Origin of the sequence: Rhizobium sp. Leaf341 (genome assembly GCF_001424325.1) — a bacterium.
In the GTDB taxonomy this organism is placed as follows: domain Bacteria; phylum Pseudomonadota; class Alphaproteobacteria; order Rhizobiales; family Rhizobiaceae; genus Ferranicluibacter.
In genome coordinates this window covers 178015-283339 of record NZ_LMPE01000016.1, presented here as the reverse complement: position 1 = coordinate 283339, position 105325 = coordinate 178015, and the positions used below count along the sequence as shown (strand labels likewise).

Below are 105325 nucleotides of genomic sequence, written 5' to 3'. Positions count from 1 at the left end.
TTCGCTATCCGCGAAGGCGGCCGGACCGTCGGCGCCGGCATCGTGGCTTCGATCGTCGAGTAATCAGCGGCTAGGCCGTTGACCTAGCAGGGACCGGGCGCTAACAACCCGGTTCCTGCGCTTTTTGACAAGACGCGGCCGACCGTAACAATTGAAGATTTGGCGTATGGCCAGTTGCCCATACGAAAAAAAGGACTAGTCGAATGAACGGCCAGAATATCCGCATCCGCCTCAAGGCGTTTGATCACCGGATCCTCGATGCCTCCACGCGCGAAATCGTGTCGACGGCCAAGCGTACGGGCGCCAGCGTCCGTGGCCCCGTGCCGCTTCCCACGCGTATCGAAAAGTTCACGGTCAACCGGTCGCCCCACGTCGACAAGAAGAGCCGCGAACAGTTCGAGATGCGCACGCACAAGCGTCTTCTCGATATCGTCGACCCGACCCCGCAGACGGTCGACGCCCTGATGAAGCTCGATCTGGCCGCCGGCGTCGACGTCGAGATCAAGCTCTAAAGGCCCCTCCCGGAACGCTTCGGACCGGGTGGATATAACAAGGAAGGTACGTGGACATTCCGTCCAACGACTTCCAGAAACGGGTGACCAATGGCGCGAATGCCGGATGGAAGCCTTGAACAAAGAGGCTGAAGGGGTTTCCCCCGACAGGGACTCTGAAGAGGAATGAACCGATGCGTTCAGGTGTGATTGCACAGAAAGTGGGAATGACCCGGGTCTACAACGACGCCGGCGAGCACATTCCAGTGACCGTGTTGCGGATGGAAAACTGCCAGGTGGTAGGCCAGCGCACGGAAGAAAAGAACGGCTACGTCGCCGTGCAGCTCGGCGCAGGCCAGGCCAAGGTCAAGAACACGCCCAAGGCGATGCGCGGCCACTTCGCCGCTGCAAACGTCGAGCCGAAGGCCAAGCTTGTCGAGTTTCGCGTAACGTCCGAAAACCTGATCGATGTCGGCTCTGAGCTGACGGCGAGCCACTTCGTCACGGGCCAGCTCGTCGACGTGACCGGCACCTCGATCGGTAAGGGCTTTGCCGGCGCCATGAAGCGCCACAACTTCGGCGGTCTGCGTGCCACGCACGGCGTTTCGGTCTCGCACCGTTCGCATGGTTCGACTGGTTCCAACCAGGATCCGGGCCGCGTCTGGAAGGGCAAGCGCATGGCTGGTCACATGGGCCAGACGCGCATCACCACCCAGAACCTCGAAGTCGTATCCACCGATGAAGACCGCGGTCTGATCCTCGTCAAGGGTGCCGTCCCCGGCTCCAAGGGCTCCTGGATCGTCGTCCGCGACGCCATCAAGGCCGGCATCCCGGAAAACGCTCCGCGTCCGGCCGGCGTCCGCGCAGCAGCACATGAGGGAGCCGAATAATGGATCTCACCGTCACCACACTGGATGGTAAGGACGCAGGCACGGTTTCCCTGTCCGACGCCATCTTTGGCCTGGACGTTCGCCAGGACCTGATCGCCCGCGTCATCCGCTGGCAGCTCGCCAAGAAGCAGCAGGGCACGCACAAGACCCTGACGCGCGGCGAAGTCTCCCGTACGGGCGCCAAGATGTACAAGCAGAAGGGTACGGGCCGCGCTCGTCACCATTCGGCACGCGCTCCGCAGTTCCGCGGCGGCGGCAAGGCTCACGGCCCGGTCACCCGCAGCCACGAGCACGACCTTCCCAAGAAGGTTCGCGCGCTCGGCCTGCGTCACGCCCTGTCTGCCAAGATGAAGGCCGACGAGCTGATCATCGTGGACAGCCTGGTCGCGGCTGAAGCCAAGACGAAGGCCCTGTCCGGTGCGTTTGCATCGCTCGGCCTGACCAACGCCCTCATCATCGGCGGCGCCGAGCTGGACAACAACTTCAAGCTCGCTGCCAAGAACATCCCCAACGTGGACGTTCTGCCGATCCAGGGCATCAACGTTTACGACATTCTGCGCCGCGGCAAGCTTGTGCTTTCCAAGGATGCGATCGAGGCTCTGGAGGAGCGGTTCAAGTGACGGATCTTCGCCATTATGATGTGATCCTCTCTCCGTCGATCACCGAAAAGTCCACGCTGGTTTCTGAACAGAACCAGATCATCTTCAACGTCGCCAAGGATGCGTCGAAGCCTGAGATCAAGGCTGCCATCGAAGCTCTGTTCGGCGTCAAGGTCACGGCAGTGAACACGCTTCTCCGCAAGGGCAAGCTCAAGCGCTTCCGCGGCTTCGCTGGCCGGCAGCGGGATGTCAAGAAGGCGATCGTCACACTTGCTGACGGTCAGTCCATCGACGTCTCCACCGGACTCTAAAGGTTAAACCCAGAGCGGTTTCATAACCCCCGGGTAAGGACCCAAAAGGGAACAAGAAAATGGCATTGAAAAGTTTCAATCCGACGACCCCGAGCCAGCGTCAGCTGGTCATCGTCGACCGGTCCTCGCTCTACAAGGGCAAGCCGGTCAAGGCGCTGACACAGGGTCTCACCAAGAGCGGTGGGCGTAACAACCTCGGCCGCATCACCGCCCGCTTCATCGGTGGCGGTCACAAGCGGACCTATCGCCTGATCGACTTCAAGCGTCGCAAGTTCGACGTGGACGGTACGGTCGAGCGTCTGGAATACGACCCGAACCGGACGGCCTTCATCGCGCTGATCAAGTACGACGACGGCACGCAGGCCTACATCATTGCGCCGCAGCGCCTCGCCGTCGGTGACAAGGTCATCGCTTCGGAGAAGGCTGTCGACGTCAAGCCCGGCAACACCATGCCGCTGCAGTTCATCCCGGTCGGCTCCATCATCCACAATGTGGAAATGAAGCCCGGCAAGGGTGGCCAGATGGCCCGTTCGGCAGGCACCTACGTGCAGCTAGTCGGTCGCGACCAGGGCATGGCGATCCTGCGCCTGAACTCGGGCGAACAGCGCCTCGTTCATGCGTCCTGCCTGGCCTCCATCGGCGCCGTGTCCAACCCGGACCACGGCAACATCAACGACGGCAAGGCCGGTCGCACCCGCTGGCGCGGTAAGACCCCGCATAACCGCGGCGTCGTCATGAACCCGGTCGACCACCCGCACGGCGGTGGCGAAGGCCGCACCTCGGGCGGCCGTCATCCGGTAACGCCGTGGGGCAAGCCGACCAAGGGCAAGCGCACGCGTTCGAACAAGTCGACCGACAAGTTCATCATGCGTTCGCGCCACCAGCGCAAGAAGTAAGAAGAGGTAGTCACAAATGGCTCGTTCAGTATGGAAAGGTCCGTTCGTCGACGGCTATCTTCTCAAGAAGGCTGAGAAGGTTCGCGAAGGCGGGCGCAATGAGGTCATCAAGATGTGGAGCCGTCGCTCCACGATCTTGCCGCAGTTCGTCGGTCTGACCTTTGGCGTCTACAACGGTTCCAAGCATGTTCCCGTCAGTGTCAATGAAGACATGGTCGGTCACAAGTTCGGTGAATTCTCTCCGACCCGGACCTACTACGGTCACGGTGCGGACAAGAAGGCAAAGAGGAAGTAACGATGGGCAAGGCAAAAGCCGAACGTCGGCTGGCGGATAATGAGGCGCAGGCTGTTGCGCGCACGATCCGCGTCAGCCCCCAGAAGCTCAACCTCGTTGCTGCGATGATCCGCGGCAAGAAGGTCGACCGCGCTCTGGCCGAACTTGAATTCTCCCGCAAGCGCATTGCCGGCACGGTCAGGAAGACCCTGGAATCGGCGATCGCAAACGCCGAGAACAACCACGACCTCGACGTCGACTCGCTCGTCGTCGCGGAAGCTTTCGTTGGCAAGTCGATGGTGATGAAGCGCTTCCACGCCCGTGGTCGCGGCCGTGCATCGCGGATCGAAAAGCCGTTTGCGCACTTGACGATCGTTGTTCGTGAAGTGGAAGCCAAAGGGGAGGCCGCATAATGGGCCAGAAAATTAATCCAATCGGTTTCCGTCTCGGTATCAACCGGACCTGGGATAGCCGTTGGTTCGCCGACAATGCCGAATACGGCAAGCTGCTGCACGAAGACCTGAAGATCCGCAAGTATCTGATGGACGAACTCAAGCAGGCCGGTATCTCGAAGGTCGTCATCGAGCGTCCGCACAAGAAGTGCCGCGTCACGATCCACTCGGCTCGCCCGGGCCTGATCATCGGCAAGAAGGGCGCAGACATCGAAAAGCTGCGTCGCAAGCTGTCGGAGATGACGAACTCGGAAACGCACCTCAACATCGTTGAAGTGCGCAAGCCGGAAGTCGACGCGACGCTCGTCGCACAGTCGATCGCCCAGCAGCTCGAGCGCCGTGTGGCTTTCCGCCGCGCGATGAAGCGTTCGGTTCAGTCGGCCATGCGTCTGGGTGCCGAAGGCATCAAGATCACCTGCGCCGGCCGCCTGGGTGGCGCCGAAATCGCTCGGACGGAATGGTACCGCGAAGGTCGCGTTCCGCTTCACACGCTCCGCGCCGACATCGACTACGGTGTTGCCGAAGCTGTGACGGCATTCGGCATCTGCGGCATCAAGGTCTGGATCTTCAAGGGCGAAATCCTTGAGCACGATCCGATGGCCTCCGAGCGCCGTGCGAGCGAGAGTGACAGTCAGGGTAGTGGCGGACGTGATCGCGATCGCGATCGTGATCGCCGTCGTGAAAACGCGTAACAGTCGCGTTTGGCAGCCAATATCGGAGAATTAAAAAAATGTTGCAGCCAAAGCGTACGAAGTATCGCAAGCAATTCAAGGGCCGCATCAAGGGCGTAGCCAAGGGCGGGTCTGATCTCGCTTTCGGCGAATTCGGCCTGAAGTCCCTCGAACCGAACCGCGTCAATGCGCGCGAGATCGAAGCGGCCCGCCGCGCGATCACGCGTCACATGAAGCGTGCCGGCCGCGTTTGGATCCGCGTATTCCCGGACGTTCCGGTTACCGCGAAGCCGACCGAAGTCCGCATGGGTAAGGGTAAGGGCTCCGTCGAATACTGGGCGTGCAAGGTCAAGCCTGGTCGTATGATGTTCGAGATCGATGGCGTCAACGAGGAGCTCGCACGCGAAGCCCTTCGTCTTGGTGCTGCGAAGCTCTCCGTCAAGACGCGCTTCGTACAGCGCATTGCGGAGTAAGGAGAAGCCCCATGAAAGCCAATGACGTTCGGGCGCTCAGCGCCGACCAGCTCAACGACGAGCTTGCCAAGCTGAAGAAGGAGCAGTTTAACCTGCGCTTCCAGAAGGCGACCGGCCAGCTTGAAAAGTCGTCGCGCATCAACGAGGTCCGCAAGGACATCGCGCGCATCAAAACCATTGCCCGCCAGAAGGCGGCAGAAGCCAAGGCCTAAGGACCAAGAAAAATGCCGAAACGCATTCTGCAGGGCACCGTCGTCTCCGACAAGAACGAGAAGACCGTCGTCGTACGGGTCGAGCGTCGCTTTGCGCACCCGATCCTCCAGAAGACCGTCCGTCGCTCCAAGAAGTACAAGGCGCACGACGAGAAGAACCAGTTTAAGGTCGGCGACCTCGTTTCCATTCAGGAATGCGCGCCGATTTCCAAGGACAAGTGCTGGACGGTCATTTCCGCCCAGGCTTAAGCGAACAGACAGATCGTCGATTGCGCCGCGCAGTGTCGTCAGGACACGGATGCGCGGCGTCTTCGTACCATCGGACAGGGTCCCGCTTCTGGTCGAAATGGCCAGGGTTTCGGACCTCGCCCCTTGTAATCGGCGAGAATCTCTGTATGAAGCAGCCACGGAACGCTCGGGGTTACGAGCGTTCTTTTGCTTTGAGCGCACGGAAGGTCCTGTTTTCAGGAAACCACCCTGGCAAGATCGATCCCGCGCTGTCGCATCATGTCCCGCCCGTTTCTCTCAAGAGGCGAGGGACTGGGAATGCCATTGAAAGCATTGTGGCGTGCCGCCCTTCGCAAGAGGGTGCAGCGCGCCGCATGCAAATTTTCATAAGCCGGAACAGGGGGCTCTCTTTCACGATGAGGAGATCCCAACCGGTCCGGTCACAACAAGAAGGCGACCTGACATGATTCAGATGCAAACAAACCTCGACGTGGCGGATAATTCCGGCGCACGTCGTGTCATGTGCATCAAGGTGCTGGGCGGCTCCAAGCGCAAGTATGCTTCCGTGGGCGACGTCATCGTCGTTTCCATCAAGGAAGCCATCCCGCGCGGCCGCGTCAAGAAGGGCGATGTGATGAAGGCGGTCGTCGTACGCACCGCCAAGGACATCCGCCGTCCGGACGGCAGCGTCATCCGCTTCGATAACAACGCAGCCGTTCTTATCGACAACAAGAAAGAGCCGATCGGCACCCGTATCTTCGGACCGGTTCCGCGCGAGCTTCGCGCCAAGAACCACATGAAGATCATCTCGCTGGCTCCAGAAGTACTGTAAGGGGCGATTAGAGATGAACAAGATTCGTAAGGGCGACAAGGTCGTCGTACTCGCCGGCAAGGACAAGGGCCAGACCGGCGAAGTCATCCAGGTCATGCCGAAGGAAGACAAGGCTGTCGTGCGTGGCGTCAACATGGTGAAGCGTCACCAGCGCCAGACCCAGAGCCAGGAAGCCGGCATCATCAACAAAGAAGCCCCGATCCACCTGTCGAATATCGCGATCGCTGACACGGACGGCAAGCCGACCCGCGTCGGTTTCCGCATCGATGGCGACAAGAAGGTTCGCGTGGCCAAGCGTTCGGGAGATGTTATCTGATGGCTGACACCAAGACCTATGAGCCGCGGCTCAAGAGCGAATACGTCGCTCGCATTCGTCCGGCGCTCCGGGAGAAGTTCTCCTACGCCAACGAGATGATGATCCCCAAGCTGGACAAGATCGTCATCAACATGGGTGTGGGCGAAGCCACCGGCGACTCGAAGAAGCCTTCGATCGCAGCGGCCGACCTTGCAGCGATCGCCGGCCAGAAGCCGGTCGTCACCAAGGCCCGCACCTCCATCGCCGGCTTCAAGCTGCGCGAAGACATGCCGATCGGCGCGAAGGTCACCCTGCGCGGCGCCCGCATGTATGAATTTCTGGACCGCCTGATCAACATCGCGCTCCCGCGCGTTCGCGACTTCCGCGGCCTGAACCCGAAGTCCTTCGACGGCCGTGGCAACTTCGCCATGGGCGTGAAGGAACACATTGTGTTCCCTGAGATCAACTACGACAAGGTCGATCAGATGTGGGGCATGGACATCATCGTTTGCACGACGGCCACGACGGACGACGAAGCGCGGGCTCTGCTCACAGAGTTCAACTTCCCGTTCCGCCAGTAAGCCGTAACGACAAGCAGAAGGATTACGTTTCATGGCGAAAACGAGCGCAGTTGAAAAGAACAAGCGCCGCCGCAAGCTGGTCACCCAGCAGGCCTCCAAGCGGGCCGAGCTGAAGGCGACCATCATGAACCAGTCTCTTCCGATCGAAGAGCGGTTCAAGGCAACTCTGAAACTGGCAAGCCTGCCGCGTGATGGGTCGAAGACCCGCGTTCGCAACCGTTGCGAAGTCACCGGCCGTCCGCGCGCCTACTACCGGAAGCTCAAGATGTCCCGTATCGCCCTGCGCGAACTGGGCAACTTCGGCAAGATCCCGGGTATCGTGAAGTCGAGCTGGTAAGGAGACGGGCAAATGACAATGACTGATCCCTTGGGCGATATGCTCACCCGTATCCGTAACGGCGCTGCACGCCGCAAGACGAACGTGACGACGCCGGCTTCCAAGCTGCGTGCACGCGTTCTCGACGTGCTGCAGTCGGAAGGCTACATCCGCGGCTATTCCGAAGTCGATTTCGACAACGGCAAGTCCGAGCTCAACATCGAGCTGAAGTACTACGAAGGCGCATCGGTGATCCGTGAGATCGGCCGCGTGTCCAAGCCGGGCCGCCGGGTCTATGTCTCGGTCAAGTCCATCCCGCAGGTCGCGAACGGTCTCGGCATCACCATCCTTTCGACTCCGAAGGGTGTGATGGCCGATCACCAGGCTCGTGAACAGAACGTCGGCGGCGAGGTTCTCTGCTCCGTATTCTAATACGGATCAGGGACCTCCAGAACGAACAGACAGGATTGAAACATGTCTCGTATCGGTAAAAAGCCCGTTCAGGTTCCCGCTGGTGTCACCGCGACTGTCGATGGACAGAAGGTGACGGCCAAGGGCCCGAAGGGCGAACTCTTCTTCGTTGCGAACGACGAAGTCTCCGTCAAGCTGGAAGACAACGCTGTTGTCGTCGAGCCTGTCAGCCAGTCCAAGGACGCTCGTTCCAAGTGGGGCATGTCCCGCACGATGGTCGAGAACATCCTGAAGGGCGTGAAGGACGGCTTCGAGCGCAAGCTCGAAATCAACGGCGTCGGTTATCGTGCGGCCCTGCAGGGCAAGAACCTGCAGCTGGCGCTCGGCTTCAGCCATGACGTCGTCTACCAGACGCCGGAAGGCATCACGATCGCTGTTCCCAAGCCGACGGAAATCGTCGTTTCGGGCATCAACAAGCAGCAGGTCGGCCAGGTGGCCGCAGAGATTCGCGAATATCGTGGCCCCGAGCCCTACAAGGGCAAGGGCGTCAAGTACGCGAACGAGCGGATCATCCGCAAAGAAGGCAAGAAGAAGTAAGGATCACGCGAAATGGCTAGCAGGAAAGATAATCTTGTACGTCGCGCTTCGCGCGTTCGTCGTCAAATCAAGGCGGTCGCGAACGGCCGTCCGCGCCTGTCGGTTCATCGCTCGTCGAAGAACATCTACGCACAGGTCATCGACGATGTCGCCGGCACGACGCTGGCGTCCGCTTCGACGCTCGACACCGGTCTGCGCACGTCTCTGAAGACGGGCGCTGACACGGCGGCAGCTGCTGCCGTCGGCAAGCTCCTTGCGGAGCGTGCATCCGAAGCCGGCGTCAAGGACGTCGTCTTCGATCGTGGCGCCTTCATCTATCACGGCCGTATCAAGGCCCTGGCTGAAGCCGCCCGCGAAGGTGGCCTCAACTTCTAAGGTCGAGGAGGAAGGCCGACCCGGCTTTCCGAATCTGACGAAGCGAAGTAAGGCTCCCATTTCCACGACGGGCCGGCCCGGTACATCCGGGCCGAAGCCGTGTCGGGAATTCGCCGTACTCTCGACCGATCGAGGGGCGGCACCGATCAATCTGCCGATTGCACCCGGAAAAGAAAAAGGAAAAGGACAATGGCACAAGAAAGAAGAGGTTCTCGCGATGACCGCCAGAACCGCGAAGAGCGCGACAGCGAATTCGTCGACAAGCTCGTAGCAATCAACCGCGTCGCCAAGGTGGTGAAGGGCGGCCGTCGTTTCGGCTTTGCTGCTCTCGTCGTCGTCGGCGACCAGAAGGGCCGCGTCGGCTTCGGTCATGGCAAGGCGCGCGAAGTGCCGGAAGCCATCCGCAAGGCGACGGAAGCTGCCAAGCGCGAGCTGATCTTCGTCCCGCTGCGCTCGGGCCGTACCCTGCATCACGACGTTCACGGTCGCCACGGCGCCGGCAAGGTCCTGCTGCGTTCGGCCAAGGCCGGTACCGGCATCATCGCCGGCGGTCCGATGCGCGCCGTTTTCGAAACGCTCGGCATGCATGACGTCGTTGCCAAGTCGACCGGTTCGTCCAACCCGTACAACATGATCCGCGCCACCTTCGATGCTCTGAAGAACCAGATGCACCCGAAGGACATCGCGGCACAGCGCGGCCTCAAGTTCGCCACGCTGCAGGCCCGTCGCGAAGCGGCTGGCGTCACGTCGGAAGAATAAGGGAGTCCGTACGATGGCCACTGAAACCACCGGTAAGACGGTTACTGTCGAGCAGATCGGCAGCCCCATCCGCCGCCCCGCCGTACAGCGCGCAACGCTGATCGGCCTGGGTCTCAACAAGATGCACCGGGTGCGCACGCTGGAAGACACACCTTCCGTTCGCGGCATGATCCGGTCCGTCCAGCACCTCGTCCGCGTTATCGACGAGAAGTGAGGGAGATACCATCATGAAGCTGAATGAAATCAAGGACAACGAAGGCTCGACCCACGCGCGCAAGCGTTTGGGCCGTGGTATCGGCTCCGGTTCCGGCAAGACGGCCGGCCGGGGTGTCAAGGGTCAGAAGGCCCGGTCCGGCGTCGCGATCAACGGTTTTGAAGGCGGTCAGATGCCGATCTACCGTCGCCTGCCGAAGCGCGGTTTCAACAACATCTTCCGTTCGGATTTTGTTGTCGTGTCGCTCGCTCGCATCCAGACGGCCATCGACGCCAAGAAGCTCGACGCTTCCGCGACGATCGACGCCGCTGCTCTGAAGGCTGCCGGCATCATCCGCCGTGCACGCGATGGCGTTCGCGTTCTCTCGGACGGCGAACTGACGGGCAAGGTCACCATCGAAGTGGCCGGTGCCTCGCAGTCCGCGATCGAGAAGATCGAAAAGGCCGGCGGCTCCATCAAGCTGCTGTCTGCCAAGCCTGTCGCTGCCAGCGAATAATCTTGAAGTCGAACCGCCCGGAGTGTTACACACCGGGCGGTTTATTGCGTCTGGAGGACGCGCGCACGGCGCGGGCAGGACGACGAAGGCAGGGGAGAGGGGTCGGTTGGTCCGCATCTCCAAGCTGGACGGGAAGGGCAGGGAGCGGCATTCGTGAGCGGATGCGGCCTGCACTCCAAGAGATCGACAAGCGCATGATCGCCGACGGACAAGAATCGGTTCCAGGGGTCGTGCAGAAACGTAATTCAAGCTTTTCCGGAGTCGGCCGGGTCTGACGCCGCGGGTTCGGAACTGGCTACGCGGAGAATCGCATGGCTTCTGCAGCGGAACAGCTCGCCTCCAATCTCAATTTCAAAACATTTGCGAAAGCAGAGGACCTCAAGAAGCGTCTCTGGTTTACGCTGGGCGCGCTGCTGGTTTACCGGCTCGGCACCTATATTCCGCTTCCGGGCCTCAACCCCGACGCGTTCGCCCAGGCCTTCCAGGGGCAGAGCGGCGGCATTCTCGGGCTTTTCAACATGTTTTCCGGCGGCGCGGTCTCGCGCATGGCGATCTTCGCGCTCGGGATCATGCCCTATATCTCCGCATCCATCATCGTTCAGCTGATGACCTCGGTCGTCCCCTCGCTGGAGCAGCTGAAGAAGGAAGGCGAACAGGGCCGGAAGATCATCAACCAGTACACGCGCTACGGGACGGTGCTCCTGGGCCTGCTGCAGGCTTACGGCATCGCAGTCGGGCTTGAGAGTGGCAACGGTCTCGTGAACGATCCAGGCTGGTTCTTCCGCATCTCCACGGTCATCTCGCTGCTGGGCGGCACGATGTTCCTGATGTGGCTCGGCGAACAGATCACGTCCCGCGGGATCGGCAACGGCATTTCGCTCATCATCTTCGCTGGGATCGTCGCGCATCTGCCGACCGCGCTTGCCGGCACGCTGGAGCTCGGCCGGACGGGTGCGCTCTCGACGCCGCTGATTCTCGGCATCATCATCATGGTGGTCGCTGTCATCGCGCTCATCGTCTTCGTCGAGCGAGCGCAGCGTCGCCTCCTGATCCAGTACCCGAAGCGCCAGGTCGGCAATCGGATGTTCCAGGGCGACACGTCGCACCTGCCGCTGAAGCTGAACACGGCCGGCGTCATCCCGGCGATCTTCGCGTCGTCCCTTCTGCTGCTTCCCGCAACGCTGGCCGGCTTCGCCAACAGCGCGACGCTTCCTGCCTGGGCGACGACGATCGTCGGCTCGCTGGCGCACGGCCAGCCGCTCTACATGGTCCTTTATGCGGCCATGATCGCCTTCTTCGCGTTCTTCTACACCGCGATCGTCTTCAATCCGAAGGATACGGCCGACAATCTGAAGAAGCACGGCGGCTTCATCCTCGGCATCCGTCCGGGTGAGCGCACGGCGGAGTACATCGACTTCGTCCTCACGCGCATCACGGTGATCGGCGCGATCTACCTGATCTTCGTCTGCATTCTTCCGGAATTCGTCATCGCCCAGACCGGCGTTCCGTTCTACCTTGGTGGTACGTCGCTTTTGATTGTTGTCAGCGTGACGCTTGATACTGTAGCACAGATACAGGGTCATCTGATCGCTCAGCAGTATGAGGGGCTGATCAAGAAGTCGAAGTTGCGTGGAGGGAAGAGGGGCCGATGAGACTGATATTTTTAGGACCGCCCGGGGCCGGCAAAGGGACGCAGGCCAAGCTTCTGGTGGATCGCTTCGGCATTCCCCAGTTGTCGACCGGTGACATGCTGCGGGCCGCCGTTGCCGAGGGCAGCGACGTCGGCAAGCGCGCAAAGGCCGTCATGGACGCGGGCCAGCTCGTGTCGGACGAGATCGTGAACGAGATCGTCTCGGACCGCATCGACGCCGAAGACTGCGCCCATGGCTTCATTCTCGACGGCTACCCGCGGACGGTCCCGCAGGCCGTTGCACTCGGCCGGATGCTCGAGGAGAAGGGCCTGAAGCTCGATGCCGTTATCGAGCTGAAGGTCGACGAGGAGGCGCTCCTTCGGCGCATCGAGAACCGAGTCGCTGAAACACTGGCCGCCGGCGGTAAAGTTCGCTCGGACGACAATCCGGAATCGGTTAAGAAGCGTCTTGTCGAATATCGCGAGAAGACGGCGCCGCTTTCGCAGCATTACGCAAGGACCGGAGAGCTGAAGACGCTTGACGGGATGGCGCCGGTCGAAACAGTGACGCGACAGATCAACGCGATTCTTGCTTCGGCAGCAGCCGAAGTTTGACGATACCGGGCGCAACGCCTTGTTGGACAAGAAAAGGACTGGCCGGGAGTTGACTTTTCCGGCCGATTCCGTCTAAAGACCGCGCTAACTCGCAACATGCAGGGGAATGGCGCGGATTTCACGAGTGAAGTCCGGGCTGGGCTTTTGTCCCGTGTTCCGAACGAAAATTGAAACTGACGGCTATTCAAGGCTGCATAGAAGCACCTATTGCCGGATGGCAACTGGAAGCAAGGAGAACAGACGTGGCTCGTATCGCTGGCGTCAACATCCCGACGGCAAAGCGCGTTGTTATCGCGCTGACCTACATTCACGGGATCGGACCGAAATTCGCACAGGAAATCGTCGAGAAGGTCGGTATTCCGGCTGAACGCCGCGTGCATCAGCTCACGGATGCTGAAGTTCTTCAGATCCGCGAAGCCATCGACCGCGAATACCAGGTCGAAGGCGACCTGCGTCGCGAAACGTCGATGAACATCAAGCGCCTGATGGACCTCGGCTGCTACCGCGGCCTGCGTCATCGTCGTTCGCTGCCCGTCCGCGGCCAGCGCACGCACACCAATGCCCGTACCCGCAAGGGCCCGGCAAAGGCGATTGCTGGCAAGAAGAAATAATCTCCCGGAAACGGGGGTGAGGAGGCTGGTGCGAAGCACCGGCCTCTTTTTGGTATGTCGAAGACGGCTTGTGCCGTCGTTCGGTGGAGCTGCTGGAAATACGGCAGCGATGATATCGCCGCGATGCCGAGCCTCTCCCGAGATGCTCCGGCGTCGCTGATGAAAGTGGGGAGCAGGGCTCCCCGGTGTAGCCGCTGGAATTACGGCGGTGCAGAGATCCGTGAAAGGGTAAACATGGCCAAGGAAGCCACACGCGTACGTCGTCGCGAACGCAAGAATATCTCGACGGGCGTCGCCCACGTGAACTCGTCGTTCAACAACACGATGATCACCATCACCGATGCGCAGGGCAATGCCATTGCATGGTCGTCGGCCGGCTCGAAGGGCTTCAAGGGCTCGCGCAAGTCGACGCCGTTTGCCGCGCAGATCGCCGCCGAAGATGCTGCCAAGAAGGCGCAGGAACACGGCATGAAGACGCTGGAAGTCGAAGTCACCGGCCCGGGCTCCGGTCGTGAATCGGCTCTGCGCGCCCTGCAGGCCGCCGGGTTCATGATCACGTCCATCCGTGACGTGACGCCGATCCCGCACAATGGCTGCCGTCCGCGCAAGAAGCGCCGCGTCTGATACGCATTCGTCATCAGGTCCGGCGGGAGATCGCTCTCGCCGGCGCTTCAGGGCTCCGTTGCCACGAATGGATGGTGGCAACGAACGGAAGGCAAAACATATGATTCAGAAAAACTGGCAGGAACTGATCAAGCCGAACAAGGTCGAGTTCACGTCTTCCGGTCGCACCAAGGTCAGCCTTGTCGCGGAACCGCTCGAGCGTGGCTTCGGTCTGACCCTCGGCAACGCGCTGCGTCGCGTTCTCCTCTCCTCGCTCCGCGGGGCCGCCGTTACGGCCGTGCAGATCGACGGCGTTCTGCATGAATTCTCTTCGATCCCGGGCGTTCGCGAAGATGTCACCGACATCGTCCTGAACATCAAGGAAATCGCCATCAAGATGGACGGCGACGATGCCAAGCGCATGGTCGTTCGCAAGCAGGGCCCGGGTGTGGTCACGGCTGGCGACATCCAGACGGTCGGCGACATCGAGATCCTGAACCCCAACCACGTGATCTGCACGCTCGACGAGGGCGCGGAGATCCGCATGGAGTTCACGGTCAACAACGGCAAGGGCTATGTTCCGGCGGATCGCAACCGTTCGGAAGATGCACCGATCGGCCTCATCCCCGTCGACAGCCTCTACTCGCCGGTCAAGAAAGTGTCCTACAAGGTGGAAAACACCCGTGAAGGCCAGGTTCTCGACTACGACAAGCTGTCAATGACGATCGAGACCGATGGTTCCGTGACCGGTGAAGATGCCGTTGCTTTCGCAGCACGTATCCTTCAGGACCAGCTCGGCGTCTTCGTCAATTTCGACGAGCCGCAGAAGGAAGCCGAAGAGGAAGCCGTTACCGAACTCGCGTTCAACCCGGCGCTTCTCAAGAAGGTGGACGAGCTCGAACTGTCCGTTCGTTCGGCAAACTGCCTGAAGAACGACAACATCGTCTACATCGGCGACCTCATTCAGAAGACGGAAGCCGAAATGCTCCGGACTCCGAACTTCGGCCGCAAGTCGCTGAACGAAATCAAGGAAGTTCTCGCTTCCATGGGTCTGCACCTCGGCATGGAAGTGCCTGCATGGCCGCCCGAGAACATCGAAGATCTCGCAAAGCGCTACGAAGACCAGTATTGATCGCGGCATGAGGATCAATGTGAAGCGGTTGTCCGCTCGCATTCCGCGATGTGAAAAATAGACAAGGCAGGTCAAAACTCTGCCTTTCCCCGTCAAACAGCAGGCCCGGCGAGCGATTGCGTGGTGCCTGTATGTGCCAGGAAACGGCAGGTCCTCCAGAGAGAGCGACACCTGCATAAAGGAGAATAGCCATGCGCCACCAGAAAGCCGGCCGCAAGCTGAACCGTACCGCCAGCCACCGCAAGGCGATGTTCGCCAACATGGCGGCTTCGCTGATCCAGCACGAGCAGATCATCACGACTCTGCCCAAGGCCAAGGAAATCCGTCCGATCGTCGAAAAGCTCGTCACGCTCGGCAAGCGCGGCGACCTGCACGCCCGTCGTCAGGCCATCTCGCAGATCCGTGACGTCACGGTCGTTGCCAAGCTGTTCGACGCCATTGCCACGCGGTATGCGACGCGCAACGGCGGCTACCTTCGCATCATGAAAGCCGGTTACCGTCAGGGCGACAACGCTGCGATTGCGGTCATCGAATTCGTCGATCGCGACGTCGATGCCAAGGGCGCAGCCGACAAGGCCCGCGTCGCCGCCGAAGCGGACGCCGCCGAAGCAGCCTGATTCTGCAGGACGAGCACTTCAAGACAGCCGGGCGAAAGTCCGGCTGTTTTCGTTTCAGCCACCCGGTTTGAGGCTTGGGCTTGGGGCCTTGGGGCTTGGGGCTCGAGCCTGGACAGGGAAGGGCCGGGCGTGCGGCGCGGTGTGGCCAGCGCCATGTTTTTGCCGAACACGACGGCTTTGCTTTCCGGCCGTATCATCCTATTTCTCCACGACAAGCCTGTTACACCTGCATCAAGGGTTCCCCATGCGCCGCTCGCCATTGTCGCTCGTCCTGTCCGGCATTGCCGGCCTCGTCATCATCATGTTTTTGGCGCACTTCGTGGCGCCCACGGACCTGAGCGAGGCCCATACGGCCGTCGATCAGGTCAAGACGAGTGCGGTGGCCGCTCCGGTGGCGGGCGCGAGCAGCGAACGCCCGGCCACTGCGAAAGCGGTTCCCGAAAACCGCGCGGAAATGCAGATGTCCTTCTCGCCGCTCGTCAAGCAGACGGCGAATGCGGTCGTCAATGTCTACGCGGAAAAACTGGTCGAAAGCCGCTCGCCGCTGGCGGACGATCCGTTCCTGCAACAGTTCTTCGGCCAGCGCATGCCGAACCGGTCCGAGAAGCAGTCGTCGCTGGGCTCGGGCGTGATTGTCGGAGCGGATGGTATCGTCGTCACCAACAACCACGTGATCGAGGGGGCTGACGATATCAAGGTCGCGCTTGCGGACGGACGCGAATTCGAATCAAAGGTTGTTCTGAAGGACGACCGGCTGGACCTCGCCGTTCTCAAGATCGAGGGAAGTACGCCGTTCCAGACCATCCCGCTCGGCGATTCGGACAGCGTTGAGGTCGGCGATCTCGTTCTTGCGATCGGCAACCCCTTCGGCGTCGGGCAGACGGTCACGAGTGGCATCGTATCGGCGCTGGCGCGCAATCAGGTGACGCCGGGCAGCGATTTCGGCTTTTTCATTCAGACCGATGCGGCCATCAATCCGGGCAATTCGGGCGGGGGGCTGATCGACATGAAGGGAGAGCTGATCGGGATCAATACGGCCATCTTCTCGCGTGGCGGAGGCTCGAACGGCGTCGGCTTCGCCATTCCGGCAAATCTGGTGAAGGTTTTCATCGAATCTGCAAAAGGTGGGACCGGCAGTTTCATTCGTCCGTTTATCGGCGCGAGCTTCGAACCCGTCACCTCGGAAGTTGCCGAGGCGCTCGGACTGGATCGAGCGCGGGGCGCGCTCGTCAGTTCGGTGATCGAGGGCGGACCGGCGGAGAAGGCCGGCATTCGTCCAGGCGAAGTCGTGACGACCGTGAACGGGATTGCGGTCGAACATCCCGACGCGCTCGGGTATCGGCTGACCACGGTTGGGATCGGCAAGGACGCGCGTCTGAGCGTGGCGAACAACGGCAAGGTGCGTGAGGTCACATTGCGGCTGGAGCGTGCGCCGGAGACAGCGCCCCGGGATGAACGGCTGATCGAGGGCCGCACGCCGTTTGCCGGTGCTGTGGTCGGCAACCTGTCGCCCCGTCTCGCCGACGAGCTTCACATGCCCGCGACCTCGGAAGGCGTCGTGATCACCGCCGTCAATCGCGGCTCGCCCGCCGCCCGCGTCGGCTTTGCGCCGAAGGATATCATTGTTGCCGTGAATGGCGTGCCGATCGACAAGACGGAGACGCTCGTCAAGGCAACGTCGGACGATCCGGCCTTCTGGCGCGTGGAGATCGAGCGCGACGGACAGCGGATCCGCCAGTTCTTCCGATGAGCGACCTCTTCGCGCCGAACGAGCCTCAGGAGCTCCAGGCCCGGCGCCCGCTTGCCGACCGGCTGAGGCCGCAGACACTGGCGGACGTTACGGGCCAGCCGCATCTGACAGGAGAAGACGGCGCGTTGCGGCGGATGATCGATTCGGGTTCGCTGGGCTCGATGATCTTCTGGGGGCCGCCCGGAACGGGAAAGACCACCGTTGCGCGGCTCTTGTCCGGTGAGACCGGTCTCGCCTTCGAGCAGATATCCGCAATCTTCTCGGGCGTCGCCGATCTCAAGAAAGTGTTCGAGATGGCGCGGACGCGGCGCATGTCCGGTCGCCAGACGCTGCTTTTCGTGGACGAGATCCATCGGTTCAACCGGGCCCAGCAGGATAGTTTCCTGCCCGTCATGGAAGACGGAACCATCATCCTCGTCGGTGCCACCACGGAAAACCCGTCCTTCGAGCTGAATGCGGCGCTGCTTTCCCGCGCACGCGTGCTGACCTTCCGGTCCCATGACGAGAACAGCCTGCGCGAACTTCTGGCGCGGGCGGAGACGACCGAAGCAAGGCCCCTGCCGCTCGATGAGGAGGCGCGCACAAGCCTGGTCCGCATGGCGGACGGAGACGGGCGGGCCGCGTTGACGCTGGCCGAGGAGGTCTGGCGTGCGGCGCGGAAGGACGAGATCTTCGACGTGGCAGGGCTGCAGGAGGTCGTCCAGCGCCGGGCACCGGTCTACGACAAGGGGCAGGACGGGCACTACAATCTGATCTCTGCGCTCCACAAGGCCGTGCGGGGCTCCGATCCCGATGCGGCTCTCTATTACCTCTGCCGGATGTTCGATGCCGGGGAGGATCCGCTCTATCTCGGGCGGCGTCTCGTGCGCATGGCGGTGGAGGATATCGGCCTTGCGGATCCCCAGGCGCTTGTCGTCTGCAATGCCGCAAAGGATGCCTACGATTATCTCGGCTCGCCGGAAGGCGAGCTTGCGCTGGCGCAGGCCTGCGTCTACCTCGCGACGGCCCCGAAATCGAATGCCGTCTACACGGCCTACAAGGCCGCGATGCGCGCCGCAAAGCAGAATGGGTCGCTGCTGCCGCCCAAGCACATCCTGAATGCGCCCACGAAGCTGATGAAGGGGGAGGGCTATGGGGATGGCTATCGTTACGATCACGACGAGCCCGATGCCTTCTCCGGTCAGGATTACTTTCCCGAGAAGATGGGGCGGCAGACCTTCTACGATCCGCCGGAACGGGGTTTTGAGCGGGACATCCGCAAGCGGCTCGATTGGTGGGAGAAGCTGCGCAAGGAGCGCGGCGGCGAGCGCTGATCGTTGCCAGGCCGGGCAGGGTATGGCATGAGGGGGCGCGGACGACCGCGACATCGTTTCATCCATGCGGGGACGGCCTCGCTCCTCACAGGAGTGATCTCCATGGCCTGGTTTTTTCTGTTTCTCGCCGGACTGTTCGAAATCGGATGGGCGATCGGCCTGAAATACACCGAGGGTTTCTCGAAACCGCTGCCCACCATCTTCACCATTGCCGCCATGGTTGCGAGCGTCGTGCTCCTCGGCGTGGCGCTGCGGACACTGCCGCTCGGCACGGCCTATGCGATCTGGACCGGGATCGGCACGGTCGGCACCGTCATTCTCGGCATCGTCCTGTTTGCCGAGCCGGCGACCGCGGTTCGGCTCGGCTGCATCGGCTTGATCGTCGCAGGCATAGCCGGGCTCAAGCTGACGGCGTGAGCGTCAATCGCGCCTGAGCGAATCGAGAACGGCGCTGGCCGCCTGCATGTCGCGCCAGCGCAGCTCGCGCCGCTGGAACGCTTCGTCATCGGTGCCCCAATGCTCGATCTGCCAGTCCTCGTCGAGATGCGCAAGCGCCCAGGCCTCGTCGACGCCGAGGCGGCGCTCGGCAATGGCGAGCGGCAGTATCGCGGAGCCCGTCAGCGTGGTCATGGCGTGGAGGGCCGAAAGCGCGATCGGTGTCTGGTAGGCCTCCAACGCACGGGCGAAAGCGGAGATCGCGGCCTGCGGCTGGCTCTGATGCATCACGCCCTCGGCCAGGATGAAATGCGCCCCGAACGTCTCTGCCATCCAGCGGAGGATCGGATCCCATTGCGCCTGCTGGCGGGCCACGAGGCCCTCCGGCTGGTCGGCGCGGTAGCAGAGCATATCCGTGCCCGAGAAGGTGAGGATGTCGTCGAAGACGCCGCGAATGTCCTTCGACACGCCATCGAGCGCGCTGTTGACAAGACGCGTGACCGGCATGGTGCCGGGATCGATGTTCTCGACCTGCGCCTCCCACTCCGCGGCCAGATACTCGGCCAGCCTCCTCGTCGGTACGACAAGCGCCTGCTTGGCGGGGGTCTTCACCGGCCGCCCGTCGAGCAGGATGGCGAAGCTGTCGTCCTCGGCGGGGCCGATCGAAACGTCCTTGTAGAATCGTTTCGGCAACGGCTTCAGCATCTGGATCTGCGCGCGGCGGACAGGATCGGGATCGCTGAACGTGTTCGTGAATTCGTCGCGGATATCAGGCATGCGCAGTCTCCAGCAAGGCAAGAATATCGTCCGGCGTCTCGACGATATGATCCGCGCCGGCGGCAAGGAGGGCGCTTGTCGGGGCATAGCCCCAGGAAACGCCGATTGCCGTGGCGCCGGCACTCTTTGCCATCTGCATATCGTAAATCGCATCACCGATGACAAGCGTATCGCCGGGGGCGAAACCGGCCTCCGCGCAGCATTCGGTGACCATGGCGGGGTGCGGCTTGGAAAGGCAGTCGTCCGCCGTGCGCGAAACCCTGAAGTCGAAGCCGTGCGCCGTGCGGATCATATCCAGCCCGCGGCGCGATTTCCCCGTGACCGCGCCGATGACCAGATCCGGCCGTCGTGCCAGTGTCTGCATCAGGGCGGCGATGCCGGCAAACGGCTGTTCCGAGAGGCCAGCGGCACGGACATCCGCGTAGATGGCCTTGTAGTGGGCCGTCATCGCAAGCGCCCGGTCGTCGACATGCGGTTCGCCAGTCAGCCTGGCAATCGCGATGTCGAGAGTGAGGCCGATGATCGACTTCGTTTCTTCCAGAGAGGGCGGCACGCGGTCGAACGCCTGAAACGTCTGTGCCATCGTCGCATGGATCACGCCGGCACTATCGACCAGAGTGCCGTCGCAATCGAACAGGACGAGCTGCATCAGTCCTCTCCGGCGTTGGCCATGTCGAAACCGAAGAGGTTCCACGTCTGGACCATATGCTGGGGCATCGGGGCGGTGATGGTCAAACGCCCGCCATCGGGATGCGGGATGTCGATCCTGCGCGCATGCAGATGCAGGCGGTTCTGGACTCCGCTCGGGAAATTCCAGCTGGGCGCGTCGTCGAAATACTTGGGGTCGCCGAGGATCGGGTGACCGATATGCAGGGCGTGGACGCGCAGCTGATGGGTTCGGCCGGTATAGGGCTCCATCTCCAGCCAGGCAAAGTTCTGGCCCGCCTGCTCGAGCACCCGGTAGTAGGAAATCGCATGATCTGCGCCATCGTCGCCGTGGCGGGCAATGCGCATTCGATCACCGTCCGGCGTCTGCTCCTTGACGAGCCAGCTCGATACCTTGTCCTCCCGCTTGCGCGGAACGCCCTTGACCAGCGACCAGTAGGTCTTCTTCGTGTCGCGTTCGCGAAAGGCTGCCGTCAGCTTCTGCGCGGCGCCGCGGGTGCGTGCGACGACCAGCACGCCGGACGTGTCCCGATCGAGCCGGTGCACGAGGCGCGGCTTTTCACCCTTCGGACTGGTCCAGGCCTCCAGCATCTGGTCGATATGCCGGTTAAGACCGGACCCGCCCTGCACGGCGATGCCCGGTGGCTTGTTGAGCACGATGACCTTGGCGTCTTCATGCAACAGCATGCGCGACAGCAGCTCGTGGTCGGAAGAGTGCTTCAGGTCATGGTTCGGGATCGGCCCGGACTTGCGGTTTTCATCGACGTCCATCGGCGGAATGCGGATCGACTGGCCGGCTTCCACGCGAAAGTCGGATTTCACACGGCCGCCATTGACGCGGACCTGGCCCGAGCGCAGCAACTTCTGCAGCGGCCCGAAGCCGAGGCCGGGATAGTGCACCTTGAACCAGCGATCGAGGCGCATGCCGTTTTCATCGGCTTCCACCGTCTTGTGCTCGATACCCGCCATGTCCTGGTCTTTCGTCCTCGGCGGTCAAAGCCCGCCTTCCATCATCGTCGTCTAGCGCCCGCTTTAGACGATTGCGCGCATCAGGGCCAGACCTGCGACGACGCCAAGCCCGGAAAGGACGAGGCTGGCGGCAATATAGACGATGGCAGACGGCCATTGCCCCTGTTCGGCCAGCATCGCGGCATCGAGCGAAAAGGCCGAGAAGGTGGTGTAGCCCCCGAGAACGCCGGTCACGAGAAAGAGGCGCAACTCGGGCGAGGCTCCCCATCGCCGGGCGATGATTTCGGAGAATACGCCGATCAGAAACGAGCCGGTGACGTTGACGAACAGTGTGCCCCAGGGAAAGCCGGTTCCCATCAGCCGAGCACAGACGAGGCCCGAAAGATAGCGGAGCACGGAGCCGACGGCCCCGCCGAGAGCAACCAGAAGAACGTTCACCACCGGCCCCCGCGCGCTTGCTGCCCCGACGACGGACAAACGCCCTGTGCGCTCTCCTGCTTCATGCGAGGCGCTCCGCATGCCAACGCAGATGATCGTCCATGAAAGTGGAAATGAAGTAGTAGGAGTGGTCGTAACGCTCCTGCATCCGCAGCGTCAGGGCAATACCCGTCCCCTTGACGGCCTCCTCGAAGAGATGCGGGCGCAGTCCGCTGTCGAGAAACCCGTCCGCCGTTCCCTGGTCGATCAGGAATTCCGGGAATCGAGCGCCGTCCTCGACCAGCGCGCATGCGTCGTAGGCGCGCCAGGCGGCTTTGTCGGTGCCCAGGTATTTTTCAAACGCGCCCATCGACCAATCGGCCGTCGATGGCTGGACGATGGGGGCAAAGGCGGAGCAGCTCTTGAAGCGATCCGGGTTCTTCAGTGCGAGCGTCAGGGCGCCGTGACCGCCCATCGAGTGACCGAAGATGGCCTGGCGGTTCATGTCGGCACGGAACTGCGCGGCAATCAGCGCCGGGAGTTCCTGCGTGATGTAGGTTTCCATCCGGTAGTGCCGCGCCCAGGGTTCCTCGGTCGCATCGAGATAGAAGCCGGCGCCCTTGCCCATCTGCCAGTTGGCGGCCTCGTCTGCAACGTCGTCGCCGCGGGGACTGGTATCCGGGCAGACGATGATCAGGCCGAGCTCTGCGGCAAGCCGGCGATATTCGCCCTTCTCCATCACGTTGGCATGGCTGCAGGTCAGGCCGGACAGATACCAGACGACCGGACAGGGCTGGCTGACCGCCTGCGGCGGCACGAAGACGGCAAAGGTCATATCGCAAGCACAGGCGTCGGACCGATGCGCGTAGACGCCTTGCATGCCGCCGAAGGCGATGTTCTGGGACAGGACGTTCATGACAGATTCCTTTTGGGCATGGCGGACAATACGTCAGAGCAGGGCGACCGCGGCGTTGACCGCCACGGCGATGAGCACGGTGTTGAAGAAGTAGGAAACGACGGCGTGGAGCAGATTGATCTTCCGCATGGCCGTGGTGTTGATCGCCACATCCGAGGTTTGCGCGGTCATGCCGATGACGAAGGAAAAATAGAGAAAGTCGAAGATGCCCGGCATGTCCGTTCCCGGAAAGTCGAGGCCGCGGCGATCGCCATCCTGCCCCGTGCCGTCTTCGGCAAGGTCGGGGCTCCAGTAGCGGTGGGCATAGTGGATAGCGGCCATCGTGTGGACCGTCAGCCAGCCGAGCGCGACCGAGGCGAAGGCGAGGATCTGCTCGGGAAGAGGCGCGCCATCCTTCTCGTTGAGCGCCTGAAACAGGGACGCGAGGCAGATCACGACGGCGGCCAGGGTGACGCCGAGGATCACGAACTCCGGCTCGTCGGTGCCTGCCGCATTCTCTTTCAGAAAGGCGCCGCTGAGCTTGGGCACGCGGATCGCGATCATCACGAGATAGACGAGAAAGAAGAGAACGGCCGCAAGCTCGATGCCGAATCGCTCGCCGTGGAGAAGGCCGAGCGGTAGCGACAGAGCGGCAGCCATCGCACCGAGCGAGAACGGAAGATGTCGCCGCGGAATGAGCCCGCTCCGTGCACCGGCCATGGCCTCAGGCCTGTTTCGCGCGCCGGCACAGCCGGTCGAGGGTTTCCAGAAAAGCGGAGCGGTCGCGGGCGGTGAAGGCGGCATTGAAGCCCCGGCTTTCGCCCGTTTCCCGCAGATGGGCGCCGAGATCCCGCATGGCCGTCGCCATGCCGATGTTGGCGACATCGAACACGCGGCCTGTCGGCCCCGTGACGAGCGCACCCTTGGCGACGCACCGTCCCGCGAGCGGCACATCGGCGGTGATGACCACGTCGCCGGGCCCGGCCCGTTCCGCGATCCAGTCGTCCGCCGCATCGAAGCCGGACGACACGACGACATGCGTCACCATGGGGTCGCGCGACGGACGAAGCCCGGAATTGGCGACGAGCGTGACCGGCAGGTCATGCCGTTCGGCAACCTTCAGGATTTCCGGCTTGACCGGGCAGGCATCGGCATCGACGTAGATCACGCGACCTCTCCGGAAACGGGCGACGCGCGCCGTGCCATGTCGACATGCGGGATGCCGTCTTCGACATACTCGGCGGACGTCTCCTCAAAGCCGAAGCTCGCATAGAAGGCCCGCAGATGGCTCTGTGCGGACAGCGCGATCGGCGCGCCTCCAAAGGCGGTCTCACAGGCGGAGATCGCCTCCCGCATGAGCGCGTGGCCGAGGTGCTTGCCGCGATGGTCAGGCGAAACGACCACGCGGCCGATGCGGGCCGGCGTCTGCGCATCCGCGGGCGGCTGCAGCCGGGCGGACGCGAGGAGCACACCGTCGTCGACAAGGCGCAGATGCAGTGCGGATGCATCTTTGCCGTCGAGTTCCGGATAGGGGCATGTCTGCTCCACCACGAAGACGTCGACGCGCAGCTTCAGCAGGGCATAGAGGTCGGTCGCCGACAGGGCGTCCATCGTCCGCAGATCGACCTCGTAGCGCGTGTCCGTCATCAATAGATCACGACGCTGCGGATGCTCTCGCCGGCATGCATCAGGTCGAAGCCCCGGTTGATGTCCTCGAGCGGCATCGTGTGGGTGATCATCGGATCGATCTGGATCTTGCCCTCCATGTACCACTCGACGATCTTCGGCACGTCCGTGCGGCCGCGGGCGCCGCCGAAGGCCGTGCCCATCCAGTTGCGGCCGGTCACGAGCTGGAAGGGCCGGGTGGAGATTTCCTGACCCGCGCCGGCAACGCCGATGATGACGGACTTGCCCCAACCGCGGTGAGAGGACTCGAGCGCCTGGCGCATGACCTTGGTGTTGCCGGTGCAGTCGAAGGTATAATCGGCGCCACCGATCGTGTCGCCGTTGCGCTTCGTCATGTTGACGAGATAGGGCACGATGTCGTCGCCGACCTCTTTCGGATTGACGAAGTGCGTCATGCCGAATTTCTCGCCCCAGGCCTTGCGGTCATTGTTGATGTCGACACCGATGATCATGTCTGCGCCGGCAAGCCGCAGGCCCTGCAGGACGTTCAGTCCGATACCGCCGAGGCCGAAGACGATGGCCGTCGAGCCGATCTCGACCTTCGCCGTGTTGATGACGGCGCCGATGCCTGTCGTCACACCGCAGCCGATGTAGCAGATCTTGTCGAAGGGGGCGTCCGGATTCACCTTGGCGAGCGCAATTTCCGGCAGGACGGTGAAGTTCGCGAAGGTGGAGCAGCCCATGTAGTGGAAGATCTTGTCCTTGCCGATGGAGAAACGCGAGGTGCCGTCCGGCATCAGGCCCTGGCCCTGCGTGGCGCGGATCGAGGTGCAGAGATTGGTCTTGCGGGACAGGCAGGAATAGCACTCCCGGCATTCCGGCGTGTAAAGCGGAATGACGTGATCGCCCTTTTTCAGCGACGTCACGCCCGGACCGACATCCACCACGATGCCGGCACCCTCGTGGCCGAGAATGGCAGGGAACAGGCCCTCTGGATCGGCGCCCGAGAGGGTGAACTCGTCGGTGTGGCAGATGCCGGTCGCCTTGATTTCGACGAGGACTTCGCCGGCACGCGGACCCTCCAGTTGCACGGTCATGATTTCGAGGGGTTTGCCAGCCTGAACGGCAAGGGCAGCGCGAACGTCCATGAAATGTCTCCTGGATCCAAAGCTCTTGAGGGGGCGCAGCGCCGGATGTCCGGCCTGCATGATTCGATATGTCTGTTCAGATACCCTTTAGGGCACGGCGAAGCGAGGTCTCAAGCGCGTCGATCGCCTTTCCCGCCTGCGCGTGCAGCCGTCTTGCGCTGGCGAGTTCCTCGATCAGGGCCTGTGCGGCTGAAGGAGACAGCGTGACGCCGAACGGCTCCGCGATCCCGGCCGTCAGCCACAGCGACGTGACGCCAAGAAGATCCGCGAGCAAGGCAAGCGTCTCCCCCTCGGGCGCGCTCCTGTCGCGCTCCCAGTCGGAGACCGTATCCGGCGGGACCCCTAGACGCTCGGCGAGATCGTCGAGGCTGAGGTTGAGCGCGCCGCGCGCGCGGAAAAGACGGCCGCCCGGCGTATCCGTATCGTGCGGCTGCCGCAGCATGGCCATCATGCCGTCAGTCGATGGGCGCATGGCGCTCTCCTCATCATGTTCCCGCCGGCTCGACCACGGGACGGGTGCCGTGGGCCGCAGGAAACCTTTTCACCCGAGCCTACATCCACGACCGCGAAAGAAAAGAGCCCGAAGCGGCAAAAATCCGTCGAGCGACGCCTTGCGGAAACCGCTCGGAGGGCATTGCCATGGGCGCGTCCGACCTCGGATCTGGAGCCCGATTCGCATGACCCGTCCACCATCGTCCGCGGCGCCCAAACCGGTCGTGCCCACCACAGTCTCGCCCACCACCGTGATGCCCACCACCGTGATGCCTACCACCGTGATGCAGGGCGCGGTGCTCCTGGTTACCGCCATGATGATCCTGCCCTGCATGGATGCCATCGCGAAGTACATGGCCGTCGAACTTCGAATGTCGCCGGGACAGGTGACGTTCTATCGCTTTTTCTTTCAGCTGGTCGCGACGCTGCCGATGCTGCTCCGACTGGGCGGTCCGAAGGCGCTCGTGCCGCAACGGCTTTGGTACAACATGCTGCGCGGCGTGCTGCTGGCCGCGGCGTCGCTGCTGTTCTTCACGTCGGTCAAGTACATGCCGCTTGCCGACGTGTTTGCGATCTATTTCGTGGAGCCGTTCATTCTGACCTGTCTCTCGGCGCTGGTTCTCGGTGAGAAGGTCGGCTGGCGGCGGTGGACCGCGATCGGCATCGGCTTTTCCGGCGCCATGATCGTCATTCAGCCGAGCTTTCAGGCGTTCGGCCTGACGGCGCTGATGCCCGTGGCCTGCGCCTTTCTCTTTGCCTGCTACCTCCTGATGAACCGGGCTTCGGGCGCCGCCGACACGCCGCTTGCGATGCAGACCTTTGCGGGATTCGGCGGCACACTGTTCATGGGAGCGACGCTTGCCCTCGGTCATGGCATGGGCGCAGAGGATTTCGTCCCGTCGTTGCCGCAGACACCCCTGGGGTGGGGCCTCGTCATCGTGCTCGGCACGATTTCCGGCTACGGGCACCTGATGGTGGTCAAGGCCTTCCAAGCTGCGCCCGCCTCGGTGCTCGCGCCTCTGCACTATTTCGAGATCATCGCGGCGACGATTCTCGGTTATCTCGTGTTCGGCGAGTTTCCGACGGCCTCCAAATGGCTGGGCGTCGGGATCATCGTTGGGTCGGGCCTGTTCATGATCTGGCGGGAGCGTCGCCAGCCGGCGACCTGACGGCCGACCGCGCCGTCGGTTCCGCAACGGTCGGACCGAAGACCGCGTCGAAGGCGTCCCGCAGCCGCATGTCCGCGTCCTCCATCATGACGGGCAATCCCAGATCGACGAGGCTGGTCACGCCGTGCCCGCGAATGCCGCAGGGCACGATGCCGCCGAAATGGTCGAGGTCGGGATCGACGTTCAACGACAGCCCGTGAAAACTTACCCAGCGGCGCAGACGAATGCCGATCGCGGCGATCTTGTCCTCGACGGGCGTTCCGTCGGGCAGGGGCGCCTTTTCGGGACGACGGACCCAGACGCCCACGCGATCTTCGCGTCGCTCGCCGGTGACGTTCATGCTGGTCAGGGTGCGGATGACGAGATCCTCGAGCGCGGCCACGAAGGCGCGAACATCCTGCCGCCGCCGCTTCAGATCGAGCATGACATAGACCACGCGCTGGCCGGGACCATGATAGGTGTACTCACCCCCGCGCCCCGTCGAAAAGACAGGGAAGCGGTCAGGCATGACGAGATCCGCCGCATCGGCACTGGTGCCCGCCGTGTAGAGCGGCGGATGCTCGACGAGCCAGACGAGCTCGTCCGCCTCGCCGGCAGCGATCGCCGCCACCTCCCGCTCCATCGTCTCGACGGCGTCCGGATAGGGCACGAGCCCGTCGGCAATCCGCCAGCGGACCGGCGGGCTTCCGTCAACGGCGAAGAAACGGCTGTCGAGAGCGTCGCGCTGCATGGGTCTTCCTGAAGAAAGCCTGCGGTCGGCCCGGAGCGATCCGGCGCCAAGCAGGTCCGTTGTCAATTCGGGTCGATCCCGAGCCCTCGGCCAGACGGCGCTGCGGACCGGGGATCGCGTTTAGATGGGATGCCGTGAGGGTGGGTTAAAGGCGGATTTTCGGGCACTGTCCACAGGCCTTTCAAATAGTTTCCACGCCGGAGAACTTTTCCGCTTCACGCCCTTGTGCCCCCCAAATCCTTTTGCTACATGCACCCCCGCCGGAGCAATTCGGATCTACCACGATGCGGTCGTGGCGGAATTGGTAGACGCGCAGCGTTGAGGTCGCTGTGGGGCAACCCGTGGAAGTTCGAGTCTTCTCGACCGCACCAACAGAAACCGGCTTAGGCCGGTTTTTTTGTGTCTGAACGACGGCTGATGGTTAAGATGCGGGCCCTCGCGGCCTTGCTATCTAAGTTTCAGCCCCTTCTCGTAGGTCTTGACCAACCGCTCCCGCTTCAGCCGCGACAGGCGATAGAGCCAAAAGATGCCATTGATCTGGTCGATCTCGTGCTGCAGGCAGGCCGACATCCATCCGTCCGCCTCCAGGTTCTGCCACAGGCCGTCAAGGGTCTGGTAGCGGACGTCGACCCGCGCGGGTCGTTCGACCTCGTCGGTGAAGCCCGGCATGGAGACGCTGCCTTCCCTCTGGCGAATGGTTTCCCGGGAGGTGCTGACGACGACCGGATTGACGAAGATTCGCGGACCGGCCGATGGCGCGATCTCGATCACGGTGATCGCCTGGAGAACGCCGATATGGGGGCCGGTGATGCCGACGCCCGGAGCGGCGCGCATGGTGTCGACGAGATCGGCCGCCAGCGACGCGAGCGCCCCGTCGAATGCTGTGACCGGGTCCGCCGGCGTCCTGAGGCGGACATCCGGGAAACGGAGGATCGGTCGGATCGTCATGCGGGCTCCGGCGTGTCGTGTTCCGAGGGTCCAGACGGCCTCGAACAGGTGTGCGATGGGGCAAGGCACGCCTGCGCCAGAGGGCCGCGGAAACGGCCTGGACGGGTGCCGATTTGACTTCGATTTGTCAGGTTCTGCAACAGCTTGAACAAATTTTTCCGATATGTCCGGCCGGAGCCGCATCTTCGGTAGACCCGGGCACGTCCTTGGTCTAGCACGAAGTGCGGCCGGCCCTGTTTTCGGCCTGCAACCATCGAGACACTGGCAGAGCCTTTTCTTCAAGCTTCGGGCATCGTCCCGGCGCCGAAAACGGCTGAACGATCGCGAGGCGGGCAGATGAGCAACACCGGCGACGACCTGGAGACGCGCGTTCCCGAAGCGGATGATGCCTATGACGGGGCTGACATCTACGCCGAGGACGGCTCGGTGCGTTCCGACTATCTCATGCATGTCGGCGCAGCGATCGCCGATCGCGACGTGCTCTATCTGCGTCAGCACGTCGCGCGGCTCCATGCGTCCGAAATGGGCGACCTGCTCGAGGCGATCAATCCGGAACAGCGGCGGGCCATGGTGTCGCTGCTGGGCGACGAATTCGATCTCTCGGCGCTGACGGAGGTTGACGAAGCCATTCGCCTCGACATCGTCGAGCATCTGCCGAACGAGCAGATTGCCGCGGCGCTCGGCGAGATGGACTCGGACGATGCCGTCTACATTCTCGAGGATATGGACCAGGAGGATCAGGAAGCGATCCTCGCCAAGCTGCCCTTCACCGAACGCGTGCGCCTGCGCCGCTCGCTGGACTATCCCGAATCGACGGCCGGCCGACGCATGCAGACGGAGTTCGTCGCCGTGCCGCCCTTCTGGACGGTGGGGCAGACCATCGACTATATGCGCGAGGACACCGAGCTTCCCGAGAGTTTTACCCAGATCTTCGTGATCGATCCGACATTCCGTCTCCTCGGAACGATTGATCTCGATCGCATTCTGCGCACCAAACGGTCGGTGAAAATCGAATCGATCATGCGCGAGACCAATCATCCGGTCCCCGCGGAAATGGACCAGGAAGAAGCTGCCCAGGTCTTCGAACAGTACAACCTGCTCTCGGCTGCCGTCGTCGACGAGAACCAGCGTCTCGTCGGCGTGCTGACCATCGACGACGTTGTCGACGTCATCCAGGAAGAGGCCGAGGAAGACATCATGCGCCTCGGCGGCGTCGGCGACGAAGAACTGTCCGACTCGGTGATCGATACCTCGCGCTCGCGCGTCGTATGGCTGATGGTCAACCTGTTGACGGCCATCCTTGCCGCCTCCGTCATCGGGCTGTTCGACAAGGCGATCGAGCACATCGTGGCACTGGCCGTCCTCATGCCTATCGTGGCCGGCATGGGCGGCAATGCGGGATCGCAGACGATGACGGTCACGGTGCGGGCGCTGGCGACGCGCGATCTCGACATTCACAACGCCTTCCGGGTTATCCGGCGCGAAGCGGGCGTCGGCCTCATCAACGGCGCTCTGTTCGGCCTTCTGATCGGCCTGGCCGCCGGCCTGTGGTTCCACAGTGCCGATATCGGCGGAATCATCGCGACCGCCATGCTGATCAACATGATCGCCGCGGCACTTGCGGGGATCTTTATTCCCTTGCTGCTCGACAAGTTCGGTGCGGATCCGGCCGTTTCTTCAGCGGTCTTCGTGACGACCGTCACGGACGTCACGGGCTTCTTTGCCTTTCTCGGCCTCGCCACCTGGTGGTTCGGGATCCACTGAAAGACCTCGCTTTATCGGAACGCGGTTTCCCGTCCATCAAGGCCGGAGATCACGGACATGTCCCTGCCGATTGACTTTTACGTAAATGTCGATCAGGATTTGGTCTGGCAGATGAGGCACGGTTTGGACAAGTATTATACCATCACGGAACTGACACGAGAATTCGGTGTCTCCACCCGCACCCTTCGTTTTTATGAGGACGAGGGGTTGATCCACCCTGAGCGACGCGGTCGGACCCGGTTCTTCCGTTCGACGGATCGGCATCTGATCAAGGAAATTCTGCGCGGACGCCGGATCGGCTTCAGCATCGCCGAGATCCGCGAAATCATCCAGGTCTACAAGGAGCCACCAGGCGAAGCCGGTCAGCTCCGCCTCATGATGAAGCGGCTTGAGGACAAGCGGGCGGAACTCATCCAGAAGCGCCGGGATATCGAGGAAACGCTCGCGGAAATGAGCAATGTCGAGGAAGCCTGCCTGACGCGGCTCGCCGAAATCGGCGTGGGGACCTGACCACATCCCTCGGAGCATAAACAGTCGATCGCCGTGGCGGCTCACCCGCCGCGGCATTTTTGTTTTTCGGGCGCTATTCCCGCGCCTTCATCGTGCACTGACCGGCAATCTCCGAGACCCGGCGGTTCATCTCGACGTCGGTCTGACCCCGATCCAGAGGGTCGAGAAGATTTTCCTCCACCAGTCTGTCGAGCGTGCACCCGCAGAAGCTCGAACAGAAGGCTTGCGTCTCGTCGCCGGTGCAGGTCGCCATGCAGCTCGATTGGAAGGCCGGACGCGGATCAGGCCGCGGCGCCGGGTAGACCATGGCGGCTAGCGCAACGACCGAGTACAGCAGCGGCTGATGCAGAAGATAGATCGGCAGACTGTGCCGGCCGGCAAAGGCAAGCCCGCGGGAGACCGGCCCCGTTGTCTCTCGGGCCGGTCCGGTCGCCTTGAGCCAACCACGCGAAAGAGCGATCCGGCCGAGCGCAATGCCGGTGAGAAACGGCGCGAGCCAGGGCAGGAGCGGGACATAGTCGTTTGATCGCGGCAGCGTTTCCGACAAGCCGACCCACAAGAGTGCAGGCGCGTCGAAGAACGATGAGCGCAGGTACAGCGGCGCTGCGAATGCGGCAATGGCAGCCGCAAGCGTGATTGCGACCGGAAGGCGAAGAAACAGGATGCCGATCAGGCTCGCTGCTGCAATCGCGTGGAGAATGCCGAAGAAGATGTATTCCGCCGGAAAGACATACCAGGTCGCGATGCTGATCACCACGGCCGCGGCCACGATCCGGACAAAGCGCTTCAAGAATGCAGGGCGGCGAAGGTGGGGAAAGTGACCGAGCACGAGGCTGAAGCCGGCCAGGAAGAGGAAGGTGCTGGCGATGCCGCGGGCGTAATATTTGAACACGCCGATGCCGACCGTGCCGGGTGCCAGATATCCGAAATGTTCGAGATCCCAGGAGAAATGATAGCTCGCCATCGCAAGGATCGCGATGCCGCGCACGACGTCCAGCCAGCCGAGGCGATGACGCTCGGGACGGCCGGTCTCCGGTGGGATGACGGAGGCGTCGTCAAGTGGTGCGGTCTGATGGGTCAATGACATGCAAACTCCCCTGAAGCATGCTCGGCGAAGATGGAAGCAAGAGTGTTCCGGAGCACGCGAAACGTCAGGATGACAGGCCGGCGCGCGGCCGGCGGGATCTACGGTTCGAGGAGCGCTTCCCGCGCCTCGGAGAAGAACTGACGTCGAAAGAGAACGACGATGACGATGCCGGTGGCACCGATGAGGATATAGGGGCTGACGAACCAGCCAAGATAGCCGATTGACAGGAAGATGCTGCGCAGCCCTGCATTGAAGTGCTTGGCAGCGACCACGTTCATGCGAATCGCACGCTCGGCCGCCCGTTCGGCAAACGCACGATCGACCTTGGTTTCCGACAGCATGGGGATGCCGCCGATGAGAATCGAGCAGTAGTTGAACAGCCGGTAGGACCATCCGAACTTGAAGAAGGCATAGCCGAAGATGCAGGTCAGTCCGCTGACCTTCAGTTCGAAGGCTGTTCTTCCGCCCTGGACGACGTAGGGCAGATCGTTGAAGATCGCCTGTGCCTCCGTGGCGCGGCCAAGAAGCGCGAAGCAGCCGCCGAGCGCAAAGATACAGGTCGACGCGAAGAACGCGGTTCCGGCCTGCAGGCCGGCGATGATCTGGGTATCGATCATTTTCAGGTCGCGATTGAGCGAATTGAGAATCCATCGGCGGCGTCGCTCGATCATCAGTCGCGAAAGGCTCGTCCGACCGAAGACCGTGCGGCGGTCCGTGATCCAGACATAGCCGCCCCACAGCAGCGCAAACAGCAAGAGTGCGATATAATCGAGCAGAACCATGCGGCTCTTGTGGCACGCTCTTGCGAAAAAGCAATATGCTGCAAAGTCCGTCGGCGGCCTATGTCGCGTGCGCCTCATCGGATGTCGGTCGGTCGCCGCCCGGATGCGGCGGCGATGACCTATGGTCGATGGTCAGGAATGCGCGGACGGGCGCAGAGCGGGGTTTGCATGTTTCTTTCCGTATTCGACGTGTTCAAGATCGGCATCGGTCCGTCGAGCTCCCATACGATGGGGCCGATGTCCGCGGCCAATCGCTTTCTGGAGCTTCTGCTGTCCGCGGACTGGCCTCGTCCCGCGGGTGCATCCGTGGCGGCCATAACCGTCAGCCTGCATGGTTCGCTTGCGCATACCGGCATCGGCCATGGATCGGGCAGGGCGGTCGTGCTCGGCCTGATGGGCGAGCGTCCCGACCAGGTCGATCCCGATCGCATGGACGCGATCATCGAAGCCGTCGAGCGGAGCGGCGAGGTCACGCCGCCGGGTCACCCCACCTATCGGTTCCAGCCAAAGAGCGATCTTTTCTTCGACAAGAAGGTGCCGCTGCCGGGCCACGCCAATGGCATGTCCTTCTCCGCTCTCGACAGGGACGGGCGCCTGCTCGTGAAGCGCATCTACTACTCCATCGGCGGTGGCTTCGTCGTGACGGATACGGAACTCGAGGCGATGCGCGCTTCCAAGACCAAGCCGGGTGGGATCAAGGTGCCCTATCCCTTTGCCAACGCGAAGCAGATGCTCGACATGGCGGCGCGTTCGGGGCTTTCCATCGCCCAGATGAAGCGTGCGAACGAGGAATGCTCCATGTCGCGCGAAGAGCTGGATGCGGGACTCGACCGGATCTGGGCCGCGATGAAGAGCTGCATCGATCGGGGACTCTCGCAGGAGGGCATCCTGCCGGGCGGTCTGAAGGTGCGGCGCCGGGCCGGCATGATCCATGACAAGCTCGAACAGGAATGGCGGTCCAACAAGATCAATCCGCTGCTCGCCAATGATTGGCTGAGCGTGTACGCCATGGCCGTGAACGAGGAAAACGCGGCGGGCGGACGGGTCGTGACGTCGCCGACCAATGGCGCAGCCGGCGTGGTGCCCGCGACCATCCGCTACTACCTGCATTTTCATGAAGACGCGGATGAGAACGGGATCCGGGACTATCTTCTGACCGCGGCTGCCATCGGTGGAATCATCAAGTTCAATGCTTCGATCTCCGGTGCCGAGGTCGGCTGTCAGGGAGAGGTGGGATCCGCATCGGCCATGGCCGCCGCGGGCCTCGCCGCCGTGATGGGAGCCACGCCCGAGCAGATCGAGAATGCCGCCGAGATCGCACTGGAACATCACCTCGGCATGACCTGCGATCCGGTGGGGGGTCTCGTGCAGGTGCCCTGTATCGAGCGCAATGCGCTGGGCGCCGTCAAGGCGGTCACGGCCGCATCGCTCGCGCTCAAGGGCGATGGCAGCCATTTCGTGCCGCTCGATGCCTGCATCGAAACGATGCGCCAGACGGGCGTCGATATGCACGACAAGTACAAGGAAACGTCGACGGGCGGCCTCGCGGTCAATGTTGTCGAGTGCTGATGCCGTGTGGCTCTTGACGGGCCGCTGGCAAGCGTGTTGAACGCGGCATCATGGCCTTGCATCTTCTCAAGCTTTGCGTCGGCGCGGACTCCATCGACGATCTGCGCGAATGGGTCGCCCATCGCGCGCTGAACGCGATGTCGGCCGGCCATGCGCCGCACTCCGTTCATACCACCCGCATGGTGCCCAAGCGCACGGAGGAACTGCTCGACGGCGGCTCGCTCTACTGGGTGATCAAGGGCCAGGTGCAGGCCCGCCAGCGCATTCTCGATATCGCGCCGTTCACGGATGGCGAAGGCATTGGACGCTGCAATCTCGTTCTCGGCCCCGAGGTCATCGACACCGATTTTCAGCCGCGTCGTCCCTTCCAGGGCTGGCGCTATCTGACGGACGCCGATGCGCCACGCGACCTCGCATCCGAGACGGCCGACATGCCGAGCGACCTCCGGCGCGAACTGACCGAACTCGGCCTCCTCTGATCGACATGCCCAAACGACAAAGCCCGCCGGCGGGTCTGCGCGGCGGGCTTTGTCGGATCGTCTGTCACGTCCGGTTATTTGATTCTCAGTCGAACCGGCCGGCGTGACGATGGTGCGGTCACGTGGAGGTGGATGACCACATCCGGCTGTGTCGAGCGCCAGGCTCGTGCGCCATGGGTGAGGAGCATTCCGACGAGATCCTTGGTCTTCGATTGCGGCTTGGATCCCAGTTCGGCAATGCGCATGGCTGCTTCGTGGAGTGGATGGAGGCCCCGGCGCGGTGCGCGGCGAACCTTGTTGTCGGGGACCAGAGGTGCTCCCGAACCGTTTTCATTCATCGACATGACGGACCCCGTTGACGCAAAACAAACCCGAGGAGGAGGCCGGCGCAACAACAGACGCCGGCATTTCGATATCGTGTGAGGTGGCCGGCGTTCCCCACCGGCCGATCCTGAGACCTTACTGGGCGGCGGCCCAGCAGGCGAAACCCTTCTTCTTCAGAGCCGAGCAGGCGTTAACGGCCTTGTCCTGGCTGGAGAAGCCACCGAAGCGCGCGCGATAGAGCTGGCTGCTGCCGCTCGAAACGGCCACGGTGAAGGGCTTCGCGGCGGAGAGCGCCTTGCCGCCCTTTTCCTTGGCGTTGCCAAGAAGCGTCATGGCCTGGTCCTTGTCCGGGGTCGCACCGATCTGGATGATCCAGCCGGACAGACCGGCGGATGCCGAGTCTTCCGTCACAGGCTCGGAGACCTTCTTGGCGACGGAATTCGTGACCTGGCGATCGATGGCGGTGTTGGTGCCGAGGGAGGCAAGCTTCTGGCTCTGGGCTTCCAGGGTGTTCGGCTTGGCGGCAAGAACCGGGTTGGCGCTGGCCTTCGGCTCGGCAGCATAGGCGACCTCGACGCTGCGGGTCGTTTCGTCGCTGTAGCGGGCGCCGGGGACCGGGCCACTGTTGGGCAGGTTGAAGCTGCCGCCGGTCGCCGCTGCAGTGGAGACCGTGCGCGGCTCGCTTGCCGAAAGCGTCGGCGCGTCCTGGGTTTCGGCAACGAGATTGCCGCTGCCGCTGCGCGACGCTGCCGGCATGTACTTGGCGACGAGCGCGCGCATCTGGGCATCGCGGGCACCGCCGGACTTGCCGCCGAGAACGACACCGACGATGCTGCGGCCATCGGCTTGTGCCGAAGTCACCAGATTGAAGCCGGCTGCACGGGTATAGCCCGTCTTGATGCCGTCGACGCCGCGCACATTGCCCAGAAGACGGTTGTGGTTGCCGATGACCTGACGGCCGAAGGTGAAGCTGCGCGTGGAGAAGTAGCTATAATACTGAGGAAAATGCTGACGCAGCGCCATGCCGAGCCGGGCCTGGTCGCGGGCGGTCGTCATCTGGTCGTCGTTCGGCAGGCCATTGGCATTGCGGTAGGTTGTACGCGTCATGCCGAGCGCACGAGCCTTGCTGGTCATGATCCGGGCAAAGCGCTCTTCCGAGCCGCCAAGGAACTCGCCGAGAGCCGTGGCAGCGTCATTGGCGGAGCGCGTGACAAGCGCCTGGATTGCCTGCTCGACCGTGATCGTCTGGCCGGCGCGCACGCCGAGCTTGGATGGGGGCTCGGCAGAGGCGTGCTTGGAGAAGGGGACGGGCGTGTCCTTGCGCACCTTTCCGGCTTCGAGCGCTTCGAAGGTCAGGTAAAGGGTCATCATCTTCGTCAGCGAAGCAGGATAGCGCAGACTGTCGGCATCTTCGCTGTAAAGCACCTTGCCGGTTTTCGCATCGACGACGATGCCGGCATATTTGGCGGCCAGAGCGGGGGCTGCAAAGACACAGACCGCCACGACGGAGGCAACGATCATACGTGAAGCCGATTTGAAGAATGGGGTCGGCTGACGCTCGGTGGAACCGTTCAATGTTGGCATGGACACTACGCTTCTCTTCATTCTCAGGTCAAAAATTGTCGTCCGGGCATCGCCCCCCTACGGACGACCGTTGCCCAGACTTTATCCTCACAGCGTTACCAATCGGTTTATGATGAAGGATTGGTTTCAAAATCGACACACATCGCGCTGCCCGAAATCGCTCCGCGGGACCGCGGCCGTTGATGATCTTCTTGGCGTCAAGGAACGCGTTTTGCGTCGACGAAGTGCCGAACGGCCTCGTCGATGGCGTGCCATTGTGGCAGCAATTGGCTGGAGAACCGGTAGAGCACCACGAGATCCTGGCCCGCATGCACGTCGCGTTGACAATCCGCGCTGGTGGCAAGCTCCGGGCGCTCCGGCATGAGGCAGCGGACGCCGTAGTCGGCTGGAGCAGATGTTGCGGTCGACGACGCGGTGAAAAAGATCTCGGCGCCGTATCCCGATGTGGCTTTCATGCGATGACCGGTCAGGCCGGCAGGGCCGGGGATGGGGTCGCCTTCGAACAGGTGACGATAGATCGGCGCGATGCGGCCGGACATGTCGCGCGACATGGTGCTTTGGGAGATCTGCAGGAAGACGAGCCCGTCCGTGCGCGTGACATCGTTGAAGCGGCTTCGCGTTTCGTCGCTATAGCCCTGCATTTCGGGCCAGGTCGCGTAGAGATCAACGCGTTCCGCGGCGCCTGCCGTGCGCTGCTCGGCAAAGCGAATGACGTTGGCGGGCAGACGCAGGTGGTCGGTGCCGATCACGATGTCGGTGTCGACCGTGCTCGTGGTGTTGCCACCAAGCGCGAGTGTCGCGCCGATCCGGGGGCCGGCCAGGCATATCGCGATTGTCAGGGCGGCAAGGAGTCCGATCGCCGATCCGGTAAAAAGAAGAAGGCGCGAGCGTGATGGCGCGTCACCGGGAGCGGCGTGTCCGGGGGTTGCAGCGAGCTCTGATGAAGTGGTCATCGGATCGTTCCAGCATCCCTCCCGGCGCGGCGCGCGCCTGCGTCGACCCGACACAGGATCGACCGGCACGGATGAACGAACCGCAGGTCGATACCGGGTCAGGCTGACGCAGGAAGGTTAATTTTCCGTAAAGCACAGGCGCGCCGTCCGGTGACATCACGTCGCGAAACGAAGAAGGCCGGCTCCGGGGACAGCGGAGCCGGCCTTATGGGCCGCCGGTGACGGGGATCACCGCGCAGGCCCAAACTCGGGATCGAGGGAAGGGTGGAAAGCCGCGCCTACTGCGTCTGGACGCTGCCGACGGCCACGGCCCGGCCATCCTGGATCTTGACCCACCGGCCGGCATTGTCGACAGACTGCCGCTTCAGGTAGGTATATTCCGTATCGGACCAGATCAGCACCTTGCTGCGCATGTTGTCGAGAATGAAATCTCCGCGGTCCGTGCGCACCGTCAGTACGGCGTGTCCATCGCCGTTCGGCTGCAGCACGACGGTGATTAGCAGGTTGTTCGGTGCGATACCGGCCTGCATCAGCTCGCGACGCTTCAGGAGAACGTAGTCTTCGCAGTCGCCGACGGTTTCCGGATAGGCCCAGTGTTCTTCGACACCGTAGATTTCCTTGTCGGTCATCGGCGTGATCCGCTCGTTGACGTCGTAATTGACTTCGAGAATGGTCTTCCAGGTCTCGCGCGTGAGGGTCAGCGGTGCTGCCTTGGTCGGGTTGGCACGGCATTCGTCCGGTGCCGTGCGGCAAAACTCGTAATGTCCGACAGGCGGATTCGTCGGTCCTTCCGTTTCCATATTGGCTGGGAATGCAAAGGCGGATGTCGCCAAGGCAAGCGCGCCGATGATGCCGAAGAAGCCTGCTTTGAAGCTTTTTGTTTTTGTCATTGTCCGTGTCCCCGTTACAGGCACAGAATGACACGGACGTTTTGATCTCAGCCAAAAGTCCGAAGTAAAACAAAGTACAAATGCCGATCAACTGAATATAAAATACGCATAAAACACGATGACTGTTTTAAATGTATTTGAGTCGGTTTCGTCGAAAAGTTTAGCGATGAACGTAAGGAATGGGGCACGCGTCCGCGCATAAGGCACGGTAACGAAACAATAAAAGTGTAAACGCAAAATGGCGGTCGAGCGTCTTTTCCGACGGCAACGGCCGGCGGACCGGAATTGCGGTACATTGGTCGGCGTCCCGTTACAGGAAACTGGCCTCGATCTTCTTCATGATCTGGTTAGGATAATTGAAAAGGGGGCTCGCGACCGCGCCAGACGCATGGACTGCAGGGGGGCGCCGCGGCCCGACTGCATCGGTTCTCAGGGCGGCTCATGTTAGCGAAAGCAGGCGCGCAGGCCGTCGCGCCGCAGCAATGCGGTGCGCTCGGTTGAAGCTTGTCGTGGGAGTGGGGGCTTACAGAAATTCGCGGAGCGTGTCGCGTGACTGGACGCCCAGGAACTCGATGGCGACGCCTTCCTGGAAATGGCGGACGATTCGCCCGCGCATGTTGCCGAGAAGGATCGGCGTTCCCAGCTCGAAGCGGAATTCCGTATCGACGGCAGCCCCGGAGAGGGAAAGGTCGATGATCCGGCAGGCGTAGCGTGTGCCGTCCTCGAGCGTGATCTCCGTCTGGGTCTTGCGCGGCGCCAGACGGTCGTGTCGGCGGTCTTCCGGCAGTCCGAGTTCGTGCTTGTTGGCAATCCACGTCAGCTGTGCGGCGAGTTTGTCGCGCTTGCGATCCGTCGCGTTGATCCGGACAGTGAAGGATTGGTCGGCGAGCCGGGAAACAAGCCCCTCGATGCGGCCGACATGGTCGACATAGGCGACGACGCGCTCACCAATGCGCGGACGGGCCGTCGTGGAGAAGAAGACGTCACCCGGAGACATCTCCGTCGCCGTGCAATCATATTCGTCATGGCTTGCCAGCATCAGACGGCCGCCGAGATTCACGGTGACGCGCTGGAATGCGCTTTCATCGTGCGCCTTCGGTGTCGCAGCTTGAGACTGTTTGAAGTTGAACATCGCGACACGCCCGTGGACCTTGCACGTTTACGAATACAAGAGCCGGGTTAACAGAGTCTTCGAAAGCGACCCCTAGTGCCCCTTTCCGCCGTCGAAGACGGAGAGATGCATGACGCGGGACAAAGCCTGGTGGAAGGCCGTCGGACGCTGGGCCGACGTGACGGTCCGGGAGACCGTGGTCCGCACCGCAACGTCGCCGACGGGCGTATCCCGCTGGAGAAAGTCGACGTGATTGATCGACAGGAAGGGGAGAGGGTGCGCGCCGATCCAGGTGGGGCGCGACGTCGGCGCCAGAGATCCGAAGATCCGGTCGAGACGCCCGCTGCGGGACGTCAACGGCAGGAGGACGAGCTCCGTCGCGAGGCGCTCGCCGCCCCCCGTCATGCCGGACGCCTGGATGACCGCGGGTTCGCCGGCGCGCTGAACCCGGCGCGTGACGTCGTTAAGAGCCTGCATGTCCGCTGCAGACCACAGAGTGTCAAACCCGGTGCCCCGCAGTTCCCGCACGAACAAGGCGCAGAGGCGCGTTCCGGCCAGTCGGAAGCGGGGAGACATCGTCCGGCCCGAGTCTGCGTCCGTCGGTTCCAGGATAAAGACGTCCGGCAGGACGTCGCGGATCGCGCCGGGGTCCAGGTGTTCCCGTGACGGGATTCGGCCGTTTTCACAGAGGCTTTGCCAATACCGGAAAATCTCGGTCGATGTTCGCGTCTTCATGTCGATCGTCCCGCTTTGGAGCACAACCGTCCCGCATCGGATCGATACGAGGTGCGGCGGCGGCCTTCCGTCATCCCCTCGCAATTCGCGTGCCAGCGCCCCGTTAAGCTTAATGACATGCTGCGCTTGAGCTGTGACATGCCGGCTGGGGCGAAAGAGATCGCCTCACTGAGGGTCGTCTTCGGCACCGGGGAGTCGCGACGGCGCTCCGGTTGTCGAAGCGGCGTTGTCTGGCGCAGCCGACCGCCGACCGCTGTGAACGTCTGCAGCACGTTCTCGAGGGCAAAGATCCGGCATGCGACCATCGCGCTGACGGGTGTGCTTGCCAGCCGCCGTCGGGCAGGGGATAAACGCGCCTCGCACACGACGACGACGATCGAAAGTATGTTCCCATGACAGACCGAGACAACGCGCCTGTACCCGGCAAGCCCTCCCGTTCGGGTGTACCCCAGATCGATGGGCGTGCCGCGGAGACCGAGAAAGCCGCAGATCGCCTGGTTCCGCCAGACGGGGCAGGGGTGGGGCCTAGCCCTGACGAACATGCAAATCGCAGCGATCGTCCCGCCGGCGCGACCTTGTCGGACGAGGAACGGGCGGCACGCCGGTCTTTGCCGGAGGATATGTCCGGGTCGCCGTTACCGGCGGGCGCCGGCATTGCGGTCGAACCGCGCGCCCGAGAGCCGGCGTTCAATCTGCCGCCAAGCCTTGTCTGGATCCTGGCGGTCCTCGTTCTCATCCACGCTGTGCGGACCTATCTCCTCTCCGTCGAGATCGACGACGAACTGATTTTCAACTTCGCCTTCCTGCCGGCGCGCTACGATCATCCGCTGGCGGAGCAGGGCCTGGCATGGCTTTGGACGCCGGTCACCTACTCGTTCCTGCATGGATCCTGGGAGCACCTGATCTTCAACGCCTTCTGGATGCTGGCCTTCGGCGCGCCGGTCGTTCGCCGCATCGGTGCCGGCCGGCTGGCGGTCTTCTGGTGTCTGGCCGCGATCGCTGCCGTCGGCCTGCATCTCGCGCTTCACTGGGGCGACATGACGGTTGTCATCGGCGCCTCCGGCGTTGTCGCCGGCCTGATGGGCGCGGCAGCCCGCTTCGTGTTCTCGCCGAGTGGCCGCATCAGCCGCCAGTTTGCGCACCGCAACCCGCGCCTCAGCGTGCGGGAGGCACTGTCCAATCGTTCGGTCCTGTTCTTTGCCGGAGTCTGGTTTGCCACGAACCTCCTCGTTGGGCTCGGCCTGTTCACGCTTGCCGACGGTGCCGGCATCGCCTGGGAGGCGCATATTGGTGGCTTCCTCTTCGGCTTCCTCTTCTTCGGACTGATCGACCCGCCCGAGACGCGGGCCGAGCGCGACTGACCGGCGGCCCGGTATCGCGCGCACCCGGCATTTCCGTTTCACGCGGATTGCGGTATGTTTCGCCTGCGTCGTTCTGTCACAGGCGCAGCGGAAGCGGGAGGTTCGCATGACGGTGAAGAGGATTTTGGACGAGAAGGGCCGACAGGTCGTGACGATCGCGCCGGACATGGCGGTGCGAGACGCCGCGGCGCTTCTGGCCGAGCACCGCATCGGTACGGTGGTGGTGCTGGATGAGCAGCAGGCGATCGCCGGCCTGCTGGCGGAGCGCGATGTCGTCGCCGCAATCGCGCGGTACGGAGCGGAATGCCTCGACCGCCCGGTGTCTGACGTCATGTGTCGGGATGTCCACACCTGCAGCGAGGAGATGGAAATCGACGCGGTCATGGAAATCATGAACAGCCGTCGGGCCCGTCATCTGCCCGTCGCGCGCAACGGCCGTCTTGTCGGGATCGTGTCGATCGGCGACGCCGTGCGCAGCCACATCCGCGCCATCGAACACGAGGCGCGCGAGATCAAGGCCTATATCGCCGGTTGAACGCGCTAACGTCGCTACAGGGATTGATCAGCGCAGCCCGGTTTCGAGAAGCCGTTTCAGTTCGGTGAGGCGATTCTTGGTTTCGACATAACCACGGTCGATCGCCTCGCCGGCGCGATGGAATTCCGACAGGCCGATATCGCTGAGCTTCGGATGCAGCGACAGGTCCGGCGGGTCGCCGGCGAGCTTTGCCCGCGAAATCCGGTCTTGGATGACATTGAAGGCCTGCACCATCACGCTGGTCATGCCGAGACGCGCAACAGGGTCTGCCGTCTTCCCAGGGGTCGGCGGGGTCACGGGATCGCTGGCCCGCAGCTTGATGACGGCGGAGCGGCCGTAAAGATCGTATTGCAGATTGACGGCGACGACGAGCGGTTGCTCATAGGCGCGGCATACCGAGACCGGAACCGGATTGACCAGCGCGCCATCGACCAGCATTCGTCCGTTGCAACGCACAGGCTCGAAAATGCCGGGCAGGGCGTAGGACGCGCGCAGGGCGGTGATGAGGGAGCCCTCCGAGAGCCAAACCTCGTGCCCGGACCGAATATCGGTGGCGATGGCCACGAACGGCCGACCAAGGCTCTCGATGGCAACGTCTGCGAGATGCTCCTGCATGCGGCGCGTCAGGCGCAATCCGCCGAAAAGTCCGCCGCCGCCGATCGCGAGATCGAGCAGGCCCGCGATGCGCCGCATCGTCAGGGATCGGGCGAAGGTCTCGAGTTCGTCCAGTTTCCCGGCAAGATAGCAACCGCCGACCAGCGCACCAATGGAGGTCCCCGCGATCATGCCGATGGGGATACCTTCCTCATCGAGCGCGCGGAGAACGCCGATATGCGCCCAGCCACGGGCAGCGCCGCCGCCAAGTGCAAGAGCGATGCGGGGTTTCTCCGGAGCGACAGTCAAGACGCGGCCTGTTCCTTCCTGCTCGATGCGGACACCGCCGCTGCCCAACCCGTCATGCGGCGCCGGCGTTTCTGCACCTGTTCCATGTCGAGAGAATGTCCAGTTCAGCATGGAGCACCTGTCCGCCACATGACCGGGCCCTCATCAAGGCTTCGGCCTTTCCTGAAGACATTAGAGCGCCACGGACATTGAAACTTCGTTTAGCGGACGAAAACCTGCGTCAAATAAAAGCAGATGCTCAATTCTTGTCGTCGCTCGTGTGCCGGGCCGCGTCGTTCTCGTACACCGTACGCGGATCGAAGTGCCTGACATCATCGCGAACGGTGAGCGCCACCGCACCATCCGTGATGTCCACGGAGCGATAGAAGCACGACCGTCGTCCCGTATGGCAGGTCGCATCGTGCCCGGCGACGTTCACCCGCAGCCAGACGGCATCCTGGTCGCAATCGGTTCGCAGTTCGACGACGCTCTGCAGGTTGCCCGACGTCTCCCCCTTCTTCCATAATGCCTTGCGGGAGCGGCTGTAATAATGGGCGATGCCGGTCTCGACCGTCAGCGCCAGCGCTTCCGCATTCATATGCGCCACCATCAACAGCATGCCGTCCCTGGCGTCCGTTACCACCGCCGTCACCAGGCCGTGCCCATCGAAGCGGGGCGTGAAAACGGCGCCTTCCTCGACCTCGGACGTATCGGACGATGGACGGGTAAAAACGAGGGACATCCAGAAGACTCCGGCTAAATGAGAAGATGCAGCGTCCGACGTCCATTCTCTTGACATTGACAGCCGGAGGAGCATCACGCCTGCTCGGATCGACGCAAAAAGAAACAGGCGCACTTGGCGCGAAACTTCGAGGCAATCGTGGCTGACCGAAGCAAGCGTTGCGTGAGACCTGCGCGGCTTAACGGAAGCCGCGCACCATCGAGATGAAGCGGGCCTGCTCGGCTGCGTCCGTCTTGAACGTGCCGGTAAAGGTCGTCGTCAATGTGGTCGAGCCCTGCTTCAACACACCACGCATGGCCATGCACATATGTTCAGCCTCGATCATCACTGCAGCACCGCGCGGACGCAGTGTCTCGTTGATCGCGGCGGCAATCTGCGCCGTCATGCTTTCCTGCGTCTGCAGCCGCCGACCGAAGATATCGACCACCCGCGCGATTTTCGAGAGGCCGAGAACCCGGCCTTCGGGAAGATAGGCAACATGGGCCCGGCCGATGACCGGCAGCATGTGATGTTCGCAGTGCGAATGAAAGGCGATGTCCTTGACCAGAACAACGTCATCGAAGCCGGCAACCTCCTCGAAGGTGCGGCCCAGCACATCCTCGGCAGCGAGGTCATAGCCGGAGAACAGTTCCTTGTACGCCTTTGCAACCCGCGTTGGGGTGTCGATCAGGCCCTCGCGCTGCGGATCGTCGCCTGCCCATCGCAGGAGCACGCGCACGGCGTCCTCGGCTTCCTTCTGCGACGGCCGACCGTCGACGTCCGTTTGAGACGGAAAATTCTTCACGATGGCATCCATGATAGCCCCTGCTGCGTGGCGCGTAGCTTGACGTTGATCTTTACGGACAACTCGCCACTCACCGATCTCCTGCCGATATCGTCAGGCTACGGCTGTCGTTGGCGGGCTCCAGGACTGTTCGGACGGAGAGGTCAAGGCTCTCCACCGTCAGGCGCGGTTCCCCAAAACAACAGGCGACAGCAGCACCTCTGCCCTGTCGCCTTTTCCGTAGGTACCATATAATATAAGCGAACGGGTGTAAAAGAGGGCGATGCGACGCCCCTGTTCTTTTTTCCGCCGAGGTGAAGAAAATCCTCCGCCTCGTGACTATATCCACGCGAAACCATATCGATTGCCTGTCTGCGGACACAAAGAGGGCATGGAAGCGGGACGGCCGTATCATGGATGATATCTACAACAGCCGCATTCTTGAGTTTGCTGGAAACATTCCCCGAAGTGGACGCCTCGATCCTGCGGACGCAGAGGCCTCTGCTCACTCCAAGCTGTGCGGCTCGAAGGTCAAGGTCACCATTCGCATGGCGGACGGGCACATCACGGATTTTGCCCATGACGTCAAAGCTTGTGCGCTGGGTCAGGCCTCGTCCTCGATCATGGCGCACAACATCGTGGGTGCGAGCGCCGAGGAGATCAGGGCGGCGCGAGAGGCCATGCTCGACATGCTGAAGGCGGATGGCGAGGGCCCCGGCGGACGCTTTGCCGACATGCGCATTCTGCGTCCGGTCAAGGACTACAAGGCACGCCATGCCTCCACCATGCTGACCTTCGATGCCGTGGTGGATGCGATCGGTCAGGTCGAGGCGCAGCAATCCCATCCGCAACCGGACGCGGCGCGGCCGGACACGGCCCACGTCTGATCATGTGCGATGGTGGAGCGGAATGCGGGCACGGCACCCCTCAGCCCGGGCCCTATCGCGGCCGCAACTGGCGGGGACCGTTCCGCAAGACACCGGGCCGGCTCGCCGGCATGGCTCTCATTCGTGCTTACCAGCTGACGCTGTCGAGTTTCATCGGTGCCGGTTGCCGCCATATCCCGACGTGCTCGGAATACGGCTATGAAGCGATCGGCCGGCACGGCCTGTGGCCCGGGAGCTGGATGACCCTTTACCGCATTGCCCGGTGCGGGCCCGGCGGAAAGGGAGGTCTGGACCCGGTGCCGCCGCAGCTCTCCGGTCGACTTCGCTGGCTCGCCCCGTGGCGGCGTTCCTCCTGATGCAGGTCGCCCGAACGTGTGCAGCGGTTTCGGTAAACGACATGCATCCGAACAAGACCTTGAAGCGCGTTGCGTGAACCCTTTTTCGCGCAACGCGCTTGAGAACACCGCGCATCGCTGCCGCCTTCGGCTCTTTCCACATGCCGCGAATGGCTCTATACCGCGCGCGACCGTATGAATTCCGCGTGACGTCGCGGAATGCGTGCGGTCTCATCCATAGCATTCCCCACCCGCATTCGTTGGCGGGACTGGATAGGAGATAGACAATGTCCGTTGCCCTCACGTTTCCCGATGGCTCCATTCGCGATTTCGCCGTCGGAACGACTGGCCGCGAGGTCGCCGAATCGATATCCAAATCGCTTGCCAAGAAGGCCGTCGCCATCGCGCTCGACGGCACCCTGCGCGATCTTTCCGACCCGGTTCAGAACGGACGTCTGGAGATCGTCACCCGCGACGACCCGCGCGCGCTGGAGCTGATCCGCCACGACGCCGCCCATGTGATGGCCGAAGCGGTGCAGGAGCTGTGGCCCGGCACGCAGGTGACGATCGGCCCCGTCATCGAAAACGGCTTCTACTACGATTTTGCCAAGGCCGAGCCCTTCACGCCCGACGATCTTCCGAAGATCGAAAAGCGGATGAAGGAGATCATCCAGCGCAACAAGCCGTTCACCAAGGAAGTCTGGCCGCGCGACAAGGCGCGCCAGGTCTTTGCCGACAAGGGCGAGGCCTACAAGGTCGAGCTGGTGGATGCGATCGCGGAAGGCCAGGATCTCAAGATCTACTATCAGGGCGACTGGTTCGATCTCTGCCGCGGACCGCATATGGCCTCGACAGGCCAGATCGGCACGGCATTCAAGCTCATGAAGGTGGCCGGTGCCTATTGGCGCGGCGACAGCAACAATCCGATGCTGACCCGCATCTACGGCACCGCCTGGCACACGCAGGAGGATCTCGACCGTTATCTGAACATCCTGGCCGAAGCCGAGAAACGCGACCACCGCAAGCTTGGTCGCGAGATGGACCTCTTTCACTTCCAGGAGGAAGGTCCGGGCGTGGTCTTCTGGCATGGCAAGGGCTGGCGTATCTTCCAGACGCTGGTCGCCTACATGCGTCGTCGCCTTGCCGGAACCTACCAGGAGGTCAATGCGCCGCAGGTGCTGGACAAGTCTCTCTGGGAGACCTCCGGACACTGGGGCTGGTACCGAGACAACATGTTCAAAGTGTCGGTGGCCGGCGACGATACGGACGATGATCGGGTCTTTGCCTTGAAGCCGATGAACTGCCCGGGTCATGTGCAGATCTTCAAGCATGGTTTGAAGTCCTACCGCGAACTGCCGATCCGGCTTGCGGAATTTGGGAACGTCCACCGGTACGAGCCGTCGGGCGCCCTGCACGGGCTGATGCGCGTGCGCGGGTTTACGCAGGATGACGCCCATGTCTTCTGCACGGACGAGCAGATGGCGGCGGAGTGCCTGCGCATCAACGATCTCATCCTGTCTGTCTACGAAGATTTCGGCTTCGACGAGGTCGTGGTCAAGCTCTCCACCCGTCCAGAAAAGCGCGTCGGATCCGACGAACTTTGGGATCGTGCGGAAAGCGTGATGATGGACGTGCTGAAGACCATCGAGGCGCAGTCCGAGGGCCGCATCAAGACCGGCATTCTGCCGGGCGAGGGCGCGTTCTACGGACCGAAGTTCGAATACACCCTGAAGGATGCCATCGGCCGCGAGTGGCAGTGTGGCACGACGCAGGTCGACTTCAACCTGCCGGAGCGTTTCGGCGCGTTCTACATTGACAGCAATTCGGAGAAGACGAAGCCGGTGATGATCCACCGCGCGATCTGCGGCTCGATGGAGCGTTTTCTCGGGATCCTGATCGAAAACTTCGCGGGCCACATGCCGCTCTGGGTGTCGCCGCTCCAGATCGTCGTCGCCACCATCACATCGGATGCGGACGCCTATGGCGAGGAAGTGGCGGAACTTCTGCGGGACGCGGGTCTGACGGTTGAAACCGACTTCCGCAACGAGAAGATCAACTACAAGGTCCGCGAACACTCGGTCACCAAGGTGCCGGTCATCATCGTCTGCGGCAAGCGCGAGGCGGAAGAGCGGACGGTCAACGTCCGTCGCCTCGGTTCGCAGGCCCAGACGCCGATGACGCTCAACGACGCGATCGCGAGCTTGGTCGAGGAAGCCACGCCACCCGATCTCCGCCGCAAGGCCGAGGCCCGCAAGGCGCGTCTGGCTGCGGCCGTCTGATCGTTCAGAGAGAGATAAGCGAAGACGGGAGCCGGGTCGAGAGATCCGGCTTCTCTCGTTTTGCGCCGGACTGTCCCTTGGCGGGATTGCGCTCAGTCCTGCGCGTTGGCAGCCGCGGCCGATTCACCCTGCGCGCCCGGCTGCGCGGCCGTGTTCGACAGCAGCACTTCCACATCGGCATTGACGCCAGCGGTCACCGTAAAGTCGCGCTGGTAGATTTTCTCGTTGTTGCGTGCCACGGCGCTGTAGTCGCCTTCGGCCAGAACCAGCGTGGGAAACGCCCCGACGCTTTCGCTGACCACGTCGCCGGATGCCGTCAGGATCGACCATGCCGTATCGGCGATGGCTTCGCCGCCGGGCTCGGCAACCAGCTTCAGGGTCAACTTGGCCGCCCGATGCTGGATCGTTGCCTCGGTCAGCTTTCCGGCTTCGACCTGGATATCCGCGCGGATGACCGCATTGACGGAGCCGTAGTTCGAGACAACATGGTAGGTGCCGCTGTTCAGGCGAACCACCGTGTTGGGCTTGACGTCGGCCACCACCAAGGCCCGCTCGCCGTCTTCCTTCACGTCCGATGAGAAGATCGAGAAGGAGAGCTCGGCCTGGGGTATCCGCACGTCCGCGCCGGAAACCGCGTTCAACGTGACACCGCCCGCGTCCAGCACGAGGACCTGCCGCTCGAAGGCACCGGTCTCCGCAACGCGGATCTTGCGTGTCGCGCCCGCACGACCGAAGGCGACATTGACGAAATACTCGCCGGGGACGAGCTGGAATGCGGCCGATCCACCCTGGGAGGTCGCGACCAGTGGTAGCTTGCCGTCGGAGCCGGGGATCGGGCTGAACACGCGCCAGGTCAGACCCTGCTCCACCACGCCGCCTTTATCTTTGAGAAGCGCGTCCAGCCGAACATCGCGCGTGGTCGGTCCCTGCGTGGCTTGGCTCGGAACGATCGGGCTGAAACTGTTCAGCTTGGGCATCTTCGGCGGCGTCGAGATCGAGGGGAAGCTCTTGAAGGGGTCCGTCTGCACGGCCTCCGGCTGTGCCGGTCCTTCCGGCAGGATTCCGGTCTGCACGGTCTGAGCATGCGCACTGCCTGTCACGCTGAAGACCAGGAAAACGGCGAGAGCCATTCCCGGACGCGGATCCAGCGGGAGGGAGCGAAGAAGAGCCGGGTGATGCATGAGACGGTTGACTTCCTGACGACGTGGCTCCACTTGAGACGCCGGTATGGCGATTTCGTGGCTGGCGGCACTGACCTCACTGGCCGCAACCTACTGCATAATGTGCAGGACCGGTACAGTTTTACGCGAGGGATACAGGACTTCCGTCTCCGTGAGCCGTGCCGGGGCTCGTCATACCCAGCCCAATGACCGGCATTGATGCCGGCCGCAGACGACATTCCGACCCGTGACGGCATCCGCCGCTGGGCCGATTCCCGCGAAAGTGACCGACATGACGACCGTTCCCGGCCTTAAGGACTATCTGGCGACGCGCCGATCCATCCCCGCTTTTCAGATGTGCGAGCCGGGTCCCGACCAAGCCGAGATCGAGGAGATTCTCACGCTTGCGTCGCGCGTGCCCGATCACGGCAAACTGGCGCCGTGGCGCTTCATCGTCTATCGCGGCGAAGAACGCGCCCGCATCAGCGCGGAGCTGGCGCGTCTGGCTCTGGAAACAAAGCCCGATCTTTCCGAAGAGATGATCAAGGTCGAGCACGCACGTCTCACCCGCGCGCCTGTGGTCGTGGCCGTCATCAGCACGGCAGCGCCGCACGCCAAGGTGCCGGAATGGGAGCAGATCATGTCCGCCGGTGCGGTGTGCCTCAACCTGCTGATGGCTGCCAACGCGCTCGGCTTCTGCTCGAACTGGCTGAGCGAATGGTTCGCCTTCGATCAGCGGGCTTTCCCGGTGCTCGGAATTCGCGACGGGGAGAAAGTCGCCGGTTTCATCCATATCGGTTCGCCGCAGGTGCCGCCGACCGAGCGCCCGCGCCCCGCGCTCTCGGAAATCGTCACCTGGGTCGGCGAAGACGCGTGAGGTCTGCCTGATGTTCTATGCCACCGACACCAATGCCCATGGCCTTCCGCACGATCCGTTCAAGGCGATCGTCTCTCCCCGCCCGATCGGCTGGATCGGGACGCGATCGAAGGACGGCAGCCACAATCTTGCGCCCTATTCCTTTTTCAATGCCATCGGCGATGTGCCGAAGATGGTGATGTTTTCATCGTCTGGATGGAAGGACAGCGTTCGCAACATCGAGGAGACCGGCGTTTTCACCGCAAGCTTCGTCAGCCGCGATCTCGTCGATCCGATGAACCGCTCGTCGGCACCCTTGCCGCATGGCGAAAGCGAATTCGTAGCCGCCGGCCTGACGCCGGTGGACGGCACGCTGGTCGAGGCACCCTTCGTCGGCGAAGCCTATGCTGCGCTGGAATGTCGAATGACCGAGATGTTCCAGCCGAAAACCCTGTCCGGCGAGCCTGCGGAAAACCATGTCGTCATCGGCCAGGTGGTCGGCATCCACATTCGCGAGGACGCCCTGCGCGACGGGCGCTTCGACATGGCGAGAGTGCGCCCCGTGGGGCGTCTCGGCTACATGGATTACGCCGATGCGGGGGACGTGTTCGAACTCATGCGCCCCGGTCGCTGAGCGCCGAAGCCTGTCGCATCAATCCCTCGCATCAGCCCGCCCGAGCACGATCCGATGGTGGGCTGTCCGGACGACGACATCGCGGAACCCGAATTGCAGGGCCGCGTCCCGCAGGCGGAGCAGCGCGTGCCCGTCCGTCTCACCCAAGGGGAGGGACCAGAAACAGGGCAGGCCGGCATCGGCCGCTCGCAGGATCACGGCGCCGCGCGCCAGCTGGATCGCTGGCGAGAGGGACCGTGCCGCCTGCGACATCAGGCGGATGGCGGCGGCCAGCGCGTCTTCGTCCAGCACGAGAGCGATCAGGCGTCGCGACGCCCCTGCAAGCCGTTCCGCGCCGAGAAAGGATGCCGGGTCTGCGCCGAAAACGGCGACAATCGCGAGGTCACTTTCGGGGTGCCCCGTCTCTGCCTCGATGACCCCGAGGGCAACGTCAGCCGCCTGAACATCGGCCCGTGTCCGGCAACCCGACAGCAGGACACCGGATGGTCGGAACCGGGCGAACAGTTTCGTGCAGGCGTCGTCCTGAAGATCTTCGAGGCCGACCGACAGGAGCAGGCGCCCTGCCGGCACACCGTCGAACGACCCTTCCGGAGAGAGAACCGCGGCAAAACAGCGCTCGGGCGCAAGGTCTGCGGCATCGAAGAACACGATCGGACCGGTTTCATCAGGGTTAAGCGACATGGTGAACCAATCTTAAACGTTTCCTGCTTACCATCGTATCATCAGCATCTGGCCGTTTTGCGTAGTGGGGCGTCGGTGATCATACAAGCATTTCTTCGCTGGGTCGAAACCGCCAAGGCGACGGACCGCGCCCGCGCCGCAAGCGCTCTGGCGCGGGCCTATTGTTCGAAGGACGGCGATCGCATCGACCGTCACGCGGCCGACATGGCCATGACCTTTCTGCTGGACGATCCCTCTCCGAAAGTTCGCCAGGCCTTGGCCGAGGCGCTCGCAGCAGCGCCCGAAGCGCCGAGGCCGATCATTCTCTCGCTGGCGGAAGACCAGCCGGAAATCGCCTTTACCGTCGTCACCCGCTCCACGGTCCTTGCAGATGACGATCTGATCGACCTTGCGGCCCGCGGAACAGCGGAGCTTCGCGCCTTCATCGCCTCCCGCAGCCACGTGTCGCGCCCGGTTTCCGCTGCCATCAGCGAAGTCGGCGGCGTGCCCGAGGTGATGATCCTCCTCGAAAATGCCGCAGCCGATCTGTCGCGCAGAACGCTGAAGCGCATTGCGGATCGTCTGGGCGACGTGTGCAGCATCCGCAATCTGCTTCTCGAGCGACAAGACCTGCCGGCAGATGCACGTCAGGTGCTGGTCGAGCATGTGGGCGCCGCCCTCAAGGGCGCAACCTTTCTTCAAGCCGTGATCGGCGTTGATCGCCTGCAGCGGGTTGCGCGCACTGCCTGCGAAACGGCCACGATCGATATGGCCGGATTGCTGGAGGATGCCGACATCCAGGGGCTGGTCGAGGAACTGAGGGTCACCGGACGGCTAACGCCGGCCCTGCTCGTCAATGCCCTCTGCCATGGACGCGTCGACTTCTTCGCGACCGCGATCGTCGCGCTGACGGAGCTCAGCGAAAAGCGGGTTCGCTCCATTCTCTCGGATGGCCGCCCGCAGGTTCTTCAGGCTCTGTTCGAAAACGGGGGACTGGACCGCGAGGTCAGCGCGCTCTTCGCCGAAGCCATTCTCATCTGGCGCCGCGAGCGCCGCCAGGGCTCCCACATTCCGGCAGCATCCATCGCCTCGGTTCTCGTCCGTCGCCTCCGAACGATGACGGACAGCTCCGGGCTCTCGGAGTGTGTGGAAAAGCTGGCCATCGCCGAACAACGGCGCTTCGCACGCGATTTCGCCATCGACGCTGCCCGGCAAGCTGCGTGAAGCCGCCGATCGACGTATCGGTGCCTTAGCCCTTCGGCGATTGTGCAGGGCATGGCGGCGACGTCAGGCTCACCGTGCGATGCGCGTCGCCACCCAGGAATAGCCGTCGCCCAGGTAATGGACGGGAACCGAGATGGCGTGACGGATCTTCTGCCCATCCGGCAGCACGCCGCGCAGCATCGCATAGGCCCGTTCCGGAAGTGGCTTGCGCAGGGCGGTCTCGTCGCTCGGCGCGGGCGTGAGGCGCGGGGAAGGCGCCGTGGGCGATGGTTCGGAAGGTGCGACCGTCGGCGCCGTGGACGGGGTGGCCACCGTAGGCGGCAGGGTCGTCCGTGCAACGGTACGGCTTTCGGCATCGGCGGCAATCGGCGCGTCCCCCGTTTTCTCGCACATGGCGACGATGACCGGATAGCTGGCATTGGTATAGGCTGGCAGCTTCTTTTGCGACTGGCTGTCGCAGGCCGCAACCGTCTCCCAGGATCCTTTCACCGTATCAACGTAATGGCACTGGCTGACGCTGTCGTCGCAACCGAGGATCGTCATCACGACGAGAACCGCACTGACCATGATCTGCTTCTCTCCTGTATCTGAGTAAAGCGTAAACAGAGGGTCGCCCGAAATTATGGCGCGCAGCGTCGGAAAGCCGTCCGGCATCCTCGCTCTCGGGGCGGAAGCCTTCGACGGCAATGCAACAGACCTCATCCGGGAATTGGTGTAAGGCTGAAAACCGCGTATCACGCACTGTCTCAACGCGCCGATTCACCTTCTGAGGACATTCCGCCAAGTGACTCTGACCATTCGAGAAGACTCTCCCCGTCAACCGGCGATCATCGATCTCCTCGACCAGTCGGATGCCTATGCGCAGTCGCTTTATCCGGCGGAAAGCAATCATCTCGTCGATCTGGAAACGCTCGAAAAGCCGGGCGTCTCATTTTTCGTGGCGCGGCACCATGGTGCCATCGTCGGCTGCTGTGCGCTGGTGGCCGCGGGCGACGGCAGCGGCGAGATCAAGAGGATGTTCGTCGACCCCAAGGCGCGCGGCATGCGGGCCGGGCAGGCCCTTCTCGACGCGATCGAGCAAAAGGCGCGCGCGAGCGGACTGACGACCGTTCGTCTCGAGACGGGCATCTACCAGCCGGAAGCCATCGGCCTCTATCGCAAGGCCGGGTATCGGGACATCGAGCCGTTCGGCACCTACATGCCCGATCCGCTCAGTCTCTTCATGGAAAAGATCGTCGCCTGACAACCGTATCTACCAATCCGAGCTTCTGCGCCGGGCCAGAACCTAGCCTAGCACCGCCGGCCGAAGGCCGGAACCGGACCTGCCGGGAAAGGCCCGGAACGAACAGCGTCAGATATCAAGATTCTCGGCGAACACGGCGCGCTCCTGGATGAACCGGAAGCGGGCTTCCGGCTTGGTTCCCATCAGATTGTCGACGGCATCGCGCGTTCCCTCGAAATCGATCTCGTCGATCGAAACCTTCAGAAGCGTCCGCTTCGACGGATCCATCGTGGTTTCCTTCAACTGCGCCGGCATCATCTCGCCGAGGCCCTTGAAGCGACCGATTTCGACCTTGCCGCGTCCGGTAAACTCCTTCTCCATCAATTCGACGCGATGAAGATCGTCGCGGGCGTAGAGCGTCTTGGCGCCCTGCGTCATCCGGTAGAGCGGGGGCACCGCGAGATAGAGATGGCCGCCACGAATGAGTTCCGGCATCTCCTGATAGAAGAAGGTGATCAGCAGCGAGGCGATGTGGGCGCCATCGACGTCGGCGTCGGTCATGACAATGACCCGGTCGTAGCGAAGGTCTTCCTGCCGGTATTTCGACCGGGTCCCGCAACCGAGTGCCTGGACGAGATCCGAGATCTGCTGATTCGCGCCGAGTTTTTCGCGTCCGGCACTCGCCACGTTCAGGATCTTGCCCCGGAGCGGAAGGATCGCCTGGTTGGCGCGGTTGCGCGCCTGCTTGGCCGAGCCACCGGCCGAGTCGCCCTCCACGATGAAGAGTTCGGCGCCCAGCGCCGAGTTCTGCGAGCAGTCGGCGAGCTTGCCCGGCAGGCGCAGCTTGCGAACGGCGCTCTTGCGCGTAACTTCCTTTTCCTTGCGGCGGCGGACGCGCTCGTCGGCGCGCTCGATCACCCAGTCGAGCAGCTTGGCAGCCTCCTGCGGATTGCCGGCCAGAAAATGATCGAAGGGATCTCGGATCGCGTTCTCGACGATGCGCTGCGCTTCGACGGTGGCGAGCTTGTCCTTCGTCTGGCCGACGAATTCCGGCTCCCGGATGAAGACGGACAGCATGCCCGCCGCCGAGATCATGACGTCGTCGGTGGTGATGATCGCCGCGCGCTTGTTTTGCGTCAGGTCGGCATAGGCCTTCAGACCCTTGGTCAGGGCGATGCGCAGGCCCGCTTCATGCGTGCCGCCCTCGGGGGTCGGAATGGTGTTGCAATAGGAATGCACGACCGAATCGCCGCCATACCAGGTAACGGCCCATTCGAGCGCGCCGTGGCCACCCGTCTTCTCGGTCTTGCCGGCGAAGATTTCGCGCGTCACCGTGAACTCGGAGCCCATCGTCGCCTTGAGGTAGTCCTTCAGCCCGCCGGGGAAGTGGAAGACCGCCTTGTCCGGCGTTTCGGTGCCCTCGACCAGCGAGGGGTCGCAGGACCAGCGGATCTCGACACCGCCAAACAGATAGGCCTTCGACCGGGCCATGCGGAAAAGACGCGCAGGCTCGAACTTGGCGTGAGGTCCGAAGATGTCCGGATCCGGATGGAAGCGCACGCGCGTGCCGCGCCGGTTCTGGACGTCGCCGAGCTCCTCGAGGCCGCCCTGGGGGATGCCGCGCGAGAAGCGCTGGCGGTAAAGCCGCCTGTTCCGCGCAACCTCGACCTCCAGAACGTCGGAAAGCGCATTGACGACCGAAACGCCAACGCCGTGCAGACCGCCCGAGGTCTCATAGACCTTGCTGTCGAACTTGCCGCCGGCATGGAGCACGGTCATGATGACTTCGAGCGTGGACTTCCCCGGGAATTTCGGGTGGTTCTCCACCGGGATGCCGCGACCATTGTCCGTGACCGCAAGACAGCCTTCCGCATCGAGATGGACGTCGATGAAATTGGCATGTCCGGCCACCGCTTCGTCCATCGAGTTGTCGATGACTTCCGCAAACAGATGGTGCAGCGCCTTTTCGTCCGTACCCCCGATGTACATGCCCGGCCGACGGCGGACCGGCTCGAGGCCTTCCAGAACCTCGATGGCGGACGCGTTGTAGTCGCCCGTATCGGTCTTCAGCTGGGAAGCCGGCGTTCCTGCCGCACGCGTCGCCGTTTTCGGTTCGTCGGCTCCCGGCCCGGCACCGGATTTCCCGTCACCGATCTTCGGCGCGCCCGGCTTCAGATCCAACGCCTTCGGCTCCGGCGGCTTCGTATCCGAAGGCTTCCGGGGCGCGGGCGCTGCATTCGCGAAAAGGTCGTTGCTGTCCGTCATCTGGTGCGTCAAACGTCTTTCGATGTGTCGGCTGATGCTGTAGGGCGGGGAACCGGCTGCCGGTCCCGGCCCGCCTGTTTATTCCACCTCTTCATACAGAGGGCAGGGGCCCGGCGAAAGAGCCAAGAGGGCCCGGGAGATCAAAAAGGGAACAAAACATGGCCCGATCCACACTTTCTTTTGGCCGCTTCGGTGTTCCCAAGGCTGTCGTCTTCATGACCGCTCTTGTTCTCGCGCACGGCCCGGCGCGCGCCGAGACCTTGCAGCCGTTCAAGGATGAGCTTTTCAGCTACGGCCGCGTCCTGGAGTCACGCGACGGCGGCGATTGGCTGACCGTGGACTACGACGAGATGCGGGACATCAATGGTCGTGACGAGGTGCCCGAGCGCCGCGTCAAGCGGCCCTATGTCTCGCTCGGCGTCAAGCGTTTCCAGGAGAACGAAACCGTCGATGTCGGCGGACATGGGTTGGATGTGTTCAGGGTCGGGACACCGCAGAATGCAGCCTTCACGGTGATCTTCCTTCACGGGCGGGGTGGGGACCGACGGCTCGGGGCAAACGACTTTTCCTTCGGAGGCAACTTCAATCGCCTGAAGAACCTCGCCGTGGACAACGGCGGCGTCTACTACGCGCCAAGCGCGCGGTCGTTCGATTCGGATGGCGCTGCCGACATTGCCGGATTGATCGATGTCGTCGCGCGCCGGTCACCCGGTCGCCCGATCATCCTGTCCTGCGCGTCGATGGGAAGCTTCCTCTGCTGGGGCGTTTCCCGCGATGCCAAGGCCGTCGCCAACTTGTCCGGCATGATGATCATGGGCGGCGCGACCGATCCGGACTTCATGAAGAGCGCTGCCTTCGCCCGCAAGCTGCCCCTGTTCTTAAGCCATGGCAGCGCCGACAAGACCTACATGGCGGACGACCAGGCGGCGCTCTATACGCGCCTGCGAAAGGGCAAGTATCCAACCCGCTTCGTGCTCTTCCAGGCAGGTACCCATGGAACGCCGGTCAGGATGACCGACTGGCGCGACGCCATCAACTGGATCCTTACCCGGTAGATGCAACCTGAGCGATTTTCGCTTCATTAACCACCGATTGAAGTCGCGCTGTCCTGGCGGCCTCTCGTTTGCCTTTCCGAAAGCACGGCGTGGCATCGTCCGGGTTCTGAGAACACGGGAGTGCGATGATGGATGCGCGAACCGATACACGGCTCGTCCCGTTGTGCGTCGATCTGGACGGTACGCTTGTCGCGGCGGATACGCTGTGGGAAGGCGTCGCGGTCGTGCTGTTCCGAAATCCGCTGATGATCTTCGCGCTGATCCGTTGGGCGTGGCGCGGCAAGGCCCATCTGAAGCACGAAGTTGCCGCCCGGTCCGGTCGCACCGCCGCCGATTGGCCCTATCGCCCCGAAGTGATCGCACGTCTGCGGCAGGAACGGGAAACCGGACGCGAGGTCGTGCTCGTGACAGGGGCCGCGAAGCAGGTGGCGCTCGACGTCGCAGCCCATACCGGGGTCTTCACGGCTGTCTTGCACTCGTCTCCGACCCACAATCTGACCAGCCATCGCAAGTGCAGGGAACTGGTCGCGCGCTATGGCGATGCCGGGTTCGACTACATGGGCAACAGCCGCGACGACATCCCGGTGTTCGACGCCGCGCGAAAAGCCATCGTCGTCGCACCGGATCGCGCTGCGGAAACCTGGCGCCGGCGTCATGATGCCGAGCGTCTGGAGACCGGTACGAGCGGCCTGAAGGACACGCTGAAATCCATTCGCGTCCATCAGTGGGCCAAGAATATCCTGATTGCCGTTCCGATGGCACTCGATCACGAGATCCTCGATCGGGCCGCCCTGATCAATACGGTCATCGCCTTTTTCGCCTTCAGCTTCCTCGCATCGGCTGTCTATGTCATCAACGATATCTCCGACCTGACGAATGATCGCCGCCATCCCAAGAAGCGGTTTCGGCCGCTTGCCAGCGGGCGCATGTCCTTGCCGATCGGCCTCGCCCTGGCGGGCAGCCTGCTCCTGGCCGCTACCGCGCTGACGTTGCGAATGCCCGGCGAGTTCATTCTCACACTCGGCATTTATCTCGTCATTACAACCGCCTACACCTTCTTCCTGAAGCGGAAGCTGCTTGTCGACGTCTTCACGCTGGCCGGTCTCTACACCATCCGGATCATCGCCGGTGCAACAGCGACCGAGACCGTCCTGTCCTTCTGGCTTCTCGCTTTCTCGATCTTCTTCTTTCTCAGTCTGGCTCTCGTGAAGCGCTATGTCGAACTCGGCGAGCACGGCGGCGAGGCCGGTGCCCAGGTTCCGGGGCGCGGCTATATGCAGGTCGATTTCGAAATGGTCGGGCAGGCAGGCGTCTCCTCCGCCTTTACATCCGCGCTGGTGCTGGCGCTCTATATCCACAGCGTCGAGATGCAGCAGATGTACAGCATGCCGGCCGCCCTCTGGCCGCTTTGCCCGATGGTGCTCTACATGCTGCTGCGCATCTGGATGCTCGCGCGGCGCGGCCTGCTGCACGAGGATCCCGTCGTCTTCATCATGCGCGACTGGCGCAGCATCGCGACCATGGCGTCGGGCGCCGTGCTTGTGATGATCGGGGCGGTCGGCATACAATGACGGACGCGACAACAGCACGCGGGGCTTCCACCTTCGACAGCTGGGGCCGCCTCGACCGGCGGCCGCGACAGGCTATCCGCCCCGACACCTTCGAGGACGAGGCGGGCACGGCAGGGCGGGACAGCTACCTTCCCTTCGGCAACGGCCGTTCCTACGGCGATAGCTGTCATAATGATGCCGGCGTCCTGATCGACAATCGCTCCCGCGGGCGTATTCATGCCTTCGATCCGGGAACCGGTATGCTCTCGGCCGAGGCCGGGGTCACCCTCTCGGCCGTCCTGAGCCGTGCCGTGCCACATCGTTTCTTCCTGCCGGTCACACCCGGCACCGCCCATGTCACCCTGGGCGGCGCCGTCGCCAACGATGTCCACGGCAAGAACCACCACCAGCGCGGCACCTTCGGAAACCATGTCCGCCGATTGACGCTGATGCGCTCGGACGGGCGCGTTCTCACCTGTTCCGACAGCGAAAACCCGGAGATGTTCCGCGCGACGATCGGCGGCATGGGCCTGACGGGCCTCATCCTCGATATCGACCTGCAATTGATGAAAGTGCCGTCGGCCCACATCCAGCAGCATACGATCCGATTCGATAGCCTCGATGCCTATTTCCACACGATCGACCGGGTCGATGCGGAACACGAATATTCCGTTGCCTGGATCGACCAGCTCGCAACCGGGCGCAAATCCGGCCGTGGCATTCTGCTCGCCGGCGATCACGCCGATGCCTCGTGCGATTTTCCCGATCTGCCGAGCGGACGCACACTCGGCATTCCCGCGACCCCGCCCGTCAGTCTTCTCAACCGCCTGACGCTCAAAGCGTTCAACGCGGCCTATCTCCGCCGGGCGAAGCCGGGGGAGACGGTCGAGACGGTCAAATGGTCCGGCTACTTCTACCCGCTCGACGCCATCCGGAACTGGAACCGTCTCTACGGACCCAAGGGGCTGTATCAGCACCAGAGCGTCTATCCCGCCGACGTCGCACCCGCTGTCACGGCGAACCTCTTGGAAACGGCGCGAGCGGCCGGGCACGGTTCCTTCCTGACGGTTCTCAAACGTTTCGGCGATCATCCGTCGCGCGGCCTGCTTTCCTTTCCCCGGCCCGGCTTCACGCTCACTCTGGATTTCGCCAACCAGGGCGAGAGCACGCTGAGGCTGCTCGATACTCTCGACAGGATCGTCGTGTCCGCGGGCGGGGCGGTCAATCCGTACAAGGATGCCCGCATGAGCCCGCAGACCTTCGCGGCATCCTTTCCGGACTGGACGTCGCTCGAGGCCATGCGCGATCCGGCGATGATGTCCAATTTCTGGCGGCGCACCGCCATGGCCCTTTGAAGCGAAATGAAGACAGTTTTAATCAAAGAAACCAGCAAGTTTCACGGAATGGTGGATTCTTTTGCGTAAGTTGGATTGCACCGAGATGTTCGCCCGGACGCGTGACCGAAAGAGATGATGCGATGAAATATCTGGCCTTCATTCTGTTTACCGTGCTGACCAATGCGGCGGCCCAGTTGATGCTGAAGCAAGGCATGCTGAGCCTTGGCCCGCTGACATTCACGGCCGACACCGCCGTTGCCCGCTTCTTCCAGATCCTGTTCAACCCTTGGGTCTTTGCCGGTCTTGCGACCTTCGCCATTTCGATGGTGTCGCATCTCTACGTGCTGTCGAAGGTCGAGCTTTCCTTTGCCTATCCCTTCCTCAGCCTTGCCTATGTCGCCGTGGCCATCTTCGCCTACTTCATCTTTCGCGAGGACCTGAATGCCTGGCGCATCGCCGGCATCGGGTTCATCTGCGTCGGAACCGTGCTCATCGCCCAGTCCGGCCGCTCGTCGCCCGAAACCATCACGGCGGCGCACGGCCCAGCTGCAAAATCCATCCACCTTGGGAGCCCGACATGAAACACGTCATTTTCGGAGGCGACGGCTTTGTCGGTCGCCACCTTGCCGAGCGTCTCGTCAACGAAGGCGAAGAGGTCCTCGTGGCCGACATCGTTCGATCCGACCTGCCACACTACGCCCATGGCCGCGTGCGCTTCATATCCTGCGATGTTACGGATCTGGACCAAGTCATGAAGGTCGATATCGGCCCGGACGACATGGTCTACAACATGGCGGCCAAGATGCTGTCACCCCTGCAGGTGCGGTCCAAGCGCTGGCAATTCTTCTGGCCGGTCAACTACCACGGCGCCGAAAACATCATGAAGGCGACGGAGGCATCGGGCGCGAACCGTCTCGTGCAGTTCACGACCGACATGATCTACGGCCATACCGTTCAATCCCCGCAGGCGGAGGATCATCCCATCAAGCCGCTCGGCGAGTACGGCAAGTCGAAGTGGGCGACCGAGCAGCTTTGCCACGCGTATCGCGAGAAGGGCATGCGGATCTCCATCTTCCGTCCGCGCCTTATCATCGGTCCAGGCCGTCTCGGCATCCTCGAAAAGCTGTTCAAGCTGATCGACGCCAACATTCCGGTGCCGATGATCGGCTCGGGCAAGGCCCCCTATCAGTTCATCTCCGTGTTCGACTGTGCCGAAGCCGCTCGCCTCGCCTGGAAGGGCGGCGTGCCGAATGAAGCCTACAATCTCGGGTCCGACAACCCGCCGTCCGTCCGTGCCCTGCTCGGCGGTCTGATCCGGCATGCCGGATCCCGATCCATCCTCGTCCCGACGCCCGGCTTCGCCGTCAAGGCGACGCTTGCTGCTTTCGACGCGATCAATCTGCCGATCATGGATCCGGAGCAGTATCTCATCGCCGATGAAATGTGTGTCCGGGAAACCGGTAAGCTGAAGCGGGAGCTCGGCTGGAAGCCCCAATTCAACGATGGCGCCATGCTGATTGCCGCCTACGACGAATATCGCGCCAAGAAATCCAGAGGCGTCGCCAGTGCGCCCGCCGCCGTGCCGGCCGAATAGAGGGAATCTCCACGATGCTCGATACGCCCGCCCGCGTCCTCGTCGACGCTCCCGCCATCGAAGGCCCGCAGCCGGTCCGTCCGTCAATGGGGAAACCCGACCTCCTGACGGTCGAAGACGCAAAGGCACTGACTGTCCCGGAAATGACGACCCTGTTCAAGGACCACGTCAATCCCGGCCAGCTCCATTTCATGAAGCTGCTCGGCTTTCACAAGGTGAAGATCGAGAGCGCCGAGGGCATGTACTACACGGACCAGAACGGTCGCAGGATTCTCGACTTCTTCGGCGGATTCGGCTCGCTCGCCTTCGGTCACAACCACCCGCGCCTCCTGGAGGCGCGCAAACGCTTCCAGGACGAACAGCGGCACGAGATCGCGATCGCCTTCATGTCGCAATATGCCGCGGCCTTCGCGAAGAACCTGGCGACCGTCTCGCCGGGCGATCTCGACATGGTGTTCCTCGGCTCGTCCGGCTCCGAGGTGATGGAAGCCGCGGTCAAGCTCGCGGAGCGTGCGGCCGGACCGAAACGGCCGAAGGTCGTCTATGCCGAGAACTCCTTCCACGGGAAGACGAAGGGCGTGCTCAACATCACGGACGGCGCGCTCTACCGGGCCGACTTCACCGTGTCCGGCAACACCGTTCGCGTGCCCTTCGGCAACATCGCGGCGATCGAAAGCGCCTTCAAGGCCGATCCCCAGATCGGGGCGATCGTGTTGGAAACCATCCAGGGGGGCGGCGGTATCATCCGGGCACCCGACGGGTTCTGGCGGGACCTGCGTGCGCTCTGTGATCGCTACGGGGTTGTCTGGGTTGCGGACGAGGTGCAGTGCGGCTACGGCCGGTCGGGGCGCTTCTTTGCGTTCGAGCACGAGGGCGTCGTGCCGGATATCACCGCCTTGGCCAAGTCGCTCGGCGGCGGCAAGGCGGCCGTGGGCGCCATGATTGCTCGGCGCGAGATCTACATGAAGGCCTACGGTACGCCAAAGACGGCGATGATCCATGCCATGGCGACCTTCGGCGGCATGGGCGAGGCCTGCGTCACCGCAATCGAGGCGTTGAACGTCCTTTATGACGAGGATCTGATCGACAATGCGGCGGAGCAGGGCGCCTATCTGCTCGCCCGGCTCGAGACACTGCGCGAAAAATATCCGAAGATCATCAAGGAGGTGCGCGGCCAGGGCCTCATGGTCGGGCTCGAGTTCCAGGATTTCAGCCAGACGATGCCCCTAGTGCTGCGGCCGATCATCGGCATGCTCGACGACAAGCTCAAAGGGTCCCTCTCCGGATTCATCGGCGCGCTGCTTCTGCGCGATTACGACACCCTCGTTGCCTTCACCGAGTACAATCGCAACGTCATCCGGCTCGAGCCGCCGCTCATCTGCGAACGTGGGCATGTCGATCAGTTTGTCGATGCGCTGGATGACCTTCTCGGTCGCGGCATCATCCGGATCGTGAAGGATTTCGTCGGCAGCCAGATGGGCTGAGTCGGCAGCATGGGGAAGACGCGCGGTCTCCGCCCGGCGCTTGGCCGGGTGGACGTTTTTCAAGCGGTGCGTCATGAATGCTTTCCACGACCGGAGGGATTTGCTACGGCCGATCCATCGTCGGAAAACGGGAGAGAAGCCGAATGACACCTGATGTGCGTCCGCTTGTTGCGGGGAACTGGAAGATGAACGGGCTCCGCGCCTCTCTCGACCAGATCAAGGCGATGGCAGAGGGGGTCAAGGGCCCGCTGTCGCAAAAGGTCGAGGCGCTCATCTGCCCGCCCGCGACGCTTCTCTACGTGGCGACGGCCCTCTGCGACGACAGTCCGCTCGCCATCGGCGCGCAGGATTGCCACGTTGCCGTGTCGGGTGCCCACACGGGCGATATCTCCGCGGGCATGATTGCCGACTGCTTTGGAACCTACGTCATCGTTGGACATTCCGAGCGTCGCACCGACCACGCCGAGACCGATGCGGTCGTGCGGGCAAAGACGCAAGCGGCGCTCGCTGCCGGGCTGACCGCAATCGTCTGCATCGGCGAGACCGGCGACGAGCGCAAGGCCGGCCAGACACTCGACGTCCTCAAGCGCCAGCTCGACGGCTCGCTGCCCGATGAGATCACGGCAGAGAACACGGTCATCGCCTACGAACCCGTATGGGCGATCGGGACGGGCCTCACACCCACGGCCGGCGATGTCGAGGAGGCGCACGCCTTCATGCGCAAGGAGCTTGCGGCGCGCTTTGGCAGCGCGGGATCGGCCATGCGGATTCTCTATGGCGGCTCGGTCAAGCCGGCCAATGCCGTCGAATTGATGGGCATCGCTAATGTCGATGGTGCCCTGATCGGCGGCGCCAGCTTGAAGGCGCAGGACTTCCTCGCCATCTACGGCGCATTCGAGCAGCTGCTCGGCTGAATCATCGGGCTTGGAATAGCGGGCTGCTTGGTATATTGAGCCCGCGAAACCGAAATTCGCTGCGAGCAAGCGGCCGGGAACGTGCGGCTGTTCCGTGCCCGGCTTTTCGTGAAGATTTGCGGCAAGAGAGACGTCAAGTGCGGGTGACGAACGGCGACACGGCCGGGGTCCTGCGCGCTTCAAGCCAGGACTGGACGAAATGCAGGAAGTATTGCTTGTCATCTATCTCATGGTCGTACTGGCGCTGATCGGCGTCGTGCTGATCCAGCGCTCGGAAGGCGGCGGTCTTGGTGTCGGCGGCGGCTCGGGCTTCATGTCCGCGCGGGGCACGGCGAACGCGCTGACCCGCACGACGGCCATTCTCGCAACGCTCTTCTTCGTCCTTGCGCTCGCCATGAGCATCTACGCCCGCTACCAGCCCAATGCGACCGATGTCCTCGATCGCATACCGGGAACGACCAACAACGGCAACGGCGTCCTCGATTCTCTCGGTGGCACGACGACGCCGCCTGCCACGACAGCGCCGGCAACCACGACCCCCGCAACCCCGGCTCCCGCAGCTTCGGCTCCCGCCGCCCAGGGCAACGGCGTTCCGACCGGTGGCGATACGCCTGCGACACCTGCGCCGACGAGCTCTGCGCCTGCAAACACGGCGCCCGCAACGTCCGCTCCCGCTGCACCGGCGCCCGCTCCGTCGAACACGATGGCACCGGCAAACACAATGGCACCGGCGAACACGACCGCACCGGCTCCGACGGCGACCCCTGCCGCGCCGGCACCCGCTGCGAACGCACCGGCCGCGAATGCACCGGCTACGCCGCCCGCATCGACCGGCACCGGCGCACCGACCGCGCAGTAAGCAGAGCACAGCTCAAACCGACCGGCGGAACTTGTTTTCCGCCGGTTTTCTTTTGTGCGTCATCGACGCCGCCCCCTCAAATCTGGGGAGTGCGGCATTTTTCGATGGCGGAATCGATCTCGAAAAGGTATCCGGTCAAGCCCATGGCGCGATATGTATTCATCACCGGCGGCGTGGTTTCGTCCCTTGGAAAAGGGATTGCCGCAGCCGCTCTCGGCGCGTTGCTGCAGGCCCGTGGTTATCGGGTGCGGCTCCGCAAACTCGACCCCTACCTGAACGTCGATCCGGGCACCATGAGCCCGACGCAGCACGGCGAAGTGTTCGTTACCGACGACGGTGCGGAGACGGACCTCGACCTTGGTCACTACGAGCGCTTCACCGGTCGCTCCGCCACCAAGACCGACAACATCACGACGGGCCGCATCTACAAGAACATCATCGACAAGGAACGGCGCGGCGATTACCTCGGCGCGACCGTTCAGGTGATCCCGCACGTGACGAACGAGATCAAGGCGTTCGTTACCGAGGGCAATGAGGATTATGATTTCGTCATCTGCGAGATCGGTGGAACGGTCGGCGATATCGAGGCCATGCCGTTCATGGAGGCGATCCGCCAGCTGAAGAACGACCTGCCGCGCGGCGCGGCCGTGTTCGTTCACCTGACCCTGATGCCGTATATCCCGGCCGCGGGCGAACTGAAGACCAAGCCGACGCAGCATTCCGTGAAGGAACTGCAGGCGCTCGGCATTCACCCCGACATCCTGCTGGTGCGCGCCGACCGGGAAATCCCGGAAGCCGAGCGACGCAAGCTTTCGCTGTTCTGCAACGTGCGTCCGTCTGCCGTCATCCAGGCCCTCGATGTTGCCAGCATCTATGATGTGCCGATCGCCTATCACAAGGAAGGCCTCGATTCGGAAGTGCTTGCCGCCTTCGGCATCGAGCCTGCACCGAAGCCCCGACTCGACAGCTGGGAAAACGTCTACGATCGGATCCGCACGCCCGAGGGAGAGGTTACGATCGCGATCGTCGGCAAGTATACCGGCCTCAAGGACGCCTACAAATCCCTGATCGAAGCCCTCTATCACGGCGGTATCGCCAATCGGGTGAAGGTGAAGCTCGAGTGGATCGAGTCGGAGGTCTTCGAAAAGGAGGATCCGGCGCCGTATCTCGAGAAGGTCAACGGCATCCTGGTGCCGGGCGGCTTCGGCGAGCGCGGATCGGAAGGCAAGATCTTGGCGGCGCGCTTCGCCCGCGAACGCAAGGTTCCCTATTTCGGGATCTGCTTCGGCATGCAGATGGCGGTGGTCGAAGCTGCTCGCAATCTGGCCGGTATCGAAAAGGCGTCCTCGACTGAATTCGGTCCCACGGCCGAGCCGGTGGTCGGGCTGATGACCGAGTGGATCAGGGGGAACGAGCTTCAGAAGCGCACGGCTTCCGGCGATCTCGGCGGCACCATGCGCCTCGGCGCCTACAAAGCGTCGCTGAAAAAGGGAACGAAGATCGCCGATATCTACGGCTCCGGCGACATTTCCGAGCGTCATCGTCACCGCTATGAGGTGAACATCGACTACAAGGAACGCCTCGAAGGCTGCGGCCTCGTGTTCTCCGGCATGTCGCCCGACGGTGTCCTGCCGGAAACGATCGAGTATCCGGATCATCCCTGGTTCATCGGTGTCCAGTATCACCCGGAACTGAAATCCCGGCCGCTCGACCCTCATCCGCTCTTCGCCAGCTTCATCGAAGCCGCGGTCGAGCAGACCCGGCTCGTCTGAGCGGTGCAGAACGGTTTGCCGCCTGAGGCCGACGTCATCCTCCGACCCGCGAGGGCCGGAGATGAAAGCGGGATCGTCGCTCTGATCTTGCCCATCCAGGCAGGCGAGTTCGGCTTTTCGATCACGGCCGCCGATCAGCCCGACCTCGCCGATATCGACGGTTTCTACCGTCGCGGGCGCGGCGGGTTCTGGGTGGCGGACGATGGCGGTCGCATCGTCGGCACAATAGCGCTCAGAGATTTGGGAGACGGGCAGGGCGCCTTGCGCAAGATGTTCGTCGCCGCCAGTCATCGCGGGGCCAGCGATCGCGGCTCGGGCGATGGGATCGCGCAGCGGCTTCTCGACATCCTCGTTCAGCATGCCGCCGCAAACGGCTTCTCCGTCATCGTCCTGGGCACGACCGATCGCTTTCTTGCGGCGCATCGCTTCTATGAGAAGAATGGTTTTGCGACCATCGATGCGGGCGACCTGCCGGCTGGCTTCCCCCGAATGGATCTCGATACGCGGTTCTACCGTCGCACGATCTGACCCCGCGCATTTGCCGAAACGATCAAAACCAACTTTTAACGTTTACCTGCGATTCATTTCGTTCGAATTGGATCGAGAGCGATGCGTGTATTGATTATCGTCGCCCTGATGGCGCTTGCCGGCTGTGCAACGGCACCGAAGAACACCCGGAACGCCTGCGCGATTTTCGAGCAGCGCGACGGGTGGTTCAACAATTGGCAGCGGGCTGCACGCCATGCGGAAAGGCAGTATGGCGTTCCGGTGCCCATCCTGATGGCGACGATCTACACGGAATCGAACTTCCAGCCCTATGCAAAGCCTCCGCGCACCAAGCTGCTCGGCTTCATCCCGTGGAAGCGGGTGTCCAGCGCGTACGGTTATTCGCAGGCGCTCGACGGGACCTGGAACGAATATCGCGCCTCGACGGGGCGCTGGATGGCCAAACGGACCAACTTCTCCGACGCCATCCATTTCGTCGGCTGGTATCACGCACGCAACCACCGCAAGAACGGCATCGCGCTCAACGATGCGTACAGCCTCTATCTCGCCTATTATTCAGGCGACGCGGGCTTTGCACGCGGTTCCTGGCGCGGCGATGCCGGTCTTCAGGCAACCGCCCGCCGGTCTGCGGCTCTTGCATCCTCTTATGCAGGGCAGCTCCGCAACTGCGACTAGCCCGTCAGCGCGGGTTCCCGTCGAGCCTCTCAACTCCAGCCTTGAAATGTCGGCCCGAAGATGCCAAGCACCCGGGGACGCTTGGTTCGTGCCGGCGTGACGAGGAGAAGCGGACGATGAGAGACGACCGACCGGCGATCGCAGGCCATGTCCGGCGCCATCTCGATCATCTCGTTCTCCCGGTCGGCGACCTTGCCACGGCCCGTGCGCGTCTCTCCCGAATAGGCTTCACGGTGGCCGCGGATGCCCTGCATCCCTTCGGCACCGAAAATGCCTGCGTATTCTTCGCCGACAAGACCTATCTCGAACCGTTGGCTGTCGCCGTGCGCGAGGACTGCGAAGCTGCGGCCCTTACAGGCAATGTCTTCGTCGCGCGCGACCAGGCCTATCGCTTCCGGCGTGGGCAGGATGGGTTCTCAGCGCTTGTCTTTTCCACAGACGATGCCGCCGCCGATCATCTCCGGTTTCAGGGCAGCGGCCTGTCGGGCGGTGACATCCTGGAGTTCTCGCGGCCGATGAAGCGACCGGACGGGAGCGAGGCGATCGGGCAGTTTCGGCTCGCTTTCGCCAGCGACCTGCGCGCGCCCGATCTCTTCTGCTTCACCTGTCAGCGCGTCCAGCCGCTACCGTCCGACCGTTCCACGCTCGAAAACCACGCAAATGGCGTGACCGGCATCCGCAAAGTCATTCTGTCCGAGCCCAATCCGACGGACTTCCAGTATGTTCTGCAGCAAGTGGTGGACGCGCGCGAAACGGAGGCGCATTCCTTCGGCATGGACATCGAGACGGAAAACGCCCAGATTTCCGTCCTCAACGAGGCGGGCATGCGAGCGTATCTCGGCGTCGAGGAGGCGCTCCCTGAGCGCGGACTTCGCGCGCGTGCGATCGTCTTTACCGTTGACGATCTTGCTGCGACGCAGGCCGCTCTGGCTGAAAACGCCATCGATCACATCAAGCGCGGCGATACGCTGCTCGTTCCGCCAGCGCCCGGACAGGGCGCCATCTTCGTATTTGGAGAATGACCATGAATACCAATGCATCTGTCGTCGTCGGCGAGGGCACGCGCGCCGTGACCTTCTCGCAGGGGTCGAAACTGTCGCTGATCGCCGGTCCCTGCCAGATGGAGAGCCGTGACCACGCCTTCATGATCGCCGGCCGTATGGTGGAACTCTGCGACAAGCTCGGCCTCGGTCTCGTCTACAAATCCTCCTTCGACAAGGCCAATCGCACGTCGCTGGCCGGTCAGCGCGGCATCGGCCTTGAGAAGGCCATGGAGATCTTTGCCGATCTCAAGGCGGAATACGGCTTCCCCGTTCTGACGGACATCCACACGGAAGAACATTGCGCCCTCGTCGCACCGACGGTCGATATTCTGCAGATCCCTGCCTTTCTCTGCCGCCAGACGGACCTGCTGGTGGCGGCCGCAAAGACCGGCCGGACCATCAACGTCAAGAAGGGCCAGTTTCTCGCGCCGTGGGACATGAAGAACGTCCTTGCCAAGTTCACCGACAGCGGCAACCCGAACGTGCTTCTTTGCGAACGCGGAGCCTCGTTCGGCTACAACACGCTGGTCTCGGACATGCGCTCCCTGCCGATCATGGCAGGCTTCGGCGCCCCCGTGGTCTTTGATGCGACCCATTCGGTGCAGCAGCCAGGCGGGCAGGGCACGTCCTCGGGCGGCCAAAGGGAGTTCGTCGAGACGCTCGCGCGTGCGGCCGTTGCCGTCGGTGTGGCGGGCGTCTTCATCGAAACGCACGAGGACCCGGACAACGCGCCTTCGGACGGTCCGAACATGGTGAACATCAACGACATGCCGCGTTTGCTCGAAACCCTGCTCGCCTTCGATTCCATCTCCAAGCGCTGACAGGCGCTGCCATTGTAATTTCATGGCCGTGGATTAAGACAGGCCATCCGCCCACCACCCAAAGACAGGGAAGAGACCCATGACAACCATCATCGACATCATCGGCCGCGAAATCCTCGACAGCCGCGGCAATCCGACGGTCGAAGTCGACGTGCATCTGGAAGACGGCAGCTTCGGTCGTGCTGCGGTTCCCTCCGGTGCGTCGACGGGTGCGCATGAGGCGGTCGAACTGCGCGACGGCGGGTCGCGCTATCTCGGAAAGGGCGTCGAACGCGCCGTCGAATACGTCAACGGCGAAATCTACGAAGCCATCGGCGGCCTCGACGCCGAGAATCAGATCCAGATCGACCAGGTCATGATCGAGCTCGACGGCACCGAGAACAAGTCGCGCCTCGGTGCAAACGCCATTCTGGGCGTGTCGCTCGCCGTTGCCAAGGCCGCTGCCGAATCGGCTGGCTTGCCGCTCTACCGCTACATCGGCGGCCCGAACGCGCATCACCTGCCGGTACCGATGATGAACATCATCAACGGCGGCGCACATGCGGATAACCCGATCGATTTCCAGGAATTCATGATCGTTCCCGTTGGCGCCGATTCCATCCGCGACGCCGTCCGCATGGGTTCGGAAGTCTTCCACACGCTGAAGAAGCAGCTGTCGGCTGACGGCCACAACACGAATGTCGGCGATGAAGGCGGCTTTGCGCCTGGCCTCGCCTCTGCGCCGGCAGCGCTCGACTTCATCATGAGCTCGATCGAAAAAGCCGGCTACAAGCCCGGCGAAGACATGTTCATTGCACTGGATTGCGCATCGACCGAGTTCTTCAAGGATGGCAAGTATCACCTCGAAGGCGAGGGCCGTGTCCTCGAGCCGGAAGCCATGGCGGACTACCTCGCCGAACTCGCCGGCAAGTACCCGATCTTCTCGATCGAGGACGGCATGGGCGAAGACGACTGGAACGGCTGGAAGTACCTGACCGACAAGATCGGCTCCAAGGTCCAGCTCGTCGGCGACGATCTGTTCGTGACCAACTCCAAGCGTCTGCGCGACGGCATCAAGATGGGTGTTGCCAACTCCATTCTCGTCAAGGTGAACCAGATCGGCTCGCTGTCGGAAACCCTCGACGCCGTTGAGACAGCGCACAAGGCGCGCTACTCGGCCGTCATGTCGCATCGGTCGGGCGAAACCGAGGACAGCACGATCTCGGATCTCGCGGTCGCCACCAATTGCGGACAGATCAAGACCGGTTCGCTTGCGCGCTCCGACCGGACCGCGAAGTACAACCAGCTGATCCGCATCGAAGAGCAGCTCGGCCCGCAGGCCCAGTACATGGGTCGCTCGATCCTGCGCGGCTGATACGTCTCGTCCAACCTGATCGTCGAAAGCCCGGATCTCCCTGCGAGGTCCGGGCTTTTTCGTTTTCGGTCCGCCGCGTCCCGATGTTCACTATGGTCAACGCTCGATTAACACATGCCGGTTACAGTGAGCGCAGTAGCGTAGCAGGGCGTCAGCGTATGTGGACCAAACATCATCGGAAGCGGAAACTCGGGCGGTTTGCCATGCCGCTGATCACGGTCGCCTTCCTCTCCTATTTCTCCTATCACTCGATCCATGGCGACTTCGGCTTGCGGGCCACGGAGGTCTTCGACCGCCAGCGCGTCGAGCGTCAGGCCACGTTGAAAGACCTGACCGAAAAGCGCCAGCTGCTGGAAAAGGAAGTCGCCTTGCTCAGCGACGGCTCCATGGAGCGCGACATGCTGGATGAAAAAGCCCGGTTCGGACTCAACATGTCCCGCGCCGACGAGATCGTCATCTTCCACTGATTGGACACTTAACCGGAATTTTGTTAATCCTGATTAACTCAATCTTCTCAGTGGCTTGAGGCGAATATAAGCCATGCAAATATAGCATTGCTGTTGTTGCGCACTTTCCCTATGGTAGCCGCAAAACGCTAACCAAAGGGAGGATCGCATGGCACCGCGTCAAAACGCGCCCGTATCCAGCCGCGGCAAATTCGCAGCCAAGGATTTCGCCAACGGTACGATCGTAGACTTCGACCGCGAGCAGGATCTGAAAGCCTATCGCGAGATGCTCCTCATCCGTCGTTTCGAAGAAAAGGCCGGCCAACTCTATGGCATGGGCTTCATCGGCGGCTTCTGTCATCTCTACATCGGTCAGGAGGCTGTTGTCGTCGGTATGCAGATGGCCCTGAAGGACGGTGATCAGGTCATCACCGGCTACCGGGATCACGGGCACATGCTGGCAACCGGCATGAGTGCGCGCGGCGTGATGGCCGAGCTGACCGGGCGCCAGGGCGGCTACAGCCGAGGCAAGGGCGGCTCGATGCATATGTTCTCCAAGGAAAAGAACTTCTACGGCGGCCATGGCATCGTCGGTGCGCAGGTGTCGCTCGGCACCGGTCTCGCCTTCGCCAACAGCTACCGCGGCAACGACAATGTTTCTCTCGCCTATTTCGGCGACGGCGCGGCCAATCAGGGCCAGGTCTATGAGAGCTTCAACATGGCGGCGCTCTGGAAGCTCCCCTGCATCTACATCATCGAGAACAACCGTTACGCCATGGGCACCTCGGTCGCCCGTGCATCTGCCGGCGTCGACTTCTCGCAGCGTGGCGCCGCCATCGGTATTCCCGGCTATCAGGTCGACGGCATGGATGTCCGCGCCGTCAAGGCGGCCGGCGACGAGGCCGTTGCCCACTGCCGCGAAGGCAAGGGTCCGGTCATTCTGGAAATGCAGACCTACCGCTATCGCGGCCACTCCATGTCCGACCCGGCGAAGTATCGCTCGAAGGACGAGGTTCAGAAGATGCGGTCCGAGCATGACCCGATCGAGCAGGTGAAGGTTCGCCTGCTGGAGAAGGGCTGGGCCACCGAGGACGAGCTGAAGGCGATCGACAAGGACGTCCGCGACATCGTGGCCGACAGCGCCGATTTCGCGCAGAACGATCCGGAGCCGGATGTATCCGAGCTCTACACCGACATTCTTCTGTGATCCGGGACGAGGGATTGATCCATGCCTATTGAAATTCTGATGCCCGCCCTTTCCCCGACCATGGAAGAAGGCACGCTCTCCAAATGGTTGAAGAAGGAAGGCGATACCGTTGCGTCCGGCGACGTGATCGCGGAAATCGAGACGGACAAGGCCACCATGGAAGTGGAGGCCGTCGATGAAGGCACGATCGGCAAGATCTTGATCGAAGCCGGCACGGAGAACGTGAAGGTCAACACCGCCATCGCGCTGCTGCTCCAGGAAGGCGAGAGCGCCGGCGACGCGTCGAGCGCAAAGCCGGCCGCTCCGAAGGCCGATGCCGACACGCCGGCCGCGACCTCGAACGATGCCGGTGGCAAGGCACGGGAATCGGGCGAAGAGCCGACAGCGAAGGCCGACAGCAAGGTGCCCGCGGCACCGAAGGTCGATGTTGCCGCAGACCCGGATATCCCGGCCGGCACGGAAATGGTCTCCACGACGGTGCGTGAAGCGCTGCGCGATGCGATGGCCGAGGAAATGCGCCGCGACGGTGACGTCTTCATCATGGGTGAGGAAGTTGCCGAGTACCAAGGCGCCTACAAGATCACGCAGGGCCTGCTGCAGGAGTTCGGCGCGCGTCGCGTCGTCGACACGCCGATCACCGAACACGGCTTTGCCGGCGTCGGCGTCGGCGCGGCCATGGCCGGCCTGAAACCGATCGTGGAGTTCATGACGTTCAACTTCGCCATGCAGGCGATCGACCACATCATCAACTCGGCAGCCAAGACGCTCTACATGTCCGGCGGCCAGATGGGTGCCCCGATCGTGTTTCGTGGGCCGAACGGCGCGGCCGCCCGCGTCGGCGCGCAGCACAGCCAGGATTACGCAGCCTGGTACAGCCACATCCCCGGCCTGAAGGTCATCGCACCCTACACGGCTGCGGATGCCAAGGGTCTCCTGAAGGCGGCGATTCGGGATCCGAACCCGATCATCTTCCTCGAAAACGAAATTCTCTACGGCCAGTCCTTCGACGTTCCGAAGCTGGACGATTTCGTTCTTCCGATCGGCAAGGCGCGGGTCCACAAGACCGGGAAGGACGTCACGATCGTTTCGTTCGGCATCGGCATGACCTATTCGCTGAAGGCGATCGCCGAACTCGAGAAGGACGGCATCGACGTCGAGCTGATCGACCTGCGCACGATCCGGCCGATGGACCTGCCGACGATCATCGAGTCGGTCAAGAAGACCGGCCGCCTGGTGACCGTCGAGGAGGGCTATCCGCAGTCATCCGTCGGCACCGAGATCGCAACGCGCGTCATGCAGCAGGCCTTCGACTATCTCGATGCGCCGATCCTGACGATTGCCGGCAAGGACGTTCCGATGCCCTACGCGGCAAACCTCGAAAAGCTGGCTCTGCCGAATGTCGGTGAAGTCGTCGAGGCGGTGAAGACCGTCTGCTACAAGTAAGGGAAGCGGGATCATGCCGATCAACATCACCATGCCCGCGCTTTCTCCGACCATGGAGGAAGGCAACCTTGCCAAATGGCTCGTGAAGGAAGGCGATACCGTCAAGTCCGGCGATGTCATCGCCGAGATCGAGACCGACAAGGCGACAATGGAAGTCGAAGCTGTCGATGAAGGCGTCGTTGCCAAGCTCGTCGTTCCCGCCGGCACCGAAGGGGTCAAGGTCAACGCCCTGATCGCGATTCTCGCCGCCGATGGCGAGGATGTCGGCGCTGCCGCCGCAGGCAGCGGCGCTTCGGCACCAAAGGCCGAGGCTCAGCCTGCCAAGGCTCCGTCCGAGCCCTCGAAGACTGCCGAGCCGGCTGCCGCGAACACATCGTCGGCACCGCAGGCACAGGCACCTGCCGCCGCAAAGACCGTTGGGGACAAGCGCGTCTTCTCGTCGCCGCTCGCTCGCCGTCTCGCCAAGGAGGCCGGTCTCGATCTTTCGGCGGTCACCGGCACCGGCCCGAAAGGCCGCGTGATCAAGAGCGACGTCGAAAAAGCGGTTGCCGGTGGTATCGGCAAGGCATCGACTGCTCCTTCAGCAGCACCCGCGACAGCGGCGGCACCGGTCGCGGCATCCGCGCCGAAGGGCATGTCCGACGAGCAGGTCCTGAAGAACTTTGCCGAGGGCTCCTACGATCTCGTGCCACATGACGGCATGCGCAAGACGATCGCCAAGCGCCTTCAGGAATCCAAGCAGACGATCCCGCATTTCTACGTCTCCGTGGATTGCGAACTGGATGCGCTGCTGTCGCTGCGCGCACAGCTGAACGCTGCGGCTCCCGAGAAGGACGGCAAGCCGGCCTACAAGCTCTCGGTCAACGACATGGTCATTAAGGCGCTGGCGCTTGCCCTGCGCGATGTGCCGGATGCGAACGTTTCCTGGACCGAGACCAATATGGTCAAGCACAAGCATGCCGATGTCGGCGTGGCCGTGTCGATCCCGGGCGGTCTCATCACCCCGATCGTTCGCTCCGCCGAGCTCAAGAGCCTTTCGGCCATCTCCAACGAGATGAAAGACCTCGGCGCCCGCGCCAAGGGCCGCAAGCTGAAGCCGGAAGAGTATCAGGGCGGCACGACGGCCGTCTCCAATATGGGCATGATGGGCGTCAAGAACTTTGCCGCCGTCGTCAACCCGCCGCATGCGACGATCCTTGCGATCGGCGCCGGCGAGGAGCGTGTCGTCGTGAAGAAGGGCGAGATGAAAATCGCCAACGTCATGACGGTGACCCTCTCGACCGACCACCGCGCGGTCGATGGCGCGTTGGGTGCCGAGCTGCTGGGCGCGTTCAAGCGCTACATCGAAAATCCGATGGGCATGCTGGTGTGATCCGAGACGACGGAGCGTGAAGCAACGCTCCGTCGTTTCTCAGGAACGATGTCTGCAACGATCTTCAGGAATGACAGGGAGGCGGCGACGAGATGAAGACAGTCCTCTGCTACGGCGACAGCCTCACCTGGGGATATGACGCCGCCGCGCCCGGGCGCCATGCACTGGCGGACCGCTGGCCGACCGTTCTCGGCAATGCGCTGGGCGAAGGCGTTCATGTCATCGCAGAAGGCCTCAACGGACGCACCACGGCCTATGACGACCATCTGGCCGATGCGGACCGCAATGGCGCCCGGATTCTTCCGACCGTGCTCCACAGCCACGATCCGATCGATCTCGTGATCTTTCTGCTCGGCACCAATGATATGAAGCCCGTCGTGCACGGGACCGCATTCGGAGCGGTTCAGGGCATCGAGCGGCTGGTCGAGCTCGTCCGGCATCATGCGTGGTCCTTTGAGGCCGACGCGCCAGACGTTCTGATCGTCTCGCCGCCTCCGGCCTGCGAAACGGCGAATGCCGGTTTCGCTGCGATGTTTGCCGGCGCGCGTGAGCAGTCTGCGATGCTCGCCTCGCTCTATGCGGATCTGGCCGACGAAACGGGCTGCGGCTTCTTCGATGCAGGTTCGGTTGCGAAAACCACGCCGATCGACGGGATTCATCTCGACGCGGAGAACACCAGAGCCATCGGACGCGGCCTCGAGCCGATCGTCCGCGTGATGCTCGGCCTCTAGCGCACGCCGGGCGGAATCCCCATCTTCGCCGCGACGATGCGGTGGCAACAACCATTGTGAATGGCAGCGCCCCGAGCGCGCCTTTAACCGACAGGAAACGCAAGGCATGGCTCAGAATTACGACGTCATCATCATCGGCTCCGGCCCGGGCGGCTACATCGCGGCGATCCGCGCGGCGCAGTTGGGCATGAAGGTGGCCGTCGTCGAGCGCGAACATCTCGCCGGCATCTGCTCGAACTGGGGTTGCATCCCGACCAAGGCACTCCTCCGGTCCGCCGACGTTCTGCACAGTGCCCAGCACGCCAAGAATTACGGGCTGAAGCTCGAAGGAACGATTTCTCCGGACCTGCAGGCAATCGTCGCCCGGTCGCGCGGCATCGCCGAGCGCATGAACGGTGGCGTCGGCTTCCTGTTCAAGAAGAACAAGGTCGATATCATCTGGGGCGAGGCAAAGCTGACAAAGCCCGGCGAGATCGTCGTCGGTCCGATCACCAAGCCGATCGTCCAGCCGCAGGGCCCCATTCCGAAGAACACGCTCGGCGAGGGCACCTACACCGCAAAGCACATCATCGTCGCGACCGGTGCGCGCCCCCGGGCGCTTCCCGGCATCGAGCCCGATGGAAAGCTGATCTGGACCTATTTCGAGGCAATGAAGCCCGAGAAGATGCCAAAGTCGCTTCTGGTCATGGGATCGGGCGCGATCGGCATCGAGTTTGCATCCTTCTACCGGACCATGGGCGTGGATGTGACGGTCGTCGAAGTTCTCAGCCAGGTCATGCCGGTCGAGGACGCGGAGATCTCGACCTTCGCCAAGAAGCAGTTCGACAAGCAGGGCATGAAGATCCTGCTGGAAGCCAAGGTATCCAAGGTCGAGAAGGGCGCAGACAGCGTCACCGCCCATGTCGAGAAGAAGGACGGGACGATCGAGAAGATCACGGCCGACCGCATGATCTCGGCTGTCGGCGTCGTCGGCAACATCGAGAACCTCGGCTTGGAAGCGCTCGGCGTGAAGACGGATCGCGGCTGCATCGTCATCGACGGCTACGGCAAGACCAATGTGCCCGGCCTCTATGCGATCGGCGACGTCGCCGGTCCGCCGATGCTGGCGCACAAGGCGGAGCATGAGGCCGTCATCTGCATCGAGAAGATTGCAGGACTGCCGAATGTCCACCCGATAGACAAGTTGAAGATCCCGGGCTGCACCTATTGCAATCCACAGGTCGCGTCGGTCGGCCTGACCGAGGCGAAGGCCAAGGCGGAAGGTCGCGACATTCGCGTCGGTCGCTTCCCCTTCGTCGCCAACGGCAAGGCGATCGCGCTTGGCGAAGACCAGGGCATGGTGAAGACCATCTTCGACAACAAGACGGGAGAGTTGATCGGAGCGCATCTCGTTGGCGCCGAGGTGACCGAACTGATCCAGGGCTTCGTCGTCGCAATGAACCTCGAGACGACCGAGGAAGACCTGATGCACACCATCTTCCCGCATCCGACCATTTCGGAAACGATGAAGGAAAGCGTGCTCGACGCCTACGGGCGGGCCTTGAACGCCTGATCGTGACTTGACGTCGGCTGCGCGCGGTCGCATCTGAGAGGCCTTGCATGAACGGTCCGTTCTCCCGGACCGACACGAGCAGGAGCGGGCGGTTTCGCCGGCTCGAAGGTTTGAGCGCCCGGCGACACGGCTGCGGCGACAGGACGAGCACCAGAAGCTGATGGTCCGGCCGACACGTCGGGCAGACCAAAGCGGAAAGAAAGAACGATCCATGGTCACCATTCTCGACCGGACCCAGACGACCACCGATGCACCGCGCGTGCGCCACCCGGAAAAGGCCCACAAGCCGGACACGGAGATGTTGCGCAAGCCGGAATGGATCCGCGTGAAGGCTCCGACCTCGAAGGGCTATCACGAGACACGCGATCTGGTGCGCTCGCACAAGCTGGTGACGGTTTGCGAGGAGGCGGGTTGCCCCAATATCGGCGAGTGCTGGGAAAAGAAGCACGCGACGTTCATGATCATGGGCGAGATCTGCACCCGTGCCTGCGCCTTCTGCAATGTTGCAACGGGCAAGCCCAATGCACTGGACATGGCCGAACCGGAAAACGTCGCCAAGGCCGTTCGGCAGATGGGGCTGTCGCATGTCGTCATCACCTCGGTCGATCGCGACGATCTGCACGATGGTGGCGCCGAGCACTTCGAAAAGGTCATCTGGGCTATCCGTCTGGCGTCGCCGGAGACGACGATCGAAATCCTGACACCGGATTTCCTCAAGAAGCCCGGCGCGCTCGAGCGGGTCGTGGCGGCAAAGCCCGACGTGTTCAACCATAATATGGAAACCGTGCCGGGCAACTACCTGACCGTCCGTCCGGGCGCCCGTTACTTCCACTCCATCCGCCTTTTGCAGCGTGTGAAAGAGCTGGACCCCACCATGTTCACCAAATCCGGCATCATGGTCGGCCTTGGCGAGGAGCGGAACGAAGTGCTCCAGCTCATGGACGATCTGCGGACCGCGGATGTCGACTTCCTGACCATCGGCCAGTACCTGCAGCCGACGCGCAAGCACCATAAGGTTGAAGCCTTCGTCACGCCGGAAGAGTTCAAGTCCTACGAGACAGTCGCTTATACCAAGGGCTTCCTGATGGTGGCGTCGAGCCCCCTGACCCGGTCGTCGCATCATGCGGGCGACGATTTCGCACGCCTGCGGGCAGCACGGGAAAAGAAGGTTCTGCTCGCCGCCGAATAAGGCCGGCTCCTCGTTTCTATTGGCACGTCAATCCTCTCCCGCGATCAAGACGGATGAGGGCCAGCGATGAGAACCTGGGAGTGTTCGGCCCGGACCGCGCGGGCGCTCATGCGCGACGGTGCGGCAGCAGGGTGGCGGGTCTGCACGGTTTGTCTTCATCAGGAGGGTGACCATGCTGCACGTGTTACTGACCGGTGCGCAAGCGGCCGCGGTGATCTCCGGCGCCAATCGGATCTGCGTGATCGGCTGTTCCGGCAGCGGCAAGACGACACTTGCAAGGGCGCTCGGCGAACGACTGTCCCTGCCGCACATGTCGATGGACAAGGCGTTCTTCTGGCTCCCGGGCTGGAAGAAGCGCGACAGAGCCGAGGAACGCGCGCTGATTGCACAGGCAGTGGCCACCGAGCGCTGGATCATGGACGGAACGGGATCCTCGAGCTTCGACCTGCGCCTGCCGCGGACGGATGTCGTTCTCTGGTTGCGCCTGCCGCGCTGGCTGTGCCTGCTCAGCGTCTTCCGCCGCGTTGCCGGGAGCCATGGCCGTGTTCGCCGTGACATGGCGCCCGGTTGTCCAGAACGGTTTCCCGACCGGGAATTTCTCTCCTACATCTGGAATTTCGAGACCCGTGTCGCTCTGCTCATTGAACGGGATATGGCGACATACGGTCTGAACGTCCCGATTTTCACCTTGAAATCGCGCCGGGAGGTGGCCCGCCTCCTTGATCTTGTGTCTGCCGCCGACTAACTGCGTCTTATGCCGAAGTTCGAAACCAGACGCTTGGTGAAGCATTCTCCCGACCAGATGTTCGACCTTGTTGCCGACGTCGAGTCCTACCCGCAATTCCTGCCGCTCTGTGAGGCCCTGACGGTGCGAACCCGCAAGGAGCGCGACGGCAAGGAGCTGCTCCTTGCCGACATGACGGTGGGCTACAAGGCCATCCGCGAGACGTTCACGACGCAGGTGCTTTTGAACCGCGCCGAGCACCGGATCGAGGTCAAGTATATCGATGGACCCTTCCGCTATCTCGACAACCGCTGGACGTTCGAAGCGACGCCCGACGGCGGCTGCTCGGTCCATTTCTTCATCGATTACGAGTTCAAGAACCGCATTCTCGGCGCGCTGATGGGGTCGATGTTCGACCGCGCGTTTCGGCTTTTCGCGGAAGCCTTCGAAAAGCGGGCCGACACGGTCTATACCGGCGCGGACGCCTGATCGACGCACTGATCCAGCATGTCAAGCGCCGTCCTGACTGTGGCAAGCCGTACTTGGTCCCGGCCGATGTCGCCATATCGCATCGCGCGATGCAGGACGGCTCCCCCGCGCCATGCGGCGGCGATATGCACGAGGCCCACCGGCTTTTCCTCTGATCCCCCACCGGGCCCTGCGATGCCCGTCACGGCGACGGCGATGTCTGCGTCGGAGCGCGCCAGGGCGCCTCGCACCATTTCGAGCGCGGTTTCGCGCGACACTGCCCCGAACGCCTCGAGGGTCGCTGTCGTGACGCCCAGCATGTCGGCCTTGGCCCTGTTCGAATAGGTGACGAAGCCGCGATCGACCGCCCGGGAAGAGCCGGGGATTTCGGTCAGGGCGCCGGCAATCAGCCCGCCGGTGCACGACTCGGCCGTGGCAATCGTCCAGCCTCGGCCGGCGCAGCGCTCAAGGAGCCGTTCGGCGGACTGCCGGATATCGTCGGGCCAGAGCGTCATCGAAAACCGTCGGGAAAGCTGACCGTCGCGGTGGCGATCGCCGCGATGCCTTCGCGCCGGCCGACAAAGCCGATCCTCTCGTTGGTTGTCGCCTTGACCGAGCAGCGGTCGAGCGAAATGCCCAGCATGTCGGACAGGGCCTGCCGCATGGCGTCCCGGTGCGGGCCGACCTTCGGCGCTTCCGCGATCAGGGAGATGTCCGCATTCATGACGACGCCGCCGTGCTGCCGCACGATGCCGGCGGCATGTTCCAGGAAGATCCGTGACCGGGCACCCTTCCATCTGTCGTCGGATGGCGGAAAGTGATCGCCGATATCGCCAGCGCCGCAGGTGGCCAGCAGCGCGTCCGTCAAGGCATGAAGCGCGACATCGGCGTCGGAGTGGCCGAGCAGCGACTGATCGTGCGGCAGGAAGATGCCGCACAGCGTGACGCCGTTGCCCGGGACCAGCTGGTGGACGTCGTAGCCGTTGCCGGTCCGCACATCGATCCGATGCCCGTTCAGTCGCTCGTCTGCCATGCGTAGATCCTGTTGCGTCGTGAGTTTCACATTGTCTGCCGATCCCGCGACCAGGACGACCGGCAGACCCGCCCACTCAGCGATGGAGGTGTCGTCGGTGAAGTCCGACCGCCCGGAGGTCGCGGCGGACTCGTGCGCCGCGAGGATGCTGGGGAGGTCGAAACACTGGGGTGTCTGCGCCGCAAACAGCCTGTCCCGCGAGACGGTCTCCCCCACGTCACCGGAGACATTGGCGCGCTTCAGCGTATCCGTGACCGGAATGGCGGGAAGCACCGCTCGGACACCGGACGACAAGGCAGCGAGACAGCGGTCGAGAAGGTCCGACGTTACGAACGGCCGAACCGCATCCTGGATCATCGCGTGCCGGATACCTTGGCGGGAGAGGGCCCTCAGGCCGGCCAGCACGGATGCCTGTCGTGTCGGGCCGCCACGGACGATCGTCACGACCGGGCGAGACCGGCAGGCCGCGAGCGCCGTTTCGAGAAAGGCTTCATCATCCGCATGGATGACGACAACGATCGGACCGGCCTTGCCCCAGGCCGCAAACGCATCAAGTGTCCAGGAGATCACGGGGCGTCCACCGATCCGGCGATACTGCTTCGGACCCTCGATCGACGCACCGGCCCGCTCACCGCGACCGGCTGCGACGATCACGACGCCGCATGAAAGTTCGCGTTCTCTTTGCATCTGCTGTAAGACGCCTCCCTGCCTGCCTTCAAATGAAGCACCCGGCCGCATGAAGCTTGCCCTGCGCAATCCGTCAGAGCGCGTTTAACCCGCATGACCGGGCTTTGCCAGACAAGCGGGCAGGCGATTGAGGAAAATTGCGCATGTCGCGCGAAAGCGCTTGGCAAGGGCGATATCTATGTCTAAAAATAGTGCAGAAAACTGATGTGCCTGAAAGATAATCAATTGCAGCATCCAGCTTTGTCATCGCCCTTCGCGATCGAGGGGATGTCGTTTCGAAACCGCGTGGTGCTCGCGCCCATGTCGGGCGTCACCGATCTGCCGTTTCGCCAGCTGGCATGGCGCTATGGCGCCGGCCTCGTGGTGACCGAGATGGTAGCAAGTCGCGAGCTGGCATGCAATGCAGGCGAGAGCTGGGCCCGGCTCAAAAATGCGGGCATCACGCCGCATATGGTCCAGCTGGCCGGGCGGGAAGCACACTGGATGGCGGAGGCCGCAAAAATCGCAGCTGGTAACGGCGCCGACGTGATCGACATCAATATGGGATGCCCCGCCAAGAAGGTGACCGGCGGCTATTCCGGTTCGGCGCTGATGCGGGATCCGGATCACGCGCTGTCCCTGATCGAGGCGACGGTTCGTGCGGTCGACATCCCCGTGACCTTGAAGATGCGGCTCGGCTGGGACGAAACGACGATGAACGCCCCCGACATTGCCCGCCGTGCCGAGGCGGCCGGTATCCGCATGGTCACGATCCATGGGCGGACCCGCATGCAGTTCTACAAGGGGCATGCAGACTGGGATGCGATCCGGGCCGTGCGCAACGCCATGTCGCTGCCGCTCGTGGCGAATGGGGATGTGACGACGGCCGAGGATGCGGCCGAAATCCTCAGGCGCTCGGGCGCCGATGCGGTGATGGCCGGGCGTGCCTGCCAGGGGCGGCCCTGGCATGCCGGTGTTCTCGCCGGCGCCTGCGCTGAACCCGATGGCCAGGCGCGCCTCGATGTCATAGCAGAGCACTACGGCATGATGCTCGCCTTCTACGGCATCGAGACGGGGCTTCGTCATGCGCGAAAACATCTCGGTTGGTACATCGAGCGGTTCGCGGCCAATGCGCCCGGGCACTGCAAGGCGTTGGTGCTGACGGCGACGGATCACAAGACGGCGTTGTCCGGTCTTCTCGAGCTTCTTCGGGACGGCGAGACGGCGGTTGAAAGGACGATGGCGGCATGAGCGGCACGATGAGCGACGACACCAAGGCCGCCCTGCCCATGGCGGTGCTGAATGCGATCCAGAATCCGGTGGTTCTCGTCAACGAGAGAGGGCTGGTGACCTTTGCCAACTGGGAGGCGGAAGCCTTCTTCGGCGCGAGCGCCAGCCATCTCGCGCGTCATGACATCAGCACCTTCATCCCCTTCGGCAGTCCGCTCCTGACCCTGATCGAGCAGGTGCGCGAACGCCGGGCGGCGGTCAACGAATACCGCGTCGATCTTTCATCGCCGCGTCTGGGTGCCGACAAGCTGGTCGACCTCTATGTCGCGCCGGTCCTGTCCGAGCCGGGCAGCGTCGTCATCGTCTTTCAGGAACGCTCCATGGCCGACAAGATCGACCGGCAGCTGACCCATCGCGCCGCCGCGCGATCCGTGACCGGCCTTGCGTCGATGTTGGCCCACGAAATCAAAAATCCGCTCTCCGGCATTCGGGGAGCCGCGCAGCTGCTGGAAAGCTCCGTCAACGACGAGGACCGCGCGCTGACACGTCTCATCTGTGACGAGACCGATCGAATCGTGTCTTTGGTAGACCGCATGGAGGTCTTCTCGGACGAGCGGCCGGTCGATCGGCATCCGGTGAACATTCATTCCATTCTCGACCATGTCAAAGCGGTAGCAAGGGCGGGCTTTGCGCGCCGCATCCGCATCACCGAGAACTACGATCCGTCCCTGCCGCCGGTCTATGCCAATCGTGATCAGCTCGTGCAGGTGTTCCTCAATCTCGTGAAGAATGCGGCCGAGGCGATCGGCGACAAGCCGGATGGCGAGATCGTGCTGACGACGGCGTATCGGCCCGGCATCCGCCTTTCGGTTGCCGGTACGCAGGAGAAGATTTCGCTGCCGCTTGAATTCTGCGTTCACGACAACGGGCCGGGCGTGCCTGCTGACCTCGTGCCGCATCTGTTCGATCCCTTTATCACCACAAAGACCAACGGCTCCGGCCTTGGCCTCGCGTTGGTGGCAAAGATCATCGGCGGTCATGGCGGGATCGTCGAATGCGACAGTCAGACCAGCCGCACCATATTCCGCGTTCTCATGCCCGCGTCAAAAGGACCGACCGCGGAGGACCCCGATCCCATTGCTGTAAAAGGGAAGACCCGATGACTGGCGCCACGATTCTCGTCGCCGACGACGACGCAGCCATCCGTACCGTGCTCAACCAGGCCTTGAGCCGTGCCGGCTACGATGTCCGCATCACCTCGAACGCCGCGACCCTCTGGCGCTGGATCTCGGCGGGGGACGGCGATCTCGTGCTGACGGACGTCGTGATGCCGGACGAGAATGCCTTCGATCTGCTGCCGCGCATCAAGAAGGCCCGGCCGGAGCTGCCCGTTCTCGTCATGAGCGCGCAGAACACGTTCATGACGGCCATCAAGGCCTCGGAAAAAGGGGCTTACGACTATCTGCCCAAACCGTTCGACCTGACGGAACTGATCGCCATCATTGGCCGGGCCTTGGCGGAACCCAAGCGCAAGCCGGCCAAGATGGACGACGATACGCAGGACGGCATGCCGTTGGTCGGTCGCTCTGCCGCCATGCAGGAAATCTACCGGGTGCTCGCGCGGCTGATGCAAACGGACCTGACCCTGATGATCACGGGTGAGTCCGGCACCGGCAAGGAGCTGGTGGCGCGCGCGCTGCATGATTACGGCAAGCGCCGGAACGGCCCCTTCGTCGCCATCAACATGGCCGCCATTCCGCGGGATCTCATCGAGTCCGAACTCTTCGGGCACGAGAAGGGTGCTTTCACCGGCGCGCAGAACCGCTCGACCGGCCGCTTCGAACAGGCTGAAGGCGGTACGCTCTTCCTCGACGAAATCGGCGACATGCCGATGGATGCCCAGACGCGGCTGCTGCGCGTTCTGCAGCAGGGCGAATACACGACCGTGGGCGGACGCACGCCGATCCGCTCCGACGTCCGTATCGTCGCGGCGACCAACAAGGATCTGAAACAGTCGATCAACCAGGGTCTCTTCCGCGAGGATCTCTATTATCGCCTGAACGTGGTGCCGCTGCGCCTGCCGCCGCTGCGCGACCGGGCGGAGGATATCCCCGATCTCGTGCGCCACTTCGTGCAGATGGCCGAGAAGGAGGGGCTCGACGTCAAGCGCTTCGAGCAGGAAGCCCTGGAGTTGATGAAATCGCATCCCTGGCCGGGCAACGTGCGCGAACTCGAGAATGTGGTTCGTCGTCTTACGGCGCTGTATCCGCAGGAGGTCATCAGCCGGGAGATCATCGAGAGCGAACTCCGGTCCGACATCCCCGACAGCCCGATCGAGAAGGCAAGCGCACGGTCCGGCTCGATGTCTATTTCGCAGGCCGTCGAGGAGAACATGCGCCAGTATTTTGCGGGCTTCGGGGACGGCTTGCCGCCCTCCGGTCTGTATGACCGTGTCCTGGCGGAGATGGAGTATCCGCTCATCCTCGCGGCCCTGACGGCGACCCGCGGCAACCAGATCAAAGCTGCCGATCTTCTCGGCTTGAACCGGAATACGCTGCGCAAGAAAATCCGTGAACTCGGCGTCTCCGTCTACCGCAGCTCGCGGAACGCTTGACACGAAAAAGCGACCGTTGCATTTACGCCACATTGTGTTGCTTGGATGACACATGCGATCGACTCGGCCTGGAGCCGATGTCGTCTCATGGTCGCAGGCAAAGCGCTCGACGTCTCCCGACGCGCGCGCGGACGCGGAGCCGGCGCTGCCGGTAACCGTTGGTGGGTGGAATTTGCATGGCCGAAGGGCTGATACTGCCATTGGCGACGGACGAGACCGGGAACGGCACGGATCGTCGCGCCGCTTTCGCGCTGCCGGGCCTCGTGCTGGCCTCGGGCGCGCTGGCCTGCGCCATCATCTCGCTGCTGGTGCTGCTCGGACTGACGCCGATCAAGCCGGAAACCAACATCGTCATCGCGTCGGCCGCGGTCAACGCGCTGTTCGTCATCGGCCTGATCTATCTGATCGGTCGCGAGATCCTGCGTCTCCTTCGTGCCCGCAACAAGGGGCGTGCGGCCGCGCGGTTGCATGTGCGGATTGTCGCGCTGTTCTCGATCGTCGCGATAACACCGGCCATTCTCGTGGCCATCTTTGCTTCGATCACGCTCGACGTCGGGCTTGACCGTTGGTTTTCACTGCGGACCCAGGCCATCGTTCGCTCCTCCATCGACGTCGCGCAGGCCTATGTGCTGGAGAATGCGAGCTACCTCCAGGGGCAGACCGCCTCGATGGCGACGGATCTCGAACGCAACCGCCAGCTCTACAGCCTCGATCGCACGGGCTTCGTGGATCTCATGACACGGCAGGCGCGGGCACGCGGCATGCTGGGCGCGTTTCTGGTGCGCGCCGATGGCACGGCCATCCTTCAGGCAAACATTCCGACAGACCGGCCGCTCCCCGCTATTCCGGTCGACGCGCTGGCCAGCACGGTTTCGGGCCAGCCGACCCTCATTCCGCCGGGCATCACCAATCTCGTCGGCGCGATCATTCCGCTCGACAACATCGCCGGCGCCTATCTCTACACCGTTCGCACCGTCGATCCCAAGGTGATGAGCTCCATGCGGCTGATGGAGGAGAACGTTGCGGAATACCGCAATCTCGCTGCCGGTCGGACGTCACTCCAGGTCGCCTTCGGCGTTCTCTACCTCGGTTTCGCGCTCATCGTGCTGCTGGCGGCGATCTGGGCGGCCATTGCCGTTGCAGACCGCATCGTGCGTCCGATCCGCTTGCTCATCGGGGCCGCCGACAGCGTCGCATCCGGCAATCTCAACGTCGTCGTTCCCGTCCACACGGTGGATGGCGACGTCGGCAGTCTGTCGCGCACCTTCAACAAGATGATCGTCGAGATCCGCACACAGCAGCACCAGCTGCTCGAGGCCAAGGACGAGATGGATCACCGCCGCCGCTTCATCGAAGCCGTGCTGTCCGGCGTGACCGCGGCGGTCATCGGCGTCGAGGACGACCGGCGGATCACAATCGCCAACCCTTCGACGGAAGTGTTCCTGTCCCGATCGACCTTCGATATCGTCGGCGAGCGTCTTTCCGACGTGGCGCCCGAGATCGACGAGGTGCTGACCGAGGCGATCTCGCGGCCGCGGAACGACTTTCGCAAGCAGATCAACATCATGCGCAACGGCAAGGAGCGCACGCTGAACGTGCAGGTGACGCGTGAGGAGGCGATCGATACGGCCGAGTCCTACGTCATCACCCTCGACGATATCACAGACCTCGTCATTGCCCAGCGTTCGACCGCCTGGGCGGACGTCGCCCGCCGCATCGCTCACGAGATCAAGAATCCGCTGACGCCGATCCAACTGTCGGCAGAGCGGCTGAAGCGCCGTTACGGCAAGCAGATCAATCCGGACGATCGATCTGTCTTCGACCAGTGCACCGACACGATCGTCCGTCAAGTCGAGGATATCGGCCGTATGGTGGACGAGTTCTCGTCCTTCGCCCGCATGCCGAAGCCGACGAAGGAGCGCTCGGACCTTCGTGCCATCCTCAAGGACGCGGTCTTCCTGCGGGAGATGGGCAGCAGTGACATTCAATTCATCCGCGACTTCGGCGACGAGGCGCTGGACGGCTCCTTCGACGGTCGCATGCTGGGTCAGGCCTTCGGAAACATCATCAAGAACGCGGTCGAGTCGATCGAATCGCTACCGGCCGATGCAGAACGCCACGAGCGGAAGATCATGATCCGGTCGCGGCTTGCGGAGAAGAGCGGCACCTATGTCGTCGATATCGTCGACAACGGCAAAGGTCTTCCGACGGAGAACCGGCACAGGATCCTGGAGCCCTACATGACGATGCGCGAGAAAGGGACAGGTCTCGGCCTCGCGATCGTGAAGAAGATCATCGAGGACCACGGCGGGCATCTCGAACTGCACGATGCGCCACCGGATTTCGACCAGGGCCACGGCGCGATGATCCGGGTCATTCTTCCGCCCGCGATCAATGCCGAGGTCGAGCGGGAGCGGCAGGCCGCCGCCGGTTCTGCCGGCGCGCGTATCGAGGCCTCCCACGAGGGCCGTCCGAAACAATCTGGCGCCGCGGATGCGGGGCACAAAGACGACGATAGACAGAGTAGGGAAATGACCGATGGCGGCTGATATTCTGGTTGTGGACGACGAGCAGGACATTCGCGAGATCGTCTCGGGCATCCTCTCGGACGAAGGCTACGAAACGCGCATGGCGTTCGACAGCGACAGTGCGCTCGCGGCCATTTCCGACCGGGTACCGCGTCTCGTCTTTCTCGATATCTGGATGCAGGGCAGCCGGCTCGACGGTCTTGCCCTGTTGGACGAGATCAAGAGCCGGCATCCCGACCTTCCGGTCGTGATGATCTCGGGTCACGGCAATATCGAGACGGCGGTGTCTGCGATCCGCCGTGGAGCCTATGATTTCATTGAAAAGCCGTTCAAGGCAGACCGCCTGATCCTGATCGCGGAGCGCGCGCTGGAAAATTCCAAGCTCAAGCGCGAGGTCACCGAACTCAAGAAACGATCCGGCGACCCCGTCGAACTGATCGGCACCTCTGTTGCCGTCTCGCAGTTGCGCCAGACCATCGAGAAGGTTGCCCCGACCAACAGCCGCATCATGATCCATGGGCCTTCGGGCTCGGGCAAGGAGCTGGTCGCGCGCATGATCCACAAGAAGTCTGCGCGCGCCGCAGGTCCCTTCGTGGCGCTGAATGCGGCGGCCATCACGCCGGACCGCATGGAGATCGCCCTGTTCGGCACGGAGGGAACGCCCGGTCAGCCACGCAAGACGGGCGCCCTTGAGGAAGCCCATGGCGGCATGCTCTATCTCGACGAAATCGGCGAGATGCCGCGCGAAACGCAGAACAAGATCCTGCGCGTGCTTGTGGATCAGCAGTTCGAGCGCGTCGGCGGCTCGAAGCGCGTCAAGGTCGATGTGCGCATCATCTCCTCGACGGCGTACAATCTCGAAAGCCTGATCGCCGAGGGTGCGTTCCGCGAGGATCTCTATCACCGGTTGGCCGTGATCCCGGTTCGCGTGCCCGCCTTGGCCGATCGTCGGGAGGATATCCCGTTCCTCGTTGACATGTTCATGCGGCAGATCAGCGAACAGGCCGGGATCCGCTCGCGCAAGATCGGCGACGATGCGCTGGCGGTGCTTCAGGCGCACAGCTGGCCGGGCAACATCCGCCAGCTGCGCAACAACATCGAACGCCTGATGATCCTCGCGCGCTCGGACGGGCCCGATACGGTCATTTCGGCCGACATGCTGCCGACGGAGGTGGGCGACAGCCTGCCGAAGATTTCCGCGCAGGGCGACCAGCACATCATGACGCTCCCGCTGCGCGAAGCGCGCGAGATGTTCGAGAGGGACTATCTGATCGCACAGATCAACCGGTTCGGCGGAAACATCTCGCGCACCGCGGAGTTCGTCGGGATGGAGCGTTCCGCTCTGCACCGCAAACTCAAGTCTCTCGGGGTCTGAACCCCTGCGAAAGCTATGACGCACGGTATCGCGGAAACGACGCCCAGCCTTTTTCGACATTGCGAAAGAGACGTTGATGCGATACCAGATTCCGCAGCGTCTGAGGGGCAGGCGCGCGGGGCAACTCTCGAATTGCAGACCTATCAACCGGTTGTTTTCGAACCGGCAATAAAGAAAGAAGCGGCGCTATGGCGGAACGTTCTCAGAACCTGCAGGATCTATTTCTCAATACGGTCCGTAAGCAGAAGATCTCTCTCACCATCTTCCTCATCAACGGCGTCAAACTGACAGGCGTCGTTACCTCGTTTGATAACTTCTGCGTGCTGCTGCGGCGCGACGGGCATTCCCAGCTCGTCTACAAGCATGCCATCTCGACCATCATGCCGGGCCAGCCCATGCAGATGTTCGAGAGCGAAGAATCCGCATCCTGAACACCGGACTGAAGCCATCACAAAACACAACGATACGCCAGACAGCATCATCCCCGAGACCGAAAAGCACCGCGACAACATGCGGGCGCTGGTTATCGTCCCGGTCGTCAAGAAAACAGGCCGCCAGCAGGCCGAGCAGCCGCATTCGGTTCGCACCGATGACGCGCGACTCGAGGAAACGATCGGTCTCGCCCGGGCCATCGATCTCTCCGTCGTCCAGGGGCTCGTCGTTCCGATCGCCCAGCCGAAGCCGGGAACGCTGCTGGGCAGCGGCAAGATCGAGGAAATCAAGCATCTCCTCGACACGCAGGATGCCGGTCTTGTCATCATGGACCATCCGCTGACGCCGGTCCAACAGCGCAACCTCGAAAAAGAATGGAACGCGAAGGTCATCGACCGCACGGGGCTCATTCTCGAGATCTTCGGCCGTCGCGCCTCCACCAAGGAAGGCACCCTTCAGGTCGACCTGGCCCATCTGAACTATCAGAAAGGCCGCCTGGTCCGCAGCTGGACCCACCTTGAGCGCCAGCGCGGGGGTGCGGGCTTCATGGGTGGTCCCGGCGAAACGCAGATCGAAGCCGACCGACGGCAGCTGCAGGACAAGATCATCAAGCTGGAAAAGGAACTGGAGCAGGTGCGCCGTACGCGCCAGCTTCACCGTTCCAAGCGCCGCAAGGTGCCGCATCCGATCGTGGCACTGGTCGGCTACACCAATGCGGGGAAATCGACCCTGTTCAACAGGATCACCGGGGCGGGCGTGCTGGCTGAGGACATGCTCTTTGCGACGCTGGACCCCACCCTGCGCCGGATGAAGCTGCCCCAGGGGCGGACCGTCATCCTGTCCGATACGGTCGGCTTCATCTCCGACCTGCCCACGCACCTCGTGGCCGCGTTCCGGGCGACCCTCGAAGAGGTGCTGGAAGCCGACCTCATCCTGCATGTCCGCGATGTCTCGGACCCGGATCACGTGGCCCAGTCGGACGACGTCGAACGCATTCTCGAGGATCTTGGGATCGACGAGAAGGCGCGGACCGAACGCCTGCTGGAGGTCTGGAACAAGATCGACCGGCTGGAAGAGGAGCCGCATGCCGCTCTGCTCGAAAAGGCAGCGCATACGCCCAATACCATCACCGTCTCGGCGGTCACGGGTGAGGGGGTCGATGCCCTCATGCAGGAGATCAACCGTCGTCTCTCCGGGGTAATGATGGAAACGACCGTTACGCTTCCCGTCGATCGGCTGCAACTGCTGCCCTGGCTTTACGAACATGCGATCGTCGACCATCGCGAAGACCTGGAAGACGGCACGATACGTCTGGATCTCCGACTGACAGAGACTGAAGCCGGCGAACTCGACCGTCGGCTCGGTCACGGTCAGAAGCCGGCGGTCGAGGACTGGGAGTAGCGCACACCGCGCTGAAGCCGAAGCTGGCTGGACAAGAGGCGCAGCAGATCCGTTGCGCCTCTCTGCTGGACCCTCATGATGAGGTGGCCTGCCCTGACAGTGTCCGGACAGGATGTCGGCTTTACGACACCCCAGCATAGCCTGACGGGTTCCCGCCGGCATCCTGACGGGAGTGTCCCTTGAAGATCTCACAACATCTGCGGCCCGAAATCGGCAGCATCCCGCTGACCCTGATCGTGTCGGCCTATCTTCTCCTTGCCACAAACATCACGTTCTGGGGTCGCGCCGCCGCGGCGTTTTCGTCCAACAAGATGAGTCTCCTTGCCTTCTCTGTTGCGATCTCGCTGCTGACCGTCTGTGCCCTCGTCACGCTTTCGGTGCGCTACATCATCAAGCCGGTCCTGATCCTTTGCGTCCTCGCCGCCGGCGTCGCGTCCTATTTCACCGACGTCTACGGAATCGTCGTGGACAAGGCGATGGTGGAAAGCGCCTTCGTGACGACGGGCGCTGAAGCCGGTCATCTGCTGACGCCGAACTTCTTTTTCCACATCCTGGTGTTCGCCGTTCTGCCGGCCGTCATGATCGCGCTCGTCCGGGTCCGGCACCGGCCCTTCTTTCAGAAGGCCGTGCGCAACCTCGCTCTCGTTGTTCCGGCACTGGCCGTGGCGCTGACGCTGGTCAGCTACAATTACGCGGCCATCGCCTATGTCGCCCGCGAGCGGAAGGAAGTGCTGAATGTCTTCAATCCGGCTGCCCCGTTGTCCGCTGTCGTCCGCTATGCCCGCTCCGCCTATCAGGACGTTGATCTGGTGGTCGCACCTTTTGGTCTGGATGCCAGGGCAGGGGACCGGCTCGCAGCCGAGAAGAAGCCGGTGGTCGTCGTGGTGGTTGCGGGCGAGACCGCACGCGCTGCCAGCTTCTCGCTCAATGGCTATGCCCGCGAAACGAACCCGGAGCTCAAGGCGCTGGGCGTGACGAACTTCACGAACACGACCAGCTGCGGCACGGCCACGGCCGTCTCATTGCCCTGCATGTTCTCCGGTTACAAGCGGACCGAGTATAGCGAGACGAAGGCTCATACGCGCCAGAACCTGATCGACATCCTGACGCATGCCGGCATCAGCGTTTCCTGGTGGGACAACAACACCGGCAGCAAGGGCATCGCCAAGCTCACGGACTACGCGACCAAGACCGATCGGCAGAACAGCCCGCTCTGCAACAATGGCGAGTGCCTGGACGGGATCTTCCTCGATGGTCTCGACAGCAAGCTGGCGGACGTCAAGCACGACACGGTCATCGTCCTCCATCAGTTGGGGAGCCATGGACCCGGCTATTTTGCGCGCTACCCGGAGGAATTCCGTCGCTTCAAGCCGGATTGCCGCACGGACGAGCTGATGAACTGCTCCCCGGAAGAGATCGTCAATGCCTATGACAACTCGATCCTCTACACCGATCACTTCCTTGCAAGTGTCGCCAAGCTGCTGGCCAAGCACGAAGACACGCTGGCCGGAGCGATGATCTATATGTCGGACCACGGCGAATCGCTTGGAGAGAACGGTATCTATCTCCACGGCGCGCCCTATGCGATTGCTCCAACGGAGCAGACCCATGTGCCCTTCATCTCCTGGTTCTCGCCGTCCTACGCGCAAGCCATGGGGCTTGATACCAAGTGCCTTCTCGCCTATTCGGATGCGGCCATGTCGCACGATAACCTGTTTCACACGGTTCTGGGCATGATGAACATCCAGACGGATGTCTATAACCGCGAGCTGGATGCTTTCGCGCCCTGCGTGGCAAGAAGCTGATATGAACAGGAATGCGCTGCGCATGCAGGAGCGAGAGCCACCCTACGAGGTGCCGGGCCACGAGGGATTGACCCGCGAGGGTCTCGGTCACGAGGCCGGAAAACAGAGGGTGCCCGGACAGACGGCGCGTGGCCAGACCGCGCATGGCCCGGAAGCTGCGGGCGCATCGGCACTCGGCGCAACGGCACCGGGTCAGACGCTGCCGCGAAAGCTGACCGGCCTGCAGCACTTCTTTGCCGCCGCCACCTATTCGCTCGGCGGAGCCCGGCGTCTCCTCGGGGAAGCGGCCTTTCGGCAGGAACTAATCGGCTTTGGCGTGGCCATGCTGGGATTTGCGATCAGCGGCGCGACCCTGTTTCAGTATGTCGCGATGATGCTCCTGTTCTTGCTGATGATCGCGTTCGAGGCACTGAACACGGCCATCGAGGAAATCGTCGATCGCGTGTCGCCGGAGATTTCCGAAATGGGCCGCAATGCCAAGGATTTGGGCTCGCTCGCCTGCCTTTGTCTCATCCTCGCAAATGCCGGCTATGCCTTTTATGTCGTGTTTCTGTCCGGCGTCGTGAGCGACATGCCGCTGACCGGTCTCTGACCGCGATCGATAACACAAAGGTGATCCGCACGGAGGGAGCATGGCGCGCAAACGGTGGCCGCGATCCCTGTGAAACCGTGACTTTTGTCGAAAAGACGCGGCCCAAAAGATCGTAGCTCTAAAGTTGACCTTTAGGTTCATCTTATCTATACCGCCTCTGCCGGGCACGTCGTCCGGACACTCTCAGGAGGCCGTCATGAAAATTTCCGTCCGTGCCGCAGGCTTTGTCGCCGCAGCAGCTCTTCTGGCCGCGATGAACCCCGCGCTCGCCCAGTCCGAATCCGCCGGCATCGTGATCTACAATGCCCAGCACGAAAGCCTTGGCGTCGCCTGGGCCGAGGCCTTCACGAAGGAGACCGGCATCAAGGTGACGCTGCGCAAGGGCAGCGACATGGAGTTCGCCAACCAGATCGTGCAGGAGGGCGCAGCCTCTCCCGCCGATGTCTTCCTCACCGAGAACTCGCCGGCCATGTCGCTGGTCGATCAGGCCGGCCTGTTCGAGCCCGTCGCCAAGGAAACCCTGGCGCAGGTGCCGGACACGTTCCAACCGTCGAACGGCCACTGGGTCGGCGTTGCCGCCCGCTCGACCGTTTTCGCCTATGACAAGACGAAGCTGACGGAGGACAAGCTGCCGAAGTCGCTGCTCGATCTTGCCGATCCCGCGTGGAAGGGCCGCTGGGCTGCTTCGCCTGCCGGTGCAGACTTCCAGGCGATCGTCAGCGCGCTTCTCGCGCTCAAGGGCGAAGCCGCCACCAAGGAATGGCTCGCCGCGATGAAGACCAACTTCACGGCCTACAAGGGCAATTCGACCGCGATGAAGGCGGTCAATGCCGGCGAAGTCGAAGGCGCGGTGATCTACCACTATTACTATTACGGCGATCAGGCGAAGACGGGCGAGAACAGCAAGAACGTCGCTCTGCACTTCTTCAAGAACCAGGATCCCGGCGCTTTCGTCAGCATCTCCGGGGGCGGCATCCTCGCCTCCAGCCAGCACAAGGCGGAGGCTCAGCTCTTCCTGAAGTGGCTCACCGGCAAGGGCGGCCAGGCCGTGCTGCGGGACGGCACCTCCTTCGAATATGCCGTTGCCAAGGATGCGTCGTCCAATGCGGCGCTGCCGGCGCTCTCGACGCTGGACTACCCGAAGGTCAATCCGCAGCAGCTGAACAGCAAGTCGGTGACCGACCTGATGACGGAAGCCGGCATCCTCTAAGCGTCGAAGCGACGCATCATGACACCTGCGTGACGATTCTGGATTGATTTCGTCCACAATCGCCGCAATAGGGTATCGCGATCCGTGCGCGCTTCTTTGCCGAAGCGCGCACCCTCTGTTCCGAGTAAAGGCGCCACCCGTGCCGCATGCCGATGCCAAGTCTTTTGCCGTCGCCCCGAACGCAACGCCGGGCCATTTGAGCGGTTCGCAGCGCGAGCGCGCGCGTGTCGCCTATCCGCTCGTGACCCTGCCAGCTCTGCTGGTGGCCCTGGTCAGCCTCATTCCGCTGGGATTCGTTGCCGTGGTGACGGTGCAGACGGGCTGGGATCAGGTGGTCGCTTTGGTCTTTCGCGGGCGGGTCGGCGACCTGCTCATCAACACGGCGCTTCTCGAAGCGGCCACGGTGCCGCTGACGATCGTTCTCGCGGTCGCCCTTGCCTGGCTGACGGAACGCACCAACCTGCCGTTCTCGCGGCTCTGGGCCTGGCTCGCCGTGGCGCCGCTTGCCGTTCCCGCGTTCGTGCATTCCTATGCGTGGATCAGCCTCGTTCCCGGTCTCAAAGGGCTCGGCGGCGGTGTGCTCGTGTCCGTGCTTGCCTATTTCCCGTTTCTCTATCTTCCGGTTGCGGCCCAGTTGCGCCGGCTTGACCCGGCCATCGAGGACGCTGCTGCGTCGCTCGGCCTCAGCCCCTGGCGCGTCTTCGTCCGCGCGGTCCTTCCGCAACTGCGGGTGGCGATCTGCGGCGGCAGCCTGCTCGTCGGCCTGCATCTCCTTGCCGAATACGGCCTTTTCGTCATGATCCGCTTCGACACGTTCTCGACCGCCATCGTCGATCAGTTCCAGTCCGCCTTCAATGGGCCGGCCGCCAACATGCTGTCGGGCGTCCTTGTGCTCTGCTGTCTTGCCCTTCTCGGTACGGAAGCGCTGGCGCGCGGCGGCGAACGCTATGCGCGTGTCGGCTCCGGCGCACCACGCATGGTGACGCGCCACGCGCTCGGGCCGTGGATCTGGCCGGCGCTGGCGCTGAACCTCGTGACGGCCGCGCTGGCCATCGGCGTCCCCTTCACGACGCTGACACGCTGGCTGGCGATTGGCGGGTTCGACATCTGGCCCCTGCAGCCGGTTGGGACTGCCGTGCTTCAGACCGTTCTTCTGGCCGTCATGGGCGGCATGTTGACGACAGTCGCGGCCGCCCCTATGGCGTGGCTCTCGGTTCGCGCGCCCGGCCGTTTGCAGCGCATCCTCGAGGCCTGCCATTATTATGTCGGGTCCCTGCCGGGCGTGGTCGTCGCGCTGGCGCTTGTCACCATCACCGTCCGGCTCGTTCTGCCGCTCTATCAGACCTTCGCCACGCTTCTGCTGGCCTACGGGCTGTTGTTCCTGCCCCGCGCCCTCGTGGCACTGCGGGCGAGCATCGCGCAGGCTCCGGTCGAACTGGAGCGCGCGGCCATGGCGCTCGGCCGGGCTCCCCTCCAGGCGGTCCGCGTGACGACGATGCGGCTCGCCGCACCGGGTGCGGCTGCCAGCACGGCGCTCGTGGCGCTGGGGATTACCAACGAGCTAACGGCCACGCTCATGCTGTCGCCGACCGGTGTCGAAACCCTTGCGACCAAGTTCTGGTCGCTGACGAGCGAGATCGACTATGTCGCGGCCGCGCCCTATGCCCTGATGATGATCGTCCTGTCGTTGCCGCTGACACTGGTCCTTCACCGACAGTCGAGCCGTGCAAGCGGGAGCGCCGCATGAGTCTTCTGTCGATCACGTCCGTCAGCAAGACCTATGGCAGCAGCGCCCGCGCGCTGATCGATGTCTCCCTCACCGTTCCGGCCGGTGCGCGGACGGCCATCGTCGGTCCGTCCGGCTCTGGCAAGACCACGCTGCTGAAGCTGATCGCCGGCTTCGAGCGTCCCGACGCCGGCCGCATCACCCTCGATGGCACCGATCTCGCCGGCGAGGGCATTCACGTGCCGGCCCACAAGCGGGGCATCGGCATCGTCTCGCAGGATGGCGCCCTGTTTCCCCACCTGACCGTGGGCGAGAATATCGGTTTTGGTCTGCCGAGACGGCAGGAGGGTCGCGACCAGCGCATCGCGGCGCTGATGAACATGGTGGAGCTTGATGCGGACATGGGCTCGCGGCGTCCGCACCAGCTCTCCGGAGGTCAACAGCAACGCGTGGCCTTGGCCCGCGCTCTGGCGCTCGAACCGCGGCTGATGCTGCTCGACGAGCCCTTTTCGGCGCTCGACACCGGCCTGCGCGATACCATGCGCCGCACGGTCGCACGCATTCTCGCCGCTTCGGGAACGACATCCATCCTCGTCACACACGATCAGGGCGAAGCGCTGTCTTTTGCCGATCACGTGGCGGTCTTCCGGGAAGGTCGGCTGGTGCAGGCCGGCAGCCCGCAGTCCCTGTACCGACGGCCGGCGGATCGGCAGACGGCGCTCTTTCTCGGAGACGCCGTGCTGCTCGACGCCGTCGTGACGTCGGGGCAGGCGGAAACGGTGCTCGGCACCATCCCCGTAAGCACGACCGACGACGCGTCCGACCGCGGTGGCTCGACCGCGCACAAACTGGTGATGCTGCGGCCGGAGCAGTTGCGTATCCGCTGGCTCGGTCTCGGGGAAGCGGATCTCGTCAAGGGCGCGCGTGCGCGGGTGCTGGAAAGCGAATTCGGCGGCGGCCTCTGCCGGCTGACGGTGGAGGTGGGCGAGGGCCCGTCGCGTGCCGTTCTCGACCTCCGGGTGTCGGGTTTTGACGTTGCGGCGCCGGGAGAGACGGTTGCGATCGAAGTCGTGGGGCAGGGACACGTTCTGCCCGGCTGACGCCATCAGGACTTATCCGTCAGGCAAAGCTCTTTCGGCGGCGGGCGACGGCGGCGGTTTCCTGCACGGCGGGCACCGTTTCCAAGACACGGCGCGCCGGAAGGATGGCGATGACCTCCGTGCCCTCGCGCAGCTTGGAGCGGAGGATGAATTCCCCATCATGCTTGGCCAGGATCGCCTGAACGATCGGCAGACCGAGGCCCGTGCCCTGCTCAGCACTCTTGATGGCGATCGATCCCTGTCCGAACGCCGAGAGCACGACGGGGATCTCGTCTTCGGGAATGCCAGGACCGTTGTCCTTGATGGACAGATACTGCCCGCCACCCGCCGTCCAGCCAACCTTGACCGAGATCTGCCCGCCCTGCGGGGTGAACTTCACGGCATTCGACAGAAGATTGAGTGTGACCTGGCGCATGGCCTTCTCGTCGACCCATACCGCGGGCATCCCCTGCTCGAACTGTTCGGTGATGGTGATGCTCTTGGTGCGGGCGCGCAGCTGGACCATCCCGATGCAGTCTTCCGTGATTTCCGCGAGCTGGATCGCTTCTTCATTGAGATCGTAACGGCCCGCCTCGATGCGGGAGAGGTCGAGGATCTCGTTGATCAGGTCGAGCAGATGCTTGCCGGACCTGTGGATGTCACCGGTATATTCCTTGTAGGTCGGATTGTTCAGCGGACCCATCACTTCGGTGAACATGACCTCGGAAAAACCGAGAATGGCATTCAGCGGGGTGCGAAGTTCGTGGGACATCGAGGCGAGGAAACGCGACTTGGCAAGGTTTGCTTCTTCCGCCCGGCGGCGCGCCTCGTCCGACATGGATTTGGCCACTTCGAGCTCGGCGATCAGATCGTCCTTTTCCGCCTGAACGGAGAGGATCTGGATATTGGCGCGGCGCATGCGCGCGGTCATGTAGACGAGGAAGGCGAGGGATGTCCCGAGCACCACGGCGAGCGCGACCAGATTTCCGCTGCCCACCAGGATCGCCTTTCCGGCGAGGAGGACGACGCACGGAACGAACGTGACGATCAGGGCATAGCGCATCAGGACCGTCGCGATCGCGGTGGCGGCAAGCGCGACGAGAAGGGCGACGCCCTTGTACAGCTCCAGATCCCGGGCGACGCAGCTCTCGCAGTCCTGCACCAGAAAAACCATCCAGACGATACCCATCAGCATCTGGACAAGGAGAAACCGCCGGCGCCAGTCGATGATGTTCTCGGGCGTCAGGTCCCTGCGCAACGCACGCTTCGCGGCCATGAGGCCGAGGGCATGAACGAGGAGCGCAACGGTCAACCAGGCGATGATCTGCAGGTTCTCCGTCAAATAGAGCCCGCTTGCGGCGATCATCATCAGGAGGATCGGCATGGCAGCAGCGCCCTGCAGCACCGATGCGACATAGAGGGCCAGCATTTCCTTGTCGAAGCCCGCAGCATTCGACGGACCGGACTGGAGGCGTTCGCGATTGGTGCGCACGGCTTTCGACACAGCCTTGTTGCGATGGCTGCGAGATTTGTCGACAATGATCTTGTCGGTCGATGTGCTGACGCCCTGATTCATTTTGTCCGGAAAGCCTGACGGATACCCCGGCAGATTCTAGGTAGGAATTGTTAAGAACTTGCTTCCTGTTTTCCTTCGTTACGTGATGAAGAACCGGTTACCGGAATGTTTTTTATGAGGAAGCCCCGGTCGCTGTTGCTCGACGGCGTATTGACCGTCCTCTTTCTGGGGCTCGTCTGGCTGGCTGCGGACCGCATCTCCCGCCAGGGCGACGCAACGCTCTCCGGCGTGCCGCGCGTCGTGGACGGCGATACGCTGGCCCTTGGCCGCGATCGGATCCGTCTGGCGGGCATCGATGCCCCGGAGCTGAGCCAGAACTGCGAGCGCGATGGGAAGACATGGGCGTGCGGACAGGAGGCCCGCCGGCATCTCATCCAGTTGATTGGCGGGTTGCCGATCGCCTGCAAGGGCGGTGCCGACGATCGCTACGGCCGACGGCTGGCGGCCTGTCGCACGGGGGGCGAAGAGGTGAATGCCCGCATGGTGAACGATGGCTTCGCGGTTGCCTTCGGCGATTATGCAGCGGAAGAGGCCGTTGCGCGCGCCCGCCGGTCAGGGCTGTGGGCCGGTTCCTTCGATCAACCGCGAGATTGGCGCGCCCGCCATGGCAGAACTTCGGAAACGCCCCATATCGACGGAGATTGGATCAAGGCGCTGCTGCGCCACCTCGAGACTGCATGGACAAGCCGCTGACCCCGACCAAAGACGCGATCGATCGCCTTTCGACCACGATCTCCGCATGTCGCATATGTCGTGACATGCCGACCTTCGGCGAGCCGCTGCCGCACGAACCACGCCCAATCTTCGTCTTGTCCGACAGGGCGCAGATCCTCATCGCGAGCCAGGCGCCGGGCATGCGGGCGCATCTCAGCGGCGTTCCCTTCGACGATCCGTCGGGAAATCGGCTGCGCGACTGGCTGGGCGTGGACAGGGCGACCTTCTATGATGCGGACAGGTTCGCCATCGTTCCCATGGGCTTCTGTTTTCCCGGATATGACAAGCACGGCGGGGATATTCCGCCGCGCCGGGAATGTGCGCCGGCCTGGCGCGAGACGGCGCTCGCTGCGGTTCCCAATGCCTCGCTCATCCTCGTCATCGGCGCCTACGCTCAGGCCTATCACCTCGGCACATCGCGCCAGGTGTCGATGACGGCCACGGTCGCGGACTGGCGGCGGTGGTTCGAGCAGGACAACGGGCCAAAGTGCTTGCCGCTGCCGCATCCGAGCTGGCGCAACACGCCGTGGCTGAGAAAGAATCCGTGGTTCGAAGCGGAGCTCCTGCCGGTGCTGCGCGCAGAAATCCAATTGCGGATATCGTAAAAATTCGATCTCGCTTCTTCCCGCTTTGACGCTATAGAAGGAATATTATTCGAAGGGGGCTACTGAAATGGATCGTCTCGACCGCAAGATCCTGCGACTGCTGCAAGAAGATTCGACACTCGCCGTCGCGGACCTCGCCAAAAAGGTCGGCCTGTCGACCACGCCCTGCTGGCGCCGCATTCAGAAGATGGAGGAGGAAGGCGTCATTCGTGGCCGCGTCGCGCTTCTCGATCCTGCGAAGATCAACACCAAGGTCACGGTTTTCGTATCGATCCGCACCAACGCGCACTCGGTCGAATGGCTTCGGCGTTTTTCCGAGGTGGTCGGAGAGTTTCCCGAAGTGGTGGAACTCTACCGCATGAGCGGAGACGTCGATTATCTGCTTCGCGTCGTCGTGCCGGACATCGCCGCCTATGATGCGTTCTACAAGCGCCTGATTGCGAAGATCGAAATCCGCGACGTCTCCTCGGCCTTTGCCATGGAGCAGATCAAGTACACGACCCAGATGCCGCTCGACTACATGATCCTCGAACAGGCGAAGTCACAGGAAGACTGAGGTTCCAGGCGTCCGAAAGGGGAAGCAGGCGCGGGGGCGCCTACTTCTTTTCCAGCCGGGCCAGCAGCGAGGACGTATCCCATCGCCGTCCACCCATCGCCTGCACATCGCCGTAGAACTGGTCGACCAGGGCGGTGACGGGAAGCTTCGCGCCGTTCCGCCGCGCTTCCGTCAGCACGATATCCAGATCCTTGCGCATCCAGTCCACGGCGAAGCCGAAATCATAGGTGCCGGCAATCATCGTCTTGTGACGGTTCTCCATCTGCCAGGAACCGGCCGCCCCCTTGGAGATGACGTCGACAACGGCCTCCATGTCGAGGCCGGCGTTCTTGCCGAAATGCACGGCTTCCGCCAGTCCCTGAACGAGGCCGGCAATGCAGATCTGGTTGACCATCTTCGTCAGCTGTCCGCTGCCGGCGGGCCCCATCAGCCCAACCATGCGGGCATAGGCGTCGATCACCGGTTTTGCCCGATCGAAAACGTCGGCATCCCCGCCGCACATGACGGTCAGAACGCCGTTTTCCGCGCCCGCCTGCCCGCCGGACACCGGCGCGTCGATAAAGTGTGCACCCCGCGCCCGGGCCGCAGCATCCAGCTCCCGCGCCACCTCGGCAGAGGCCGTCGTATTGTCGATGAAGATGGAGCCAGCGCGCAGTGTCTCGAACGCGCCATCCTTGCCCGTCGTGACGGAGCGGAGGTCGTCGTCATTGCCGACGCAGCAGAAGACGAAATCCGCGTCCCGTGCCGCCTCGGCGGGCGTTGCTGCCGCGCGGCCGCCGTTTTCCGAGACCCATTTTTCGGCTTTCGACCCGGTCCGGTTGAAAACGGTCAGGTCATGGCCGCCCTTCGATGCGAGATGGCGCGCCATGGGATACCCCATGACTCCGAGACCGATGAAGGCGACTTTTGCCACGGGATTCTCCTCAGGCTAGCGATGACGGAAAAAAGCGATCTACGATGCCGTTCGCAGTCGTGCAATGACCAGGTGGCCGGCAATCGGAGCGCCGTCTTCCATGCGCACCACAATGTCGGTGAGCTCGACAAGATCGAACCCGGTCGCGTCCAGGCGTTCCAGCACATAGTCCCGCGCATGCGCGAAACGCTGGTGCGGTCCGACCATGAAACGACGTCCGGCAAAGACGTCGTCCGGCAATGTCTCGCTGGAGAAGATCAACAGCCCGCCCGGCTCGATGGTTTCGGCGGCGGCGAAGAACAAGGCTTCGAGGCCGCCAAGGTAGGGGAGCACATCCGTGGCCGTGACGAGATCGAACGGACCGTCGTCGTTGTCCTCGAGATAGTCCACCGCTTCGGCGACGTAGAGCGCGTCGTAGAGATCCTTCTCATGCGCGATCTCGACCATGTTTTCCGACAGGTCGACGCCCGTCACGGTCTCGGCCATGTCGCGCAAGGCGCTGCCGGTCAGGCCCGTGCCGCAACCAAGATCGAGAAGGCTCTTGAAGGGACCAAGCCCCAGGCTCTGCAGCCGCTGGCGCACCATCATCGGCACGGAATAGCCGAGCTGTTCGACGAGGACATCCTCAAATACATCGGCATGCTGGTCGAAGAGGGTGGTCACATAGGCGTCCGACGCCTTGTCCGGCGTCTCACCACGTCCCATGGACGCGATGCGCACGGCCGCGCCCCCATGGTCGTCCGGGTCGAGTTCCAGCACCTGCCTGTAGGCAGAGACAGCCCCTTCGACATCGCCGGATTTCTCGAGGGCGAGTGCGCGGTTATAGGCCTCGGCCAAGGCCTCTTCGTCGATCTTCTTTTGCATGGCCGCTTTGTAGGATGGGTCCTGCCCGATGGCAATCCCGATCCGCGCACCTCGACACGTCGATCGCCGGCTCAGTTGATGATGAACTCTCCCTGGAGCGCGCGCCAATCACCGGCCGAGATCAGTTTCCGGTGCACATACCGCACCGAATGCAACGGCCCGTCGAGCGTTTCCCGCCAGAATTTCAGGAAGTTCTTCATTTCGGGAAAGTGCGGCGCCAGATCGTAGTGCTGCCAGATGTAACTCTGCAGGATCGCCTGGCGATCCGGCATACGGTAGAGGATCTCGGCCGTGGTAAGGCCGTACCCTTTCAGCTGCAGTTCCATGTCAGAAGCCATGCGAAACCTCATCTTTGCTGAATGACGGTTTCTAGAATGAAGCGCCTGAAGGGTTAATCAAGCGTTAATGTCGGCTCGGTGACAAAAAATATTGTTACATTCCAGGAGCTTGGCAGCATATAGGCATGAGTGCTGCCAAGAGCTGCTGCTAGCGTTTCAGGTGGCGGGTCAAACGCTTTTCCAGCCAAGCCCAGAGGTTCCGGAGGGCCTCCACCATGATGAGGTAGAAGATCGCCGCCCAGAGATAGGTCTGGTAGTCGAACGTCCGCGAGAAGGCGCGACGGGTTTCGCCCATGAGGTCGAACACCGTCACGATGGCCACGATGGCGGACGCCTTGATCATCAGGATGATCTCGTTGCCATAGGGTCTGAGCGCGACAATCATCGCCTGCGGCAGGATGACCTTGAAAAAGGCGATGCGGGGCGGGAGACCGAGCGAGGCGGCGCCTTCGCGCTGGCCTCGGGGCACGCTGTTGATCGCGCCGCGAAGAATCTCCGCCTGATAGGCCGCCGTGTTCAGAACGAACGTCAGGAGCGCACAGTACCAGGCCTCGCGGAAGAACCACCACAGCCCGATCTCCGTCAGTTGCGGCCGAAAGCTGCCAAGACCGTAGTAGATCAGAAAGAGCTGCATGATCAGGGGCGTGCCGCGGAAGAAGTAGATATAGATATAGGCCAGCCAGTTCGCGATCTTGTTTCTGGACATGCGACCCAGCGCCACCGGCAGGGACAGAAGCGCGCCAAGGACGATGGAGGTGGAGACGAGGCCGAGTGTCACGCCGAGGCCGGAGATATAGGCCGGTCCGTAACGCTGGAATTTCTCGGGATCGAAGCCGCCGACGACCAGCATGCCGAGGCCGACGAAAACGGCCAGCCAGACACCGAGAAGAGCGCGTCCGAAGAAACGCGACAGCGTGTAGGGGCGGCTGTCTTCGCGCGGCGCCGGTTGCGGCGCGATCAGATCCGTCGAGACATAGGCCTGGACGGAGCGGGCGTCGGGCAGCGAAAGATCTGTGTCGAGGGCCGGCGGGGCGCCTGCGGGCGGAAGCGGAGGTGTGGTGCTCATCGGGCCATCTCCGAACGACGCGCCCAGCGCTCCAGCGCCGAGAAGACGACGGACGATGCTGCGGCGAGCAGCAGGAAGAGAATACAGGCAAGTCCGAAGAACTCGAACGCCTGCTTGGTCACCCGGGCGGCCACGCCCGTCTGGCGCAGGATGTCGGGCAGTCCGATGACGGAAACGAGAGCGGTGTCCTTCAGGAGCGCCATCCAGAGATTGCCGAGGCCGGGCAGGGCGATCCGAAACAACTGGGGCAGCACGATCAGGCGCATGGTCTTTCCGCGGCTGAACCCGAGCGCATCGCCGGCCTCGTACTGGCCCTTGGGGATCGCCTTGAAGGCGGATTGCAGAACTTCGGAACAGTAGGCCGAGAAGACCACGGCAAGTGCGACCATTCCGGCG

117 protein-coding genes, 1 tRNA gene and 1 pseudogene (1 of these 119 cut by a window edge) are annotated in these 105325 nt (G+C 62.9%); 84 read left to right on the top strand and 35 right to left on the bottom strand.

What is annotated here, in order from left to right:
* From ASG03_RS21850 to sugE, 31 genes and pseudogenes are all read left to right on the top strand, one after another.
* Window positions 1-63 (top strand): annotated as a pseudogene (locus ASG03_RS21850) (elongation factor Tu); the annotation flags it as partial.
* 140 nt (window positions 64-203) lie between these two features.
* Window positions 204-512 (top strand): 30S ribosomal protein S10, encoded by a 309-nt coding sequence (gene rpsJ / locus ASG03_RS20865; protein WP_003507767.1) that lies wholly within the window; start codon window positions 204-206, stop codon window positions 510-512.
* Window positions 513-685: 173 nt separating this feature from the next.
* A complete protein-coding gene (gene rplC, locus ASG03_RS20860; RefSeq protein WP_062468299.1) occupies window positions 686-1381 on the top strand; it encodes a 50S ribosomal protein L3 in 696 nt (231 codons plus the stop codon).
* On the top strand, window positions 1381-2001 hold the full coding sequence (rplD, locus tag ASG03_RS20855; RefSeq protein ID WP_062468298.1) for a 50S ribosomal protein L4: 621 nt from the start codon (window positions 1381-1383) through the stop codon (window positions 1999-2001). The genes rplC and rplD overlap by 1 nt, the downstream gene beginning before the upstream one ends.
* Complete coding sequence (locus tag ASG03_RS20850) at window positions 1998-2291, top strand: 50S ribosomal protein L23 (RefSeq protein WP_062468296.1); 294 nt, start codon at window positions 1998-2000, stop codon at window positions 2289-2291. The genes rplD and ASG03_RS20850 overlap by 4 nt, the downstream gene beginning before the upstream one ends.
* A gap of 59 nt (window positions 2292-2350) precedes the next feature.
* Window positions 2351-3187: a 50S ribosomal protein L2 gene (gene rplB, locus ASG03_RS20845; protein WP_062468294.1), complete on the top strand. Its 837-nt coding sequence runs from the start codon at window positions 2351-2353 to the stop codon at window positions 3185-3187.
* A 16-nt stretch (window positions 3188-3203) separates the two neighbouring features.
* On the top strand, window positions 3204-3482 hold the full coding sequence (rpsS, locus tag ASG03_RS20840) for a 30S ribosomal protein S19 (RefSeq protein ID WP_056335754.1): 279 nt from the start codon (window positions 3204-3206) through the stop codon (window positions 3480-3482).
* 2 nt (window positions 3483-3484) lie between these two features.
* Window positions 3485-3874, top strand: coding sequence for a 50S ribosomal protein L22 (gene rplV / locus ASG03_RS20835; protein ID WP_062468292.1), 390 nt, complete (start codon window positions 3485-3487; stop codon window positions 3872-3874).
* Window positions 3874-4605, top strand: a complete 732-nt coding sequence (gene rpsC, locus ASG03_RS20830) for a 30S ribosomal protein S3 (protein WP_062468290.1) — start codon at window positions 3874-3876, stop codon at window positions 4603-4605. Before rplV ends, rpsC begins: the two co-directional genes overlap by 1 nt.
* A 38-nt stretch (window positions 4606-4643) precedes the next feature.
* Window positions 4644-5057 (top strand): 50S ribosomal protein L16, encoded by a 414-nt coding sequence (gene rplP, locus ASG03_RS20825; RefSeq protein ID WP_062601052.1) that lies wholly within the window; start codon window positions 4644-4646, stop codon window positions 5055-5057.
* A gap of 11 nt (window positions 5058-5068) precedes the next feature.
* Entirely contained in the window at window positions 5069-5269 is a 201-nt protein-coding gene (rpmC, locus tag ASG03_RS20820; protein WP_062468286.1) for a 50S ribosomal protein L29, read from the top strand.
* A gap of 12 nt (window positions 5270-5281) precedes the next feature.
* Entirely contained in the window at window positions 5282-5518 is a 237-nt protein-coding gene (gene rpsQ, locus ASG03_RS20815) for a 30S ribosomal protein S17 (RefSeq protein WP_062468284.1), read from the top strand.
* A 442-nt stretch (window positions 5519-5960) separates the two neighbouring features.
* Entirely contained in the window at window positions 5961-6329 is a 369-nt protein-coding gene (gene rplN / locus ASG03_RS20810) for a 50S ribosomal protein L14 (RefSeq protein WP_062468282.1), read from the top strand.
* Between the two features lie 13 nt (window positions 6330-6342).
* Complete coding sequence (gene rplX / locus ASG03_RS20805) at window positions 6343-6645, top strand: 50S ribosomal protein L24 (RefSeq protein WP_062468281.1); 303 nt, start codon at window positions 6343-6345, stop codon at window positions 6643-6645.
* Window positions 6645-7205: a 50S ribosomal protein L5 gene (gene rplE, locus ASG03_RS20800; RefSeq protein ID WP_062468278.1), complete on the top strand. Its 561-nt coding sequence runs from the start codon at window positions 6645-6647 to the stop codon at window positions 7203-7205. Before rplX ends, rplE begins: the two co-directional genes overlap by 1 nt.
* Before the next feature lie 31 nt (window positions 7206-7236).
* A complete protein-coding gene (rpsN, locus tag ASG03_RS20795) occupies window positions 7237-7542 on the top strand; it encodes a 30S ribosomal protein S14 (protein ID WP_062468276.1) in 306 nt (101 codons plus the stop codon).
* 12 nt (window positions 7543-7554) lie between these two features.
* The gene (rpsH, locus tag ASG03_RS20790; RefSeq protein ID WP_062468274.1) at window positions 7555-7953 is read left to right on the top strand and encodes a 30S ribosomal protein S8; all 399 of its coding nucleotides are present in this window, start codon (window positions 7555-7557) and stop codon (window positions 7951-7953) included.
* Between the two features lie 42 nt (window positions 7954-7995).
* Entirely contained in the window at window positions 7996-8529 is a 534-nt protein-coding gene (rplF, locus tag ASG03_RS20785) for a 50S ribosomal protein L6 (RefSeq protein ID WP_062468272.1), read from the top strand.
* Window positions 8530-8541: 12 nt separating this feature from the next.
* Window positions 8542-8904: a 50S ribosomal protein L18 gene (gene rplR / locus ASG03_RS20780; protein WP_062468270.1), complete on the top strand. Its 363-nt coding sequence runs from the start codon at window positions 8542-8544 to the stop codon at window positions 8902-8904.
* A gap of 189 nt (window positions 8905-9093) precedes the next feature.
* Complete coding sequence (gene rpsE, locus ASG03_RS20775; RefSeq protein WP_062468268.1) at window positions 9094-9663, top strand: 30S ribosomal protein S5; 570 nt, start codon at window positions 9094-9096, stop codon at window positions 9661-9663.
* A gap of 13 nt (window positions 9664-9676) precedes the next feature.
* Window positions 9677-9877, top strand: a complete 201-nt coding sequence (rpmD, locus tag ASG03_RS20770; protein WP_062468266.1) for a 50S ribosomal protein L30 — start codon at window positions 9677-9679, stop codon at window positions 9875-9877.
* Window positions 9878-9890: 13 nt separating this feature from the next.
* Window positions 9891-10373 (top strand): 50S ribosomal protein L15, encoded by a 483-nt coding sequence (gene rplO / locus ASG03_RS20765; RefSeq protein ID WP_062468264.1) that lies wholly within the window; start codon window positions 9891-9893, stop codon window positions 10371-10373.
* Between the two features lie 311 nt (window positions 10374-10684).
* Window positions 10685-12025 carry a preprotein translocase subunit SecY gene (secY, locus tag ASG03_RS20760; protein ID WP_062468262.1) on the top strand — a complete coding sequence of 447 codons (1341 nt, stop codon included), beginning with the start codon at window positions 10685-10687 and terminating at the stop codon, window positions 12023-12025.
* Window positions 12022-12618: an adenylate kinase gene (locus tag ASG03_RS20755; protein ID WP_062695665.1), complete on the top strand. Its 597-nt coding sequence runs from the start codon at window positions 12022-12024 to the stop codon at window positions 12616-12618. The genes secY and ASG03_RS20755 overlap by 4 nt, the downstream gene beginning before the upstream one ends.
* Window positions 12619-12860: 242 nt before the next feature.
* A complete protein-coding gene (rpsM, locus tag ASG03_RS20750) occupies window positions 12861-13229 on the top strand; it encodes a 30S ribosomal protein S13 (protein WP_062468258.1) in 369 nt (122 codons plus the stop codon).
* 234 nt (window positions 13230-13463) lie between these two features.
* Window positions 13464-13853: a 30S ribosomal protein S11 gene (gene rpsK / locus ASG03_RS20745; RefSeq protein ID WP_062468256.1), complete on the top strand. Its 390-nt coding sequence runs from the start codon at window positions 13464-13466 to the stop codon at window positions 13851-13853.
* 100 nt (window positions 13854-13953) lie between these two features.
* Entirely contained in the window at window positions 13954-14964 is a 1011-nt protein-coding gene (locus ASG03_RS20740) for a DNA-directed RNA polymerase subunit alpha (RefSeq protein ID WP_062468254.1), read from the top strand.
* 191 nt (window positions 14965-15155) lie between these two features.
* The gene (gene rplQ, locus ASG03_RS20735) at window positions 15156-15581 is read left to right on the top strand and encodes a 50S ribosomal protein L17 (protein WP_062468252.1); all 426 of its coding nucleotides are present in this window, start codon (window positions 15156-15158) and stop codon (window positions 15579-15581) included.
* Between the two features lie 244 nt (window positions 15582-15825).
* Window positions 15826-17331, top strand: coding sequence for a DegQ family serine endoprotease (locus tag ASG03_RS20730; protein WP_082475894.1), 1506 nt, complete (start codon window positions 15826-15828; stop codon window positions 17329-17331).
* Window positions 17328-18644: a replication-associated recombination protein A gene (locus ASG03_RS20725; protein ID WP_062695664.1), complete on the top strand. Its 1317-nt coding sequence runs from the start codon at window positions 17328-17330 to the stop codon at window positions 18642-18644. The genes ASG03_RS20730 and ASG03_RS20725 overlap by 4 nt, the downstream gene beginning before the upstream one ends.
* 102 nt (window positions 18645-18746) lie before the next feature.
* Window positions 18747-19061 carry a quaternary ammonium compound efflux SMR transporter SugE gene (gene sugE / locus ASG03_RS20720; protein WP_062468248.1) on the top strand — a complete coding sequence of 105 codons (315 nt, stop codon included), beginning with the start codon at window positions 18747-18749 and terminating at the stop codon, window positions 19059-19061.
* A 3-nt stretch (window positions 19062-19064) separates the two neighbouring features.
* Here sugE and ASG03_RS20715 read toward each other — a convergent pair whose 3' ends face one another.
* From ASG03_RS20715 to ASG03_RS20670, 10 genes are all read right to left on the bottom strand, one after another.
* Window positions 19065-19856 carry an ATP12 family chaperone protein gene (locus ASG03_RS20715; protein WP_062695661.1) on the bottom strand — a complete coding sequence of 264 codons (792 nt, stop codon included), beginning with the start codon at window positions 19854-19856 and terminating at the stop codon, window positions 19065-19067.
* Window positions 19849-20505 (bottom strand): HAD-IA family hydrolase, encoded by a 657-nt coding sequence (locus tag ASG03_RS20710; protein ID WP_062695660.1) that lies wholly within the window; start codon window positions 20503-20505, stop codon window positions 19849-19851. The genes ASG03_RS20715 and ASG03_RS20710 overlap by 8 nt, the downstream gene beginning before the upstream one ends.
* Window positions 20505-21491: an RluA family pseudouridine synthase gene (locus ASG03_RS20705; protein ID WP_062468242.1), complete on the bottom strand. Its 987-nt coding sequence runs from the start codon at window positions 21489-21491 to the stop codon at window positions 20505-20507. Before ASG03_RS20705 ends, ASG03_RS20710 begins: the two co-directional genes overlap by 1 nt.
* A gap of 63 nt (window positions 21492-21554) precedes the next feature.
* Window positions 21555-21932, bottom strand: a complete 378-nt coding sequence (gene crcB, locus ASG03_RS20700) for a fluoride efflux transporter CrcB (protein ID WP_062695731.1) — start codon at window positions 21930-21932, stop codon at window positions 21555-21557.
* 58 nt (window positions 21933-21990) lie between these two features.
* Entirely contained in the window at window positions 21991-22824 is an 834-nt protein-coding gene (gene fghA / locus ASG03_RS20695) for an S-formylglutathione hydrolase (protein ID WP_062695658.1), read from the bottom strand.
* A 33-nt stretch (window positions 22825-22857) separates the two neighbouring features.
* Complete coding sequence (locus ASG03_RS20690) at window positions 22858-23523, bottom strand: DUF1345 domain-containing protein (protein ID WP_062695656.1); 666 nt, start codon at window positions 23521-23523, stop codon at window positions 22858-22860.
* Between the two features lie 4 nt (window positions 23524-23527).
* Complete coding sequence (locus ASG03_RS20685) at window positions 23528-23971, bottom strand: YaiI/YqxD family protein (RefSeq protein ID WP_062468239.1); 444 nt, start codon at window positions 23969-23971, stop codon at window positions 23528-23530.
* Window positions 23968-24450 (bottom strand): GNAT family N-acetyltransferase, encoded by a 483-nt coding sequence (locus tag ASG03_RS20680; protein ID WP_062695654.1) that lies wholly within the window; start codon window positions 24448-24450, stop codon window positions 23968-23970. Before ASG03_RS20680 ends, ASG03_RS20685 begins: the two co-directional genes overlap by 4 nt.
* Window positions 24450-25577 (bottom strand): S-(hydroxymethyl)glutathione dehydrogenase/class III alcohol dehydrogenase, encoded by a 1128-nt coding sequence (locus tag ASG03_RS20675; RefSeq protein ID WP_062468235.1) that lies wholly within the window; start codon window positions 25575-25577, stop codon window positions 24450-24452. The genes ASG03_RS20680 and ASG03_RS20675 overlap by 1 nt, the downstream gene beginning before the upstream one ends.
* Window positions 25578-25653: 76 nt before the next feature.
* The gene (locus ASG03_RS20670) at window positions 25654-26049 is read right to left on the bottom strand and encodes a helix-turn-helix domain-containing protein (RefSeq protein WP_062695653.1); all 396 of its coding nucleotides are present in this window, start codon (window positions 26047-26049) and stop codon (window positions 25654-25656) included.
* Between the two features lie 289 nt (window positions 26050-26338).
* Between ASG03_RS20670 and ASG03_RS20665 the strand changes: the two genes are divergently transcribed.
* A complete protein-coding gene (locus tag ASG03_RS20665) occupies window positions 26339-27238 on the top strand; it encodes a DMT family transporter (protein ID WP_443216651.1) in 900 nt (299 codons plus the stop codon).
* Here ASG03_RS20665 and lipB read toward each other — a convergent pair.
* Window positions 27201-27968, bottom strand: coding sequence for a lipoyl(octanoyl) transferase LipB (gene lipB / locus ASG03_RS20660; RefSeq protein ID WP_062695651.1), 768 nt, complete (start codon window positions 27966-27968; stop codon window positions 27201-27203). The genes ASG03_RS20665 and lipB overlap by 38 nt on opposite strands.
* Window positions 27969-28254: 286 nt before the next feature.
* Between lipB and ASG03_RS20655 the strand changes: the two genes are divergently transcribed.
* Window positions 28255-28339: transfer RNA gene (locus tag ASG03_RS20655), tRNA-Leu, on the top strand.
* A 76-nt stretch (window positions 28340-28415) separates the two neighbouring features.
* Here the strand turns inward: ASG03_RS20655 and ASG03_RS20650 are convergent.
* Window positions 28416-28916, bottom strand: coding sequence for a peptide deformylase (locus ASG03_RS20650; protein ID WP_062695649.1), 501 nt, complete (start codon window positions 28914-28916; stop codon window positions 28416-28418).
* Window positions 28917-29252: 336 nt separating this feature from the next.
* Here ASG03_RS20650 and mgtE point away from each other — a divergent pair, with 336 nt between their 5' ends.
* A complete protein-coding gene (gene mgtE, locus ASG03_RS20645) occupies window positions 29253-30680 on the top strand; it encodes a magnesium transporter (RefSeq protein ID WP_062468224.1) in 1428 nt (475 codons plus the stop codon).
* Window positions 30681-30803: 123 nt separating this feature from the next.
* Window positions 30804-31190: a MerR family transcriptional regulator gene (locus ASG03_RS20640; RefSeq protein ID WP_062471827.1), complete on the top strand. Its 387-nt coding sequence runs from the start codon at window positions 30804-30806 to the stop codon at window positions 31188-31190.
* A gap of 73 nt (window positions 31191-31263) precedes the next feature.
* Here ASG03_RS20640 and ASG03_RS20635 read toward each other — a convergent pair whose 3' ends face one another.
* Together ASG03_RS20635 and ASG03_RS20630 are read right to left on the bottom strand one after the other, a co-directional pair.
* Window positions 31264-32277 (bottom strand): heparan-alpha-glucosaminide N-acetyltransferase, encoded by a 1014-nt coding sequence (locus tag ASG03_RS20635; protein ID WP_082475893.1) that lies wholly within the window; start codon window positions 32275-32277, stop codon window positions 31264-31266.
* A 98-nt stretch (window positions 32278-32375) separates the two neighbouring features.
* The gene (locus ASG03_RS20630) at window positions 32376-33059 is read right to left on the bottom strand and encodes a DUF599 domain-containing protein (RefSeq protein ID WP_062468222.1); all 684 of its coding nucleotides are present in this window, start codon (window positions 33057-33059) and stop codon (window positions 32376-32378) included.
* A 168-nt stretch (window positions 33060-33227) separates the two neighbouring features.
* Here ASG03_RS20630 and ASG03_RS20625 point away from each other — a divergent pair, with 168 nt between their 5' ends.
* Both ASG03_RS20625 and ASG03_RS20620 read left to right on the top strand, forming a co-directional pair.
* Window positions 33228-34628: an L-serine ammonia-lyase gene (locus tag ASG03_RS20625; RefSeq protein WP_062695647.1), complete on the top strand. Its 1401-nt coding sequence runs from the start codon at window positions 33228-33230 to the stop codon at window positions 34626-34628.
* A gap of 50 nt (window positions 34629-34678) precedes the next feature.
* Entirely contained in the window at window positions 34679-35107 is a 429-nt protein-coding gene (locus ASG03_RS20620; RefSeq protein ID WP_062468217.1) for a DUF1489 family protein, read from the top strand.
* Window positions 35108-35181: 74 nt separating this feature from the next.
* Here the strand turns inward: ASG03_RS20620 and ASG03_RS20615 are convergent, their stop codons facing one another.
* The 6 genes from ASG03_RS20615 to ASG03_RS20590 all read right to left on the bottom strand — a co-directional run bounded on the left by ASG03_RS20615 (window position 35182) and on the right by ASG03_RS20590 (window position 40704).
* The gene (locus tag ASG03_RS20615; protein ID WP_062695645.1) at window positions 35182-35451 is read right to left on the bottom strand and encodes a hypothetical protein; all 270 of its coding nucleotides are present in this window, start codon (window positions 35449-35451) and stop codon (window positions 35182-35184) included.
* Between the two features lie 115 nt (window positions 35452-35566).
* On the bottom strand, window positions 35567-36952 hold the full coding sequence (locus ASG03_RS20610; RefSeq protein ID WP_443216650.1) for a D-alanyl-D-alanine carboxypeptidase: 1386 nt from the start codon (window positions 36950-36952) through the stop codon (window positions 35567-35569).
* A gap of 260 nt (window positions 36953-37212) precedes the next feature.
* Window positions 37213-37968, bottom strand: a complete 756-nt coding sequence (locus ASG03_RS20605) for a hypothetical protein (protein ID WP_062695641.1) — start codon at window positions 37966-37968, stop codon at window positions 37213-37215.
* 278 nt (window positions 37969-38246) lie between these two features.
* Window positions 38247-38858 carry a transglutaminase-like cysteine peptidase gene (locus ASG03_RS20600; RefSeq protein ID WP_062468212.1) on the bottom strand — a complete coding sequence of 204 codons (612 nt, stop codon included), beginning with the start codon at window positions 38856-38858 and terminating at the stop codon, window positions 38247-38249.
* Between the two features lie 523 nt (window positions 38859-39381).
* Window positions 39382-39990, bottom strand: a complete 609-nt coding sequence (locus ASG03_RS20595) for a PilZ domain-containing protein (protein ID WP_062468211.1) — start codon at window positions 39988-39990, stop codon at window positions 39382-39384.
* Window positions 39991-40062: 72 nt separating this feature from the next.
* Window positions 40063-40704 (bottom strand): PAS domain-containing protein, encoded by a 642-nt coding sequence (locus ASG03_RS20590; RefSeq protein ID WP_062695639.1) that lies wholly within the window; start codon window positions 40702-40704, stop codon window positions 40063-40065.
* A gap of 620 nt (window positions 40705-41324) precedes the next feature.
* Between ASG03_RS20590 and ASG03_RS20585 the strand changes: the two genes are divergently transcribed.
* Window positions 41325-42065, top strand: coding sequence for a rhomboid family intramembrane serine protease (locus ASG03_RS20585; RefSeq protein WP_062695637.1), 741 nt, complete (start codon window positions 41325-41327; stop codon window positions 42063-42065).
* A 106-nt stretch (window positions 42066-42171) separates the two neighbouring features.
* A complete protein-coding gene (locus tag ASG03_RS20580) occupies window positions 42172-42600 on the top strand; it encodes a CBS domain-containing protein (RefSeq protein WP_062695635.1) in 429 nt (142 codons plus the stop codon).
* Between the two features lie 27 nt (window positions 42601-42627).
* Here ASG03_RS20580 and ASG03_RS20575 read toward each other — a convergent pair whose 3' ends face one another.
* The 3 genes from ASG03_RS20575 to folE form a co-directional block, all read right to left on the bottom strand.
* Complete coding sequence (locus tag ASG03_RS20575) at window positions 42628-43614, bottom strand: patatin-like phospholipase family protein (protein WP_062695633.1); 987 nt, start codon at window positions 43612-43614, stop codon at window positions 42628-42630.
* A 127-nt stretch (window positions 43615-43741) separates the two neighbouring features.
* Complete coding sequence (hisI, locus tag ASG03_RS20570; protein ID WP_062695630.1) at window positions 43742-44224, bottom strand: phosphoribosyl-AMP cyclohydrolase; 483 nt, start codon at window positions 44222-44224, stop codon at window positions 43742-43744.
* 178 nt (window positions 44225-44402) lie between these two features.
* Window positions 44403-45020, bottom strand: a complete 618-nt coding sequence (gene folE, locus ASG03_RS20565; protein ID WP_062695628.1) for a GTP cyclohydrolase I FolE — start codon at window positions 45018-45020, stop codon at window positions 44403-44405.
* Window positions 45021-45397: 377 nt separating this feature from the next.
* Between folE and ASG03_RS20560 the strand changes: the two genes are divergently transcribed.
* The 3 genes from ASG03_RS20560 to thrS all read left to right on the top strand — a co-directional run bounded on the left by ASG03_RS20560 (window position 45398) and on the right by thrS (window position 48488).
* Window positions 45398-45874 carry an iron-sulfur cluster assembly scaffold protein gene (locus tag ASG03_RS20560; RefSeq protein WP_156381898.1) on the top strand — a complete coding sequence of 159 codons (477 nt, stop codon included), beginning with the start codon at window positions 45398-45400 and terminating at the stop codon, window positions 45872-45874.
* A gap of 2 nt (window positions 45875-45876) precedes the next feature.
* Complete coding sequence (yidD, locus tag ASG03_RS20555; protein ID WP_062468197.1) at window positions 45877-46230, top strand: membrane protein insertion efficiency factor YidD; 354 nt, start codon at window positions 45877-45879, stop codon at window positions 46228-46230.
* Window positions 46231-46496: 266 nt separating this feature from the next.
* Window positions 46497-48488, top strand: coding sequence for a threonine--tRNA ligase (gene thrS, locus ASG03_RS20550; RefSeq protein WP_062695624.1), 1992 nt, complete (start codon window positions 46497-46499; stop codon window positions 48486-48488).
* A gap of 92 nt (window positions 48489-48580) precedes the next feature.
* On the opposite strand, the gene ASG03_RS20545 is transcribed toward thrS, so the two are convergent.
* Complete coding sequence (locus tag ASG03_RS20545) at window positions 48581-49618, bottom strand: hypothetical protein (RefSeq protein WP_244475339.1); 1038 nt, start codon at window positions 49616-49618, stop codon at window positions 48581-48583.
* Window positions 49619-49940: 322 nt separating this feature from the next.
* On the opposite strand from ASG03_RS20545, the gene ASG03_RS20540 reads away from it, so the two are divergent.
* Window positions 49941-50525 carry a nitroreductase family protein gene (locus ASG03_RS20540; RefSeq protein ID WP_062695622.1) on the top strand — a complete coding sequence of 195 codons (585 nt, stop codon included), beginning with the start codon at window positions 49941-49943 and terminating at the stop codon, window positions 50523-50525.
* Between the two features lie 10 nt (window positions 50526-50535).
* Window positions 50536-51138: a flavin reductase family protein gene (locus ASG03_RS20535; RefSeq protein ID WP_062695620.1), complete on the top strand. Its 603-nt coding sequence runs from the start codon at window positions 50536-50538 to the stop codon at window positions 51136-51138.
* An 18-nt stretch (window positions 51139-51156) separates the two neighbouring features.
* On the opposite strand, the gene ASG03_RS22110 is transcribed toward ASG03_RS20535, so the two are convergent.
* Window positions 51157-51819, bottom strand: coding sequence for a hypothetical protein (locus ASG03_RS22110; RefSeq protein WP_062695618.1), 663 nt, complete (start codon window positions 51817-51819; stop codon window positions 51157-51159).
* Window positions 51820-51894: 75 nt separating this feature from the next.
* On the opposite strand from ASG03_RS22110, the gene ASG03_RS22105 reads away from it, so the two are divergent.
* The gene (locus ASG03_RS22105) at window positions 51895-53022 is read left to right on the top strand and encodes a DUF2336 domain-containing protein (protein ID WP_062695616.1); all 1128 of its coding nucleotides are present in this window, start codon (window positions 51895-51897) and stop codon (window positions 53020-53022) included.
* 69 nt (window positions 53023-53091) lie between these two features.
* Here ASG03_RS22105 and ASG03_RS20520 read toward each other — a convergent pair whose 3' ends face one another.
* The gene (locus ASG03_RS20520) at window positions 53092-53589 is read right to left on the bottom strand and encodes a hypothetical protein (RefSeq protein ID WP_062695614.1); all 498 of its coding nucleotides are present in this window, start codon (window positions 53587-53589) and stop codon (window positions 53092-53094) included.
* 217 nt (window positions 53590-53806) lie between these two features.
* Between ASG03_RS20520 and ASG03_RS20515 the strand changes: the two genes are divergently transcribed.
* Window positions 53807-54265 (top strand): GNAT family N-acetyltransferase, encoded by a 459-nt coding sequence (locus ASG03_RS20515; protein ID WP_062468182.1) that lies wholly within the window; start codon window positions 53807-53809, stop codon window positions 54263-54265.
* Between the two features lie 108 nt (window positions 54266-54373).
* Here ASG03_RS20515 and parE read toward each other — a convergent pair whose 3' ends face one another.
* Entirely contained in the window at window positions 54374-56509 is a 2136-nt protein-coding gene (gene parE, locus ASG03_RS20510) for a DNA topoisomerase IV subunit B (protein ID WP_062695724.1), read from the bottom strand.
* Window positions 56510-56667: 158 nt separating this feature from the next.
* Here parE and ASG03_RS20505 point away from each other — a divergent pair, with 158 nt between their 5' ends.
* The 23 genes from ASG03_RS20505 (at window position 56668) to ASG03_RS20395 (ending at window position 80627) form a co-directional block, all read left to right on the top strand.
* Window positions 56668-57564, top strand: a complete 897-nt coding sequence (locus ASG03_RS20505) for an alpha/beta fold hydrolase (RefSeq protein WP_062695612.1) — start codon at window positions 56668-56670, stop codon at window positions 57562-57564.
* A gap of 128 nt (window positions 57565-57692) precedes the next feature.
* The gene (locus ASG03_RS20500) at window positions 57693-59135 is read left to right on the top strand and encodes a UbiA family prenyltransferase (protein WP_062695722.1); all 1443 of its coding nucleotides are present in this window, start codon (window positions 57693-57695) and stop codon (window positions 59133-59135) included.
* Window positions 59132-60469, top strand: a complete 1338-nt coding sequence (locus ASG03_RS20495) for an FAD-binding oxidoreductase (RefSeq protein ID WP_062695611.1) — start codon at window positions 59132-59134, stop codon at window positions 60467-60469. Before ASG03_RS20500 ends, ASG03_RS20495 begins: the two co-directional genes overlap by 4 nt.
* Before the next feature lie 122 nt (window positions 60470-60591).
* Window positions 60592-61032 carry an EamA family transporter gene (locus ASG03_RS20490; RefSeq protein WP_062695608.1) on the top strand — a complete coding sequence of 147 codons (441 nt, stop codon included), beginning with the start codon at window positions 60592-60594 and terminating at the stop codon, window positions 61030-61032.
* Complete coding sequence (locus ASG03_RS20485; RefSeq protein ID WP_062695606.1) at window positions 61029-62045, top strand: NAD-dependent epimerase/dehydratase family protein; 1017 nt, start codon at window positions 61029-61031, stop codon at window positions 62043-62045. Before ASG03_RS20490 ends, ASG03_RS20485 begins: the two co-directional genes overlap by 4 nt.
* An 86-nt stretch (window positions 62046-62131) precedes the next feature.
* Entirely contained in the window at window positions 62132-63529 is a 1398-nt protein-coding gene (locus tag ASG03_RS20480; protein ID WP_244475342.1) for an aspartate aminotransferase family protein, read from the top strand.
* Between the two features lie 143 nt (window positions 63530-63672).
* Window positions 63673-64443: a triose-phosphate isomerase gene (gene tpiA, locus ASG03_RS20475; protein WP_062695604.1), complete on the top strand. Its 771-nt coding sequence runs from the start codon at window positions 63673-63675 to the stop codon at window positions 64441-64443.
* A gap of 199 nt (window positions 64444-64642) precedes the next feature.
* Window positions 64643-65302, top strand: coding sequence for a preprotein translocase subunit SecG (secG, locus tag ASG03_RS20470; protein ID WP_062695602.1), 660 nt, complete (start codon window positions 64643-64645; stop codon window positions 65300-65302).
* 104 nt (window positions 65303-65406) lie between these two features.
* On the top strand, window positions 65407-67074 hold the full coding sequence (locus ASG03_RS20465; RefSeq protein ID WP_062468168.1) for a CTP synthase: 1668 nt from the start codon (window positions 65407-65409) through the stop codon (window positions 67072-67074).
* Window positions 67075-67158: 84 nt separating this feature from the next.
* The gene (locus ASG03_RS20460) at window positions 67159-67602 is read left to right on the top strand and encodes a GNAT family N-acetyltransferase (protein WP_244475341.1); all 444 of its coding nucleotides are present in this window, start codon (window positions 67159-67161) and stop codon (window positions 67600-67602) included.
* Window positions 67603-67683: 81 nt separating this feature from the next.
* The gene (locus ASG03_RS20455; RefSeq protein ID WP_062695600.1) at window positions 67684-68256 is read left to right on the top strand and encodes a transglycosylase SLT domain-containing protein; all 573 of its coding nucleotides are present in this window, start codon (window positions 67684-67686) and stop codon (window positions 68254-68256) included.
* Between the two features lie 116 nt (window positions 68257-68372).
* Window positions 68373-69278, top strand: a complete 906-nt coding sequence (locus tag ASG03_RS20450; RefSeq protein WP_062601289.1) for a VOC family protein — start codon at window positions 68373-68375, stop codon at window positions 69276-69278.
* A 2-nt stretch (window positions 69279-69280) separates the two neighbouring features.
* Window positions 69281-70120, top strand: a complete 840-nt coding sequence (kdsA, locus tag ASG03_RS20445) for a 3-deoxy-8-phosphooctulonate synthase (protein WP_062695598.1) — start codon at window positions 69281-69283, stop codon at window positions 70118-70120.
* Between the two features lie 79 nt (window positions 70121-70199).
* Complete coding sequence (eno, locus tag ASG03_RS20440) at window positions 70200-71474, top strand: phosphopyruvate hydratase (RefSeq protein WP_062695596.1); 1275 nt, start codon at window positions 70200-70202, stop codon at window positions 71472-71474.
* Between the two features lie 158 nt (window positions 71475-71632).
* Window positions 71633-71941 carry an FtsB family cell division protein gene (locus ASG03_RS20435; RefSeq protein ID WP_062468159.1) on the top strand — a complete coding sequence of 103 codons (309 nt, stop codon included), beginning with the start codon at window positions 71633-71635 and terminating at the stop codon, window positions 71939-71941.
* A gap of 148 nt (window positions 71942-72089) precedes the next feature.
* Window positions 72090-73127, top strand: a complete 1038-nt coding sequence (gene pdhA, locus ASG03_RS20430; protein ID WP_062468156.1) for a pyruvate dehydrogenase (acetyl-transferring) E1 component subunit alpha — start codon at window positions 72090-72092, stop codon at window positions 73125-73127.
* Window positions 73128-73148: 21 nt separating this feature from the next.
* Window positions 73149-74570, top strand: a complete 1422-nt coding sequence (locus ASG03_RS20425) for a pyruvate dehydrogenase complex E1 component subunit beta (RefSeq protein WP_062695594.1) — start codon at window positions 73149-73151, stop codon at window positions 74568-74570.
* 13 nt (window positions 74571-74583) lie between these two features.
* The gene (locus ASG03_RS20420) at window positions 74584-75942 is read left to right on the top strand and encodes a pyruvate dehydrogenase complex dihydrolipoamide acetyltransferase (protein WP_062695593.1); all 1359 of its coding nucleotides are present in this window, start codon (window positions 74584-74586) and stop codon (window positions 75940-75942) included.
* Between the two features lie 92 nt (window positions 75943-76034).
* Window positions 76035-76673 (top strand): SGNH/GDSL hydrolase family protein, encoded by a 639-nt coding sequence (locus tag ASG03_RS20415; RefSeq protein ID WP_062468151.1) that lies wholly within the window; start codon window positions 76035-76037, stop codon window positions 76671-76673.
* A 106-nt stretch (window positions 76674-76779) separates the two neighbouring features.
* Entirely contained in the window at window positions 76780-78225 is a 1446-nt protein-coding gene (lpdA, locus tag ASG03_RS20410) for a dihydrolipoyl dehydrogenase (RefSeq protein WP_062695591.1), read from the top strand.
* A gap of 211 nt (window positions 78226-78436) precedes the next feature.
* Window positions 78437-79414: a lipoyl synthase gene (gene lipA, locus ASG03_RS20405; protein ID WP_062695589.1), complete on the top strand. Its 978-nt coding sequence runs from the start codon at window positions 78437-78439 to the stop codon at window positions 79412-79414.
* Between the two features lie 172 nt (window positions 79415-79586).
* Window positions 79587-80159 carry an AAA family ATPase gene (locus tag ASG03_RS20400; RefSeq protein WP_062695587.1) on the top strand — a complete coding sequence of 191 codons (573 nt, stop codon included), beginning with the start codon at window positions 79587-79589 and terminating at the stop codon, window positions 80157-80159.
* 9 nt (window positions 80160-80168) lie between these two features.
* Window positions 80169-80627 carry a type II toxin-antitoxin system RatA family toxin gene (locus ASG03_RS20395; protein ID WP_062468141.1) on the top strand — a complete coding sequence of 153 codons (459 nt, stop codon included), beginning with the start codon at window positions 80169-80171 and terminating at the stop codon, window positions 80625-80627.
* Here the strand turns inward: ASG03_RS20395 and ASG03_RS20390 are convergent.
* Together ASG03_RS20390 and ASG03_RS20385 are read right to left on the bottom strand one after the other, a co-directional pair.
* On the bottom strand, window positions 80606-81121 hold the full coding sequence (locus ASG03_RS20390; protein ID WP_062468139.1) for a CinA family protein: 516 nt from the start codon (window positions 81119-81121) through the stop codon (window positions 80606-80608). The genes ASG03_RS20395 and ASG03_RS20390 overlap by 22 nt on opposite strands.
* Window positions 81118-82326: a bifunctional 2-C-methyl-D-erythritol 4-phosphate cytidylyltransferase/2-C-methyl-D-erythritol 2,4-cyclodiphosphate synthase gene (locus ASG03_RS20385; protein WP_062695585.1), complete on the bottom strand. Its 1209-nt coding sequence runs from the start codon at window positions 82324-82326 to the stop codon at window positions 81118-81120. The genes ASG03_RS20390 and ASG03_RS20385 overlap by 4 nt, the downstream gene beginning before the upstream one ends.
* A gap of 204 nt (window positions 82327-82530) precedes the next feature.
* On the opposite strand from ASG03_RS20385, the gene dusB reads away from it, so the two are divergent.
* The 12 genes from dusB (at window position 82531) to ASG03_RS20325 (ending at window position 98318) form a co-directional block, all read left to right on the top strand.
* Entirely contained in the window at window positions 82531-83556 is a 1026-nt protein-coding gene (gene dusB / locus ASG03_RS20380) for a tRNA dihydrouridine synthase DusB (protein ID WP_156381893.1), read from the top strand.
* Entirely contained in the window at window positions 83553-84698 is a 1146-nt protein-coding gene (locus ASG03_RS20375; RefSeq protein WP_062695581.1) for a two-component system sensor histidine kinase NtrB, read from the top strand. The genes dusB and ASG03_RS20375 overlap by 4 nt, the downstream gene beginning before the upstream one ends.
* The gene (gene ntrC, locus ASG03_RS20370; protein WP_062468130.1) at window positions 84695-86149 is read left to right on the top strand and encodes a nitrogen regulation protein NR(I); all 1455 of its coding nucleotides are present in this window, start codon (window positions 84695-84697) and stop codon (window positions 86147-86149) included. Before ASG03_RS20375 ends, ntrC begins: the two co-directional genes overlap by 4 nt.
* A gap of 176 nt (window positions 86150-86325) precedes the next feature.
* Window positions 86326-88698 carry a sensor histidine kinase NtrY-like gene (locus ASG03_RS20365; RefSeq protein ID WP_082475890.1) on the top strand — a complete coding sequence of 791 codons (2373 nt, stop codon included), beginning with the start codon at window positions 86326-86328 and terminating at the stop codon, window positions 88696-88698.
* Window positions 88688-90052, top strand: coding sequence for a nitrogen assimilation response regulator NtrX (gene ntrX / locus ASG03_RS20360; protein WP_062468127.1), 1365 nt, complete (start codon window positions 88688-88690; stop codon window positions 90050-90052). Before ASG03_RS20365 ends, ntrX begins: the two co-directional genes overlap by 11 nt.
* 188 nt (window positions 90053-90240) lie before the next feature.
* A complete protein-coding gene (gene hfq, locus ASG03_RS20355) occupies window positions 90241-90483 on the top strand; it encodes an RNA chaperone Hfq (protein ID WP_018325164.1) in 243 nt (80 codons plus the stop codon).
* A gap of 79 nt (window positions 90484-90562) precedes the next feature.
* Window positions 90563-91885, top strand: a complete 1323-nt coding sequence (gene hflX, locus ASG03_RS20350; protein ID WP_062468125.1) for a GTPase HflX — start codon at window positions 90563-90565, stop codon at window positions 91883-91885.
* Window positions 91886-92064: 179 nt separating this feature from the next.
* Window positions 92065-93690: a phosphoethanolamine transferase gene (locus tag ASG03_RS20345; protein WP_082475889.1), complete on the top strand. Its 1626-nt coding sequence runs from the start codon at window positions 92065-92067 to the stop codon at window positions 93688-93690.
* A 199-nt stretch (window positions 93691-93889) separates the two neighbouring features.
* Window positions 93890-94282: a diacylglycerol kinase gene (locus tag ASG03_RS20340; RefSeq protein WP_062471803.1), complete on the top strand. Its 393-nt coding sequence runs from the start codon at window positions 93890-93892 to the stop codon at window positions 94280-94282.
* Window positions 94283-94478: 196 nt separating this feature from the next.
* Window positions 94479-95492 (top strand): iron ABC transporter substrate-binding protein, encoded by a 1014-nt coding sequence (locus ASG03_RS20335; RefSeq protein WP_062695579.1) that lies wholly within the window; start codon window positions 94479-94481, stop codon window positions 95490-95492.
* A gap of 139 nt (window positions 95493-95631) precedes the next feature.
* Complete coding sequence (locus ASG03_RS20330; RefSeq protein WP_082475888.1) at window positions 95632-97239, top strand: ABC transporter permease; 1608 nt, start codon at window positions 95632-95634, stop codon at window positions 97237-97239.
* Window positions 97236-98318 (top strand): ABC transporter ATP-binding protein, encoded by a 1083-nt coding sequence (locus tag ASG03_RS20325; protein ID WP_062468121.1) that lies wholly within the window; start codon window positions 97236-97238, stop codon window positions 98316-98318. Before ASG03_RS20330 ends, ASG03_RS20325 begins: the two co-directional genes overlap by 4 nt.
* Window positions 98319-98337: 19 nt before the next feature.
* On the opposite strand, the gene ASG03_RS20320 is transcribed toward ASG03_RS20325, so the two are convergent.
* Entirely contained in the window at window positions 98338-99873 is a 1536-nt protein-coding gene (locus ASG03_RS20320; protein WP_062468119.1) for a sensor histidine kinase, read from the bottom strand.
* A 114-nt stretch (window positions 99874-99987) separates the two neighbouring features.
* Between ASG03_RS20320 and ASG03_RS20315 the strand changes: the two genes are divergently transcribed.
* The 3 genes from ASG03_RS20315 to ASG03_RS20305 all read left to right on the top strand — a co-directional run bounded on the left by ASG03_RS20315 (window position 99988) and on the right by ASG03_RS20305 (window position 101748).
* The gene (locus ASG03_RS20315; RefSeq protein WP_162241413.1) at window positions 99988-100566 is read left to right on the top strand and encodes a thermonuclease family protein; all 579 of its coding nucleotides are present in this window, start codon (window positions 99988-99990) and stop codon (window positions 100564-100566) included.
* Entirely contained in the window at window positions 100551-101192 is a 642-nt protein-coding gene (locus tag ASG03_RS20310; protein ID WP_062695575.1) for a uracil-DNA glycosylase family protein, read from the top strand. Before ASG03_RS20315 ends, ASG03_RS20310 begins: the two co-directional genes overlap by 16 nt.
* 67 nt (window positions 101193-101259) lie before the next feature.
* On the top strand, window positions 101260-101748 hold the full coding sequence (locus tag ASG03_RS20305; RefSeq protein WP_062468114.1) for an Lrp/AsnC family transcriptional regulator: 489 nt from the start codon (window positions 101260-101262) through the stop codon (window positions 101746-101748).
* Between the two features lie 40 nt (window positions 101749-101788).
* Here ASG03_RS20305 and ASG03_RS20300 read toward each other — a convergent pair whose 3' ends face one another.
* The 5 genes from ASG03_RS20300 to ASG03_RS20280 form a co-directional block, all read right to left on the bottom strand.
* Window positions 101789-102661 (bottom strand): NAD(P)-dependent oxidoreductase, encoded by an 873-nt coding sequence (locus ASG03_RS20300; protein WP_062695573.1) that lies wholly within the window; start codon window positions 102659-102661, stop codon window positions 101789-101791.
* 39 nt (window positions 102662-102700) lie between these two features.
* Entirely contained in the window at window positions 102701-103525 is an 825-nt protein-coding gene (locus ASG03_RS20295) for a class I SAM-dependent DNA methyltransferase (RefSeq protein WP_062695571.1), read from the bottom strand.
* Window positions 103526-103596: 71 nt separating this feature from the next.
* Window positions 103597-103863 (bottom strand): usg protein, encoded by a 267-nt coding sequence (locus ASG03_RS20290; RefSeq protein WP_062468108.1) that lies wholly within the window; start codon window positions 103861-103863, stop codon window positions 103597-103599.
* Between the two features lie 148 nt (window positions 103864-104011).
* Window positions 104012-104929, bottom strand: coding sequence for an ABC transporter permease (locus tag ASG03_RS20285; RefSeq protein ID WP_082475887.1), 918 nt, complete (start codon window positions 104927-104929; stop codon window positions 104012-104014).
* On the bottom strand, window positions 104926-105325 hold the 3' end of the coding sequence (locus ASG03_RS20280; protein ID WP_062468106.1) for an ABC transporter permease. 404 nt of this gene lie beyond the right edge of the window; only the last 400 of its 804 coding nucleotides appear in the window; its start codon lies beyond the right edge, outside the window; the stop codon is at window positions 104926-104928. Before ASG03_RS20280 ends, ASG03_RS20285 begins: the two co-directional genes overlap by 4 nt.

What these genes read in the sequence shown, in the direction of transcription:
- rpsJ (WP_003507767.1), top strand. Translation starts at nt 204, where the DNA reads ATGAACGGCCAGAATATCCGCATCCGCCTCAAGGCGTTTGATCACCGG.
- rplC (WP_062468299.1), top strand. Translation starts at nt 686, where the DNA reads ATGCGTTCAGGTGTGATTGCACAGAAAGTGGGAATGACCCGGGTCTAC.
- rplD (WP_062468298.1), top strand. Translation starts at nt 1,381, where the DNA reads ATGGATCTCACCGTCACCACACTGGATGGTAAGGACGCAGGCACGGTT.
- rplB (WP_062468294.1), top strand. Translation starts at nt 2,351, where the DNA reads ATGGCATTGAAAAGTTTCAATCCGACGACCCCGAGCCAGCGTCAGCTG.
- rpsS (WP_056335754.1), top strand. Translation starts at nt 3,204, where the DNA reads ATGGCTCGTTCAGTATGGAAAGGTCCGTTCGTCGACGGCTATCTTCTC.
- rplV (WP_062468292.1), top strand. Translation starts at nt 3,485, where the DNA reads ATGGGCAAGGCAAAAGCCGAACGTCGGCTGGCGGATAATGAGGCGCAG.
- rpsC (WP_062468290.1), top strand. Translation starts at nt 3,874, where the DNA reads ATGGGCCAGAAAATTAATCCAATCGGTTTCCGTCTCGGTATCAACCGG.
- rplP (WP_062601052.1), top strand. Translation starts at nt 4,644, where the DNA reads ATGTTGCAGCCAAAGCGTACGAAGTATCGCAAGCAATTCAAGGGCCGC.
- rpmC (WP_062468286.1), top strand. Translation starts at nt 5,069, where the DNA reads ATGAAAGCCAATGACGTTCGGGCGCTCAGCGCCGACCAGCTCAACGAC.
- rpsQ (WP_062468284.1), top strand. Translation starts at nt 5,282, where the DNA reads ATGCCGAAACGCATTCTGCAGGGCACCGTCGTCTCCGACAAGAACGAG.
- rplN (WP_062468282.1), top strand. Translation starts at nt 5,961, where the DNA reads ATGATTCAGATGCAAACAAACCTCGACGTGGCGGATAATTCCGGCGCA.
- rplX (WP_062468281.1), top strand. Translation starts at nt 6,343, where the DNA reads ATGAACAAGATTCGTAAGGGCGACAAGGTCGTCGTACTCGCCGGCAAG.
- rplE (WP_062468278.1), top strand. Translation starts at nt 6,645, where the DNA reads ATGGCTGACACCAAGACCTATGAGCCGCGGCTCAAGAGCGAATACGTC.
- rpsN (WP_062468276.1), top strand. Translation starts at nt 7,237, where the DNA reads ATGGCGAAAACGAGCGCAGTTGAAAAGAACAAGCGCCGCCGCAAGCTG.
- rpsH (WP_062468274.1), top strand. Translation starts at nt 7,555, where the DNA reads ATGACAATGACTGATCCCTTGGGCGATATGCTCACCCGTATCCGTAAC.
- rplF (WP_062468272.1), top strand. Translation starts at nt 7,996, where the DNA reads ATGTCTCGTATCGGTAAAAAGCCCGTTCAGGTTCCCGCTGGTGTCACC.
- rplR (WP_062468270.1), top strand. Translation starts at nt 8,542, where the DNA reads ATGGCTAGCAGGAAAGATAATCTTGTACGTCGCGCTTCGCGCGTTCGT.
- rpsE (WP_062468268.1), top strand. Translation starts at nt 9,094, where the DNA reads ATGGCACAAGAAAGAAGAGGTTCTCGCGATGACCGCCAGAACCGCGAA.
- rpmD (WP_062468266.1), top strand. Translation starts at nt 9,677, where the DNA reads ATGGCCACTGAAACCACCGGTAAGACGGTTACTGTCGAGCAGATCGGC.
- rplO (WP_062468264.1), top strand. Translation starts at nt 9,891, where the DNA reads ATGAAGCTGAATGAAATCAAGGACAACGAAGGCTCGACCCACGCGCGC.
- secY (WP_062468262.1), top strand. Translation starts at nt 10,685, where the DNA reads ATGGCTTCTGCAGCGGAACAGCTCGCCTCCAATCTCAATTTCAAAACA.
- ASG03_RS20755 (WP_062695665.1), top strand. Translation starts at nt 12,022, where the DNA reads ATGAGACTGATATTTTTAGGACCGCCCGGGGCCGGCAAAGGGACGCAG.
- rpsK (WP_062468256.1), top strand. Translation starts at nt 13,464, where the DNA reads ATGGCCAAGGAAGCCACACGCGTACGTCGTCGCGAACGCAAGAATATC.
- ASG03_RS20740 (WP_062468254.1), top strand. Translation starts at nt 13,954, where the DNA reads ATGATTCAGAAAAACTGGCAGGAACTGATCAAGCCGAACAAGGTCGAG.
- rplQ (WP_062468252.1), top strand. Translation starts at nt 15,156, where the DNA reads ATGCGCCACCAGAAAGCCGGCCGCAAGCTGAACCGTACCGCCAGCCAC.
- ASG03_RS20730 (WP_082475894.1), top strand. Translation starts at nt 15,826, where the DNA reads ATGCGCCGCTCGCCATTGTCGCTCGTCCTGTCCGGCATTGCCGGCCTC.
- ASG03_RS20725 (WP_062695664.1), top strand. Translation starts at nt 17,328, where the DNA reads ATGAGCGACCTCTTCGCGCCGAACGAGCCTCAGGAGCTCCAGGCCCGG.
- sugE (WP_062468248.1), top strand. Translation starts at nt 18,747, where the DNA reads ATGGCCTGGTTTTTTCTGTTTCTCGCCGGACTGTTCGAAATCGGATGG.
- ASG03_RS20715 (WP_062695661.1), bottom strand. Translation starts at nt 19,856, where the DNA reads ATGCCTGATATCCGCGACGAATTCACGAACACGTTCAGCGATCCCGAT.
- ASG03_RS20710 (WP_062695660.1), bottom strand. Translation starts at nt 20,505, where the DNA reads ATGCAGCTCGTCCTGTTCGATTGCGACGGCACTCTGGTCGATAGTGCC.
- ASG03_RS20705 (WP_062468242.1), bottom strand. Translation starts at nt 21,491, where the DNA reads ATGGCGGGTATCGAGCACAAGACGGTGGAAGCCGATGAAAACGGCATG.
- fghA (WP_062695658.1), bottom strand. Translation starts at nt 22,824, where the DNA reads ATGAACGTCCTGTCCCAGAACATCGCCTTCGGCGGCATGCAAGGCGTC.
- ASG03_RS20690 (WP_062695656.1), bottom strand. Translation starts at nt 23,523, where the DNA reads ATGGCCGGTGCACGGAGCGGGCTCATTCCGCGGCGACATCTTCCGTTC.
- ASG03_RS20680 (WP_062695654.1), bottom strand. Translation starts at nt 24,450, where the DNA reads ATGACGGACACGCGCTACGAGGTCGATCTGCGGACGATGGACGCCCTG.
- ASG03_RS20675 (WP_062468235.1), bottom strand. Translation starts at nt 25,577, where the DNA reads ATGGACGTTCGCGCTGCCCTTGCCGTTCAGGCTGGCAAACCCCTCGAA.
- ASG03_RS20670 (WP_062695653.1), bottom strand. Translation starts at nt 26,049, where the DNA reads ATGCGCCCATCGACTGACGGCATGATGGCCATGCTGCGGCAGCCGCAC.
- ASG03_RS20665 (WP_443216651.1), top strand. Translation starts at nt 26,339, where the DNA reads ATGCCTACCACCGTGATGCAGGGCGCGGTGCTCCTGGTTACCGCCATG.
- lipB (WP_062695651.1), bottom strand. Translation starts at nt 27,968, where the DNA reads ATGCAGCGCGACGCTCTCGACAGCCGTTTCTTCGCCGTTGACGGAAGC.
- ASG03_RS20650 (WP_062695649.1), bottom strand. Translation starts at nt 28,916, where the DNA reads ATGACGATCCGACCGATCCTCCGTTTCCCGGATGTCCGCCTCAGGACG.
- mgtE (WP_062468224.1), top strand. Translation starts at nt 29,253, where the DNA reads ATGAGCAACACCGGCGACGACCTGGAGACGCGCGTTCCCGAAGCGGAT.
- ASG03_RS20635 (WP_082475893.1), bottom strand. Translation starts at nt 32,277, where the DNA reads ATGTCATTGACCCATCAGACCGCACCACTTGACGACGCCTCCGTCATC.
- ASG03_RS20630 (WP_062468222.1), bottom strand. Translation starts at nt 33,059, where the DNA reads ATGGTTCTGCTCGATTATATCGCACTCTTGCTGTTTGCGCTGCTGTGG.
- ASG03_RS20625 (WP_062695647.1), top strand. Translation starts at nt 33,228, where the DNA reads ATGTTTCTTTCCGTATTCGACGTGTTCAAGATCGGCATCGGTCCGTCG.
- ASG03_RS20620 (WP_062468217.1), top strand. Translation starts at nt 34,679, where the DNA reads ATGGCCTTGCATCTTCTCAAGCTTTGCGTCGGCGCGGACTCCATCGAC.
- ASG03_RS20615 (WP_062695645.1), bottom strand. Translation starts at nt 35,451, where the DNA reads ATGTCGATGAATGAAAACGGTTCGGGAGCACCTCTGGTCCCCGACAAC.
- ASG03_RS20610 (WP_443216650.1), bottom strand. Translation starts at nt 36,952, where the DNA reads ATGATCGTTGCCTCCGTCGTGGCGGTCTGTGTCTTTGCAGCCCCCGCT.
- ASG03_RS20605 (WP_062695641.1), bottom strand. Translation starts at nt 37,968, where the DNA reads ATGACCACTTCATCAGAGCTCGCTGCAACCCCCGGACACGCCGCTCCC.
- ASG03_RS20600 (WP_062468212.1), bottom strand. Translation starts at nt 38,858, where the DNA reads ATGACAAAAACAAAAAGCTTCAAAGCAGGCTTCTTCGGCATCATCGGC.
- ASG03_RS20595 (WP_062468211.1), bottom strand. Translation starts at nt 39,990, where the DNA reads ATGTTCAACTTCAAACAGTCTCAAGCTGCGACACCGAAGGCGCACGAT.
- ASG03_RS20590 (WP_062695639.1), bottom strand. Translation starts at nt 40,704, where the DNA reads ATGAAGACGCGAACATCGACCGAGATTTTCCGGTATTGGCAAAGCCTC.
- ASG03_RS20585 (WP_062695637.1), top strand. Translation starts at nt 41,325, where the DNA reads ATGTCCGGGTCGCCGTTACCGGCGGGCGCCGGCATTGCGGTCGAACCG.
- ASG03_RS20580 (WP_062695635.1), top strand. Translation starts at nt 42,172, where the DNA reads ATGACGGTGAAGAGGATTTTGGACGAGAAGGGCCGACAGGTCGTGACG.
- ASG03_RS20575 (WP_062695633.1), bottom strand. Translation starts at nt 43,614, where the DNA reads ATGCTGAACTGGACATTCTCTCGACATGGAACAGGTGCAGAAACGCCG.
- hisI (WP_062695630.1), bottom strand. Translation starts at nt 44,224, where the DNA reads ATGTCCCTCGTTTTTACCCGTCCATCGTCCGATACGTCCGAGGTCGAG.
- folE (WP_062695628.1), bottom strand. Translation starts at nt 45,020, where the DNA reads ATGGATGCCATCGTGAAGAATTTTCCGTCTCAAACGGACGTCGACGGT.
- yidD (WP_062468197.1), top strand. Translation starts at nt 45,877, where the DNA reads ATGTGCGATGGTGGAGCGGAATGCGGGCACGGCACCCCTCAGCCCGGG.
- thrS (WP_062695624.1), top strand. Translation starts at nt 46,497, where the DNA reads ATGTCCGTTGCCCTCACGTTTCCCGATGGCTCCATTCGCGATTTCGCC.
- ASG03_RS20545 (WP_244475339.1), bottom strand. Translation starts at nt 49,618, where the DNA reads ATGGCTCTCGCCGTTTTCCTGGTCTTCAGCGTGACAGGCAGTGCGCAT.
- ASG03_RS20540 (WP_062695622.1), top strand. Translation starts at nt 49,941, where the DNA reads ATGACGACCGTTCCCGGCCTTAAGGACTATCTGGCGACGCGCCGATCC.
- ASG03_RS20535 (WP_062695620.1), top strand. Translation starts at nt 50,536, where the DNA reads ATGTTCTATGCCACCGACACCAATGCCCATGGCCTTCCGCACGATCCG.
- ASG03_RS22110 (WP_062695618.1), bottom strand. Translation starts at nt 51,819, where the DNA reads ATGTCGCTTAACCCTGATGAAACCGGTCCGATCGTGTTCTTCGATGCC.
- ASG03_RS20520 (WP_062695614.1), bottom strand. Translation starts at nt 53,589, where the DNA reads ATGGTCAGTGCGGTTCTCGTCGTGATGACGATCCTCGGTTGCGACGAC.
- parE (WP_062695724.1), bottom strand. Translation starts at nt 56,509, where the DNA reads ATGACGGACAGCAACGACCTTTTCGCGAATGCAGCGCCCGCGCCCCGG.
- ASG03_RS20505 (WP_062695612.1), top strand. Translation starts at nt 56,668, where the DNA reads ATGGCCCGATCCACACTTTCTTTTGGCCGCTTCGGTGTTCCCAAGGCT.
- ASG03_RS20500 (WP_062695722.1), top strand. Translation starts at nt 57,693, where the DNA reads ATGGATGCGCGAACCGATACACGGCTCGTCCCGTTGTGCGTCGATCTG.
- ASG03_RS20495 (WP_062695611.1), top strand. Translation starts at nt 59,132, where the DNA reads ATGACGGACGCGACAACAGCACGCGGGGCTTCCACCTTCGACAGCTGG.
- ASG03_RS20490 (WP_062695608.1), top strand. Translation starts at nt 60,592, where the DNA reads ATGAAATATCTGGCCTTCATTCTGTTTACCGTGCTGACCAATGCGGCG.
- ASG03_RS20485 (WP_062695606.1), top strand. Translation starts at nt 61,029, where the DNA reads ATGAAACACGTCATTTTCGGAGGCGACGGCTTTGTCGGTCGCCACCTT.
- ASG03_RS20480 (WP_244475342.1), top strand. Translation starts at nt 62,132, where the DNA reads ATGGGGAAACCCGACCTCCTGACGGTCGAAGACGCAAAGGCACTGACT.
- tpiA (WP_062695604.1), top strand. Translation starts at nt 63,673, where the DNA reads ATGACACCTGATGTGCGTCCGCTTGTTGCGGGGAACTGGAAGATGAAC.
- secG (WP_062695602.1), top strand. Translation starts at nt 64,643, where the DNA reads ATGCAGGAAGTATTGCTTGTCATCTATCTCATGGTCGTACTGGCGCTG.
- ASG03_RS20465 (WP_062468168.1), top strand. Translation starts at nt 65,407, where the DNA reads ATGGCGGAATCGATCTCGAAAAGGTATCCGGTCAAGCCCATGGCGCGA.
- ASG03_RS20455 (WP_062695600.1), top strand. Translation starts at nt 67,684, where the DNA reads ATGCGTGTATTGATTATCGTCGCCCTGATGGCGCTTGCCGGCTGTGCA.
- ASG03_RS20450 (WP_062601289.1), top strand. Translation starts at nt 68,373, where the DNA reads ATGAGAGACGACCGACCGGCGATCGCAGGCCATGTCCGGCGCCATCTC.
- kdsA (WP_062695598.1), top strand. Translation starts at nt 69,281, where the DNA reads ATGAATACCAATGCATCTGTCGTCGTCGGCGAGGGCACGCGCGCCGTG.
- eno (WP_062695596.1), top strand. Translation starts at nt 70,200, where the DNA reads ATGACAACCATCATCGACATCATCGGCCGCGAAATCCTCGACAGCCGC.
- ASG03_RS20435 (WP_062468159.1), top strand. Translation starts at nt 71,633, where the DNA reads ATGTGGACCAAACATCATCGGAAGCGGAAACTCGGGCGGTTTGCCATG.
- pdhA (WP_062468156.1), top strand. Translation starts at nt 72,090, where the DNA reads ATGGCACCGCGTCAAAACGCGCCCGTATCCAGCCGCGGCAAATTCGCA.
- ASG03_RS20425 (WP_062695594.1), top strand. Translation starts at nt 73,149, where the DNA reads ATGCCTATTGAAATTCTGATGCCCGCCCTTTCCCCGACCATGGAAGAA.
- ASG03_RS20420 (WP_062695593.1), top strand. Translation starts at nt 74,584, where the DNA reads ATGCCGATCAACATCACCATGCCCGCGCTTTCTCCGACCATGGAGGAA.
- ASG03_RS20415 (WP_062468151.1), top strand. Translation starts at nt 76,035, where the DNA reads ATGAAGACAGTCCTCTGCTACGGCGACAGCCTCACCTGGGGATATGAC.
- lpdA (WP_062695591.1), top strand. Translation starts at nt 76,780, where the DNA reads ATGGCTCAGAATTACGACGTCATCATCATCGGCTCCGGCCCGGGCGGC.
- lipA (WP_062695589.1), top strand. Translation starts at nt 78,437, where the DNA reads ATGGTCACCATTCTCGACCGGACCCAGACGACCACCGATGCACCGCGC.
- ASG03_RS20400 (WP_062695587.1), top strand. Translation starts at nt 79,587, where the DNA reads ATGCTGCACGTGTTACTGACCGGTGCGCAAGCGGCCGCGGTGATCTCC.
- ASG03_RS20395 (WP_062468141.1), top strand. Translation starts at nt 80,169, where the DNA reads ATGCCGAAGTTCGAAACCAGACGCTTGGTGAAGCATTCTCCCGACCAG.
- ASG03_RS20390 (WP_062468139.1), bottom strand. Translation starts at nt 81,121, where the DNA reads ATGACGCTCTGGCCCGACGATATCCGGCAGTCCGCCGAACGGCTCCTT.
- ASG03_RS20385 (WP_062695585.1), bottom strand. Translation starts at nt 82,326, where the DNA reads ATGCAAAGAGAACGCGAACTTTCATGCGGCGTCGTGATCGTCGCAGCC.
- dusB (WP_156381893.1), top strand. Translation starts at nt 82,531, where the DNA reads ATGTGCCTGAAAGATAATCAATTGCAGCATCCAGCTTTGTCATCGCCC.
- ASG03_RS20375 (WP_062695581.1), top strand. Translation starts at nt 83,553, where the DNA reads ATGAGCGGCACGATGAGCGACGACACCAAGGCCGCCCTGCCCATGGCG.
- ntrC (WP_062468130.1), top strand. Translation starts at nt 84,695, where the DNA reads ATGACTGGCGCCACGATTCTCGTCGCCGACGACGACGCAGCCATCCGT.
- ASG03_RS20365 (WP_082475890.1), top strand. Translation starts at nt 86,326, where the DNA reads ATGGCCGAAGGGCTGATACTGCCATTGGCGACGGACGAGACCGGGAAC.
- ntrX (WP_062468127.1), top strand. Translation starts at nt 88,688, where the DNA reads ATGGCGGCTGATATTCTGGTTGTGGACGACGAGCAGGACATTCGCGAG.
- hfq (WP_018325164.1), top strand. Translation starts at nt 90,241, where the DNA reads ATGGCGGAACGTTCTCAGAACCTGCAGGATCTATTTCTCAATACGGTC.
- hflX (WP_062468125.1), top strand. Translation starts at nt 90,563, where the DNA reads ATGCGGGCGCTGGTTATCGTCCCGGTCGTCAAGAAAACAGGCCGCCAG.
- ASG03_RS20335 (WP_062695579.1), top strand. Translation starts at nt 94,479, where the DNA reads ATGAAAATTTCCGTCCGTGCCGCAGGCTTTGTCGCCGCAGCAGCTCTT.
- ASG03_RS20325 (WP_062468121.1), top strand. Translation starts at nt 97,236, where the DNA reads ATGAGTCTTCTGTCGATCACGTCCGTCAGCAAGACCTATGGCAGCAGC.
- ASG03_RS20320 (WP_062468119.1), bottom strand. Translation starts at nt 99,873, where the DNA reads ATGAATCAGGGCGTCAGCACATCGACCGACAAGATCATTGTCGACAAA.
- ASG03_RS20315 (WP_162241413.1), top strand. Translation starts at nt 99,988, where the DNA reads ATGAGGAAGCCCCGGTCGCTGTTGCTCGACGGCGTATTGACCGTCCTC.
- ASG03_RS20310 (WP_062695575.1), top strand. Translation starts at nt 100,551, where the DNA reads ATGGACAAGCCGCTGACCCCGACCAAAGACGCGATCGATCGCCTTTCG.
- ASG03_RS20305 (WP_062468114.1), top strand. Translation starts at nt 101,260, where the DNA reads ATGGATCGTCTCGACCGCAAGATCCTGCGACTGCTGCAAGAAGATTCG.
- ASG03_RS20295 (WP_062695571.1), bottom strand. Translation starts at nt 103,525, where the DNA reads ATGCAAAAGAAGATCGACGAAGAGGCCTTGGCCGAGGCCTATAACCGC.
- ASG03_RS20290 (WP_062468108.1), bottom strand. Translation starts at nt 103,863, where the DNA reads ATGGCTTCTGACATGGAACTGCAGCTGAAAGGGTACGGCCTTACCACG.
- ASG03_RS20285 (WP_082475887.1), bottom strand. Translation starts at nt 104,929, where the DNA reads ATGAGCACCACACCTCCGCTTCCGCCCGCAGGCGCCCCGCCGGCCCTC.